Annotated in this window: 117 protein-coding genes, 1 pseudogene and 1 riboswitch (2 of these 119 only partly in view); of the genes and pseudogenes, 66 read left to right on the top strand and 52 right to left on the bottom strand. The window is 41.5% G+C overall.

Annotated features, from left to right (window positions below; genetic code table 11):
* The 3 genes in view from RBH88_RS10850 to RBH88_RS10840 are tightly spaced (at most 30 nt apart) and all read right to left on the bottom strand, a layout consistent with a single transcriptional unit that may run on beyond the window.
* On the bottom strand, positions 1-180 hold the start of the coding sequence (locus RBH88_RS10850) for a hypothetical protein (protein WP_213692038.1). Its footprint begins 696 nt before the window's first position; 180 of the gene's 876 nt are visible here — the first part of the coding sequence; the start codon lies at positions 178-180; its stop codon lies off the left edge, out of view.
* Positions 181-210: 30 nt separating this feature from the next.
* On the bottom strand, positions 211-981 hold the full coding sequence (locus tag RBH88_RS10845) for a polysaccharide deacetylase family protein (protein ID WP_307879639.1): 771 nt from the start codon (positions 979-981) through the stop codon (positions 211-213).
* Entirely contained in the window at positions 978-2,042 is a 1,065-nt protein-coding gene (locus tag RBH88_RS10840; protein WP_213692037.1) for a class I fructose-bisphosphate aldolase, read from the bottom strand. The genes RBH88_RS10845 and RBH88_RS10840 overlap by 4 nt, the downstream gene beginning before the upstream one ends.
* Positions 2,043-2,138: 96 nt before the next feature.
* Between RBH88_RS10840 and RBH88_RS10835 the strand changes: the two genes are divergently transcribed.
* The gene (locus RBH88_RS10835) at positions 2,139-3,011 is read left to right on the top strand and encodes an NAD(P)-dependent oxidoreductase (protein WP_213692036.1); all 873 of its coding nucleotides are present in this window, start codon (positions 2,139-2,141) and stop codon (positions 3,009-3,011) included.
* Between the two features lie 61 nt (positions 3,012-3,072).
* Here RBH88_RS10835 and RBH88_RS10830 read toward each other — a convergent pair whose 3' ends face one another.
* On the bottom strand, positions 3,073-3,504 hold the full coding sequence (locus RBH88_RS10830) for a thioesterase family protein (RefSeq protein ID WP_213692035.1): 432 nt from the start codon (positions 3,502-3,504) through the stop codon (positions 3,073-3,075).
* Positions 3,505-3,630: 126 nt separating this feature from the next.
* Between RBH88_RS10830 and RBH88_RS10825 the strand changes: the two genes are divergently transcribed.
* From RBH88_RS10825 to RBH88_RS10805, 5 genes are all read left to right on the top strand, one after another.
* The gene (locus tag RBH88_RS10825; RefSeq protein WP_213695352.1) at positions 3,631-4,059 is read left to right on the top strand and encodes an MOSC domain-containing protein; all 429 of its coding nucleotides are present in this window, start codon (positions 3,631-3,633) and stop codon (positions 4,057-4,059) included.
* 8 nt (positions 4,060-4,067) lie between these two features.
* Positions 4,068-6,527, top strand: a complete 2,460-nt coding sequence (locus RBH88_RS10820; protein ID WP_213695351.1) for a GGDEF and EAL domain-containing protein — start codon at positions 4,068-4,070, stop codon at positions 6,525-6,527.
* Between the two features lie 39 nt (positions 6,528-6,566).
* The gene (locus RBH88_RS10815; protein ID WP_213695350.1) at positions 6,567-7,343 is read left to right on the top strand and encodes an MBL fold metallo-hydrolase; all 777 of its coding nucleotides are present in this window, start codon (positions 6,567-6,569) and stop codon (positions 7,341-7,343) included.
* A 1-nt stretch (position 7,344) separates the two neighbouring features.
* Positions 7,345-8,190, top strand: coding sequence for a methyl-accepting chemotaxis protein (locus RBH88_RS10810; RefSeq protein WP_213695349.1), 846 nt, complete (start codon positions 7,345-7,347; stop codon positions 8,188-8,190).
* A 109-nt stretch (positions 8,191-8,299) separates the two neighbouring features.
* A complete protein-coding gene (locus RBH88_RS10805) occupies positions 8,300-9,370 on the top strand; it encodes an HD-GYP domain-containing protein (RefSeq protein ID WP_213692030.1) in 1,071 nt (356 codons plus the stop codon).
* Here RBH88_RS10805 and RBH88_RS10800 read toward each other — a convergent pair.
* The 5 genes from RBH88_RS10800 to RBH88_RS10780 form a co-directional block, all read right to left on the bottom strand.
* Positions 9,367-10,953, bottom strand: a complete 1,587-nt coding sequence (locus RBH88_RS10800) for a DEAD/DEAH box helicase (protein WP_213692029.1) — start codon at positions 10,951-10,953, stop codon at positions 9,367-9,369. The genes RBH88_RS10805 and RBH88_RS10800 overlap by 4 nt on opposite strands.
* A gap of 108 nt (positions 10,954-11,061) precedes the next feature.
* Positions 11,062-11,913, bottom strand: coding sequence for a proline/glycine betaine ABC transporter permease (locus tag RBH88_RS10795; RefSeq protein ID WP_213692045.1), 852 nt, complete (start codon positions 11,911-11,913; stop codon positions 11,062-11,064).
* Positions 11,894-12,817 carry a betaine/proline/choline family ABC transporter ATP-binding protein gene (locus RBH88_RS10790; RefSeq protein WP_213692028.1) on the bottom strand — a complete coding sequence of 308 codons (924 nt, stop codon included), beginning with the start codon at positions 12,815-12,817 and terminating at the stop codon, positions 11,894-11,896. Before RBH88_RS10790 ends, RBH88_RS10795 begins: the two co-directional genes overlap by 20 nt.
* The gene (locus RBH88_RS10785; RefSeq protein ID WP_213695347.1) at positions 12,817-13,836 is read right to left on the bottom strand and encodes an ABC transporter substrate-binding protein; all 1,020 of its coding nucleotides are present in this window, start codon (positions 13,834-13,836) and stop codon (positions 12,817-12,819) included. Before RBH88_RS10785 ends, RBH88_RS10790 begins: the two co-directional genes overlap by 1 nt.
* 100 nt (positions 13,837-13,936) lie before the next feature.
* The gene (locus tag RBH88_RS10780; RefSeq protein WP_307880086.1) at positions 13,937-14,233 is read right to left on the bottom strand and encodes a DUF6262 family protein; all 297 of its coding nucleotides are present in this window, start codon (positions 14,231-14,233) and stop codon (positions 13,937-13,939) included.
* A gap of 228 nt (positions 14,234-14,461) precedes the next feature.
* Here RBH88_RS10780 and RBH88_RS10775 point away from each other — a divergent pair, with 228 nt between their 5' ends.
* From RBH88_RS10775 to RBH88_RS10765, 3 genes are all read left to right on the top strand, one after another.
* Complete coding sequence (locus RBH88_RS10775) at positions 14,462-14,716, top strand: hypothetical protein (RefSeq protein WP_213692025.1); 255 nt, start codon at positions 14,462-14,464, stop codon at positions 14,714-14,716.
* 20 nt (positions 14,717-14,736) lie between these two features.
* Complete coding sequence (locus tag RBH88_RS10770) at positions 14,737-15,525, top strand: inositol monophosphatase family protein (protein WP_213692024.1); 789 nt, start codon at positions 14,737-14,739, stop codon at positions 15,523-15,525.
* A gap of 136 nt (positions 15,526-15,661) precedes the next feature.
* A complete protein-coding gene (locus RBH88_RS10765) occupies positions 15,662-17,275 on the top strand; it encodes a Na/Pi cotransporter family protein (protein ID WP_213692023.1) in 1,614 nt (537 codons plus the stop codon).
* Here RBH88_RS10765 and RBH88_RS10760 read toward each other — a convergent pair.
* Both RBH88_RS10760 and RBH88_RS10755 read right to left on the bottom strand, forming a co-directional pair.
* Positions 17,259-18,059: a TIGR03915 family putative DNA repair protein gene (locus RBH88_RS10760; RefSeq protein WP_213692022.1), complete on the bottom strand. Its 801-nt coding sequence runs from the start codon at positions 18,057-18,059 to the stop codon at positions 17,259-17,261. The two genes, RBH88_RS10765 and RBH88_RS10760, sit on opposite strands and share 17 nt — an antisense overlap.
* Positions 18,056-19,303, bottom strand: a complete 1,248-nt coding sequence (locus tag RBH88_RS10755) for a putative DNA modification/repair radical SAM protein (protein ID WP_213692021.1) — start codon at positions 19,301-19,303, stop codon at positions 18,056-18,058. Before RBH88_RS10755 ends, RBH88_RS10760 begins: the two co-directional genes overlap by 4 nt.
* Before the next feature lie 217 nt (positions 19,304-19,520).
* Between RBH88_RS10755 and bioB the strand changes: the two genes are divergently transcribed.
* A complete protein-coding gene (gene bioB, locus RBH88_RS10750) occupies positions 19,521-20,501 on the top strand; it encodes a biotin synthase BioB (protein WP_307879638.1) in 981 nt (326 codons plus the stop codon).
* On the opposite strand, the gene RBH88_RS10745 is transcribed toward bioB, so the two are convergent.
* From RBH88_RS10745 to RBH88_RS10720, 6 genes are all read right to left on the bottom strand, one after another.
* Positions 20,483-21,454 (bottom strand): biotin--[acetyl-CoA-carboxylase] ligase, encoded by a 972-nt coding sequence (locus RBH88_RS10745; RefSeq protein ID WP_307879637.1) that lies wholly within the window; start codon positions 21,452-21,454, stop codon positions 20,483-20,485. The two genes, bioB and RBH88_RS10745, sit on opposite strands and share 19 nt — an antisense overlap.
* 33 nt (positions 21,455-21,487) lie before the next feature.
* Positions 21,488-22,657, bottom strand: coding sequence for a cation:proton antiporter (locus RBH88_RS10740; RefSeq protein ID WP_213692018.1), 1,170 nt, complete (start codon positions 22,655-22,657; stop codon positions 21,488-21,490).
* A 50-nt stretch (positions 22,658-22,707) separates the two neighbouring features.
* A riboswitch (Fluoride riboswitch) is annotated at positions 22,708-22,774 on the bottom strand.
* 21 nt (positions 22,775-22,795) lie between these two features.
* The gene (locus RBH88_RS10735; RefSeq protein WP_307879636.1) at positions 22,796-23,554 is read right to left on the bottom strand and encodes a phosphate ABC transporter ATP-binding protein; all 759 of its coding nucleotides are present in this window, start codon (positions 23,552-23,554) and stop codon (positions 22,796-22,798) included.
* 2 nt (positions 23,555-23,556) lie between these two features.
* Entirely contained in the window at positions 23,557-24,399 is an 843-nt protein-coding gene (locus RBH88_RS10730; RefSeq protein ID WP_307879635.1) for a PstA family ABC transporter permease, read from the bottom strand.
* Positions 24,396-25,262, bottom strand: a complete 867-nt coding sequence (gene pstC / locus RBH88_RS10725; protein ID WP_213699448.1) for a phosphate ABC transporter permease subunit PstC — start codon at positions 25,260-25,262, stop codon at positions 24,396-24,398. The genes RBH88_RS10730 and pstC overlap by 4 nt, the downstream gene beginning before the upstream one ends.
* A gap of 90 nt (positions 25,263-25,352) precedes the next feature.
* Positions 25,353-26,234, bottom strand: a complete 882-nt coding sequence (locus RBH88_RS10720; protein ID WP_213692014.1) for a phosphate ABC transporter substrate-binding protein — start codon at positions 26,232-26,234, stop codon at positions 25,353-25,355.
* A gap of 142 nt (positions 26,235-26,376) precedes the next feature.
* Between RBH88_RS10720 and RBH88_RS10715 the strand changes: the two genes are divergently transcribed.
* On the top strand, positions 26,377-27,294 hold the full coding sequence (locus tag RBH88_RS10715; protein ID WP_213695341.1) for a ketopantoate reductase family protein: 918 nt from the start codon (positions 26,377-26,379) through the stop codon (positions 27,292-27,294).
* A 12-nt stretch (positions 27,295-27,306) separates the two neighbouring features.
* On the top strand, positions 27,307-28,332 hold the full coding sequence (locus RBH88_RS10710) for a molybdopterin-binding protein (RefSeq protein WP_307879634.1): 1,026 nt from the start codon (positions 27,307-27,309) through the stop codon (positions 28,330-28,332).
* Here the strand turns inward: RBH88_RS10710 and RBH88_RS10705 are convergent.
* The 5 genes from RBH88_RS10705 to RBH88_RS10685 all read right to left on the bottom strand — a co-directional run bounded on the left by RBH88_RS10705 (position 28,329) and on the right by RBH88_RS10685 (position 32,206).
* Complete coding sequence (locus tag RBH88_RS10705) at positions 28,329-29,000, bottom strand: amino acid ABC transporter permease (RefSeq protein ID WP_307879633.1); 672 nt, start codon at positions 28,998-29,000, stop codon at positions 28,329-28,331. The two genes, RBH88_RS10710 and RBH88_RS10705, sit on opposite strands and share 4 nt — an antisense overlap.
* The gene (locus tag RBH88_RS10700; protein ID WP_374047609.1) at positions 28,993-29,772 is read right to left on the bottom strand and encodes an amino acid ABC transporter ATP-binding protein; all 780 of its coding nucleotides are present in this window, start codon (positions 29,770-29,772) and stop codon (positions 28,993-28,995) included. Before RBH88_RS10700 ends, RBH88_RS10705 begins: the two co-directional genes overlap by 8 nt.
* Before the next feature lie 5 nt (positions 29,773-29,777).
* The gene (locus tag RBH88_RS10695; protein ID WP_213691478.1) at positions 29,778-30,449 is read right to left on the bottom strand and encodes an amino acid ABC transporter permease; all 672 of its coding nucleotides are present in this window, start codon (positions 30,447-30,449) and stop codon (positions 29,778-29,780) included.
* 97 nt (positions 30,450-30,546) lie between these two features.
* Positions 30,547-31,302 carry a transporter substrate-binding domain-containing protein gene (locus RBH88_RS10690; protein ID WP_213692210.1) on the bottom strand — a complete coding sequence of 252 codons (756 nt, stop codon included), beginning with the start codon at positions 31,300-31,302 and terminating at the stop codon, positions 30,547-30,549.
* Positions 31,303-31,483: 181 nt separating this feature from the next.
* The gene (locus RBH88_RS10685; RefSeq protein WP_213692209.1) at positions 31,484-32,206 is read right to left on the bottom strand and encodes a FadR/GntR family transcriptional regulator; all 723 of its coding nucleotides are present in this window, start codon (positions 32,204-32,206) and stop codon (positions 31,484-31,486) included.
* Positions 32,207-32,504: 298 nt separating this feature from the next.
* Between RBH88_RS10685 and RBH88_RS10680 the strand changes: the two genes are divergently transcribed.
* From RBH88_RS10680 to RBH88_RS10655, 6 genes are all read left to right on the top strand, one after another.
* Positions 32,505-33,050, top strand: coding sequence for a TRAP transporter small permease (locus tag RBH88_RS10680; RefSeq protein WP_213692208.1), 546 nt, complete (start codon positions 32,505-32,507; stop codon positions 33,048-33,050).
* A gap of 1 nt (position 33,051) precedes the next feature.
* Positions 33,052-34,356 (top strand): TRAP transporter large permease, encoded by a 1,305-nt coding sequence (locus RBH88_RS10675; RefSeq protein WP_307879631.1) that lies wholly within the window; start codon positions 33,052-33,054, stop codon positions 34,354-34,356.
* 19 nt (positions 34,357-34,375) lie between these two features.
* Positions 34,376-35,479 (top strand): NAD/NADP-dependent octopine/nopaline dehydrogenase family protein, encoded by a 1,104-nt coding sequence (locus RBH88_RS10670; protein WP_307879630.1) that lies wholly within the window; start codon positions 34,376-34,378, stop codon positions 35,477-35,479.
* 75 nt (positions 35,480-35,554) lie between these two features.
* Complete coding sequence (gene dctP / locus RBH88_RS10665) at positions 35,555-36,562, top strand: TRAP transporter substrate-binding protein DctP (RefSeq protein WP_307879629.1); 1,008 nt, start codon at positions 35,555-35,557, stop codon at positions 36,560-36,562.
* A 161-nt stretch (positions 36,563-36,723) separates the two neighbouring features.
* Positions 36,724-37,809: an NAD/NADP-dependent octopine/nopaline dehydrogenase family protein gene (locus tag RBH88_RS10660; RefSeq protein WP_213692206.1), complete on the top strand. Its 1,086-nt coding sequence runs from the start codon at positions 36,724-36,726 to the stop codon at positions 37,807-37,809.
* Between the two features lie 88 nt (positions 37,810-37,897).
* Positions 37,898-38,767 carry a DMT family transporter gene (locus RBH88_RS10655; RefSeq protein ID WP_307879628.1) on the top strand — a complete coding sequence of 290 codons (870 nt, stop codon included), beginning with the start codon at positions 37,898-37,900 and terminating at the stop codon, positions 38,765-38,767.
* Between the two features lie 47 nt (positions 38,768-38,814).
* Here RBH88_RS10655 and RBH88_RS10650 read toward each other — a convergent pair whose 3' ends face one another.
* A complete protein-coding gene (locus tag RBH88_RS10650; RefSeq protein ID WP_213692205.1) occupies positions 38,815-40,020 on the bottom strand; it encodes a M20 family metallopeptidase in 1,206 nt (401 codons plus the stop codon).
* Between the two features lie 4 nt (positions 40,021-40,024).
* The gene (locus RBH88_RS10645; protein WP_307879627.1) at positions 40,025-41,428 is read right to left on the bottom strand and encodes a YfcC family protein; all 1,404 of its coding nucleotides are present in this window, start codon (positions 41,426-41,428) and stop codon (positions 40,025-40,027) included.
* Positions 41,429-41,738: 310 nt separating this feature from the next.
* On the opposite strand from RBH88_RS10645, the pseudogene RBH88_RS10640 reads away from it, so the two are divergent.
* A pseudogene (locus RBH88_RS10640) lies at positions 41,739-42,305 on the top strand (peptide-methionine (S)-S-oxide reductase MsrA); the annotation flags it as partial.
* On the opposite strand, the gene RBH88_RS10635 reads toward RBH88_RS10640, so the two are convergent.
* Positions 42,302-42,715: a PaaI family thioesterase gene (locus RBH88_RS10635; RefSeq protein WP_307879626.1), complete on the bottom strand. Its 414-nt coding sequence runs from the start codon at positions 42,713-42,715 to the stop codon at positions 42,302-42,304. The pseudogene RBH88_RS10640 and the gene RBH88_RS10635 overlap by 4 nt on opposite strands.
* Positions 42,716-42,844: 129 nt before the next feature.
* On the opposite strand from RBH88_RS10635, the gene RBH88_RS10630 reads away from it, so the two are divergent.
* The 4 genes from RBH88_RS10630 (at position 42,845) to RBH88_RS10615 (ending at position 47,040) form a co-directional block, all read left to right on the top strand.
* Positions 42,845-43,960, top strand: coding sequence for a glycosyltransferase (locus tag RBH88_RS10630; protein WP_213692203.1), 1,116 nt, complete (start codon positions 42,845-42,847; stop codon positions 43,958-43,960).
* A gap of 123 nt (positions 43,961-44,083) precedes the next feature.
* A complete protein-coding gene (locus RBH88_RS10625) occupies positions 44,084-45,208 on the top strand; it encodes an iron ABC transporter substrate-binding protein (RefSeq protein ID WP_213699449.1) in 1,125 nt (374 codons plus the stop codon).
* Between the two features lie 9 nt (positions 45,209-45,217).
* Positions 45,218-46,288, top strand: a complete 1,071-nt coding sequence (locus tag RBH88_RS10620) for an iron ABC transporter permease (RefSeq protein ID WP_307879625.1) — start codon at positions 45,218-45,220, stop codon at positions 46,286-46,288.
* Positions 46,285-47,040, top strand: coding sequence for an ABC transporter ATP-binding protein (locus RBH88_RS10615; protein WP_307879624.1), 756 nt, complete (start codon positions 46,285-46,287; stop codon positions 47,038-47,040). The genes RBH88_RS10620 and RBH88_RS10615 overlap by 4 nt, the downstream gene beginning before the upstream one ends.
* Here the strand turns inward: RBH88_RS10615 and RBH88_RS10610 are convergent, their stop codons facing one another.
* Positions 47,041-47,658: an FmdE family protein gene (locus RBH88_RS10610; RefSeq protein WP_307879623.1), complete on the bottom strand. Its 618-nt coding sequence runs from the start codon at positions 47,656-47,658 to the stop codon at positions 47,041-47,043.
* A 183-nt stretch (positions 47,659-47,841) separates the two neighbouring features.
* On the opposite strand from RBH88_RS10610, the gene RBH88_RS10605 reads away from it, so the two are divergent.
* The 4 genes from RBH88_RS10605 to RBH88_RS10590 all read left to right on the top strand — a co-directional run bounded on the left by RBH88_RS10605 (position 47,842) and on the right by RBH88_RS10590 (position 51,313).
* Complete coding sequence (locus tag RBH88_RS10605) at positions 47,842-48,945, top strand: NCS2 family permease (protein ID WP_307879622.1); 1,104 nt, start codon at positions 47,842-47,844, stop codon at positions 48,943-48,945.
* 7 nt (positions 48,946-48,952) lie between these two features.
* Positions 48,953-49,495, top strand: coding sequence for a phosphoribosyltransferase family protein (locus RBH88_RS10600; protein WP_213692197.1), 543 nt, complete (start codon positions 48,953-48,955; stop codon positions 49,493-49,495).
* A 70-nt stretch (positions 49,496-49,565) separates the two neighbouring features.
* Positions 49,566-50,693, top strand: coding sequence for a VIT1/CCC1 transporter family protein (locus RBH88_RS10595; RefSeq protein ID WP_213692196.1), 1,128 nt, complete (start codon positions 49,566-49,568; stop codon positions 50,691-50,693).
* Between the two features lie 14 nt (positions 50,694-50,707).
* Positions 50,708-51,313, top strand: coding sequence for a hypothetical protein (locus RBH88_RS10590; RefSeq protein ID WP_213692195.1), 606 nt, complete (start codon positions 50,708-50,710; stop codon positions 51,311-51,313).
* 82 nt (positions 51,314-51,395) lie between these two features.
* Here RBH88_RS10590 and RBH88_RS10585 read toward each other — a convergent pair whose 3' ends face one another.
* The 10 genes from RBH88_RS10585 to RBH88_RS10540 all read right to left on the bottom strand — a co-directional run bounded on the left by RBH88_RS10585 (position 51,396) and on the right by RBH88_RS10540 (position 59,150).
* Positions 51,396-51,650, bottom strand: coding sequence for a (2Fe-2S)-binding protein (locus RBH88_RS10585; protein WP_307879621.1), 255 nt, complete (start codon positions 51,648-51,650; stop codon positions 51,396-51,398).
* A gap of 43 nt (positions 51,651-51,693) precedes the next feature.
* A complete protein-coding gene (locus tag RBH88_RS10580) occupies positions 51,694-53,829 on the bottom strand; it encodes a heavy metal translocating P-type ATPase (RefSeq protein WP_307879620.1) in 2,136 nt (711 codons plus the stop codon).
* Between the two features lie 67 nt (positions 53,830-53,896).
* Positions 53,897-55,060, bottom strand: a complete 1,164-nt coding sequence (locus RBH88_RS10575) for a permease (RefSeq protein WP_307879619.1) — start codon at positions 55,058-55,060, stop codon at positions 53,897-53,899.
* A gap of 86 nt (positions 55,061-55,146) precedes the next feature.
* A complete protein-coding gene (locus RBH88_RS10570) occupies positions 55,147-55,389 on the bottom strand; it encodes a thioredoxin family protein (RefSeq protein WP_213692192.1) in 243 nt (80 codons plus the stop codon).
* Positions 55,355-55,729 (bottom strand): metalloregulator ArsR/SmtB family transcription factor, encoded by a 375-nt coding sequence (locus RBH88_RS10565; protein WP_213692191.1) that lies wholly within the window; start codon positions 55,727-55,729, stop codon positions 55,355-55,357. Before RBH88_RS10565 ends, RBH88_RS10570 begins: the two co-directional genes overlap by 35 nt.
* A 57-nt stretch (positions 55,730-55,786) precedes the next feature.
* Complete coding sequence (locus tag RBH88_RS10560; protein ID WP_213692190.1) at positions 55,787-56,443, bottom strand: energy-coupling factor ABC transporter ATP-binding protein; 657 nt, start codon at positions 56,441-56,443, stop codon at positions 55,787-55,789.
* Positions 56,440-57,162, bottom strand: coding sequence for a cobalt ECF transporter T component CbiQ (gene cbiQ / locus RBH88_RS10555; RefSeq protein WP_307879618.1), 723 nt, complete (start codon positions 57,160-57,162; stop codon positions 56,440-56,442). The genes RBH88_RS10560 and cbiQ overlap by 4 nt, the downstream gene beginning before the upstream one ends.
* A complete protein-coding gene (locus RBH88_RS10550; protein WP_213692188.1) occupies positions 57,149-57,760 on the bottom strand; it encodes a carboxypeptidase-like regulatory domain-containing protein in 612 nt (203 codons plus the stop codon). Before RBH88_RS10550 ends, cbiQ begins: the two co-directional genes overlap by 14 nt.
* Positions 57,757-58,359, bottom strand: coding sequence for a cobalt transporter CbiM (gene cbiM / locus RBH88_RS10545; RefSeq protein WP_213692187.1), 603 nt, complete (start codon positions 58,357-58,359; stop codon positions 57,757-57,759). Before cbiM ends, RBH88_RS10550 begins: the two co-directional genes overlap by 4 nt.
* Complete coding sequence (locus tag RBH88_RS10540; protein WP_307879617.1) at positions 58,359-59,150, bottom strand: DUF4198 domain-containing protein; 792 nt, start codon at positions 59,148-59,150, stop codon at positions 58,359-58,361. The genes cbiM and RBH88_RS10540 overlap by 1 nt, the downstream gene beginning before the upstream one ends.
* A gap of 232 nt (positions 59,151-59,382) precedes the next feature.
* On the opposite strand from RBH88_RS10540, the gene RBH88_RS10535 reads away from it, so the two are divergent.
* Positions 59,383-60,261 carry a PhzF family phenazine biosynthesis protein gene (locus RBH88_RS10535; RefSeq protein WP_213692186.1) on the top strand — a complete coding sequence of 293 codons (879 nt, stop codon included), beginning with the start codon at positions 59,383-59,385 and terminating at the stop codon, positions 60,259-60,261.
* A gap of 55 nt (positions 60,262-60,316) precedes the next feature.
* On the opposite strand, the gene RBH88_RS10530 is transcribed toward RBH88_RS10535, so the two are convergent.
* Together RBH88_RS10530 and RBH88_RS10525 are read right to left on the bottom strand one after the other, a co-directional pair.
* Entirely contained in the window at positions 60,317-61,879 is a 1,563-nt protein-coding gene (locus RBH88_RS10530) for an ABC transporter substrate-binding protein/permease (protein ID WP_213701662.1), read from the bottom strand.
* On the bottom strand, positions 61,880-62,665 hold the full coding sequence (locus RBH88_RS10525; RefSeq protein ID WP_307879616.1) for an amino acid ABC transporter ATP-binding protein: 786 nt from the start codon (positions 62,663-62,665) through the stop codon (positions 61,880-61,882).
* Positions 62,666-62,868: 203 nt separating this feature from the next.
* Here RBH88_RS10525 and thrC point away from each other — a divergent pair, with 203 nt between their 5' ends.
* From thrC to RBH88_RS10505, 4 genes are all read left to right on the top strand, one after another.
* Positions 62,869-64,065, top strand: coding sequence for a threonine synthase (thrC, locus tag RBH88_RS10520; protein ID WP_213691677.1), 1,197 nt, complete (start codon positions 62,869-62,871; stop codon positions 64,063-64,065).
* Between the two features lie 13 nt (positions 64,066-64,078).
* Positions 64,079-65,206: a threonine synthase gene (locus tag RBH88_RS10515; RefSeq protein ID WP_213691678.1), complete on the top strand. Its 1,128-nt coding sequence runs from the start codon at positions 64,079-64,081 to the stop codon at positions 65,204-65,206.
* A 107-nt stretch (positions 65,207-65,313) separates the two neighbouring features.
* Complete coding sequence (locus tag RBH88_RS10510) at positions 65,314-66,504, top strand: PLP-dependent aminotransferase family protein (RefSeq protein WP_307879615.1); 1,191 nt, start codon at positions 65,314-65,316, stop codon at positions 66,502-66,504.
* Positions 66,505-66,563: 59 nt separating this feature from the next.
* On the top strand, positions 66,564-67,535 hold the full coding sequence (locus RBH88_RS10505; RefSeq protein ID WP_213691680.1) for a mechanosensitive ion channel family protein: 972 nt from the start codon (positions 66,564-66,566) through the stop codon (positions 67,533-67,535).
* Between the two features lie 44 nt (positions 67,536-67,579).
* Here RBH88_RS10505 and RBH88_RS10500 read toward each other — a convergent pair whose 3' ends face one another.
* Positions 67,580-68,929, bottom strand: a complete 1,350-nt coding sequence (locus RBH88_RS10500) for a 4Fe-4S binding protein (protein WP_213691681.1) — start codon at positions 68,927-68,929, stop codon at positions 67,580-67,582.
* 517 nt (positions 68,930-69,446) lie between these two features.
* Between RBH88_RS10500 and RBH88_RS10495 the strand changes: the two genes are divergently transcribed.
* The 17 genes from RBH88_RS10495 (at position 69,447) to RBH88_RS10415 (ending at position 84,343) form a co-directional block, all read left to right on the top strand.
* A complete protein-coding gene (locus tag RBH88_RS10495) occupies positions 69,447-70,016 on the top strand; it encodes a nucleoside deaminase (RefSeq protein WP_213691682.1) in 570 nt (189 codons plus the stop codon).
* A 13-nt stretch (positions 70,017-70,029) separates the two neighbouring features.
* Positions 70,030-70,716: an L-serine ammonia-lyase, iron-sulfur-dependent subunit beta gene (gene sdaAB, locus RBH88_RS10490; protein ID WP_213691683.1), complete on the top strand. Its 687-nt coding sequence runs from the start codon at positions 70,030-70,032 to the stop codon at positions 70,714-70,716.
* The gene (sdaAA, locus tag RBH88_RS10485; protein ID WP_213691684.1) at positions 70,713-71,582 is read left to right on the top strand and encodes an L-serine ammonia-lyase, iron-sulfur-dependent, subunit alpha; all 870 of its coding nucleotides are present in this window, start codon (positions 70,713-70,715) and stop codon (positions 71,580-71,582) included. Before sdaAB ends, sdaAA begins: the two co-directional genes overlap by 4 nt.
* A gap of 5 nt (positions 71,583-71,587) precedes the next feature.
* Positions 71,588-71,761 carry a hypothetical protein gene (locus RBH88_RS10480; protein ID WP_213695601.1) on the top strand — a complete coding sequence of 58 codons (174 nt, stop codon included), beginning with the start codon at positions 71,588-71,590 and terminating at the stop codon, positions 71,759-71,761.
* A 38-nt stretch (positions 71,762-71,799) separates the two neighbouring features.
* Positions 71,800-73,329, top strand: a complete 1,530-nt coding sequence (locus tag RBH88_RS10475) for a YbaK/EbsC family protein (RefSeq protein ID WP_213695602.1) — start codon at positions 71,800-71,802, stop codon at positions 73,327-73,329.
* A gap of 46 nt (positions 73,330-73,375) precedes the next feature.
* The gene (locus RBH88_RS10470) at positions 73,376-74,221 is read left to right on the top strand and encodes a peptidylprolyl isomerase (protein ID WP_213695603.1); all 846 of its coding nucleotides are present in this window, start codon (positions 73,376-73,378) and stop codon (positions 74,219-74,221) included.
* Between the two features lie 91 nt (positions 74,222-74,312).
* The gene (locus RBH88_RS10465; RefSeq protein ID WP_213691445.1) at positions 74,313-74,831 is read left to right on the top strand and encodes a DUF2179 domain-containing protein; all 519 of its coding nucleotides are present in this window, start codon (positions 74,313-74,315) and stop codon (positions 74,829-74,831) included.
* Between the two features lie 14 nt (positions 74,832-74,845).
* On the top strand, positions 74,846-75,127 hold the full coding sequence (locus RBH88_RS10460) for a YhdT family protein (RefSeq protein WP_213691444.1): 282 nt from the start codon (positions 74,846-74,848) through the stop codon (positions 75,125-75,127).
* Positions 75,124-76,599 (top strand): sodium/pantothenate symporter, encoded by a 1,476-nt coding sequence (gene panF, locus RBH88_RS10455; protein WP_213691443.1) that lies wholly within the window; start codon positions 75,124-75,126, stop codon positions 76,597-76,599. The genes RBH88_RS10460 and panF overlap by 4 nt, the downstream gene beginning before the upstream one ends.
* A 265-nt stretch (positions 76,600-76,864) precedes the next feature.
* Positions 76,865-77,644 (top strand): IclR family transcriptional regulator, encoded by a 780-nt coding sequence (locus RBH88_RS10450; RefSeq protein WP_213691442.1) that lies wholly within the window; start codon positions 76,865-76,867, stop codon positions 77,642-77,644.
* Positions 77,645-77,699: 55 nt separating this feature from the next.
* Positions 77,700-78,530: a 3-methyl-2-oxobutanoate hydroxymethyltransferase gene (gene panB, locus RBH88_RS10445; RefSeq protein ID WP_213691441.1), complete on the top strand. Its 831-nt coding sequence runs from the start codon at positions 77,700-77,702 to the stop codon at positions 78,528-78,530.
* A 16-nt stretch (positions 78,531-78,546) separates the two neighbouring features.
* Positions 78,547-79,473, top strand: coding sequence for a ketopantoate reductase family protein (locus RBH88_RS10440; RefSeq protein WP_213691440.1), 927 nt, complete (start codon positions 78,547-78,549; stop codon positions 79,471-79,473).
* 13 nt (positions 79,474-79,486) lie between these two features.
* On the top strand, positions 79,487-80,491 hold the full coding sequence (locus tag RBH88_RS10435; protein ID WP_213691439.1) for a TRAP transporter substrate-binding protein: 1,005 nt from the start codon (positions 79,487-79,489) through the stop codon (positions 80,489-80,491).
* Positions 80,492-80,577: 86 nt separating this feature from the next.
* On the top strand, positions 80,578-81,066 hold the full coding sequence (locus tag RBH88_RS10430; RefSeq protein ID WP_307879614.1) for a TRAP transporter small permease: 489 nt from the start codon (positions 80,578-80,580) through the stop codon (positions 81,064-81,066).
* Positions 81,063-82,343: a TRAP transporter large permease gene (locus tag RBH88_RS10425; protein ID WP_213691438.1), complete on the top strand. Its 1,281-nt coding sequence runs from the start codon at positions 81,063-81,065 to the stop codon at positions 82,341-82,343. Before RBH88_RS10430 ends, RBH88_RS10425 begins: the two co-directional genes overlap by 4 nt.
* Positions 82,344-82,657: 314 nt before the next feature.
* Positions 82,658-82,798 (top strand): hypothetical protein, encoded by a 141-nt coding sequence (locus RBH88_RS10420; protein ID WP_213691437.1) that lies wholly within the window; start codon positions 82,658-82,660, stop codon positions 82,796-82,798.
* Between the two features lie 162 nt (positions 82,799-82,960).
* Positions 82,961-84,343 carry an NAD(P)/FAD-dependent oxidoreductase gene (locus RBH88_RS10415; RefSeq protein WP_213691436.1) on the top strand — a complete coding sequence of 461 codons (1,383 nt, stop codon included), beginning with the start codon at positions 82,961-82,963 and terminating at the stop codon, positions 84,341-84,343.
* Positions 84,344-84,409: 66 nt separating this feature from the next.
* On the opposite strand, the gene RBH88_RS10410 is transcribed toward RBH88_RS10415, so the two are convergent.
* Positions 84,410-84,979, bottom strand: a complete 570-nt coding sequence (locus tag RBH88_RS10410; RefSeq protein ID WP_213691435.1) for a nitroreductase family protein — start codon at positions 84,977-84,979, stop codon at positions 84,410-84,412.
* A gap of 116 nt (positions 84,980-85,095) precedes the next feature.
* On the opposite strand from RBH88_RS10410, the gene RBH88_RS10405 reads away from it, so the two are divergent.
* Complete coding sequence (locus RBH88_RS10405; protein WP_213695605.1) at positions 85,096-86,112, top strand: dihydroorotate dehydrogenase-like protein; 1,017 nt, start codon at positions 85,096-85,098, stop codon at positions 86,110-86,112.
* 51 nt (positions 86,113-86,163) lie between these two features.
* On the opposite strand, the gene cysK is transcribed toward RBH88_RS10405, so the two are convergent.
* The 8 genes from cysK to RBH88_RS10365 all read right to left on the bottom strand — a co-directional run bounded on the left by cysK (position 86,164) and on the right by RBH88_RS10365 (position 94,551).
* Positions 86,164-87,090 carry a cysteine synthase A gene (gene cysK, locus RBH88_RS10400; protein ID WP_213701658.1) on the bottom strand — a complete coding sequence of 309 codons (927 nt, stop codon included), beginning with the start codon at positions 87,088-87,090 and terminating at the stop codon, positions 86,164-86,166.
* A 1-nt stretch (position 87,091) separates the two neighbouring features.
* Positions 87,092-87,766: a serine O-acetyltransferase gene (gene cysE / locus RBH88_RS10395; RefSeq protein WP_213691603.1), complete on the bottom strand. Its 675-nt coding sequence runs from the start codon at positions 87,764-87,766 to the stop codon at positions 87,092-87,094.
* 331 nt (positions 87,767-88,097) lie between these two features.
* Positions 88,098-89,231: an isocitrate/isopropylmalate dehydrogenase family protein gene (locus RBH88_RS10390; protein ID WP_213695374.1), complete on the bottom strand. Its 1,134-nt coding sequence runs from the start codon at positions 89,229-89,231 to the stop codon at positions 88,098-88,100.
* A gap of 1 nt (position 89,232) precedes the next feature.
* Positions 89,233-89,742: a 3-isopropylmalate dehydratase small subunit gene (locus tag RBH88_RS10385; protein ID WP_213691601.1), complete on the bottom strand. Its 510-nt coding sequence runs from the start codon at positions 89,740-89,742 to the stop codon at positions 89,233-89,235.
* A gap of 1 nt (position 89,743) precedes the next feature.
* Complete coding sequence (locus RBH88_RS10380) at positions 89,744-91,033, bottom strand: 3-isopropylmalate dehydratase large subunit (RefSeq protein ID WP_213691600.1); 1,290 nt, start codon at positions 91,031-91,033, stop codon at positions 89,744-89,746.
* A gap of 45 nt (positions 91,034-91,078) precedes the next feature.
* A complete protein-coding gene (locus RBH88_RS10375; RefSeq protein WP_307879613.1) occupies positions 91,079-92,248 on the bottom strand; it encodes a 2-isopropylmalate synthase in 1,170 nt (389 codons plus the stop codon).
* A gap of 310 nt (positions 92,249-92,558) precedes the next feature.
* Positions 92,559-93,752, bottom strand: coding sequence for a class I SAM-dependent rRNA methyltransferase (locus RBH88_RS10370; RefSeq protein ID WP_213691599.1), 1,194 nt, complete (start codon positions 93,750-93,752; stop codon positions 92,559-92,561).
* A gap of 73 nt (positions 93,753-93,825) precedes the next feature.
* Entirely contained in the window at positions 93,826-94,551 is a 726-nt protein-coding gene (locus tag RBH88_RS10365) for a transglycosylase SLT domain-containing protein (RefSeq protein ID WP_213695375.1), read from the bottom strand.
* Positions 94,552-94,921: 370 nt separating this feature from the next.
* Here RBH88_RS10365 and rsxC point away from each other — a divergent pair, with 370 nt between their 5' ends.
* From rsxC to RBH88_RS10335, 6 genes are read left to right on the top strand one after another with little or no spacing between them, the layout of a single operon-like run.
* Entirely contained in the window at positions 94,922-96,244 is a 1,323-nt protein-coding gene (gene rsxC / locus RBH88_RS10360) for an electron transport complex subunit RsxC (protein ID WP_213691597.1), read from the top strand.
* 8 nt (positions 96,245-96,252) lie between these two features.
* On the top strand, positions 96,253-97,188 hold the full coding sequence (locus RBH88_RS10355) for an RnfABCDGE type electron transport complex subunit D (protein ID WP_213691596.1): 936 nt from the start codon (positions 96,253-96,255) through the stop codon (positions 97,186-97,188).
* Positions 97,189-97,758: an RnfABCDGE type electron transport complex subunit G gene (locus tag RBH88_RS10350; RefSeq protein WP_213699719.1), complete on the top strand. Its 570-nt coding sequence runs from the start codon at positions 97,189-97,191 to the stop codon at positions 97,756-97,758. It begins immediately after the preceding gene.
* A gap of 5 nt (positions 97,759-97,763) precedes the next feature.
* Positions 97,764-98,390 carry an electron transport complex subunit RsxE gene (rsxE, locus tag RBH88_RS10345; RefSeq protein WP_374047588.1) on the top strand — a complete coding sequence of 209 codons (627 nt, stop codon included), beginning with the start codon at positions 97,764-97,766 and terminating at the stop codon, positions 98,388-98,390.
* A 24-nt stretch (positions 98,391-98,414) separates the two neighbouring features.
* On the top strand, positions 98,415-98,993 hold the full coding sequence (gene rsxA / locus RBH88_RS10340) for an electron transport complex subunit RsxA (protein ID WP_213691593.1): 579 nt from the start codon (positions 98,415-98,417) through the stop codon (positions 98,991-98,993).
* 12 nt (positions 98,994-99,005) lie between these two features.
* Positions 99,006-99,830: an RnfABCDGE type electron transport complex subunit B gene (locus RBH88_RS10335; RefSeq protein WP_213691592.1), complete on the top strand. Its 825-nt coding sequence runs from the start codon at positions 99,006-99,008 to the stop codon at positions 99,828-99,830.
* 37 nt (positions 99,831-99,867) lie between these two features.
* Here the strand turns inward: RBH88_RS10335 and RBH88_RS10330 are convergent, their stop codons facing one another.
* From RBH88_RS10330 to RBH88_RS10320, 3 genes are read right to left on the bottom strand one after another with little or no spacing between them, the layout of a single operon-like run.
* Positions 99,868-100,377: a Gx transporter family protein gene (locus RBH88_RS10330; RefSeq protein ID WP_213701655.1), complete on the bottom strand. Its 510-nt coding sequence runs from the start codon at positions 100,375-100,377 to the stop codon at positions 99,868-99,870.
* Between the two features lie 15 nt (positions 100,378-100,392).
* Positions 100,393-100,770, bottom strand: a complete 378-nt coding sequence (locus tag RBH88_RS10325) for a NusG domain II-containing protein (protein WP_213691590.1) — start codon at positions 100,768-100,770, stop codon at positions 100,393-100,395.
* Complete coding sequence (locus RBH88_RS10320) at positions 100,754-101,800, bottom strand: FAD:protein FMN transferase (RefSeq protein ID WP_307879612.1); 1,047 nt, start codon at positions 101,798-101,800, stop codon at positions 100,754-100,756. Before RBH88_RS10320 ends, RBH88_RS10325 begins: the two co-directional genes overlap by 17 nt.
* 361 nt (positions 101,801-102,161) lie before the next feature.
* Here RBH88_RS10320 and RBH88_RS10315 point away from each other — a divergent pair, with 361 nt between their 5' ends.
* On the top strand, positions 102,162-103,520 hold the full coding sequence (locus RBH88_RS10315; protein ID WP_213691588.1) for a sodium:alanine symporter family protein: 1,359 nt from the start codon (positions 102,162-102,164) through the stop codon (positions 103,518-103,520).
* Positions 103,521-103,590: 70 nt separating this feature from the next.
* Here RBH88_RS10315 and RBH88_RS10310 read toward each other — a convergent pair whose 3' ends face one another.
* Positions 103,591-106,419, bottom strand: coding sequence for a UPF0182 family protein (locus RBH88_RS10310; protein ID WP_213701654.1), 2,829 nt, complete (start codon positions 106,417-106,419; stop codon positions 103,591-103,593).
* A gap of 92 nt (positions 106,420-106,511) precedes the next feature.
* On the opposite strand from RBH88_RS10310, the gene tsaA reads away from it, so the two are divergent.
* The 9 genes from tsaA to RBH88_RS10265 form a co-directional block, all read left to right on the top strand.
* Complete coding sequence (gene tsaA / locus RBH88_RS10305; protein ID WP_213691586.1) at positions 106,512-107,006, top strand: tRNA (N6-threonylcarbamoyladenosine(37)-N6)-methyltransferase TrmO; 495 nt, start codon at positions 106,512-106,514, stop codon at positions 107,004-107,006.
* A 205-nt stretch (positions 107,007-107,211) separates the two neighbouring features.
* Positions 107,212-107,889: a transcriptional regulator gene (locus RBH88_RS10300; protein ID WP_213691585.1), complete on the top strand. Its 678-nt coding sequence runs from the start codon at positions 107,212-107,214 to the stop codon at positions 107,887-107,889.
* A 19-nt stretch (positions 107,890-107,908) separates the two neighbouring features.
* A complete protein-coding gene (locus tag RBH88_RS10295; RefSeq protein ID WP_213691584.1) occupies positions 107,909-108,292 on the top strand; it encodes a RidA family protein in 384 nt (127 codons plus the stop codon).
* Positions 108,293-108,353: 61 nt separating this feature from the next.
* Positions 108,354-109,307, top strand: coding sequence for a tripartite tricarboxylate transporter substrate binding protein (locus tag RBH88_RS10290; RefSeq protein WP_213691583.1), 954 nt, complete (start codon positions 108,354-108,356; stop codon positions 109,305-109,307).
* 80 nt (positions 109,308-109,387) lie between these two features.
* On the top strand, positions 109,388-109,831 hold the full coding sequence (locus tag RBH88_RS10285; RefSeq protein WP_213691582.1) for a tripartite tricarboxylate transporter TctB family protein: 444 nt from the start codon (positions 109,388-109,390) through the stop codon (positions 109,829-109,831).
* A gap of 34 nt (positions 109,832-109,865) precedes the next feature.
* Positions 109,866-111,368, top strand: coding sequence for a tripartite tricarboxylate transporter permease (locus RBH88_RS10280; protein WP_213691581.1), 1,503 nt, complete (start codon positions 109,866-109,868; stop codon positions 111,366-111,368).
* A 45-nt stretch (positions 111,369-111,413) separates the two neighbouring features.
* Positions 111,414-112,598, top strand: coding sequence for an NADP-dependent malic enzyme (locus RBH88_RS10275; protein ID WP_213695690.1), 1,185 nt, complete (start codon positions 111,414-111,416; stop codon positions 112,596-112,598).
* Between the two features lie 19 nt (positions 112,599-112,617).
* Positions 112,618-113,994: a class II fumarate hydratase gene (fumC, locus tag RBH88_RS10270; protein ID WP_213689873.1), complete on the top strand. Its 1,377-nt coding sequence runs from the start codon at positions 112,618-112,620 to the stop codon at positions 113,992-113,994.
* 12 nt (positions 113,995-114,006) lie between these two features.
* On the top strand, positions 114,007-115,343 hold the 5' portion of the coding sequence (locus tag RBH88_RS10265) for an MmgE/PrpD family protein (protein ID WP_213699776.1). It continues 13 nt past the right edge of the window; 1,337 of the gene's 1,350 nt are visible here — the first part of the coding sequence; its start codon is at positions 114,007-114,009; its stop codon lies off the right edge, out of view.

Raw genomic sequence — 115,343 nt, 5'->3', positions numbered from 1 at the left:
ATTGGTTTCGGCACGAACAAAACCGAGAAACATACCAAAAAGCCACCCTATGTAAAGACAGAAAAAAGGAGCAGCATAAATAGTCAGCCAAAGAGTTATGGCAGCAAAAAGGCCTGCTGCCATTTCAAGAGGAAGCAATATAAAAGAAACCCCCCCTAATAAAATAGCTGATCCTATCATTTTTCCCCTTCCTCTATAAGGATATGATCATTATTGCAACGGATATTCCTTTAAAGTGACAAAACGAAAACCGCGTTCTTGGAGTATGGGAATCACTTCAATCAGCCCTTCAGCTGTATCGCTTTCAGGATGGTTCATATGGCAGAGAATAATGTCTCCTGGTTTTGCTTTAAGAAGTTTTATAATAATAGCTTCTTTAGAGAGTGTTGCCCCTTCATCTCCTGCTATTGAATAGCCTACGGCGTTATATCCTAGCTTTTCTATAGTGGCAATGGCGATTTCATCATAATAATTTGTCCCAGATCTGAAGAAACGAGTTTTGCGATCTATGATCTCTTTTATAGTATCGGCTCCATCTTGAACCTCATTTATGACTTCCGATACATTTTTTGTTCCTGGAATACCATATGCTAAACGTCCAGATACAGAACATGGACGGTGATTCATTCCATGATTTTCTATCTCAAAGAGAGAACAAGAAGCTAACTCTTGAGCATGTTTTTTATTGGCATCAATCCAGCGTCCTGTAAGAAATAGTGTTGCAGGTATGTTATGTTTTTTAAGCCAGGTTATAAGCTTTTTATCAAAACCACTTCCTCGTTTCCCTCCGCAAGCATCGAGTGTCAGGGCCAAGACTGGTTCCCGAGTATTGAAGTGTGTCATGACGCCAGGAATATCTTCACCCCATAAGAGAGGAACTGTTTCTTGTGAAGACGAAGCAAAAGCCATTCCTCCCCATAGGAGTGCAGAGAATAGAAGGACCTTTACAAGAACGCTACAATATTTTTCTCTTTTGATCATGCTAAAGTAATCTCTTTTTCAAGATAGACATTTTGAACGTTTTGTATAATGTGAATGCCCTCCCTAAAAGGACGCTGGAAAGCTTTTCTTCCAAGAATAAGCCCCATGCCTCCTCCTCTTTTGTTGATGACTGCTGTTTTAACGGCTTCTTTCAGATCATTAGACCCGACTGATGCCCCACCGGAGCTAATCAGGCCTACTCGTCCCATATAACAATTAGCCACCTGATAGCGGAGTAAATCTATCGGATTATTAGGCACTAATTTATCGTATACTTCAGGAGAAGTTTTTCCAAAATGAAGATCACGAAAACCTCCATTGATACAGGGCAACTTTTGTTTCACGATATCTGCCTCTATAGTTGCGCCTAGATAATTAGCCTGCCCAGTGAGATCTGCTGCTAAATGATAGTCGTTTTCTTTTGTTTTAAAGGCTTTATTACGTAAATAACACCATAGAATAGTAGCCATCCCCATTTCATGCGCTATGTGAAAGGCCGTCGATACTTCTTGAATTTGTCGTCTTGATTCCGGACTTCCAAAATAGATTGTGGCACCTATGGCTACGGCTCCCATATCTTGGGCTTGTTTGACTGATGCGAAAAGAATTTGATCGTATGTATTAGGATATGATAAAAGTTCGTTGTGGTTGATTTTTAGAATAAAAGGAATACGGTGGGCATATTTCCTGGCTACGGAACCAAGAACTCCTAGGGTACTCACTACAGCGCTGCATTCAGCCTCCAATGCAAGCCTGACAATATGTTCGGGATCAAAGTATATTGGATTGAGGGCAAAGCTTGCACCAGCGGAATGTTCCACTCCCTGATCAACGGGAAGAATGGAGAGGTACCCGGTTCCTTTTAATCTTCCTGTGTCAAAGAGCGTTTGTAATGAACGTAACACAGGGATAGGACGATTCGTATTTGCGGCGAGATGATCGACAAAATCAGGGCTTGGCGGAGTAAGCATTTCAGTTGGAATTCCCCAGCACGTATAATTGAGAAGAGAGTCCGCGTCGGATCCAAGTATTTCTTTAATATCGTCTAGATACTTCGACATGGTAAATCCCTTCTTTCCTATTTGGTAAAGCTATTATACCAATCGTATCATACGTTATACTCGTATTGAAGAATTTTGAAAGGGGGAACTTGTTCAATGAAGAATATAGGTTTTATAGGTCTTGGAGTCATGGGAGGAAGTATGGCTCGGCATATACTTGAAGCAGGATACACCCTTCATGTTTACAACAGAACCAGCGAAAAAGCAAAATCATTGGTTGAGAAAGGGGCTATATGGGAAGAAAATGTTGCTTCCCTTGCAGAAAAGTGCGAATGTGTTATTACGATTGTAGGTTTTCCCAGAGATGTTGAAGAGGTGTATTTAGGAGCTAAGGGGCTTCTAGAAAATGCGAAAACAGGAACCTATCTTATAGATATGACAACTTCGAGTCCAGATTTAGCAGTGCGCATTCATGCGGCGGCTCAGAAAAAAGGCTTGAAAGCTTTAGATGCTCCCGTTTCAGGTGGAGATAGAGGTGCGAGAGAGGGAACGTTATCAATAATGGTTGGTGGAGAGTTAGAAGATTTTGAAGTTGTTCGTCCTCTTTTTGAGGTAATGGGTAAAAATATCGTCTATCAAGGGGCGGCAGGAAGTGGACAACATACAAAGATGGCGAACCAAATTGCTATTGCTTCAAATATGATTGGTGTTTGTGAAGCCGTATCTTATGCTATTAAAGCAGGTCTTGATCCAGATAAGGTTCTTGAAAGTATTGCTCAGGGAGCCGCTGGAAGTTGGTCACTTTCAAATCTTGCCCCTCGCATGATTGCCGGTGATTTCAATCCGGGATTTTATATTAAACATTTTATAAAAGACATGAGAATTGCCCTTGAATCGGCAGACAGATTAGGACTTGATACTCCCGGTCTTGAGATGTCTCTTTCAATGTATAAGAAACTGGCACATGAGGGGTATGAGGATGATGGAACGCAAGCTCTTTTCAGATTTTATAACGAGAAGAAAAAATAGAGAAAAGAGAGGGGTTTATTTATAAACAAGCCCCTCTCTTTTTATGCAAATAAAAAATGGACTAAAGCATTTCTCGTATTTTGTTAAGCTGTTCAGCCCTTTCTACTGCACGATCCATTAGGGCAACACGATTTACAACGACCCGTTCATGGTGGGCTATAAGGATTTGCCCAAGGGCATCGGAGGCTGTAATATCGAAAAAGAGGCGGTTCCCTTCTACTCTTTTAAGAATCGCTTTGAATTCTACTGTAACATTTAACATAGAGGTTGCTTCATGAACAACTTCAATGGATTTCCCAATAGTAATATATCCTTCCGGTAAAAGGTGATCTACTGCCTTTATGCAGGCACCGATTATAGCTTGAACACAGGCAGAAGTGGATAGAAGCTGGTTGAGGTGTATATTCATATTCCCTACGGTATCATCTATTTCAACTGTTTTTTTCACAGAGGCAAAAAGGCCCGGTGCAAGAATATCTTTAACTTCGAACATCATCAGCCCTCCTTTATAGTATTTTTATTTATTGTATCACTTCCTATATTTAACTTTGTTTCTTTATCTCATTTTTGCTTTAGTGTATTATGTTAAATTAGAAAAGAGTAAGGAGGGACATAAAAAATGGGAAAAGTTCTTGCCATATGTATAAGTAATCGGCGAAACGAAGCTAAACAAAGAGTGGAAAAAGCTCATTTTACTTTTGGTGGGATCGAAGGAGATTCTCACTTTAACATAAATGAAAGAGAAGTTAGTTTGCTTCGGCGTGAAGACGTAGAAAAAGCAGAGCAAGAAGCTCAATTCGCATTTCCGCCTGGCTCTCTTGCTGAAAATCTCCTGATAGAAGGATTACCCGAAGAGCTTCCTATTGGTTCGATTCTTAACGTAGGGGCGACAGCTAAACTTCAAGTTATTGAAAAAGGCAAAAAACCAGAAGAACCCCATTCGTATGATTATAAAGGATGGTGTCTATTGCCTATATGCGGCTATTTCCTCAAAGTTATTCAACAGGGGGATGTCTTCCCTGGAGATCCCGTTTCTATTTCAGCCTAGGTATCTAAATGAACACTCAGTGCATAGAATACGGCGAAATTAAAAATATTTTTAGTCAATTTTCAGGAATAGCCCTCATTCTTGATTCATCCGCAAGGTGGGTGTGGGGTAACGAATTTTTATGTCGGTTGTTCCACGTTACAAACGAAGAGTGCCAAGAACGTTCGCTTTTTGAGTTGACTAAAGTGTATGGTTTTTTATTTGAACAGCTTGATGGTTGGTATAGAAGAAATAATATCGCTTCTTTTGAAAAAGATAGAGAGATAGAGGATGTTTCTTTTTATATTCACGGTTCAAAGAGGTTGTATTTTGCCACTCATACCAAGTATTTTGAGGATAGCGTCAACAAGAGAAAATGTGTTTTGCTTGTCGGCATGGATATAACAAAAGACAAAGAACATAATGAAGAATTACTTCAGAAGGAGAATTCTCTTTCTCATGCTCAGGAATTAGTGCACTTAGGGTATTGGGAATGGATTCCTTCGTCCATGACATTAACCTGGAGCGACCATCTCTATCGTATTCTTGGGTATGAGCGTAAAGAAATTACACCTAGTTTTAGATCTTTTTATTCACGAATTCATGTAGAAGATCGTTTATACGTAGCCCATCTTCTTGATCACCTTCTTCGTGGCGGAGAAATCAGGGAAAACTCCGAAAACGAGGAATTCAAAATAGTGACGCCTGATGGAGAGCAAAAGATAATTGCTTCTAAAACGAAAGCTTTTTATGAAAATGGAGAGCTATCTCGTGTTATAGGTGTTTTGCTAGATATATCAGAAGAGAAGAAGCGGGAAAAAGACTTGCAGATTGCTTTGGCAGTAATGAAACATACTCTTGAGGGAATAGTGGTTACCGATGTTCATGCCACAATTAAATCGGTAAACCCCGCTTTCACGACAATTACTGGATACGAAGCTCATGAGGCTATAGGGAAAAATCCCAGGATTTTAAAATCTCAAAAACACCCTAGAGAATTTTATGTAAATTTTTGGAAGGAACTTATTGAAAAGGGCTATTGGGAAGGAGAAATTTGGAACCGTAGAAAAAGTGGAGAAGTTTACCCTGAATGGCTTTCTGTGGCAGCTGTATATGATGGGAATGGGAAAATATCAGAATATATTTCGGTCTTTAGCGATCTTTCTGAAATGAAAACTAAAGATGCTCAGATTCGTCTCAAATCTTTGTACGATCAGCTTACAGGATTACCTAACAAAATAATGTTTCTTGATAGATTGGATCGAGAGTTGAAAAATATTGAACAAAAAGGTTTTTTTGCGGGGGTTCTCTTTCTTGATATTAATCGCTTTAAAAATGTAAATGAAAGTTTGGGACATTTTTCGGGGGATCAGCTTTTACAGCAAGTTGCCCAACGTCTTCAAAAGACAGTGGGGGAATCTAATACTGTGGCCAGAATAGGCGGGGATGATTATTATATTTTAATTCATCAGGCGCAGCGAGTGGCTGATATAGCGCATATGGCGCGGGCGTTGCTTCATTGTTTCAAAGAGCCCTTTCATTTGGCAGAGCGACCAATATTTTTAACAGCTCGTATCGGAATTGCCATCGCTCCTGATGATGGCACTACTACAGAAGTCTTGTTACAAAAAGCAGATATTGCCCTTCATAAAGCCCGCGAAACGGGGTTAAATTCCTACGAATTTTTTAAAGAGGAACTTGGAGAGCGGGCCTCTTATCGTCTTTTGCTTGAAAATGATCTGAGAGAGAGTCTTTTGAATAAAAATTTTGTACTTTTTTATCAGCCACAGCTTCAACTTAAAACAGGTATGATCAATGGATTTGAATCTTTGGTACGTTGGCAGCATCCCCAAAAAGGCCTTATTATGCCTTCATATTTTATTCCTGTAGCAGAGGAAACAGGTTTGATATTGCCCCTTGGAGAGGAAATCCTTATGATGGCGTGCAGACATCAGCAGGAATGGAAGAAACAGGGAAATCCTCCCCTTGAAATAAGTGTGAATATCTCAACTCGGCAGCTTTTGCAGGAGAATTTTATTTCTGAGGTAAGGCGTATTCTTGAAGCCTACTCTATCAAACCTGGGGAAATAGGATTTGAAATTACTGAATCTGGTGTTATGCGAAATGTAGACGCTTCTTTAGATCTTTTACGAGAAATGAAGATTCTCGGATGCCGTATTTATATGGACGATTTTGGCACGGGATACTCTTCTCTTGCCTATTTAAGCCAATTTCCGATAGATGTCATTAAGGTCGATAAATCTTTTATCGATGGAATAGGAATAGATCGCCGAAAAGAAGTCCTCGTAAAAACAATGGTTAATATGGCTCATTCTCTGGGGCTGGGTACCATTGCGGAGGGTGTGGAAACACATGAACAGCTTGATTTTTTGAAAGATATCAATTGCGATGCTATTCAAGGATATGTTACTAGTAAGCCTCTTGAGGAAAAAGAGTTGGTATCCTTTATAATTAATAATACAATTTAACGTACCTTGATCACTATTATGAACGGAGGAGATGTCTCCATGGAGCATCGAAGTTCGATTTCTCTATATGAACATGACGATCATAGTTTTTACCTTCTAGCGTGGGAAGAGCAGGAAGAGGAAGGTGTTGTTCAGACAAATCAATATGTGATCGTTTCAGGAAAAGAGGTTCTTTTACTTGATCCAGGTGGAGCTCATGTCTTTCCTCGGGTATTGGCCAATGTTGCAGAGCTTTTTGATTTACACCGTATTCGCCACATTTTTTATTCCCATCAAGATCCTGATGTTTCTTCAGGAATTACTTTATGGCTCTCTATGACCGATCGAGCTCAGGTATATATTTCTTCTCTTTGGACTCGATTTTTGCCTCATTTTGGTATTTATGACCATAAAAGAATCACTGCGATTCCTGATCGAGGAGGGGCTCTCTCTTTTTCTAATGGAAAGACGATGAAACTCATCCCTTCACACTTTCTTCATTCTACGGGGGCTTTTTCCCTATACGATCCTATATCGAAGATTCTGTTTACTGGCGATATTGGTGCAGCTATATTCCCAAAGGGGAAAAGATATGCGATTGTCGAAAACTTTGAGGATCATCTGCAATATATGGAAGGGTTTCATAAGCGCTATATGGCTTCTAATGCTGTCTGCCGTCGCTGGGTAAAGCAATTGTCATCTTTAGATATTCAGGCTATTGCCCCTCAACATGGAGCAGTTATTCAAGGAGAAAACGTAAAAAAATTTTTCTCGTGGTTTGAAAATCTTCGATGTGGAACTGATCTCCTTGATACTGTTTATGGAGCTGGTGCTTAATATGGCCGATAAAAAGTACGAAGAAGTGATTCGTCGTTTGGGGTCGGCTTTTTTTGCTGATACCATGATGAATTCTTTCATGGCCCAACTTGATGATGTCTTGGTACGACGAGTGCAGCGGGTTGAGGGAGAAATACAGCAGACTGCTCAGGAATTTATGCGCTTAAGCCGCTCTCTGGAAATGGTTGTTCAGGATTTTGATCAGAAGAGCCAACAGACCAGTCAGAGTGTTGAAGAAATCAATTCAATGAATAAAAAGCTTATGGAAGATCTTGATCGTTCAGGAACGGATCTTGAGAGTATGAGCGATGATGTGCGGCATACTGTTCAGACGACCTATGGAACTCTTGAGTCTTTTCTCGAAGTAGAAAAAATGTCGAAAGAGATTCAGCGTATAGCAAAGCAAACCAATCTTTTGGCGTTAAATGCTTCAATAGAAGCAGCAAGGGCTGGTGAACATGGACGAGGTTTTGCCATAGTTGCTAAAAATGTTCAGGAGTTAGCAGCAGAAACCAAAGGAGCTTCTGAGAACATTACGACGAAGGTCAGCGAGATTTCGAGCTCTGTAAACGAAGCAATGGAGAGCGTTCAAAAAGTGGGAGACATGTTTCAGATGATTCGGAGCACTCTTGTCTCTTTTTCTGACTATCTGATAAAAAATAAAAACTTTATGGAACAAATTCATCAGACAATGAAAGATTCAGGACTTCAAATTAGCGAAAGTTCAGAAGAGATGGAACGTTCAATTGGAGTTATGGATGATGCTTCAAAAAAGTTTGAATCTATGACAGCTACTATTTCAGCTATTGTGACAGCCCAAAAGAATTTGAAAAATATTAAACTTTAATCTTGGATATAAGGGGGGACTTTTTCTGATACAGCAGATAGCTGTCTCAGAGCTTCATCATATATGGGGACATTTGGCGGAGGATATAATTGCCCCCGGTGGTCTTCTTTTGCTCCCAAAACATAGCGATATCAAAGTTGTTATGCAGAATTTTCCACGTTTACCTGATACGTTAATACAATGGGGCATTCGCTCAGTTCCTATTCAGAAGGAGATACATTTTTCAAAAGAAGATTTCCAGATGGCTCTTCAAGATTCTGATCTGAATCTCGTTGCTCTTGATAGACATTTGGCGAAAGTGACAATTCAACAGATTCAAGATGTATATGAACGCTTTCGTTCAGGTAGGGAGCCTAGTTCTGAGGAGTTATCATCTCTTATATCAAATAGTCGCTCTCTTGCCAAAACGCTGATGAGCACTCCGCAAGTTCTTCTTGTTATGGCCAGGGTAAGAAATTGGGATGAGTATACCTTTATTCATTCGTTGAACGTAGCTCTTCTTAGTGGGTTTATTACGTCTCGTCTCTTTCCAAATCAAATACAAGTGGTTGAAAGGCAAGTAATGGGGGGACTGCTACATGATGTGGGCAAGGCATGTATAAGTCTTGATATCCTTAACAAGCCTGGCCCTCTCACTCCGCGTGAATTCAGTATTATAAACAGACACCCAGAAGAAGGAGAAAGGTTGCTCCGAGAGTCTGGGGTCTCTGATAAACGTGTTCTTGCTATAGTACGCCATCATCATGAACGATGGAAAGGAAATGGTTACCCTGATAAGTTAAGAGGAGAACAGATTCCTTTTGAAGCCCGTATTGCGGCTGTTGCCGATGTTTTCGATGCTCTTACCACAAAGCGTATATATCGTGATTCTCTAGAAACTCGCCAGGCCCTCTCAATGATTATACAAAACGCTGATACTCATTTTGATAAAAAAATCGTTGGGGTCCTTCTATGCTCCCTAGGGCTTTATCCGCCTGGAACGATTGTCGAACTTTCAGATTACAGCATCGGAATTGTTATTGCCTCTGCAGGCCGAGATATATTGCGCCCTAAGCTCATGCTTCGAATCAATACTCATGGAGATGCTGTACGAGATCTTGTGATTGTAGATTTAGCATGTCAAAAAGATCTTTTTATACGTCGTTGCCTCAGCGATATTGGCAAATCCTTCTCTGCTTAGGCTTTTTTCGAAGATCCTTCTATTTCATTAATTTTTTCTTCAAAACCATAAATAGTTGGGTCTATGTCATCAACAGTTTGATTAAGAAAGCGCATCCCCCTAAAGAAATACCCATTTGGAAGGTGATTAGCATACCTTTTGATCTTGAGTAGAGCTTGAAGATAATTCCGCTCATAAGGGGCAACAAGTTGGGCTGCGAAAAGAGCTTCTGGCCGTTCTTCGGCAAAGAAAAGACGAGCCATTTCAAGATTTTCATCAGCACTCATCTCTTCATACCAAATATTGGCTAAAAGAATCCTAAACTGTTTTCTTTGATGAGGTTTTACCATACGGCGTAATGCTCTATCTATGCGCTTTAATCCTTGTCTCAGTTCGTTGCGTAAAATATAAGGATCAATCTCAGGTAAGGAAAAACGGCTTATATAATCGGCTTCGTCGTCAATATGAACTTCATGTCGTAACAAGGCTCCCCAAGCTGGCCGAAGAGATACAGAAGCTGCCTCTGGAGACATATGAAGCAAATTTTTAAATTCTTCCCCTGTGTTATATCCGCGATGTTCGCAGGGGGAATTCGCTAACCATGTAACATAGCCTGTATCGAAAAGGCCTTTTCTTCCGGCTCGTCCCGACATTTGGAGAAATTCATTTTTGCTTATGGGAGCGTTATCGTGAAATTGAACTAGTTGAGCAAAAATAGCTGTTTCAGCAGGTAGATTGACACCTAATGCCAGAGCGTTTGTTCCTACAACAACATCAAGAATGCGTTCACGAAAAGCTGATTCTACAAGTAGCTTTTCTTTAGGTAACATTCCTCCATGATAAATTCCTACGCCACACAGAAGGGGCATTTGAACTTTAGGAACGTCAAGAATAGTTGCTAATTCATAGAGACGACTTCGTTGTTCTTTGGGAAGGCGTCGCCTAGTTCTAGCAATGTTGTAGGCCAAATCCATAGTTCCACGTTGGGAGAAAACAAAAACGAGAGCATCATGAATAGAAAAGAGTTGAGCAGGTTTCTTAGGGGTAAAAACAAGCTCAGTTGCTCGCTCTTGACTTTCATACACAATAAAATTGCGCTCGGTAATTGATTCGAGGTAATGACCTATAACGTTTGGTTGGCTGAAGGTCGCAGACATAACAAGAATAGACGTTGTTGGTGCTGTTTCTCGAATGCCGTCAATATAGGTTCTGGCACGGTCCGGATCTTCAAAAATATAATGAAATTCATCAATAATAAGTTTTTGATCGGGATCTTTCGTATATTTCAACGTATAGATTTCTTGTGTGCAGCAAATAATCGGAGCTTCTTCATTTCGTTTGAAATCGCCAGTTTCTATTCCTACATCAAACCCCATGCGCCGAAGGTCCATATATCGTTCGTTACTTAAGGCTTTAATAGGAGCGGTAAATATAATACGCGAAGTATCTTTGGGCATTTGAATTTTTCCTTCTGTTGTTAAAAGTCCTGCCCAAAGATATGCAACAAGAGTTTTACCTGCCCCTGTCGGAGCAGAAAGAACAGCATTTTGCCCTTCTATTTTTGTATATGCTTTAAATTGCCAATCATAAAATATTTGTTCCATTCTTATCCTCGTTTTCAAAGGTACATAATTTTTACATGCTTATTATATAGGATAAGCCGTCCTCTTTTAGGAGAAGACGGCTTAAATATAGGTTTCTGAGCCATATATTTATCTTTTGATGGGGTCCCATTTTTTGGCGAAACCTTGTGTTATACGGTCAATGGTAATTGCCATAATAACGATAGAGATTCCGGCTTCAAAACCACGTCCCACATCAATACGGTTAATAGAAAGTAAAACTTCCTGTCCCAGTCCTCTGGCTCCGATCATAGATGCTACGACAACCATTGATAGAGCCATCATTGTTGTTTGGTTGACTCCTGCCATAATCGTAGGCATAGCTAAAGGAACTCGCACTTCTTTTAGCAATTGCCATTTTGTTGCTCCATATGCGATCGCTGCTTCTTGAGCCGGCTTAGGTACTTGCCGCAACCCAAGATTCGTTAAGCGTATAACAGGAGGAAGAGAGTAAATTAAGGTTGCAAGAACAGCTGGGACTTTCCCGAGACCGAAAAACATCATGGCCGGAATAAGATAGACAAAGCTTGGCATTGTCTGCATGGCGTCTAGAATTGGTCTCATAACGGGTTCCACTCCCTTGGTTTCTGCCATGAGGATACCAAGGGGAATGCCAATAAGTAAGGAAATAAACACTGCGGCAATGACAACGGCAAGTGTTCCTATTGCTAAATCCCAAAGGCCGAATATCCCTATGAACAATATGCTTATCGGCAATGTAATTGTCGTACTGAGACGCTGTGTTGCTTTCCATGCGAGGAGAGCAATTACAACTATATATATCCACCAGGGGATGATGTGCAAGAAATTCTCAATTCCTAAAAGTATAGTAAGAATTCCGCTGGAAATACTATCAAAAGTTGGGGCTAAGGCTTGAAGAAGCCAGTCTACGCCGTTATTAACATGACTTGCAACATGAAATTCAAACGTTTCTGGAAATATGATTCATCACTCCTTCATCAGGTATTTCATCAATGCTTTCATCATCAGATATAAAGGCTCCTTCATCAGCCATCTGTATTTGGCGCCGTTTATCCTGAACAAAACGGGCCACGTATTCATCTGCAGGATTTGCGAGAATTTGAGCAGGAGCTCCCATTTGTACGATAGATCCATTCTTCATTACAGCCATACGGTCTCCCATTCGCATTGCTTCATCAAGATCATGAGTTACAAAGAAAATAGTTTTCTTAAGCTCTTTTTGTAATCGAATTAATTCATCTTGCATTTCTCGGCGGATCAAAGGATCAAGACCACTGAAAGGCTCGTCCATAAGAAGGATAGGTGTATCCATAACAAGAGCCCTTGCGATACCGACACGCTGCCTCATCCCTCCGCTCAGCGAACCAGGATAGTAATTTTCCCATCCTTTAAGGCCGACGCGTTCAAGTGAAATTTTAGAACGCGCTCTTCGTTCTTTTTCCGGGATTCCCTGGAGCTTCAGTCCGAATTCTACATTGTTAATTACTGTTTTGTGAGGCAGAAGTCCGTAGTGCTGAAAGACCATGGCGATCTGTTTTCGTCTGAATTCCGTGAGGCCTTTTTGAGACAGAGAAGTGACTTCTTGTCCATTAACCCATATTTCGCCGGATGTCGGCTCTATGAGGCGAAGAATGCAACGAATAAGAGTAGATTTTCCACTTCCAGAAAGTCCCATAATAACGAAGACTTCTCCTTGCCTGGCTGTAAGAGAAACACCCCTTACAGCCACAACAGCATCATCAGATTCATCAAGTTCCGTAATAATATCTTCGTTCTCTACATCAATATCTATATCTGTTTTTGTATAGACCTTCCAAAGATCATGTATTTCTAAGATTTTCTTTTTTTTAGAGATGGAATTCACTATTTTATCGCCTCCTCTTGCAAAGCTTTTTCTACATTTGCTATAACGTTTTCGTCCTGTACCCAATTTTTCCAGTTATCACTGTAGGTTTTAAGGAACCAGATGGCTGCTTGGTGAGCATCAACGTTATGTGTTTTCATATAAGCGAGGGCTTTATTGTTTTGATCAAGAGTTGTTTCATAACGTTCTAAGAATTTTGTGATTTCGGGGTTTGCTTCAGCAAATTTTGTGTTTACCAGAACAAGTACTTCGACTGAGGGGCAAGCACAGCGATACGTTGTTCCCCATAAATCATTGCTGTATGGCGGTTCTTCAAGTTTTACCATATCGTACATGCCCATAATTGCTGTAGGTTCCCAATAATAGGCTAAAACTGGTTCTCCTCGCTCGTAAGCGGAAGCAATAGCTGCGGCTAGAGCAGTTTGAGAACCTGGATCAAAGGCGGTAAATTTTTCATCTAATCCGTAGGCTTTTACCTTCTCTGAATTGATGGAGTTTATATTCCAGCCGGCAGGGCCGTTATATAAGCGCCCTTTTGAAGGTTTTTCTGGATCTTTGAAGAGTTCCCAATATTTTGGGAGGTCAAAGACGCTTTTAAGGTCTGGAGCAAGTGGCTTTATGCCTTTTTCTTTATCTCCTTCAACAATGTAGCGAGGAACATACCAACCTTGGGGTGCGTCAGGGTAGTTTAGTCCCAGACTCTTTGCTTTTCCTTTTTCTTGAGCTTCTTGCCACCACTCAGGAAAATTGTCTGCCCAAAGTTCCATAGTAATGTCTGCATCCCCTCGTTCAATTCCCATAAGACCTGGAAGAGACTCAGCAAACATGTAGTCGACTTTCTTCTCATAACCGTAGGTTAAGATATAGCCAACAATTCGATTATGCACCTGCACACTGTCCCAACTGAAATCAATAAAAGTTACAGGGCGCGCCGCCTCTGCACCGATTGATCCCAAGAACATAACAGATACCATACAAACTGCAGCCACGATGGTTCTTTTCAAAAGATGAGTTTTCATTAAAACTCTAACCTCCTTCGTGGAATATAAAAATTAAACATCAGAAACATTTTCTGACAGTGGCGCCATGCACGTATTGATAGAAAGAATTGGGAGTTTATTAGGGCTCCCATTGACGAGAGAGTTCTTCTAGCTTTTGAACTCTTTCTTTGAGATGTCGTATTTCTTCCTGGAGTTCCGATAAGGACGTTGACGTGGCCCGAGATGCTTCTCGAGCAGCAGTGATTTCTTCCCTTACAATGGGATTTCGATAAAGGGTAGAACGGGCTATGCCCAATTTTTGCGAAACAGCCTTAAAATCAATATGTTGTTGCGATGTCTTTAATTCTTTAAGAGCTTCTTGCACTGCCTGTATAAGCTCTATTTTCTCTTTTTTTGTTGTTTGTTTATCTCCCAGCTTCTTTCACCTTCCTCCTTTTATTCTGTATTCTATGCGTCATTTTCGCTACAGAAGTAGCGGGGAAATAATAACACGTGATAAAACTGAGGTCAAGGTTTATTGATTGAATTGTGAAAAAGTAGTGCATTATTGAAACTTTTTTACCCCTTTCATTCCTAAGGGTTTCATTATATTATCGAGGTCGCCTTCAATTTTCAGAGAGGATCGGCACGAGGAGGAAAAATAATGAGATATTCATGGGAAATTATAGTTTCAACAGAATCTCCCAACGGAAAAAAATTGCTGGTCTATTCAATTGTGCCAAGTGAAGAGGAGAAAAAAAGAGCCATGAAACCTCACCTTTTTTGGCAAAAAATAGGGGATGATATAACGGAGATAGCGGTAGAATATAATTTGCCTTTTGAGATTGTTACTGAATTTTTAAAAAAAGCAGAAAAACATAGAAATAAGCATGTTTCTATTATTTTGACGGAAAAGTAACTTTAAAGGAGAAAATAGGAGTGGAAAATTCTACTGTAAAAATAATAACGTCTCTTTTATATGAAGCAGGAGAAATCATAACGAAAGAGAGAGACACTCATATTGCTTCTCGCCGCTCTCAGTCTGATTACACTACGTTTACAGATATGAAGGTTGAATCTTTTATCACAGAACAGCTAAGAAAATTTTTCCCTGGAAGTATGATTATTGCAGAGGAGTCTTCTTCGTCTCGAAGTTCCTTTCAATTGGAGAGAGAAGCTTTTGTTCTTGATCCTATTGACGGAACAGTAAATTTTTACCACGGGTATCCGGCTTTTGCCATTTCTCTTGCCTATATTGAAAATTACACAATCCAACAAGGGTATATTTATGACCCCATAAACGAAGAGTTTTTTTCTGCAGTAAAAGATAAGGGGGCTTATTTAAATGGGGATCCCATTTGCGTATCTCAAACTGGCTCTCTTTCAGAAAGTCTTATTGGCTTTGGTACTGCCTACGATAAAAAATTGGGCAAAGAAGAAATTTCCATTGTGACAAAAATTTACGAGAAGTGCCACGATGTACGGCGGCGAGGGGCTGCTTCCCTTGACATGGCTTATGTGGCTTGTGGACGTTTGGACGGCTATCTCGAAATGGATTTGAAACCGTGGGATTTTTATGCGGGACTTTTGCTTATGGAAGAAGCTGGCGGAAAAGCGTCTAATTGGAAAGGATTACCCATACAAGATCTCGATAACCAGCATATTCTTTGCACAAATAAATTGATACATACAGAATTGCAGAGTTTTATCAGCAGATTTTTAAAGTAGAAATTTTTTTGATTTGTAGCTTTTAGCAGAAAAAACTAGCATTCTTAGAGTAGAGTATGTTAGAGTTAGCGTGGATTTTTACTATACGTTCACTAAGCGATGTTTTTATAATTTTATTTTCGGAGGGATTTGTGCGGTGCCACTCTCAAATGCATTTCAGGTTTTAGGGGGCGTTGGTCTGTTCTTGTTTGGCATCAAGCTTATGAGCGATGCTTTGCAAGATCTGGCAGGAGACAGAATGCGCCAGTTAGTAGGTTCTCTCACGAGCACCCCTGTTCGTGGGGTTCTTATTGGGACATTGGTAACAGTTCTTATTCAAAGCAGTAGCGGAACAACCATAATGACTGTAAGCTTTGTACATGCGGGTCTCATGACCCTGAAGCAAGCTGTAGGCGTTATTATGGGAGCCAACATAGGAACGACGGTTATCGCTCAGATTATAGCGTTTAAGATTAAAAATTTCGCCCTTCCTGTTATCGGTATTGGAATGATTTTGGCTGTTTTTGGCAAATCCAGAAAGCAGAAGTACATAGGCAATGGTTTAGTTGGTTTTGGTCTTTTGTTCCTTGGCATGCAAACAATGGAAGGGGCAATGGATTTCTTGAGGGGGAGACAAGACCTTTTCATGATGTTTAGTCATAATCCTCTTCTTGGAGTTCTAGTCGGAACAATTGTAACTATGGTTGTTCAGGCAAGTTCCGCTACCATCGGCCTTACAATAGCCATGGCGAGCCAAGGTCTCTTATCATTAGACGCTGCTATTCCGATTCTTCTTGGCGATAATATAGGAACGACAATCACTGCAGTCATTGCTTCTTTGGGGTCAAACAGATCTGCGAAACAAGCGGCTGCCGCTCACGTAATGTTCAACCTTATAGGTGTTAGCGTTTTTATGATGGCCTTACCTCTTTTTAAAACAGTAGTTTCACTAACATCACCAGATATTGCAAGGCAATTAGCCAATGCTCATACTCTTTTTAATGTGACAAATACATGTTTGTTCCTTCCGTTTACTTCTCCTTTTGTAAAACTCATTCAAAAACTTGTTCCAGGGAAAAGCAGCGCGCTCAGTGTCGGTCCCCAGTTTCTCGATCCCAAACTTGTTTCAGCCTCCCCAGCAGCAGCAATAGACGCCATAAAAAAAGAAATTGCCCATATGGGAGCTATCGCGCTCTCAATGCTGCAGGATGTAAAAAGAGCTTTTATGAACGACGATCCCAAAATGATTGAGCAAGTGAATGAGTCTGAAAAAATATTGAATGAACTAACTCATGCCATAGCCAGATATTCCGCAGAAATATGGCAAGAAGGGCTGTCAAGCGAGCTATCAGTTGTCCTTTCTGCTTATGTAAATGGCATTAGTGACATAGAACGCGTGGGAGACCATTGTCAGAACTTGATAGAGCTCTATGATTACAAGAAGGAACATCGACTCGATTTCTCTCCTGTCGCTATGGCGGAATTCGAAGATATGTTCAATACCGTCTTTACTTCGGTGACATTGAGTTTGGAATCGGTTGCTGATGAAGATGTAAAGAAAGCTCACGAAGTTATTGATGTTTTAGAGGTCGAAGTGGACAGAAAGGAAAAAACCCTTCGAAAGAGCCATATTCGACGGCTAAACAGGGGGGAATGCAATCCTTCTGCAGGTGTTATCTTTATTGATATACTGAGCAATCTCGAACGAATAGGAGATCATGCTCACAATTTGTCTTTTATAGCGTTGGATATTGCTAAAACTCATCATTAGGTAGATTTTCTTGCCCGGGGACTTCTTGTGAAGTTTCCGGGATTTTTTCTTCCATTTCAGTCAGATATTTCCAATATTTCAATGGCATATTTCTTTTTTGAAGGCCACGATTAGTCCGCGAGGTAATAGTGACGCTATGGAAAAAGGTTTTCCATAGCTCTTGGTATGTTTGTTCGTCACTTGTATTTTGAGGAATGGATCGTGGTGAAAATTCAGTTTCATACCATTCCCTTTGGTCATATATGAGAGCTTTGCTTCGTTTTACATCATGAATAATCCAATTCTGGTGAGGGAAGCGCTTTTCGAAGTGCCCTCCAAGCAGGGGAAGGATATAGTGTTCTGGTTCTATCGTTGCGTAGTAAATACCGCCTACATCACGAAAGCGAAGAACCCCACAGAACATGTGGCGTTCACGTGAAACTTTTCGACGTGCGTCAAGTATATAAAGAACGCGTTCGTCAGAGAGAAGACCGTTAATGTTTTTCCTTTTTTGCCACGCAAGCTCTAGATAATTGAAGACGCTTAAATCGATATGGGAAAGGTGAGCATGAAGTGCGTAAAAAACGGTGATTAATGTCTCCCCGTTTGTGTGTTCTTCTAGAACGTGATAGACCGCTTGAGCAATTTTTGATCGTGTCTCAACTTCAACTCCTTCAAAAAGGTTTTTTTGTTGTCCCTCTTTTGACCGAGCAATAATATTTTGAGGTCTTTTTTGCCGTAATGCAGCTTCGAATATAAGGCAAAGCATGCCATTAAATGAGCCGTCATAAATATACGTTGTCATAGCTGAAATAAGAAAAGCTGCCTCTTCACAAAATCACTCTTTGACGGCGCTTCAAAGTGTGCGCGAAGGTGATTTTCATTCATAGAGCGATCTCCATGAAAGACACCATTACATGTAATGAAATATTGGGCTCTTTTCATAACGACACCAAATCGTGCGAGTAGGTCGAAGCGAATAATTCCATTTTTACGGGCTGTCATAATACGTTTAGCAGATATGACGCCAATACCAGGAATGCGGAGCAGCATCTCGTAGGAAGCTTTATTGATTTCTACAGGGAAAAAATGAAGATTTCTTAATGCCCAATCCGTTTTTGGATCAATATTCAGATTAAAGTGAGGTTGTTTTTCATCAAGCAGCTCTTCAGCTTTAAACTTATAAAATCTCAAAAGCCAATCGGCTTGATATATTCGATTTTCTCGAAGAAGTGGAGGGGAAGAAAGAGCTGGCAACAAAGGATTTGATGACACTGGAACATAGGCAGAGTAATAGACTCTTTTCAAGTTAAAGCGGGAGTACAAATTTTCTGAAAGACGAAGAATAGAAAGGTCGCTTTCAGGAGTTGCTCCTACAATCAATTGGGTACTTTGCCCTGCAGGGACAAAAAGAGGCTTCTTTTTTCCTCTCCATGTGGGTTTTTCTTCTAGGCTTTCCTCTATGCGTGATGAAAGGTAACTCATGGGTTTGAGAATGGCTTGTTTACTTTTTTGAGGAGCCAGAAGTTTTAAGCTTTTTTCTGATGGAAGCTCAATATTGACGCTCATACGATCGGCATATTGTCCTGCAATTTCAAGAAGTTGCGGATCAGCACCTGGAATAGCCTTAGTATGAATATAGCCTCCGAAGTTGTATTTTTTCCGTAGCAAAAGTAATGTTCGTATAAGACATTCCATTGTGTAGTTGGGAGATTTATAAACGCCAGAACTCAAAAAAAGGCCTTCAATATAGTTACGACGATAGAAATTGATGGTGAGTTCTGCAAGTTCTTCGGGCGTAAATGTTGCTCTGGGGCGATCGACACTCCGTCGGTTTACACAGTAGGCACAGTCGAAGATACAATCATTTGAGAAGAGAACTTTTAATAGAGAAACGCATCTCCCATCGGAAGTCCATGTATGACAGATACCGCCCAGGCTCGCGTTTCCAACACCTGTGGTATTTTTACGCCGGCTCCCGCTGGAAGAACACGACACGTCATATTTGGCTGCATCAGCAAGAATTGCAAGTTTTCCTTCCGTGTTCATATTTCTCCTCTTCCATTCTTTGAGGATACTGTTATTATGGTTTGGGGACGGCTGCAGCCCCGGGAATGCGATTTCGGGGGTATTCCCGGGGAGTCTCCTCTCCCAGACTCAATTATATCTTTTCTCTCTTATTAGCCCAATTAAAAATGAATTGACATAGGTAGATGAAGCCTTTATAGTTTTGTCAACTAATATTTTGTTAGGGGTTGACAGAACTATGAGTATTCTTCATGTGTATTTGGACAATATATATTCTGGAAAACCTATTCCTATAAAAGACCTTCTTTTATTATCCTCAAAGGAACCTCTTTCAGCTCTTCTTTCTGCAGCGGATCAAGTGACGAAAAATTGTTCACATTCAGATGTCGAGTTATGCTCTATTGTTAATGCTCGCTCAGGAAAATGCAGCGAAAATTGTGCATTTTGTGCCCAATCAGTTCATTGGAATACGTCTTGTAATGTTACACCTCTTATTAGCGAGGAAGAAGTCTTAAGAGCTGCTAAATATTATGAAAAGCTTGGTGTTTATCGTTTTTCACTTGTTACAAGTGGACGAGGTTTAAGCGATAGTGATCTTGAACATTTATGTCGTATATATCAGCGTTTGAGTAAAGAAACATCTCTCAAACTTTGTGGTTCCCATGGGCTTATTACGGAAAGGCAAGCAAAAAAGCTTGCCCAGGCTGGCCTTACACGATATCATTGCAATCTTGAAACGAGCCCCCGTTTTTTCCCTTCTATTTGTACAACCCATTCTATTGAAGATAAGTTGAAAAGCCTTTCTTTTGCCCGTTCTGCACATCTTGAACTTTGTTCTGGTGGCATTATTGGCTTAGGTGAAAGCTTGCGGGATAGGCTTGAAATGGCTTCTCTAGCTGCCGACATAGGAGTGAGCTCCTTTCCTTTAAATATTCTCTCTCCTATAGAAGGAACTCCCTTCGCAAAAAATCCATTGCTTAACCAAGACGAAATTTTGCTTACGGGAGCTCTTATTCGTTTTTTACTTCCTCAAGCTACAATCCGTTATGCAGGAGGGCGAAAGGCTCTTGGCACAAAAGTCTTCTTGGGATTGCGGGGAGGAATTAACGGCCTTTTGACTGGTGACTATTTAACAACAGCAGGAGAGTCAGTTGAAAGCGATATGAAAATGCTTCAAGACTCAGCGTTGAAAATCCGTTCTCACGATCTTAATATATGAACTTCTCCGGAAAGCAGAGCTTCCGTTGTTTCATCCTCGTGACGAATGATAAGGCGTCCCATATTGTCGATGTCGACAGCTTGGGCGGAACGTATTCCTTGTGATGTCTCATATGTAATGAATTGTCCCATGAGATTTGAAAGGTGGCGGCAAATAGAAAGATATTCTGGCTGGGATCCCCCTTTTAAAAAGTCGATATAAAGAGGCTCGAAGGCGTTCAGAACGGCAGCCATAAGCTCTTTTCTGTTGCAGTGTTTCCCCCCCAGTTCTATACGAACGGACGTTGCGACAGATGCGATTTCCTCAGGGAATGAGGGAGTATTTACATTGATCCCGATTCCTATAACAATATGGCTTATATGATCAAGTTCGCAACTCATCTCTGTGAGAATTCCACAGATTTTTTTCCCCCCAATAAGAACGTCGTTGGGCCACTTTATCTGAGGGGAAAGCCCAAGGCTTTCCAATGCTTTTGCTACTGCAGCAGCTCCAACCTGGGTAATTGATGCGGCAAAGGCTGGTGATACTTTAGGTCGAAGGACTAAAGACATTTGAATAGCCCACTCAGGAGAAGAGAACCAGGATCTTCCCGAACGGCCCCGTCCTTCGGTTTGGTGCTCAGCAACGATAACGGTTCCTTCTTTTATCCCTTCACGAGCCTGCTTTTTGGCTTCGATATTCGTTGAAGTGACTTCATCTAGATGAATAATAGGATGACCAATATTTTCTGTAGTTAGTAACGGTTCAACTTCATATTCGTTTAAGAGATCAGGAACATCAATAAGCCTATACCCCTTTCGGGCAGAAGAATCGATGGCGTAGCCTTCTTCACGAAGTTGATTGATATGTTTCCACACGGCAGTTCGACTTACACCAAGATATTCACAGAGGTCTTGTCCAGAAACATAGTTTCCCTGAGCTTGTTTTAAGAGAGTTAAAATGTGTTTTTTCAAAAGGATCGCTCCTTCAATTTTTAATTAGTTTTCTTATAAAAGCTTTTTAGCGGAGTATCGAATACCGATGGCCCCTAATGGAGCAGTAATAAGTATAGATAATACGGCTATAGCTAAGATAATATCTCCTGACTCAACCCCTAATGATAGCGGTATTGCTCCCATAGCTGCTTGTACAGTAGCCTTCGGGGAATAAGAAATTATGCAAAAGAGCCGTTCTTTCCAATTGAGATTTGTTCCCAAAAGAGAAAAAAGAACGCCGATACTCCTACCGATCAATCCAATTCCAATTATAACAATACCTACTCCTCCTGCTTTAAGCGCTAATGTTACGTCTACTTGGGCACCTACAAGGACGAAAAGCAAGATTTCGGCAAAAATCCATATTTTGTTAAGTTTTTGGGCTAAACGTTCTCCAACAGAAGGTATTTTCTCCGATATGATAAACCCCATAGTCATAACGCCAAGTAATGATGCAATTTCAATTTTGGTTTTAAATAGAAATTCAAGTTCGGAAATCAATACGGCAAGAGCTAAAATTAATAAGACTTTTTGGGTATCTCTCATCTGATATTTCTTAAAAATATGTACTACAACAAAACCTACAATACCTACCATGAAACCTAGTAATATGGAAATTGGAATACTCAATATTTTTATGCCAATATTTATGCTTGCTCCACTATATAAACCTAAAAAGACACTTAACATTGTGATAGCAAAAACATCGTCGATGGATGCTCCTGCAATAATGAGACTTGGAACTCTTTTTTCTGTCCCGATTTTACTTTTAATTAAATTAAGCATAGAAGGGACAACTACAGCAGGGGATACTGCTGCAAGAATAAAACCAAGTATGCCTCCTTGAATTAAAGAAAAATCTAATAGCTTTACTGAGATAAATGCTATGGTTGCTCCTTCTAGTAAACCAGGCAAACAACTCATCTTTAAGGCTGCGATCCCATTCTGCTTCAAGTCATCTCTATTTATTCCCAATCCTGCGCGCAACAAAATAATAATGAGGGCGATTCTTCTTAGATCTCCTGATACATTTAGAAGTTCAGGTTGAAGCCAATCTAAACCATATGGGCCTATAGCAATACCTAAAAGTAGGGTTCCCAATAAACCGGGCATTTTCAATGTTTCAAAAATTTTATTTGTTGGTAGAGCGAATAATAAAATAACAGCGAGACTAAAAGCCATGAGAAAACACTCCTTCATATAGAATACAAAAATGACTCCTACAAGCACTTACACTTGTAGGAGTCATCAGCTTTGTCGTTTATAGCATTTATGGTGAACTCCATCACCAATTCTTATAGGCGAGTATTATATAACACTTTAGCCGTAAATGCCAGAAATATACTCCGCTGTTCTACTATCGCGAGGATTTTCAAAAAGATCTTTTGTGGAACCTGCTTCTATAATTTCCCCATCAAGCATGAAAAGTGTTTGATGAGAAATACGACGTGCCTGAAAAAGATTATGGGTAACAATGATAATAGAATATTGTTGGCATAGAGTGCGAAGCATCATCTCTATATTTTGTGTGTTCTTAACGTCAAGGGAGGAACAGGGTTCGTCCAGAAGCAGTATTTCTGGCTCTACAGTGAGAGCTCGGGCGATACAGAGTCTTTGTTGCTGTCCTCCAGAAAGAAGAGTCGCGTTCATCGCCAGATTATCTTTGACCTCTTCGAAAAGCCCTACATCCTCAAGTTTATTACGAATTATGCTATCAAAGCTTTTCTTATTTTTTTTCGCGCCGTGTCCATGATAACGCAAAGGGTACGCCATATTGTCGTAAATAGAGAGAGGAAAGGGGGTAGGTGATTGAAAGACCATGCCGATACGACGACGTACTTCCTCAGGACTTAGCGTAAAAGTATCCTCCCCATCAAGATGAATCTGACCGCTCAGAGACACCCCTCGTTCGTCTTCTATGAGACGATTAAGGCTTTTGAGAAATGTGGATTTTCCACATCCGGAAGGGCCGATAATAGCTGTAATTTGATGCGGGTAGAAATTTGCGTCGATCTTTTTAAGAATTTTTTTATTATCGAATGCAACGGCAAGCTGACGAATTTCGAGAATAGGGAGCATTTTTACCTCTCCTTTCTGTACATTTTTATAACAAGGGGCACTATGTTGAGAACGAGTAAAAGAATAATAAGCACGAGAGCGGTTCCATATGCTTTGGAAATCGATACCCCCTGCCCTACAAGAATATAAAGATGGTTGGGCAAAGCCATTGCTGGAGAAAAAATAGAACGGGGGGATGGAGCGAAGAGAACTGCCCCAGTGAAGAGAATAGGAGCAGTTGCACCCATAGCAAAACTTCCTCCAAGAGCAATGGCACTGGCAATATTGCCAATGCACCCTGGAAGGATCAGGTGAAAAAGTGTCCACGTTTTTGTAATGCCCAAACTAATAGAGGCCTGCATAATATTCTTGGGGAACTCCAAAAGAGTTTTTTCGACGCGCACCTCAATAAATGGAAAGATCATGATTCCAAGAATAAGTCCTCCTGACAAGATCGATACGCCGAAATTAAGTGTAACGACGAAAAACGTATAACCAAATAGCCCCAGAATAATCGAAGGTATTCCAGCCATAGAGTGAATGAAAAAATGGCAAAGAGATACAATTCGTGTTGTTTTAGCGTAAAAGGCAAGAAAGATTGCTGTAGGAAGAGCCAGAAAGGAGGCGAATATGCAGGCAATCGTAGTAAACCAGAAACTCCCCACAATAGCGGGCCATATTCCTCCATCTATGCCTAAAGGAAAACCCTGTGGCATATTTGTAAGGAAAGAAAGGGAAAGTTCGCTTCCTCCCTGAATAAAAATATATCCAAAAATAACGCATAAAGACGCCATAACAAGAAAGACGCTTAAAAAAAGCCAGAGCCGAAGGGATAGGTGAGAAGTTTTGCCGTTATTATTTCTCATTTTATTCCCTCCTCAATACGCTTGCGGATAAAAAAGAAAAAAGAATTAAAGGCAAAGAGTACAAACATGAGAATAAATCCAGCTGCGAAAAGAGCCTGATAGTGTAAGCTACCAACGGCAGCGCCCCCCATTTCCAAAGCGATGAGAGCAGGTATAGTCTCAGCTTTTCGAAAAAGATGAGGAAATATTGGGCTGTTCCCAATCACCATCATTACAGCCATAGTTTCGCCCATGGCTCTAGAAAGGGATAAGATTAGTGCCGCTAGAATTGCCTTTTTTGCTGAAGGAATAACTAAATAACGTATCATATGCCATTTTGAGACACTTAGGGCTCGTGATGTTTGTTGATAATGATGAAGAACTTTGGTCATAGACTCACAGCACGTAGAGACGATATAAGGCAAGATCATGATGGCTAAAAGAATTGAACCGGTAAGTACGGATTCTCCAGAGGACCATGAAAAATGAGTCTCAAAAAACTTTACAATAATCATAAGGCCTACAAAACCATAGACAACAGATGGGATACCGGCCATGAGATCAATAAGAGGAAGAAGTATCCGTTGGATTTTTTGTGGGGCTAAAACCGATAGGAAAATAGCCATTCCGACACCGATAGGAAGAGCAATAAGTGCTGCAAGAAGAGAAACATAAACAGTGGCGCATATCATCGGTTGAAGGCCGAAAGCTGGTGGATCTGCAATAGGATTCCATCGTGACCCCGTTAAAAAATGAAGGAGTGACGTCTTCTGAAAAAATATAAAGCTTTCTTTTGCAATAAAAAGAAAGATAAAGAATAAAAAAGAAATAGCCAGCAATGTAATAGCCTTGCAAGTCCATACAAAAATTCGTTCTTTTTTCACGCTCTCAAAAGCCTCCTCGCATAGCTATGAGAAAAGGCCGGAGAGGATTCCCCCCGGCCTTGAGAAAACCTTAATGACCAAAGGCACATTTTACTTTGCAGGTACGAATCCCATCTGCTCCACAATTTTCATGCCTTCAGCAGAAAGTAGTTCATCAATAAAAGCCTTTTCTATAGGAGACATATTCCCTTTCTTGACGATAAGAAGTGGCCGTGAAACATAATATGTTCCATTAAGAATATTTTCAACGGTAGGTTCCACTCCATCAACTTTAAGAGGAATAATTTTCCCTTTGTTTACATTAACCATGCCAAAAGAAGCGTAACCGATGGCATTTTTGTTTTCCATGACTTTGGTAACGAGAGCTCCCATAGATGGAGATTGAATCGCATTGGGTGTTACATCTACTTTTCCCATAACACTTTTCTGGAAGACTTCGTGAGCTCCACCGCCAATATCTCGAATAACAACAACAATTTCTTCTTTAGGTAATGTCGGATCAAGATCGTTCCATGTTTTGTATTCGCCGCTAAAGATTTTAATCAATTCATCTTTAGTGAGGTTGGGCTTTATCTGACAGACCTTATTGTCAGGGTGAACCGAAATGGTCAGAGCGTCTGTCCCAATATGGAACTCGTGATAATCTCCGATTGCTTCTTTCTCTTCTGCTTTAACGGCACGAGCTGTCATACCAAAATTACTTGTTCCATCAAGAACGGCTTTTACCCCTTCTCCAGAACCGCCCCCGGAGACAAAAATTTCGATTTTGGCGTCGGGAAGAGATGCCTCAACTTTATTCCATGTACCATATTTTCCCATAAACTGCTGTGCCACTTGTGAAACAACTGGGGCAAGAGTAGATGACCCTTTAAAGAAAATCTGACCATCTGCGGCTACAGCGAGCTGGTTTCCCGCAATAATAAGACTCATAATCATGACAGAAGCGAATAAAAAACGAAAAATCTTATTCAATTATAATTCCCTCCTATAAATAGTATGCCTATAGTTTATGTTGGACTATTGTAATCTGTAAAGATAACTTTGTCTATGTGATCACAATAATGTCGAATATAATAGAATGAAAAAGGCAAATTAATGAAGGGAGTGTCTCTCTATGCGTATCTGTATTGCCGGACTAGGCGGAGTAGGAGGATATTTCGGAGGACGTCTTGCTGCTGCTTACTCAGCGTCATCGGAGCACGAGATTTGCTTTTTATGTCGGGGAGAGCATATGGAAAGTATTCAGAAAAAAGGGCTAAAAGTGACAACGCCTCATGAATCTTTTATCGCTCATCCTCACATTATTTCGGATTGCCCTCAAGAGATAGGTCTCGTGGATGTCATTTTTTTCGCTGTCAAAGGCTACGATTTGCCCTCTCTGGCAAAGAGTGTATATCCCTTGTGTCATGATAAAACACTTTTGATTCCACTTGGGAATGGTGTAGACAATGTAGATATTCTTCAGAAAGAAAAACTCACGGGCATTCCCTTTAATGGATGTGTCTACATTTCTGCATATATCGAATCCCCTGGTGTGATCAGGCAAGTTGGGGGCAGCTGCAAAATGGTAGTAGGCCCATTAGATAGAGACATTGAAAAGCATTTACCTTTTGAAAATATGATGAAAAACGCCGGCATTTTATTTGAATTGGTCAAAGACATAGATCGGGCAGTTTGGACAAAGTTTATTTTTATGAGTCCTATGGCGATTGTTACAACTCTTAAAGCAGAGAATTTTGGAACGGTGCTTTCTGCGAAGACAAGTCGTGACCTGGTTGTCGATCTTATGAAGGAAATATGTTATCTTGCAAAGAAAAGGAATGTTGCCCTTCCCGATGATGCAGTAGCCAAAGCTCTGGCTCAGGCAGAATCTTTTCCGCCTCATACACGTTCTTCCATGGAACTTGATGCTTCAAAAGGTCGCTCTACAGAATTGGAAACTTTTGTCGGAGCGGTAGTCCGTTTGGCGCAAGATGAAGGAATTTCCCTTCCTGTTTATGAGAGAGTATATGAGGAATTGCTGAAAATGTAGAGGAGGAACCCCATGAAGGTACATACAGTTCCTGTTTCTGAATCAGTTGGGCTTCATTTATCTCATGATGTAACGCAAGTGGATGTGGTAAATGGTTTTAAGGGGGCTCGTTTTTGTCGGGGACACCAGATAAGAAAAGAAGATGTTCCAATTCTTCGATCAATGGGGCGGGAGGAACTGGCAGTTCTCTTGCTTGAAGAAGGAGAGGTTCATGAAGATGATGCGTCTCTTCGCCTTGCAAGATGCCTACAAGGATCTGGACTGATGTTAGAGGGACCAAGTGAGGGAAAATGTTCTCTTTTTGCAACTCACAGAGGGTTGCTTTCCTTTGATGAAGAGGTTGTACATGCCATTAATGAAGATACCGATTGGGTTCTTGCTACATTACCGCCAAATATTTCTGTAGAAAAAGGCGAGCGTGTGGCTTCCTTCAGAATTGCTCCTCTTATTGTTAAGGAAGATCAGGTTGCTCGAGTAGAAAAACTAGCGACTCCTGTCTCTGTGTTACCCTTCAGACCATATTCTGTTGCCCTTGTAACTACAGGTAAAGAAATTGCTGAAGGTCTTGTGCAAGATGCTTTTGAACCTCAATTAAGGAAGAAAATTCAGTTTTATGGGGCTTCTTTTGCGGGGCACTCTGTAGTGGGAGATTCAAAAGATGAAATAACAAAAGCCGTGCGCAGCTTTTTAGCAGAAGAGACGTCTATTATTATTTGTACTGGCGGAATGAGTATTGATGTTGAAGATCGAACTCCAGAGGCAATTGTCAACATTGCCGATGATGTCATTTTCCGAGGAATACCCGTACTGCCAGGATCGAACCTAATGTTGGCCAGAACAAATGAATCATATATTATCGGTGCTCCGGCATGTGTTGTCGCTTGTCATCACACATCTTTAGACCTCATTCTTGATCGTCTGTTTGCGGGAGTTGTTCCTATTCAGAAAGAGATACGCCGTTGGGGCGTAGGAGGACTATGCCGAAGTTGCACAACATGTTTTTATCCAGTTTGCTCTTTTGCTTCAAGAATGCATTAACGATGCTGACTCCAGCCTGGTATATATAGCTTTTTTTCTAAAAGAGAGAGGAGCCAGCTTGCGAAAGAGACCATTATGAGATACATGATGCCAACAACGGTGAAGACAAGGGTATATCTAAATGATCTGGCAGCTACGATCTTTCCGGCGCCTGTAAGTTCAATGTAAGTAAGCATATAGGCTAACGAAGAGTATTTTATAAGGTAAATCATTTCATTTGAACAGCCTGGAATGGCGCGTCTAAGCGCTTGCGGCAAAATGATATTCCATATTGCCTGTCGACGAGTCATGCCTAGTGCCTGGGCCGCAATAAGTTGTCCGCCTTTAACAGATTGAATAGCTCCGCGGATATATTCGGAGTTATATGCTCCGTTGCAGAGGACAAAGCCCAAAACAGACGCAGCAAAAGGACTTAAAGCAATACCAAAGGATGGAAGGCCGAAATAGAGCATAAAAAGAAGTATTAAGAGGGGAGTTCCCTTAAAAAAAATAACGTAGAGCTTACAGAGAAATGATATAGGCTTATTGCCGTAAATACGTCCAAGAGCTACACATGTTCCTGTAACTAATCCAAAGGGGATTGAGGCGATTATAAGCTTTACGGTCATTACGAGCCCTTCTAGTAAGGCTGGCAACACATCCTGTTGAATAAAAAGCAGACTATTCATTGCTTTTCCCCAGCTCTCCATATAAATCCATCAATTTCCGTAAAAATTGACGAGTTCGTTCGTATTGAGGCGTATTAAGTAACGTTTCTGGCGATCCGCTTTCTAAGATTTTTCCTTCTTCCATAAACATAATTTCATTTGCTACGGAACAGGCAAAGCCCATTTCATGGGTAACAACGAGCATTGTCATGCCAGCTTTTGCAAGATCACGCATAACTTCAAGCACTTCGCCGATAAGTTCGGGGTCTAGCGCTGATGTTGGTTCGTCAAACAGCATAACGTCAGGATCCATAGCTAATGCCCTTGCTATAGAAACCCTCTGAGCTTGCCCACCAGAAAGCTGGGAGGGATAGTGGTCAGTAAAAGCAGCCATTCCGACACGCTCAAGTTCCTGCATAGCCTTTTCCCGTGCAGTTTTTTTATCCATTCCTTTGACCTTTATAAGGGCTATCTCTACATTACGAAGTGCTGTGAGATGGTCAAAAAGATAAAAGTTTTGGAAGACCATTCCCATTTTTTGGCGAAAAAGATTAATGTTCTTTTTTGAATGAGTGACTTCTTCCCCGTGGAGCCAGATTTGTCCAGAATCAGGAATCGTGAGCTGATTGATACAGCGTAGCAAAGTACTTTTACCAGTACCTGAAGGACCGATAAAAACCTTTGTTTCTCCTTTTTTGACAGAGAAAGAAATGCCTTTCAACACTTCTATTCCACCGTATGTTTTATGGATATTTTCTACACGTAAAATAACATTTTCTGTTTTATCACTCATCATGATTATTCTCCATTTCCATATCCGGGAATTCTTAATTTATTTTCTACAAAGTGAAGCAGCCGCATTCCGCCATAATTAAGAAGAATAAATATAATGGCACATGTTAAAAATATAGGCATGGGCTGATATGTTCGAGAGACAACAAGGTTTGCCCGTGTCAAAATTTCAAGAACGCCTATAGCGTATGTTACAGAAGAATCAGTCAGTAGAATGGGATATTCATTTGACCAACCAGGCAGGGCTAAGCGAATGGCCTGGGGCAAAATAATCCATGTAACAGCCTGTATTTTGCTCATCCCCAATGAACGGGCAGCTAACATTTGTCCCTCTCCGAGAGAGAGGATGCTTCCTCTGAATATCTGCGATTGATAAGCAGCACTTCGCAGTCCCAAAACAACGACAGCTGTAAAGAACGCGGAAGCGTCTATTCCGAGAGAGGGGAAAATGCCGAAGAAAAATAAGAAGAGAAGAACAAGATTAGGGAGACCGCGAAAAATCCATACATATCCCTTTACGATTCTCTGTAAAAAGAGAGAACCATAAACTTGGGCAACAGCTAAAGGAAGCCCCATGCAGAGTCCTAGAGCCAAGGCCAGGGCAACTATTCGTAACGTAACGAGAGTTCCTTGAAGCAAATAGGGTAAGGATTCAATGACTACGGTAATACTTTCCATTTTTAAAATTCTCCCTTATCTAAATCGTAACATAAAAAAGGGGAATGAAAGACATTCCCCTTTTAGCTCAAATAATGATGAACAGAGGTAAAGCGGATTAAAACATTTTATATTTTACTTTAAGCTCGTTCCATTTTGGGGAAGTCATCAACTTATCGAGTCCCTCATTGATGAGAGCCTGAAGATCTTTGTCTTCTTTTCGCATTGCAACAGCATATTCCTCTCCAGTGGAGATTGTTCCAATAACCTTGAGAGACTTACCTTCCACAGCCTTGGCAACGATAACATCATCCATCATAGCTGCGTCGATTCGACCATTTTCGAGATCTTTGGCTGCCAGAGGGAAATTGTCATAAAGTTTAAGGTTTTCTTTCGGAATAATTCCAGTCTTTACAAGGTTGTCTTCAAGCCACATGGCAGCAGTACAACCGCGCTGAGTACCAATGGTATGTTTGCCATCAAAAAGATTTCCCATGTGGATATCAGATTTATTTTGGACACAGACAGCCTGGTTGATAATCCAGTAAACTTTGCTGAATGTAACGACTTCTCTACGTTCGGGGGAGGCTGTCATGCCTGAATAAACCATATCAATTTTTTTTGCAAGAAGAGCAGGGATAATTCCATCCCACGCCATAGGTTGAACTTTTACTTCGAACCCCATCTCATTAGCGATCCACTCAATAGATTCCACATCAAAACCGGTAGGCTTACCGTCTTGTCCGACAAAAGAGTAGGGATAGTAATCCCCATCAATTCCCACAATATAGGTTTTTTTCTCAGCGGCAAGTAAGCCACTTGCACCTAAAACTATGAAGAGACAACATAAAAAAAGAGCACTTAACTTCTTCATCCTTATACCCCCTCAACGAAATAATTATTTTTCTCGATGATAATTCATCACGCTAAAGTGCCAGTCGAATAAAGATTATAGTGAAAGAATAAAAAGCTGTCAACCAAAGGCACAGACAAGATGGGTTGGGGGTATCAACAAAAATGAATTATAAAAAATGGCATGTATTGTGCATATTGAACTATTCTTTATCTTCTTCCTCTTCATTGCGTATTACGTTATATAAACCTTTAAGTAAGTGTTCACGCATGGCCTGACTTGCTTTTTGAGGTTCATGGTTTCGTATATATTCCACAATTTGCCTATGTTCTTCCATCATTCTATTCCAGTCTTCTTCTGTTATATCAAGATATTTATGCCGTTGCGTGTCTATTTCATTTCGAATAGATCGTAGTAACTTCAAAACAAGACTATTTCCACCTATTTCAGCAATAGCTTCATGGAAATCACTATGATACTTTAAGTGATCTAGATCTCTGGGGCGAACGTTTGTTCCCCCATCTGTACTTAAATCCATAATCGTATAAAGCTTTTGAATATCTTCATCGGTAGCATTTTCAGCAGCCCAATAGGCAGCTTGCACCTCAAGCAAAAGCCGAACTTGCATGAGCTCCTTCCATGAAGAATCATCAGAGATATAGTTCATGAGTTCGTTATTGCTTATCTTTCGCAATGCGTCTGGAGAAACAAATGTCCCTTGCCCAGGTTTTGACTCTACAATGCCAAAGATGGCTAAAGCTTTTGTTGCTTCCCTTATACTATTTCTTCCAACCTGAAACAGTTCTGCCAGTTCCATTTCGCTAGGAATTTTCTCCCCTGCCACCCATATGCCCTCTTTTATGGCCGCTACCATTTGTTTGAGGACCTCTTGGTAAAGAGTTGTTCTGCTTGCTGGTTTTATCACTGAAGTCACACCTCTCGAAGATGTATTGTCATAAATATATCATTAGGAAGTGAAAACTAAAACATAAAGATGTGAAAATATCAAGATATGAATATCCCATCTTCTAGATCAGAATAATCGTATTAAAATAACATAGGTATACATTATCCAAAGTTTGTGATATTGACACTTTTCAGAGCTGATACTATTATGTCAACTATTCCAATCATCCTACATTAGGATAACATGAAGATAGTACATTGTTATTTTCTGCACAAATAAATGGGGATATTTCTTAATAAATAAGGAGGGGGTAATTTTGTTAGGAAGCAATAACGGCTCAGGCTTACTCGGAAAATTAGAGTCAATTCAGCATCTCTTACTATTTATCTTGATGATGATTGTAACGGCTCTGGTTTTTGCGCAGGTACTTTTGCGATACGTTTTTAAGGCTCCTCTCATGGGAATAGAGGAAATACTTCTTTTCCCCACAGTCTGGCTCTATTTTATTGGCGCGATCAACGCTTCAAGTGAGAGAACACAGATTGTAGCTAGAGTTCTTGAAGTCTTTGTTAAAAAAGAAAAGACGATCTTCTTCATCAGAATGTTGGCATCAGTATTATCTTTTGTCATTATTTTGTGGCTCAACTATTGGGCATACGATTTCCTCAAATATTCTCTCAGAATGCAGAAGGTAAGCGCTACGTTGTATATCCCCCTGATCTATTCGGAAGCTGCTGTTTTCATTGGAATGATCGTCATGACGTTCTATACGGCTATCGAAATTTTCCATAACTTTAATATCTTTAAAAATGGCGGCGGCCAGGATCTTCTTGAAGCTGAAGTAGAGGGAGGAGAAATTTAACATGATGAGTGTAGCAATTGGAGCGCTGGTAGTTCTTGTCGTTTTATTGACATTAGGTGTCTCTCTTCCTTTCTGTTTTGGTGGAAGTCTTATGTACATGGCACTAATAGGCGGAGTGAATATGAAGGGCATGATGTTGTGGGGATTGGGGCAAATAACGAACCCGGTATTACTCTGTGTGCCTTTATTTATATTAGCAGGAACGCTTATGAGTGAGAGTGGAATAGCTAAATATCTGCTTGATTTTGTAAATGTCTTTGTCGGGAGAAAACGTGGTGGGCTTGGTGTTGTAGCTTCTGTGAGCTGTGCGATTATAGGTGCTATATCTGGAAGTGGATTTACCGGAGTTGCCGCAGTTGGCCCGATCCTTATTCCGAGAATGGAGCAGGAAGGATATCCTCGGGGATATGCTACAGCTCTCGTTACAAATTCATCCATTCTTGGTCTTCTTATCCCTCCAAGTGTTGTCATGATTGTGTATGGATGGGTTACAGAAACGTCTATTCTTGCTTGTTTCCTTGCTACGATAGGACCAGGCCTGCTCGTAACCTTTCTTTTCTCTTTTATCAATGTCATTTGGGCGAAAAAGTTTGACCTTAAAATTGAACCCAAACTTTCTACTCAGGAGAAACTTAAACAGATTAAAAGTCGCACGTGGATGGCTTTGCCAGCTCTCATGATGCCTTTCATTATATTGGGTGGAATTTATGGCGGAATAATGACTCCTACAGAAGCAGCTGGAGTTGCTGTTGTTTACTCTATCCCAGTAGGTTTTTTCATCTATAAAGGACTTAATAAAAATAATTTCTTCAAGATTGCGTGGAATTCTGCGACGGCCGTTGGTGCCATTATGATAATGATTTTCTTCTGCCTCATGTTGAGCCAGACCTTTGTCATGATGCGAGTTCCTCAGGCCCTTGTAGAACTTCTCTTTGGTGTTACACAGAACAAAGTTATTCTTCTCATACTCATAAATATTCTCCTTTTCTTTGTAGGAATGATCGTAAACGATATAACAGGGATTATTTTGGTTGCACCACTTCTTCTGCCTTTGGCACAGAGCATTGGGATCAACCCCATACAATTTGCTGCCATCATGGGAGTAAACCTTGCTATGGGTGGCGTTACCCCTCCTTATGCGAGCATCCTGTATTTGGGAATGAGAATAGGTAATGTTGAGTTCATGGATATTATAAAACCAGCGATGGTGTTGTTACTTTTAGGGTATGTTCCAGTCGTTTTCCTTACATCGTTTTGGCCTGATCTATCAATGTTTCTTCCTACGCTATTAGGATTCGTTCATTAGAATGGAGGCTAAAAATCAAATGCACAGATCAATCGCAGTTTTAGGAGCAGGTAACGGGGGGCAAACTTTAAGTGCTCACTTAGCTATGATGGGTAATAAAGTAAGTCTTTATGAGCATCCATCATTTGTTGACAAACTTATTCCCATTCAAAAAGCGGGAGGCATTCAATTAACAGGAGCTATTGAAGGTTTTGGAAAGTTGCGGTTAGCCTCTTCTGATATGGGCAAAGTTTTAGAGGGAGCTGAAATCGTATATATTGTTGTTCCTTCATTTGGCCAAATTCCAATTATGAAAGAAGTTCTTCCTTTTCTTGCAGATGGGATGAAAGTTGTTTTTATCCCTGGGAACTTTGGATCTCTTGAGGCTTTTAAGCTCTTAAAAGATGAAGGCGTCACTTCTGATGTAACCCTTGCGGAGACTGATACATTGCCATATGCCTGCAGGATGGTTGAGCCTGGAAAGGTTCAGGTTTGGGGGTTAAAAGAGGGGCTTTCTATTGCAGCTTTGCCTGGTAAAAAAACAGAAACTCTTGTGCAGGAGATACGTGATGTTTTCCCTATTCCTCTTTGGACAATGGAGAATGTACTTCCTATAGCTTTTTCAAATCTTAATATGATTGTTCATTGTGCAGCTGTTCTTCTCAATATAGGCAGGATTGAGTCGACTCAGGGAGATTTCAGATTTTATTGTGATGGCGTTACTCCCACTGTAGGCAAACTTCAAGAACTTATGGATTCGGAAAGAGTTGCCGTTGGTAAGGCTTATGGCATGAATCTTGAAAGAGCTACAGAATGGGTTAAAAAAACGTATCCTGTGCAGGGCAATTCCATGCATGAACTTCTTTCGAAAAACCCCATTTATGCGGGGCACGGAGCAGACGCTCCCAAACAGGTAAGGCATCGGTATATTACAGAAGATGTTCCAAATCTTTTGGTACCTGTTGTAAGTTTTGCACGTGCTGCAGGCGTTGAAACACCCATTATCGATAGTGTTATCACACTTCTTTCATCTTTAACAGATGAAGATTATTTAGAGATTGGTCGAAATTTCTCTTGCCTCGGATTACAAGGCTTGGGAGCTCAGGAAGTTTTGAATTTCGTGAATTGTGGGGAACGCAGGTAAGAATTTATGAAAGGGCCGTAACGTTTTCAAAAAATGAAAACGAGAGAGCAAAAAATTTGGAGGAGGCGATATGCAGTGAAGAAACTTGTAATGTCTTTGACCATTTTTGCAATGATTTTTGCAATGGCGACAGCAAGTGTTGCAGCGAACAAACCCAAGTATGTCTGGAAATTATCTCACGTACGTCCCCAGGGGACGGCTATTGATAATGACCTTCATTGGTTTGCTGATAAGGTTTTCGAAGATTCCAATGGGCGTATAAAAATTGAAATCTATCCGGCTAGCCAGCTTGGTGACTATACCGTTGTACACGAGCGCGTAGGAGTTGGCGCTATAGAGATGGCTTGTCAGCCACCTGGAGTAGCCGCAGACAAGAGAATTCAGATTCTTAATCTTCCCTACCTTGTAAAGAACTGGGAAGGCGCAAAGAAAAATTACGCAACAGGAAGTCCTCTTATGAATGTAGCTGCAGAGCTCTTTGCAAAACAGGATATTCAATATCTTGCTGCCTATCCGGTTTATTTTGGCGGTATAGCTTTAAAAGCAGATCCAGTTTCACCTGGTGATCCTAACGTTAAAAAGGGGATAAAAGTTCGTGTCCCGCCGTTGAAATCATTCCAGCTTCTTGCCAATGTTCAGGGGTATCAAGCTACTCCTATTCCTTTCTCTGAAGCTTTTACAGCTATTCAGACAGGCATTGTGGATGGTGTTATTGGTTCAGGTGCGGAAGGATACTATGCAAACTTTAGAGATGTTATTAAGTATTATTTGCCTATGAACACTCATTTTGAGCAATGGTACCTTTACATGAATATGGAGCTTTTCAGCAAGCTTAACGATGAGGATAAAAAGGTTGTTCGTGATGCTGCCGCTGAGTTTGAAGCAAAGAGAGCTATTCAGGCAGAAAAAGATCAGGCTGCTAACGAGAAAAAACTTGAAGATTATGGCATTAAGATTGTTCGTCCTACAGATGAGGAACTTTCTGTCATAGCTGAAAAAGTTCAGGCTGAAGCCTGGCCCGAAATAATGAAAGATCTTGGAGAAGAGTGGGCCCAGGAAGTAGTTGACTCGATAATACAGTAAGTTCTTGTGATATACGCAGTTACAGTAGGTCGGGCACAGATTCCTACTGTAACTGCGACAAGAATAAGGTAATGAAGCTTCTTCTTTTTTTGAAACTGATCAAATATAGGATGTTATGAAATTAGGATAATTTTTTAAATTCATTATAGGGGGAAATCCAAATGAAATTTACTATTCTTGGAAGTGGCAACGGCGCCAGAGCGTGGTGTGCTCAAATAGCAGCCAAAGGGTATCCTGTCGTCATGTGGGAACCCCTTGAAGCAACAGAAGACTATCTCAAATTGAGAGAAGAAAAAGAGATGTTCCTTGAAGGTGATATACAGGTAGGTGGCAAGTTGGCAGGAGTAACCATGGATATCAAAGAGGCTATGGATGGTGCCGATTATATCCTTGTTATTGTTCCATCTTTTGCCCATGAGCCTATTTTTAGAAAGATGATTCCTTATCTTGAAGATGGTCAGAATGTGATTGTTGTTCCTGGCAACTTTAGTGGTTTGCGTCTTAAAAAAATGATGAAAGAAGCTGGAGTCGAAAAGAAAATATCTATCTCAGAGACAGCTTCAATGCCATATGCCTGCAGAATTGATACATATAATACGGTCATGGTTTACAAAAAAAAGTTTCAAATGAAAATGGGAACTTCTCCTCAATCTATGAATGCCGAAATGCTTGATGTAATGAATGATGTATTCAAGGGATATGTAGAATATCTTCCGGCCCAAAACCTTCTTGAAATAGATTTTGATAACATAAACTATACACTTCACCCATTTCCAGTTCTTTTCAATTATGGGGAAATTGAAAAAAATGGTAAGACTTACAGACATTATATGGACGGAATAACCCCATCTATCTCTGAAAAAATGAAAGAGCTAGATGATGAACGAATGGCTATTGGTGCAAAGTTAGGTCTTAACTTACAAACGTGCCTTTCTCAGTTGAAGATGTATTACGGTCAAAATGATTCCCAATCTATTTACGAGTATGTAAATAGTGAAGATACACCTTATAGAGATTTGGTAGGCCAAAATGTAAAAGGAAGATATTTAACTGAAGATGTTCCTGGCGTCTTGGTTCCAATAAGCCTTTTTGCAAATAAAGCTGGAATGGAAACTCCTGTTTCAGATCTAGCTATCCGTATGACTTCTTTCCTTCATGGCACGGATTATATTGAAAAGGGAACGACTCCCGAATCCCTTGGAGTAGCAAATCTGTCAATTGATGAGATTATAAAGCTAATATCATAGCAATCTGAGAGGAACTCTTTTTATCAACATTTTCAATTGTTGATAAAAAGAGTTCCTTTTATTTTTTATAAGTAGAGGAGTTTTGTCTGTGAAGAAGCAGAATTTCTTGGCCTTTATTGCTTTAGCATTACCAATTCTCTTCTGGGGATCAGCCTTTCCTAGTATACGATATGCTCTTTCTGGATATACTCCCATGGAGATAGCAACATTACGCTTTATTATTGCCTCGCTGTTACTTGTTATTTACTCTAAGATAAAGAAATTCGGTCTTCCTGAAATACGAGACCTGCCGATGATTTTATTCTTTTCACTGACGGGTGTGGTGCTCTATCATCTTCCTCTCAATACAGGAGCAAAGACTGTTACTGCAGGGACAATAAGCCTATTAAATGCCACTGCACCTGTATTTACAGCCATTCTTTCTTTTTTTATTGTAAGGGAAAAGATGAGGGGAAAGGGTTGGGTAGGTATTTCCATCAGTTTTTTAGGAGCTGGAATTCTTGCTTTCAATATTGGGGGAGGTATTTCTTTCTCATTTGGTGCTCTCTGGATACTCTTTGCTGCTTTTTCAGAAAGCTTTTATTTCATATATCAGAAAAAACTTCTTTCCAAATACGGAGCCCTTCCTTTAACTACATATGTTATATGGTTTGGAGCATTGATGATGCTTCCGTTTAGTGGAAACTTGTTTGAGAGTGTTATTTCTGCTTCAATCTCTTCTTCATGTGCAGTTTTGTATTTAGGAATTTTCCCAACAGCTATTGCCTATGTATTATGGGCCTATGATTTATGCAAATTTCCTGTTTCCAGGGTTGCAAGCTTGCTTTATCTTTCGCCTGTCATAGCAATTTCCTTAGGATGGTTTTGGTTAGGAGAAAATCCTTCCGTTCTTTCTCTTGTTGGAGGAGCATTGGCTATTGGCGGGGTTGCTTGTGTTCAAAGAGCAAAATATGAATAGAGGAACGACGCTTTTAAATTGAATAAGGAGCTTCGTTCCTCTATTTTTTATAACTTTTTCGAACAGGAATTGAGATAATTGAATGCCAGAATGGCTTCAAAAGCAGATCCTGCGGAAAGAACATCTTCATCTACCATAAAACGAGGATGATGATGAGGGTACGTAAAGCCTTTTTCTTTATTCCCAATACCGAGAAAGAAAAACGCTCCCGGAACTTTGTCCAGATAGTAGCTAAAGTCCTCTCCCCCCATGGTAGGTTGAGTTTCCATCACATTCTTTTCTCCGAAAACCAGCGTAGCAGCCTTTACCCCAAAACGTGTCATCTCAGGATCGTTAACTGTTGGAGGCAGATTCCTCTCATATATGAATTCTGCTTTGCAGCGTAACGCGGCGCAACAATGTTCTGCTACTCGTTCAAGACTACCAGCCATGGCTTCTCTGACTTCAGGTTCGAAGGCTCGAGCTGTTCCTATAAGAGATACATAATCTGGAATGACATTAAAGGCATTCCCGGCTTTCATTTCTCCGACAGAAACAACGGCTGTTTTAAGAGGATCCAGTTCTCTGCTTACAAATGACTGGGCCATTGCGATAAAATGAGCAGCTGCAATCGTAGGGTCATTTGTTTGATGAGGAGAAGCCCCGTGTCCGCCTTTTCCTCGTATGGTTAGTTTCCAACGATCGGAACAGGCCATAATAGAACCTTCCTTCCATGCAAGAACGCCGCTGGGGGTAGGTTGCCATACATGTAAACCGAAAATTGCGTCTACTCCGTCTAAAGCATGTTCATCAATAACGGCTCGTGCTCCTTGAATGTAATCGGCCGATTCTTCTGAAGGCTGAAAGATGAGCTTTACTTTACCAGGAAGTTCTTCTCGAATTTCGGAAAGTAGCTGAGCAGCTCCTAAAAGGATAGCTATATGTGCATCATGACCGCAGGCATGCATAACGCCTTCGTTTTTTGAAGCGAAGGAGAGCCCTGTCTTTTCAGTTATAGGCAACGCGTCTATGTCAGCTCGCAGTGCAACACAGAGTCCGGAATGATCACTGTTAAGTTCAGCTACGACTCCGGTGGGTCTACCGGCAGTGCCAATGTGAATATGCTCATATCCCATAGACGTGAGTAAAGAAGCAATATACTTACTTGTCTCTTCCTCTTTGAAGGAAAGTTCAGGCCAGGCGTGAAGGTGACGACGCCATTCAATAATATTTTTTTCTATTTCCTTGGCCCGATATATCAATTTTTCTTTCATTTCTTTACGCTGGCCCCCAATTAATGAGAACAGCAATGGTCAAGAATATCCAGCTTGCCAACAAGATTTTGATAATGAGAGGGAAGCAGAATCGGAACCATCTATCAAAAGGAACCCGAGCTAATGCAAGCATAGCAAGGAGACCACCGACTGTTGGGAAGATAAGATTCATAATTCCATCTCCAACCTGGAAGGCCATAATAGCTGTCTGACGAGTCATACCAATGAGATCGCTGAGAGGAATCATAATAGGCATTGTCGCCATAGCCTGACCACTTCCAGAAGGAATGAAGAAGTTGATTACGCTATGAACAAGTGTCATGAGGATAGCTGAAAGAATTGTAGGAAGATGCTGTAATGGGGAAGCAAGTGCATTAACGATCGTGTCACTGACGTGTCCCATATCAAGAAGCACCTGAATTCCTCGCGCTACACCTATGACGAGCGCTCCTCCTGCTATATTCCCTGCTCCCTGAATCATCTTATTAATAATATCGCTAGGAGACATTTTTGCGAAAAGACCAGCTGCTATGGCAATCATTATAAAGATAGCTGACATTTCATTGATGTACCATTTCCATTTAAAAACGCCGTAGAGTATAATGCCAAGGCCGATAAGGAAGCTTGTAAGCACTAATTTATCCGACTTTTTCAAGTGATACTCTTCAATAGGATGAGTAAGTCGAAGGCCTTCAGTACTAATATCGGCGACAAGGCTTTGACTTGGATCGTCGAGAATACGAGCCATGTAGCGGCAAGTGTGATGAGCAGTAATAGCTACAGCTGTAAAACAGAAAAGAGATCGCAAACCGGCGCCAGAGAACATGGGAAGCTGGGCGATCATGTCTGATGTACCAATTGTATAAGGGTTGATTGGGGATGTAGCAAACCCCATGCCTATTCCAGCAACAGCCATACCAGCGCCGACCATCAAGTCACCGCCAAGAGCAATAGCTACGAAAACAGCGATAGGAACAAGAGCGATATTATTTTCAAAACCTACTGTTGCACCCAAAAAGCCGAAAATAAGAGTAACAATCCAGATAAGTTTCTTGTAGCTCTCTGCTCCAAGTTTTTTAACCGTAACACCAACACCGTTTTCAAGAGCGCCTGTAGATTCGAGAACATTGAAAAGGGCTCCTGATATAAAGGTAATAAAGATAATGCTCGATGAAGCGATCATCCCGAGGGGTATTGCTTTAAAAAGATCGAAGAAGCTGACTGGTGATTGAGCAATATAATGAAATGTTCCAGGAACAACGGCCATACGTCCGGCAATTTTAGTTCTTTCAAATTCACCGGCAGGCACAAGATATGTCATAATGCCAGCTAAAACAACGATAAAGAAGAGAAGGATGTAGGGATGAGGAATGCGTTCATACCATTTCTTTTTTGTCGATATCTCCACTTTGTTTACCACCTTTCATGAAAAAATTAAGTTTGAAAATGCCTGACCATAAACCTACAATTTGATGGCCCCTTTCTCTGCTACTTTTTGCAATTTTGTCATATTACACTTCTAAAGGAATAAATGCAATGCCAAAAATTAATAGTGTTGTGCTTGGCGCAGAGATTAACAAAATATAGTTTATTTAGTGTATTATAGTGAAAATAGGGATGGGGGGTAGGCCTAGGTAGCTATAAAGGAGGCCGATAAAATGGGAGTCTTGAATGTATTGGCTTGGGCTGTTTTTGCTTTAGGGTGATTTTGGGGGCCAGATGCCCAGTTTGGGATCCTTCCAGGTGTCGTAAGTACACGCGTGGGATATACCGGTGGAACGACATTGAATCCTACATATCACAATATTGGAGATCATACAGAAAGTATTCAGGTCGAGTATGATCCTGAACAAATTTCGTATGAACATTTGCTTGATGTGTTTTCCCAAGGACACGATCCCACACGCATGTTTTTTTCAAGACAATATATGTCTGCTATTTTTTATGCGAACGAGAAACAACAAAAGGCTGCCTTAGCTTGGAAAGAGAGAATAGAAAAAGAAACAGGACGATCTGTCAAAACGCAGATTCTTCCCTTACAAACTTTTTATTTAGCTGAAGCATATCATCAGAAATACTGGCTCAGGCTCAACCGAGAGCTTTTTCGTGAATATGAGCATCGTTATTCCTCTCTTGAGGAATTTCTTAAGTCAACCGCTGTCTCGAGAGTCAATGGCTACCTTGGTGGATATGGAACTATTGAAACATTTGATAAAGAGCTTTCCTCGTTAGAACTTTCAGAAGAGGGACAAAGACGATTAAGAAATATTGTGCTCAGTCGTTAGATTTTTAATATAAACAAGGCAGATGCTGTTGCCAATATCTTTTCATCGCAATCTTTGACCAGCGCAGATGTGCATATCTTTTTTCCTCGTGCTGTCTCTATTTTCCCTTGAAAAGTATAGGTCTCACCTACTTTCACTGGCATTTTATATCGTATTTCGAACGTGGCAGTCACCGCCCAGCTCCCAGTTTCTTTTTTTATAGCCCATGCCATAGAGTCATCGAAAATCGAGGCAATTATTCCACCATGCACAACCCCCTCATACCCGCAATGAGAAATATCGGGGGTAAAGGAAATAACGGTATTATGTCTTTCTTCATCCCAATAAATTTCAAGCATTAGCGAACGAGGGTTTGTGCCGCTTGTATCACAAACGAAACAACCGTGTGATCCTTCTAATTTTTCAAGCATATGTACTCAACTCCTCACTATTAAAACCAGTGTTTTTACAGAAAACACGTTGTAGAGAAACGATATAATAATACACAAAAGTTATTTTTATTCACTAAGAGGTTGTATTAAACAAGGAGGTTGAAAACTGTGAGACCGGTTCATCTGGTTTATGTATCGGCCGGCAGTGGACACAGAACGGCGGCTAGGGCTATTCAAGAAGAACTTGATAGTCGGAAGGTGCCAAATGTAGTTATGGATTTACTTGATTTTTCAAGTGATCTTTTTAAATGGTCATATAGCGATGTTTATGCTTTTGTGAGTGAACACGCCCATATCGCTTGTAAAGTCATGTATGAATTAACCGATCAGGATCGGGAAGAGAGTGCCGTTCTTCGGTTACTTGAGAAAATCAATATGGAAAACGTTAAGAAATTCATGCGTTATCTTACAGAAAATCAACCCGATGTTTGTGTGGGTACGCACTTTTTTCCTCTCACGGTACTTTCTTATATGAGAGAACAAGGTATGTATGATGGGAAAATTTATGGAGTGGTGACAGATTATGGCCTTCATAGAATGTGGGTGAATGAAGGTGTTGATACATATTTTGTCGGAGGAGATATTGTAAAAAAAGAGCTTATAGGGGCCGGAATTCCTGAAAATAAAATTATAATTTCCGGTATTCCCGTAATGAAGAAATACGCAGATTGCTTTAATACTTTTACTGGTAAAAAATTACCGCAAACGCCATTTTCCCTTCTGTTTGTTGCAAGCAGTGTGCCTAATTCTATCGTTTTGGATATTGTTGAAGGATTGATTGAAACGGGATTGCATCTTTCTCTTACCCTCGTTGCTGGTCGAAATGAAGATCTTATTGATCAGTTGAAACGCCGACAGATTCCAGAAAGGCTTCATTGCAAACTTCTTGGGTTTGTCAATAATCTGGATCATTATATGAAGGAAGCCGACCTTATGATTACTAAGCCGGGAGGTCTTACCGTGAGTGAAGCTTTTTGCGTCGGCGTTCCCATGCTCATGATTAATCCTATTCCGAAGCAGGAAATAAATAATGCCCGGTATATCGAATCGTGTGGAGCGGGAATTTGGGCGAGGTCAGCTGCTGATGTTGTGCATCATGTGAGGGAGTTACATACAGCTCATAATCGTCTTTTTGAGTTGCGCTGTGAGACACGGAAATTAGCCTCTCCTCAGGCTGCCAAGATGATTGCCGATACTGTTCTGCTTTCTTTGAATAACCATTAGCAGGTTGCATTGAAAAGGGGAAATAACACCCCAGAGATGATTTTGCTCTTTCACCCTATATGTGCTACGATTTACAAAGTTCGTGCTATCATTTAGCTTTTTTATGAAGAAGGGGTGTTATTTATGAAGTGGCGCAAGACGTTGTGTAGTATGCTTCTCTTTTGTATAGTAATTTTCCCTCTCCAAGGAATGGCTTCCGAAAAAAGTGACACATTGCAGATTATTACTGACGGAACCGGGCAGCAAATTGAGGTTCCGAGTTCAATTCAACATGTTGTCTGTTCTGGTTCTGGATGTCTCAGACTTCTTACATATTTGCAGGCGCAAGATCTCGTAGTTGCTGTGGAAGATAATGAAAAAAGAAAAGATTTCGGACCGCGCCCTTACGCTTTAGCTAATCCTCAATTTAGAGATATGCCTCTTATGGGAGAGTTTCGAGGTAATGCCCATCCCGAACTTATTCTTGGTTTAAGTCCCTTGCCTGAGGTAATCTTTAAAACCTATCCTGATGCTGGCATTCCGGCTCGGGTTTTACAAGAAAAGACGGGTATTCCCGTTGTTGGACTAAATTATGGTAATCTGGCACATTTGCGTGAAGACCTCTATGCTTCTTTACGTATTATGGGCAAAATTGTAGATCGTGCCGATCGGGCTGAAGCGATTATTGAATATTTTGAAAAGAGTATTGCTGACCTGGAGCAAAGAACACAAAATATTGCCGATTCCGAACGGAAAACATGTTATGTCGGTGGAGTTGCTTCTCGGGGTGCTCATGGATTTAGGTCGACAGAATTGGCCTATCCTCCTTTTATCTTTACCAAAGCACGCCATGTAGCTTCTCCAGATCACGGTGTTTCCAATAAAAATACTCACGCCGATATTGCGCGAGAAAAGCTTCTTGAATGGGACCCCGATATCATTTTCGTTGATCTCTCTACTCTGAACGGCGGTGAGCAGACAAATGCAGTGTGGGAATTAAAAAATGACCCCGTCTACAAAGAGCTTCGGGCTGTAAAGAGCGGAAATGTGTACGGCGTTCTTCCATATAATTGGTACACTCAAAATTTCGGTTCCATACTTGCTGATGCATATTTTGTAGGAAAGATTCTTTATCCTGACCATTTTGAAGATATTGATCCAGCACAAAAGGCTGATGAAATATATACATTTCTTGTAGGAAAAGGTGTTTTTGAAGAGATAAACGCTCTCTTTAGCCACATGGCATTCAAAAAAATTCCGTTAAAGTAGGGACAAATCGTGCATTTGGAAGAAGGAACACTTTCACCAGTCTATAAAGAATATCAGGTTAAAAAAAGGTTATGGCTTGGTATGGGGCTTGTCTTACTGGCGGTAACGGTGGTTATGTCAATTTCGTTAGGGGCCGTTCGTATTCCTCCGATGGATGTTCTTGCTACACTCACAGGAAGAGGAGAAATGAGCAAGTGGCGATTGATTATTTGGAACGTCCGTCTTCCACAGACATTAGCTGCTCTTGTTGCAGGTGCGGCCCTTTCTGTTGCTGGTGTCGTAATGCAATCTATTTTGCGAAATCCTTTGGGATCTCCCTTTACCTTAGGTATTTCAAATGCAGCGGCTTTTGGAGCAGCACTTTCTGTTATGGTTCTTGGGGCAGGGAAAATGCATAGTAGTCAAGCAGATGCTATTGCTATTTTTAGCCCCTTCGCTGCTACTGGAGCCGCTTTTTTATCGAGCTTGATAGCTACGGGAATTATTATTTTGCTTTCAAGAATGAGGGGAGCTTCACCTGAATCAATGGCTTTGACAGGAGTGGCCCTTGCCTCGCTTTTTACGGCAGCTACAATGTTATTGCAGTATTTTGCTGATGATGCCCAGCTGGCGGCTATGGTTTTTTGGACCTTTGGAGATGTGGCCAGGGCAGGATGGAAAGAACTCCGGATTATGAGCCTTTTTATCGGTATAGTGCTCATTTATTTCTTTATTCATCGATGGGATTACAACGCTATTGATGCAGGGGAAGAGGCCGCATTGGGGCTGGGAGTTCAGGTGCAGCGAATTCGTCTTATGGGAATGCTCTGTGCTTCCCTTGTCTCGGCCGTAATAGTTGCCTTCGTAGGTGTTATAGGTTTCGTCGGTCTCGTATGTCCACATATGGTTCGATTGATTATCGGTGATGACCATCGATTTCTTATTCCAGGAACTGCTATTTTCGGTGCCCTTCTTCTTTTGGGAGCTGATACGGCTGCAAGGCTTATTCTCGCTCCTCGTATCCTTCCTGTTTCTGTGCTGACGTCTTTCTTGGGAGCTCCTCTTTTTATCTGGCTTGTTCTGAGGAGGGGCCGTTCATGATTCTTTCGGTTGAGGATCTCCATTTTGCTTATGGGCAACATCTTATTTTAAAAGATATATCGTTGTCTGTAGGAAGACAGGAGATGGTAATGATCCTTGGACCTAACGGATCTGGAAAAACAACGCTTCTTCGTTGTTTAAATGGTATTAATCGACCTCAAAAAGGAACTATTCATTTAGAAAAGAAAGATATGCTTCATATGTCGGGACGAGACATTGCCAGGCGTATTGGATATGTTCCTCAAAGTTGCGAAAAAGTTCGTCTGACGGCTTTTGATGCTATTCTCCTTGGCCGTCGGCCGTACGTTGGGTGGCGTCTTGCAGAGAGTGACATCAAAAAGGTTGATGCAATTATTCACACTCTCGGTCTTGATGACCTCGCTCTTCGCTATCTTGATGAAATGAGCGGTGGAGAACTGCAAAAGGTAACGATTGCCAGGGCTTTGGTGCAAGAGCCCCAGATTTTATTGCTTGACGAGCCCATCAGCAGTCTTGATGTACGAAATCAGATTGAAATTATGGAAACCTTAAAGCATATAATTCAAGGACATGGTCTTTCGGCAGTGATGTCAATTCATGATCTTACAATGGCTTTGAGATATGGAGATCGCTTTATTTTTATGAAAAAGGGAGAAATTCGCTACGTTTTAGGTAAAAAAGAAATTTCTCCCTCTGTTATTGCCGATATTTACGATATTGACGTGGATATTGAATTTATTCATGGAACTCCAGTTATTATCCCTGCATGGTGATTATGGACGAGGTACGATTTTTTCGAAACAGGGAAGGCAGTAGCTATTTCCTTGAAAAAATCGTGCCTTTGTTTCCATAACGCTTTCTCCGCAAAGAGCACATGTAAGACTTCCTGTCATTGGAGCGTGAGCAGGAACAGGTTCTCGTACTTCTTTTATTTCGAAAAGTTCGTCGATGGGCATTGTCATGATCGCGTTACATCGTTCTTTTCTAAGTTCTTCAAAGTGAAGACGTTCTTCTTCTGTAATAGTGTTCATGTTGACTTTTTTTTGAAGTTCCCGATAGTCGGAGCTGCCTGTTCCCTTTCCGGAATCTTTTTTTAAAACGAGACGAATCGCTTTTCCATCTTTCCTTCTGTAAAAAGAAAAGGCCATCTTCCCATATGGTCGGACAATAAGGTTCCCTTTCCCCAGAGTACATCCCGTAAGGAATTGGACGGCGTCTATTCCGCACATATCAGTTTCACACAAAGCGACCATCTCTTCGTCAGAACTGTGCCCAATTTGAGAAAGGGCAATCTGGGCAGCTCGTATTCCGATAGCCAGACCAGGACACCAGTGTCCGTGAAAGGAGATAATCTGTTCAAGATTTTCGGATGTTATGGTCGGTAGAGTCATGCTTTGCCTCCTTTTTCGTGCTACTAATTTTTAAAATCATAACACTATTATATCTTAAACAATAAATAGGGGAAAAGCTGAATATTGCCTTTATACCTTTACAAAAAACACTTTTTGGGTAAAAATGTTTGCATTCGGGGTCCCCCGGAAGTTGAACTCTTATACAAGGAGAACGTGATCATTATGCTTACCAATATTCTTACAGCTCTAGCTGTTGTAGTAAACGGAATTCCTCAAGGATTACTCGCTTTAAGTTTTGGTTTTGCCGCTTTTCCTACGGCAATCGCTTTTATCATAGGTATTGCAGGTTCCCTTACATTTAATTCTGTCGCAACAATTTCCTTTCAGGCAGAGACGATTACCCTGGCTGGAACTATGGGACGTAACGTTAAAGAACGTTTAAGCCTCGTTTTCTGGGGTGCAGCCTTTCTTATAATTCCTTCAGTTCTGGGTTTGAATGAAGCCATTGTGCAATTTATTGGCCCCACCATCGTTTCATCTATGATGGCCGGTGTCGGCATTATGTTGGCCTATGTCGCTGTTGAACTTCTGAACTCTGAGCGTTGGTCCGGAACAGCGTCAATGATATCAGGCTTTGCCGTTTGGCTTATAACGAAAGACCTGGCCTGGACGATTATTATTTCAGTTCTTGTTTCCACAGCTATATATAACTATCTTCGAGTCAGCAAAAAAGTAGCCCTTGAAGAGGTAAAGGTCGACCTTTCACGTGAACGCTTCCATTTTGGAAATATCGAGTGGCAAATTTGGAAACACCCTCGAATCCTAGTTGGTGGACTTGCCCTTGCCTGTCTCAACATAGGAGCTAATATCAGTTTTGGAAAAATTACGGGCAATATTGCGGGAGTTAACACCAACATTGATGACCTTGCTATTTACTCCAGCTTGGCGGATATGGGCTCGTCTCTTTTTGGCGGTGGACCTGTAGAGGCTATTATTTCCGGAACGGCAACAGCCCCCAATCCCATTCTTGCCTCCGTTATTATGATGGCTCTTATGGCGTTGATTCTGCTTCTCAAACTTCTTCCTGTCATTGGACGATATGTGCACCGTTCTTCCATTGCCGGTTTCCTTTTTATTCTTGGAACTTTCGTTACTTTTGCAACAAATATCCAGGGAGCTATTGTTTCTGCACCTGAATTTGCTGGGCCTTTTGGCTTTGGCCCATGGGGTATGGTCATTGCAGCGACAACCCTTGTCTCTGCCCGTTGGAACCCCTTCTTCGGCTTGCTTGCAGGATTAGCGATCAAATTTTTCTTCGGAGTGTGATGATAAAGTGAAAGACATTTACGAATTACATCTTTCTGGCTTGACCAGAAATTTAAAAAAAGTACGTGTTGCAGATGATCTTGTTATTGCTTCTTTTGTTATGCTTGGCGATACTGAACTTATAGAACGAACAGCTGAAGACTTGTATCGAAAATTGCCGGAAGGCGTAGATTACCTTGTTTGTCCCGAGGCAAAGGGTATTCCTTTAACTCATGCTATAGCCAGACGTTTAGGTATAAATTATGTTATTGTCCGCAAGTCAGTTAAGGGATATATGGAGAATCCTGTTATTGAGAAAGTACAGTCTATAACCACTAGGGAACCACAGGTTATCGTTCTTGATGGACTTGATGCAGCGAAACTTGAAAATAAAAAAGTTTGCATTGTAGACGATGTTGTTTCTACTGGCGGATCATTAAAGGCACTTGAAAACCTTCTCTCTCATGTCAATTGCACAGTTGTGGCTAAGGTGGCTGTATTACTCGAAGAGGGTGGCTACGATGGGAAAGATGTAATTTATCTCGAAAAATTACCCGTTTTTAAAGAATAATCTTTTTCTCTTTTCTCTCCAGAATGTACAATGGAAGCGTCTTTTTATGTACTGGAAGGAGAGGAAAAAATTGACAGCATCAGATGATCTTAAACGATATAAACGAAATCTTTTAGAAGAACTAGAAGCAGCAGAACTTTACGATATAATGACTCTCCATGAAAAAAATGAGTCTTTAGCAGATATTTATAAACGCTTAGCAGAAACTGAACGGAGCCACGCTGCCAAATGGGTGAAAAAAATAGAAGAATCCGGCGGCGTGGTTCCCGTATTCAAAAAAGGATGGCGTTTACGCACATATACCTTTCTTTCTAAAGTATTGGGCACCTCTTTTATTCTTCCCTCTGTAGCAGCTATAGAAAGTAAAGCCGGTTCATCATATTCAGAGCAGAACGATCCACTTGCCCAATCCATGGCTGCTCAGGAGCGATCTCACTCTCGAATTTTCCGTGTTTTATCTAAAGAAGGTAAAGGTCTTGAAGGTGGGGCAGTAGCCCGCCTTGAAGGTCGCCACCCGGCAACAGGAGGCAATGCTCTGCGTGCTGCCGTACTTGGAGCGAATGATGGTCTCGTCTCTAATTTAAGCCTTGTTATGGGGGTTGCTGGTGCAGAAATGAGTGCTCATACTATTCTCATAACAGGTTTGGCAGGCCTTTTAGCAGGAGCTATTTCCATGGCTTTAGGTGAATGGCTCTCTGTTCAGAGTTCCAGAGAACTTTATGAGAATCAGATTGGTATTGAACAGGAAGAACTTGAAGAGAGTCCTGAAGAAGAAATGGAAGAGTTGGCTCTTATCTATCAGGCCAAAGGTATTGCTCCAGAAAAAGCCCGTCAAATGGCACATCATATGATTTCTGATCCTAATACAGCTCTCGACACTCTTGCTCGCGAAGAACTTGGTATAGATCCCGACGAACTTGGCGGTTCCGCATGGGAGGCAGCTTTAACATCCTTTTTCTTGTTTTCTATAGGGGCGATATTTCCCGTTTTTCCCTTCTTTTTTCTTGAAGGAACCGCTGCTATTATATTGAGCGCTCTATTAAGTACCATTGGCCTTTTCCTTATTGGTGCCGGTATTACTCTTGTTACAGGTAAGAGCCTTCTTTTCTCTGGATTGCGCCAGATTTTCTTTGGGCTTAGTGCTGCTGGCGTTACCTATGTTATAGGAAGGCTCATAGGAGTAAGTTTGGGAGGATAGAAGGGAGGAAGATCATGACTCGGCACATGAAAGATGTTTTATTGCGTGAACCTGGAAGTGATCGGAATGAAAGGGAAGAAAAGCCCCTTTCATGGGAAACGGGAATTCCCATGCTTTCCAATCCTTTTGTTCTTATAGAATTTATCATATTTGCCCTCTTTATTTGGATTGTAGTAACGGGAATAGGCGTTATTGCTATTTTTGGTTTGAGTGGCGTTTTTACCATTTATGCTTTATGGCTGGCTATTAAGGTTGGGGGATTTGCCGCTTTAATGTTTAGTGGTGTTTTTGTTCTCGTTTCTCTTTTATTTTTCAGCAATCGTTTCTATGGGCGCTTTTATCTCGACAGAGAGGGCGTTTTGTATGTAACTGTACGTGGACGTGCCGTTTCTCATGCCCCTCTTTTTGCCACTCGTCCATTTCCTGTTTCTGACCTGGATGTAACGAAAAGAGCCGAGAAAAGAGTATATTGGAATCGTGTTGACACAATAGAACCCTTTGAAAAGTGGCGTGTTATTGGCTTAAAGAAAAAAAATAAAACGGTTCTCCGTCTCTATTGTCCTGATAAAGAGATATATGATCGTGCTTTGACGCGATGTATTGAAGCCGTCAAAAAGTAAGAGGGAAACGATATTGTTCCCCTCTTACTTTAGTATGCGATTTTATCTTTGTTGTCTCCACGAGACATAATCGCTATTTTTTTCAACCACAGTTGCCACTTGAAAGTCGTTCAAAAACAGGTACATAGATACGCAGAAGTTCGTTAATATCACTTGAACAACATTTCCCAGAAGGATTCAATGTCTCGCATTGATTTCCAGTACAGGCTCCGGTTATATTCTGAATATCTTTCAAGGTTTTTGCTCCATCTGTTACGGCACGCAATATTTGTTGTTTATTGATATTTTTGCAGTAACAAACGACAGTATCACGAGGTGCTTTTTCCCAGTCCATCATCTGTCTCCTCTCCTCTATAAATTCAAAAATTTTCTTCTTTATCTCATCTCGTATTCGCCGAGGTGAAGTTCATTGTCCGCGTCGAATTCAACACAGCCAGAAGGGCAACTCCTACATCAGCAAATACGGCTTCCCACATCCCTGCTATGCCTGCTATTCCGAGGGCTATGAAAAATCCTTTCGTAGCAAGGGCAAGAACAATGTTTTGCCACACTATATGCCGAGTTCTCCGTGCGAGAAGAAGAGCGTCTGCCACTTTAGAAGGAGCATCGTCTAAAATGACCACGTCGGCTGTTTCTATGGCAGCTTCAGATCCCAACCCCCCCATGGCTATGCCGATGTCGGATGCTGCCAGCGCAGGAGCATCATTAAGGCCGTCTCCGACAAAGATTGTTGTATTTTTGATGGGCAACTCCGATTTCAACTTGTTGAGTTCAGTAACTTTGTCTTGAGGCAACAAGTTCGCTGCATAGGTGTCGACTCCTACTTTATTTGCCACCCATTTTGCTCCGCTTTCTGAATCGCCTGTTAACATAACGGTTTTTTCTACGCCAGCTTTTTTTAAAGCTTGTAATGTTTGATAAGCGTCAGAACGAATAACGTCTGAAACAACAATATAGCCGAGATAATGATTACCGCGAGTTACATGAACAATCGTTCCCTGCTCAGGTGTTGTAATGTTTTTGAAGCCCTCTTCATCAAGTAGCTTTGAATTTCCTACGTTTATAATTTCTCCTTCTATAACACCGTGTAACCCCTTGCCGGCAAATTCTTCAAGAGATTCTGGAGTGATAAGATTGTTTTCTTTAACAGCATCTGTTATAGAACGGGCTATAGGGTGATTTGATCCTTGCTCTAAAGATGCAGCAAGTGTAAGAAGTTCTTTTGCTTCAATGCCCTCTTGAGGAACAATTTGGGTTACGGAAAAAACTCCTTGTGTCAGGGTTCCCGTTTTATCGAAAGCAACGGTTTTTACCGAAGTAAGAGCATCGAGAACGTTACCGCCTTTGATAAGAATCCCCTGGCGTGACCCCGCTCCGATTCCTCCAAAATAACCGAGTGGAATACTGATTACCAGAGCGCAGGGACACGAAATAACGAGAAGTACAAGGGCTCTGTATAGCCAGCTTGCGAATGTGCCATTTCCTACGAGGGGTGGAATGATAGCAACAGCTGCGGCTCCTATAACAACCGCTGGTGTGTAATACTTCGCAAAGGTCGTAATAAAACGCTCTGTCGGAGACTTTCGGGCAACGGCAAATTCTACCATTTCGAGTATTTTAGCTATGGCTGTTTCCTCAAAGAGAGATGTAACTCGAATCGTAAGAACACCGCGTAAATTGATGCTTCCTCCATAGACGTTTTTGCCTGGTTCGGCTTGTATAGGAACAGGTTCTCCGGTAAGAGGCGATTGATCGATTTGAGAAAACCCCGATTCGATCATTCCATCAAGAGGTATCTTTTCTCCTGGCCTGACGATAATAAGATCGTCTATGCGGACATCTTCTGGTTTTAGCTCTATTTCCTCCCCATCTCTGAGGACTTGCGCGTGTTGAGGGCGGGCAGCCAGAAGAGACTTGATAGAACTTCTAGAACGAGAGGCAGAAATCTCTTGAAAGAGTTCTCCTGTTCTATAAAAAAGCATAACTGCTACAGCCTCTGGAAGTTCCCCAATAAGAATGGCAGCAATTGTGGCGATAGACATCAGGAAGAATTCGTCCATACCTTTTCGAGCTTTTAAATTTTTGAGAGTGTTCCAGAGTACTTCTTGGCCGCTCAGAAAATAGGCAAGGAGGAAAACGCCATATTCTCCTATAGCGTATGGCGTTGATGAAAGTTGTTTTCTGAAAATGAGACCAATGGCGAAAAGTAACGCTCCTGCAACTAAGCTTTTTCCTTCTTCTTGAAATCGCTCATAGAGAACTCTCCATGTTGAAGTTAAACTTTTTGTCTGAAGAAAAGGTTCTTCATCAAGAGATTCCACGGTGACTCCGGGTTCAATACGATTAACGATAGCTTTGACTTGGTCTTCGAGATTATTACTGGCAGTTTCAACTCTCAGTATTTTGGTATCAAAATCAAAGAGAGCACCTGTAACGCCAGGAATATTCGATATTTCAGCCTCGATAAGAGAAGCGCAGCCATGGCAGTTAAGTTCTTTAAGCTTGTAGTGTTGCATATATATTCACATCCTTTTCGCTTGCTCTCGAAGCCCTGCGCAAATGTATAAATGCTAAACAGAGCCGTTAAAAAAAGGTTCCGTAAATAATTCCTGCTAAAGTGGATAGAATAACGACAAGAGAGACATAGGCAATTGTTTTTTTAGTCCCCATGATGCTTCGAATAACTAACATATTAGGGAGAGAAAGAGCGGGTCCAGCTAAAAGAAGGGCTAAAGCGGGACCTTTCCCCATTCCTGCCCCCATAAGCCCCTGAAGAATAGGAACTTCAGTTAGTGTGGCAAAATACATGAAAGCTCCGGCGATTGAGGCAAAGAAGTTTGAGAAGATGGAATTCCCTCCGACGAGAGCTGCAACATATTGACTCGGAATAAGAGCTTCATGCCCCGGGCGTCCCAACAGGAAACCAGCGAGCAGCACTCCTGAGAAAAGTAGTGGTAAAACCTGAAGGCCATATCCCCATGTTGCGCCAAGCCATTCACTTTGTTCATCTCTGGAGAACCATTTCACGGTGGCCCAGATAGTGGAAAGCAGAGCGAGACCGGCTAAAACCCACTTTACGTTATATATTGCTGCCCACGTTCCAGATTCCAGTTTAGGAGCAGCCCAGTTGGCAAAGACAAGAAAAATAACCATACTGGCCATAGTCCATACAGTTTGCCACAGAGGTCGTGTTGGCTCTTCTATGGGTACGGATGCGAAACCTTCCTGACGTTTCTCTTCCTCTTTTCTAAAAATAAAAGCCATGGCGAGCCCTATAAGAATGCTGAAGACAATGGCTCCAATGGCACGTGCCAAACCCATTTCAAAACCGAGAACCCTTGCTGTCAGGATAATTGCCAAAACATTTATGGCTGGTCCTGAATAGAGGAAAGCTGAGGCAGGCCCAATTCCAGCTCCCCGAGCGTAGATTCCGGCGAAGAGCGGAAGAACAGTACATGAACAGACAGCAAGAATTGTTCCTGAAACGGCTGCAACAGAGTACGAAACAATCTTTTTTGCCTGACTGCCTAAATATTTCATGACAGATTGTTGACTGACAAAAACAGAAATAGCTCCGGCAATAAAAAAGGCCGGTACAAGACATAGTAGAACGTGTTCTCTGGCATACTCATGGAGCATGGCCAGAGCTTCTATCGCTGCTCCGTGAATGCGAGGGGCGTCTGCCGGTAGAAAATAAAATAACAAAAATGCTGAAACAATCCATAGAAATTTTTTTCGATCACTCATACTGTTTGCGTCCTTTCGTTAGTAAGTGGCGAATACTTCACATAAGCCTCTTAAATAAACCCCGATTGAAAAATCGGGGTAGTTTCTTACTTTATTTCGTTGCGGAGGAGGTCTTTTAGAGCATTTTCTGTTGGCACTCGACCTGCAAGAAGCACTTTCCCGTCTACTACGAGTCCCGGAGTACCAATGACCCCGAAAGACATAATATCCTTAATATCTGTTACCTTTTCAAGCTCATAATCAATGTTCAAATCATGTGCTGCTTTTTCAGTCATTTCCGCAAGTTTTTTACACTTAGGGCAGCCTGTTCCCAGTATCTGTATCTTCATTTTTTGTCTCCTTTCCCATCATGCACAAGCACGAAGCATAATGCTCTTTATGAATCGGATGTCCCTGAATAGTATGTTCAACACATTGCAACATAGAGAAGAGACAACGCATTTTCAAAGAGTAATAAATATGCAAACCCTCTTTACGGTCATCTATAATATCAAGATCCCGAAGAAGGGCGAGGTGCTTGCTGATGGTTGTTCTATCAAAGTGGAAAAGATCAGCGATTTCGCAGGCACACATTTCTTTCTTGGCTAGGGCTTCCACAATGGAAAGGCGTACGGGATGTCCTAACGCTTTAAAAATGGCGGCCTTTTCTTGTTGTAGCTTTGCATCCAAACCAATCCCTCCCTATGTGGCAATATTACCACATAGGGAGGGATATATGTCAATACCTTATTGTGAAAATGTGAGCGTTCCAGATGAGAGTTCGTATCCCTGGTGAGTTACATGTTCCAGAAAGGGGATGTCATGCGAGGCGATAATAAGAGCCATATCAAGCTGATTTAGAACATTTACGAGATTGTGCCAAGCATCTTCATCAAGACCACTTGAAGGTTCGTCAAGCAGCAATAGGTCTGGTTTCATTGCAAGAACGGCTGCTAAGGCTCCTAGTCTCTTTTGCCCCCCAGACAGGGCATATGGAGGCGTATGGGCAAGATTGGATATGTTAAGGGTTTCCAAAACATCTATAGCTTGTTTATGGGCCTCTTCTTTATTGATGCCTGCATTGAGAGGGCCAAAGAGCACGTCATCAAGCAGTGTTGGGCAAAAAAGCTGATCATCGGGATCTTGAAAAAGGAAGCCTATTCTCTGGCGTAAATACCGAAGATCCTTTGAAGTTTTAATCACGTTTCCCTTAAGAAGGATGTCTCCTCGCTGTGGGCGGAGCAATCCCATAATCAGAGAAAAGAGAGTGGTTTTCCCTGCTCCATTTTTTCCTCGAATATAGATTTTTTCTTTTTCAAATATTTCAAAAGAGAGATTTGTAAATAAAGGCAAACTTCTGGGATAGGCAAAAGCAATATTTTCTAAGCGCAATAGTGGCATCATACAATAAAACACCCCGCCAACAGAACATAGAGAGCTGCCATGCGAAGAGTATCAGGAGACGAAGGTATTACATGAGAGGGGAAAAACGGGAAAGATCCATTAAATCCACGTAATACCATAGCTTTAGAAACTCGCTCTGAACGAATGATACTTCGTATAAGCAACATGCCGACAAGGTTACCGTAAGCGCTGAATGTTGTAAAGGATAAAGAAGGATGGAATCCTCTTAATACCATGCTTTTATGAATTTTTTGTAGTTCTTCTGACAAAACGTGAGCATATCTATATGTGAAGTGAAGCAAAAGAATAAGCTTTTGGGGAACGTGAAGAAGGTGAAGTGCCTGTAGAAGGTCTGGCATGGATGTTGTCCGCAAAAGAGCTATAAATGCCAAGGTTGCTGCATGAGCTCTAATTGTAATAAGCAACGCAAGGTGGGTTCCACTTTCAGAAGAGAAAGGAAGCGTTAACCACATCATAAGAATAAAACCATTAAGAGCAAGAAGACGAGAACTAAGTACCTTGATGGGAATACGAGCAATAGCAACGAGCATAATAGCATAAACAAGCAAAAAGAGTTGTGCTGCAACAGATTGCAGAAAAGCGACACATAAAGCGAATATGAAGACAAGCACAACTTTAATCGAAGCAGGAATTCGATTTAAAAAGCCTTCAGGAATATCAATTTGATAGTTTAAAGAAGGAAAATTACTGTTGCCCATACTTTTTACGTCCTCCAACCCAGAGGGCTACTCCAACAAGACCTACAATATACCCTATCCCGCCAATAATTTCACTCAATTTAGGTTTTGAAATCTCCTTACGAAGCAAAAAAAGTTCGTTTCGAAGAGGGGCCATTTCTTTTTGAACGATTTCCTGCATAAGAGCAGAAATATTTTCTTCTGAGAGAGAGATTGTTGAATTTGAACTTTCTGTTGCATTTGAATTAGTTTCTTTTTCTGCTTTTTCTGTAGCTTTATCTGGTTCTGCTGTGTCTATGGTTACTACAGTTTGCCCCATATGCCCCATACCGCCATTTACTGAAACCAAGAGAGACTGTAGGTCTGTTATATCAATGGGGATAGAAAATTGGCCCTTTTCGTCAGTAGTTCCTTCGGCAATTAGATTATTTTCGGTGTCACTAACGTGTATTGCAGAATGACGAACCGGCGCTCCATCATTGAAATAGGCTTCCCCGACGAGAGTATTGTTTTCGATATAAGCAAAGACACTTAATTTATGAGCAGATGCTACACCAGCCCATATGAAAAGAATCATTGTTATACTCAAAAATTTAACAAGTAATGTTCTTATTTTCATTTTTTCCATTCCTCCAAAAGAGACGGCATAACACGAGAGATATATGTCATGATAAAAGCCCCGACAAGTGATTCTATTCCTATAACGGGAATATGGGCAAGAAGAATAAGTTTGGCAGTCATGAAAAAGGCTTCGCCACTTCCCGCAAGAGCAAGAGCGGTAAAGATGCCAGCACCAGCTACGCCAGTGGCGCCAGCTAAAGCTCCGGCAAGCCAGACAGGTTTCCCAAGACGTAGAAGGTACCGTCCTAATAGCCCTCCCAATATGCCAGATAAAGCCATAGTACATGTATTAACCCCAAGCACCACAAGACCCCCGAACTGGAAAAGAAGAGCCTGAAGAAAGAGGGCAACAAGATATGAGGGGAAAAGACCTAATCCTAGTAAAAGACCTCCGATGCCATTCAGAATTAAGTGAGCACTTGTTGGACCAATATTAACGTGTATGAGAGATGAAACGAACAAAGCAGCAGAGACGATTCCTGCACGAGGAATCGTCTCTATGTTTATTTTTTTTAAACCAACTGCAACACCTGCAGCAGCTCCTGAAGCTCCAATAAGAAGAACAGGAAGAGAAAGTACACCTTCTGCAATATGCATTAGTTTTTATTCACCGTCTTTACCCACAAAACTGCCCCTAATTCTATAGCGGCATCATTTTTGCCATCAGGGGTTTTCATCGTTTCAGGAGCATCTGTAAGAGCTGCAAAACCCCACCATCCTTCCCATGGCATTACGTACGTGAAAATACCTTGATCATCTGTGCGTACTACCTGGGTAATAAAAGGATCCGCAGGAGCTTTGACAGCATTTTCCCCATTATAAAACTCGACTTCTACATCTGCACCAGAAACAGGCTTTCCATCAACCACAACTTTTCCCTGAAAAACATTGCCAGCCCATAGGCCATAAGGGCGGGTGAGAGGAATAATTTCTGCACGAAGACCTACTGGTTCATCCCAACCTTCTTCCATTCCGAAAGCATTAACAACAGTTTTTGTGTAATGAATAATATATTTATCTTCTGCTGGTTCCCAGTACGGAGAAGGTTCTACGTAAAAGATATGGTCTCCTGGGCGTTTTATTGCATAAGAAGCTTTCCAGCTTTTTAAACCGTCTTTTGATGTTTCTTCAGTAAGAGTTTTCATAAGATCTGTCTTTTCTGAGCGAGCCATAACTCCAAATTGAACGGGCTTTTCCATATTCATAAGCTGTTGTTCAAATGGATGTGTAAAGAGGAGATTGAGCTCCACCTTTTTTTCTCCATCTTGCGATACGATATTTTGGCTAGGTAAAATAACTTGAAAATGAGCCCATAATGGAGAAGCGAAAATAAATAAAGAGCAAACCATAACAAGAGGAACAATAATTTGTTTTTTCCAGTTTCTCACTGCTAAAAACCCCCTCAAAAATTATCGTGTTACGAATTGTGTTTATAGTGTTACTCTTTGTGCTTAGTTTGTCAAGTTAAATAAAGGTATAATACATATATAAATAGCACTTTTTACTTCCTGACAATTTCCCAAGTGAGCTTGCTTCAAACCTACAATAATTTCCCGTGGCCCATAGATTTGCTTGTATAAGCATTTTTAGAGAAAAAACAAAATGAGGGGAGGGGAAATAATGAAAAAGCATGAGTTTTATATTGTAGATGTTTTTGCTGAAAAAAAGTATTCAGGGAATCAGCTTGCCGTTGTGCGTGACGCAAAAGATTTTTCCACAGAAGATATGCAGAGTATTACTCGAGAGATGAATTATTCAGAGACGACGTTTATTATGAACGATTCACCAGTTAATGGTGGATATGCTGTTCGTATCTTTACTCCGGGGGGAGAGGTGCCTTTTGCAGGGCACCCCACATTGGGAACGGCAGCTGTTATTGCTCGTGATATTGCACCGGGTAACCCCGATTCTATTGTTTTGAATCTCCAGGTTGGGCTTATTCCTGTAATGCGCGAGGATCAACTGTATATTATGAAACAGAATCAACCGGAGTTTGGTCCAGTTTACCCTGTTGAAGATTTGGCAAAAGTATTAGGTCTTAATGCGAAAGATTTTGATACGCAGACTCCTATTCAATGGGTATCTACAGGTTTGCCTACAGTAATTATTCCTATAAAACGTAGAGAAACTCTTCTTCGTATTCGTATAAATCGTGATGCATATGAAGATTTTATAGAGAGAGTGGGGAAAGTTGCTCTTTCTATCTATTGTAAACAACCTATTCATAGTCAAAATCATCTTCACGTTCGGGTTTTAACCTCTTGCTTTGGAGTGGAAGAAGATCCTGCAACTGGAAGTTCGGGGGGATGCCTAGCTGCCTATCTTGTTCGTCATAAAGTTTTAGGAACGCCTTCCATAGAAAATATACGTGTTGAACAGGGATACGCTATTAATAGACCTTCTCTTCTCTTCCTTTCAGCTAGAGATCATGATGGAGGAGTAGTTGATGTTCACGTTGGAGGAAGCGTTATTTTTGTTGCAAAGGGCGAATTAATATAAGATAGACACTTCAAAGGGGCTGCAAAAAAGCAGCCCCTTCTTTTTATCTTTTATTTTAGTAGCTTCCTGGTTTTTTCCCAACAAAGGAGTTGGAATTTTTCTGTGTTTTTCCACCCTTTACAGCAACAGCCATTTTCTTCTCTGTCCACCGGGCGAGCCGAACAAAGGGCAAGCCGAGTAAAAAGTATATAACAGCGACAATAATTCCCGTTCCGAAATAGTCATAATAAGTTGTAGCAAGCTGGCCGTAGGCTTTTGTGAGATCAACCATGGTAATAACCGAAACCAAGGAAGAATCTTTTAAAAGAGAAATAAAGTCGTTGGTTACTGGAGGCAGGGCAACCCTTACTGCCTGTGGTAAAACAACATGTTTTAATGCTTGCCAACGTGTCATCCCGAGGGCAAGTGCTCCTTCCATTTGTTGACGGGGAACAGAAAGTAACCCTGCCCGGTAGTTTTCAGCTTCATAGGCTGCATAGTTAAGACCAAGGCCGAGAACGCCTGCAACAAATGGACTTAACTTAATCCCAATATTAGGAAGTCCGTAGAAAATGAAAAAGAGCTGTATTAAAACAGGTGTTCCTCGAATGGCTTCTATATAGGCAATGGCAATACGAGAAAAGAACGTAGGGCCAAAAATCTTAGTCATGGCTAAGATCAGCCCAAGTAAAATAGCCAAAACCATAGCTGCAATAGAAACCTTAATAGTAACCAGCGCTGCTTTTCCTAGAATGGGGAGAAAACTCGTATATCTGTTTATACGCTTTTCCCATGTAATTTCCGGTTTTTGATGCTCTGCCCAGTAATTAAACATAGAGGCTTCAACATTTCGTGGCGAAAAATCTTGAAACATTTCAGCCATCATCGGACTCCAGAGATTCCAGCGGTCATAAATCTCTCTTAATTTTCCGCTATCTCGAAGGTAGACAATAGCTTCATTGATTTTAGAGAGTAGTTCCTTATCTTCTTTGCGAACGGCAATGCCGTAGTCCATGCGACCGACAGGAGATCCGACAAAGACAATCTCCGGATTAAAACCGGCATAGTATACGGCGATAGGATCGTCAAAAAGTGTGGCGTCCAATCGTCCGTTTTCGAGGTCATTAAAAGCATTGATCTCGTCTTCGTATGTTCGAATGTCTTGAATGCCAGCTTCAACGAGAGTGAAATAGGCATATGATTGTTTCAGTGTTCCTACAACTTTACCTTTGCAGTCTTCCAGAGTTTCTATGTTTTTTGTTCCCTTTCGAACAGCAAGCTGCAGGAACGTAGAGTAATACGGAATAGAAAAGTTTACGACTTCTTTATGTTCCGGTGTAATTTCAAGACCATCTATGGTTACATCATATAGATGCCTTTCTAGCCCGGGGATGAGATTATCCCAGCCGTTTTGAACAAATTCAGCTTTCATCCCCAGATAATCGGCAATGGCATCCATAATTTCTACTTCATATCCAATAAGGCGATCCATATTAAATGGATCGTAGAACATGTAAGGAACGCCGCCCTCAGTGTCTCCTCCCCAGCGTAATAAAGGCTTTTCAGAAGCCTTTAAAGGAGATGCCAATATCACAACTAAAAGAAAAAGAGAAAAGAAAACACGCGTAATATGCTTCATTTATGCTACATCCTCTGTAAGGTGTCGAAGAAAATCTTTCGTTCTTTTATTTTGAGGCGATTCGAATAAAATATCGCCATCAGCCAACTCGACAATCTCTCCACCATCCATAAAAACAATGTAATCAGAGGCATTTCGAGCGAAACGCATGTGATGAGTAACGATAATTTGAGTCATACCTTCAGCATCAAGATCTTTCATAACCTGAAGAACCTCTCCTACAAGTTCAGGATCAAGAGCTGATGTCGGTTCATCATATAGCATGACTTTGGGATTCATTGCAAGGGCACGGGCAATAGCTCCACGTTGTGTTTGCCCGCCAGATAAAGTGGCTGGATATTTGTGAATGTGTTCAGATAGACCTACTTTTTCAAGTAGTCTTAAGGCTGTTTCACGTGCTTCTTCTTCACTGGCTTTTTTGACAACCATAGGTGCCAGCATGACATTTTCAAGAACGGTTTTGTGAGGAAAAAGATTAAAACTTTGAAACACCATTCCCACTTCTTGTCTCATGAGATGGCATGCTTCTAGAAACTTCTTGTTCAGATTTTTTTCCTTACCTGTGCGGCTTACTGTAACGCCGGCTATGGTAATGGTTCCTGAGTCGATGTACTCGAGACAGTTGAGACACCGTAAGAACGTTGATTTTCCACATCCAGACGGTCCTATGATAGAGACCAGATCTCCCTCTTTAATATCTATGGAGATTCCATTTAAAACTTCTCCATCCTCAAAGCTCTTGCACAGATTTTCAACGTGAATCAAAGGTTCAGCCGCACGTGTCAACCTGTCTCAACCCCCTTACTATTTTTTTGTGTGATTTCACTCTCCCCGATTTGGTTTTGAGTCTTAGTATTTTGATTACAAGCAGGCATAGTATGACAGAAAAAATTGGAGATGCAAGATATAAAAAAGGAGGAAAAGAGAAAAATAAAGATTCTCATTACGTTATAATTTTTAAAAAGATATAAAGGAGGTTTATCGTCTCCATGTCTGAAAAAAAATTTATATGCACAGCTTGTGGAACATCTTTCCCCATTCGAAAAAATATTTCCAGATGCCCTAAGTGTCATGAACCTCTTGAAGTTGAAGAGTTTTTTTCAACAGAAATTTGTGCTGAAGAAACGTCGGATATTTTTAAGCGGTACAAGAATTTTTTCCCATTCAAATCTTGCAGTGATACTTTTTCTTTAGGAGAAGGAATGACACCTCTTCTTTCATCACCATCTTTATCCAAAAAATTAGGAGTGCATAACGTCTTTTTAAAGAACGAAACAGTTAACCCAACATGGTCTTTTAAAGACCGCGGAACTGCATCGGCACTAAGACATGCTGTGGAATTAGGATTCCATCGTATTGGAACAGTATCTACGGGAAATATGGCTGCCTCAGTAGCTGCATTTGGTGCAAGAGCGAATCTCGAAACAACCATTTTAGTGAAAGAAGATCTTCCTATTGAGAAACTCAACCCTATAGCTATATATAATGCACGAGTCGTTAAGGTTTATGGTGATTATAGCCTACTTTACGAAGAGAGCCTTCGCTTGGGAGAAAAATACGGCATTTATTTTATGAATTCAGATGTCCCTTTCAGAGTGGAAGGATCTAAAACTATAGCCTTTGAGATCTGTGAACAAACAAAATTTAATGTACCCGATGTGGTTATTGTCCCTACAAGCGCGGGAGGAAATATACGGGGTATCGAAAAGGGTTTTAGAGAATTTTACAAGTCAGGTCTTATTCCCCACATGCCTCTTATTGTTGCGGCGCAGGCGGAAGGATGCGCCCCTATTGTTGAAGCGTATAAAAAAAACGCTAACAGCATAGAGAGGTTTCCCAGTCCCCATACAATTGCCCACGCTATTGAAAATCCTTTTCCACCCAGTGGAAATCAGGTTTTGCGAGTTTTATCCAGACAAAAAGGTGTCGCTGTGGCAGTTCCTGAGAAGGAGATTCTTCAAGCCCAGCGGGAATTGGCTGGAACGGGACTCTTCGTACAGCCCGCTTCTGCTGTCTCTTTAGCGGCAATACCTATTTTGATAGAACGTGGAATTGTTACATCCAACCAACAGGTGGCTTGTATTTTGACGGGGAGTGGATTGAAATATACGGCTGCTTTTGAGGCTCATAAGCTTACATCTGAGGATGTAAACATAGATTCTTTGGAAGACTGTGTTCGCGTATAGGGAGTGATAGCATATGCTTCAATGTCAATGGTGCCAAAAACGTTATAGTGAGGAAGAAAAACCTTGGAAATGTTCATGTGGTGGGCCTCTCCTTTTAGAGGTGGATCAGACATCCTTCCCTTCTCCGGAACTTCTTGCTTCTCGTTCCCATTCTTTATGGCGTTATGAAGAGGCTCTTCCCCTCAATAAGAACACAAGCCCTGTTACTTTTGGAGAAGGGATGACTCCTCTTGTCCTTTCAGAGTGGGAGGGCTTTCCCATCTTTTTTAAGCTGGATTATGTTTGCCCTTCAGGCTCATATAAAGACAGGGGAATAGCCTATGAAATGACCAAACTTAAGGAGCTTGGCATATCTTCCATTATAGAAGACTCTTCAGGGAATGCTGGAGCGGCTATGGCAGCTTATGCGGCCAGGGCAGGTATTCACTGCCAGATTTTTGTCCCTGGCTATACGTCAGCAGGGAAGTGCGTACAAATCGAAAGTTATGGTGCAGAACTTGTTCGTGTTCCAGGAAGCCGAGAAGATACGACAAAGGCAGCAGAGCAGGCGGCAAATGATATCTATTATGCCAGCCATAATTGGAGCCCCTATTTTGTTCACGGAGTAAAAACGTATGCCTTTGAAGTGTGGGAACAACTTGGCTATGAGATTCCCGACAAGATTATTGTTCCGGCAGGGCAAGGGAGCTTGGTTATAGGGTGCTATCTGGCTTTTCAGCATCTTTATGAAGCGGGAAGAATTGAGAGGCTACCCCAGATTATTGCCGTTCAGGCAAAAAAATGTGCGCCTCTTTATGAAGCGTTTATTCAGGGTAAAAACGAGCCTGTCTCTATATATAAGGAAGAAACTATTGCTGAAGGCATAAGTTCGTCACAACCTGTTCGTGGCCGAGAAGTTCTTGATGCCATAAAAAAAACAGAGGGGATTATTATGGCTGTAGACGATAATGAAATAGAGAAAGCTTTTTATGCTTTGGCTCGTGCGGGTTTTTATGTAGAACCCACAAGTGCTGTTGTTGGGGCAGCTTTGTGGAGATTACAACAACAAGAAAAACTTTCACGGGGAGAAAAAACGGTGGCTTTCCTCTCCGGTTCTGGGCTAAAGGCCACAGATAAAATTCTTCATCTGAGAGAAGAATAAGAAGAAAAATTCAAAAATATATAGGAAATAGAAATTTCTATTTCCATTAAGCCCTCTTTCTTGGTATAATCCGCCCTAAAATTCTTAAACGACAGGAGGGCTCTACTATGAACAAATGTGTCTTTGCAGAGCGAATGAAAAATTTCCAGGCATCGGATATTGCTGCCATTCTTAAAGTGACGGCTGATCCTGAAATTATTTCTTTTGCTGGTGGCCTTCCGGCTCCTGAACTATTTCCGATAGAAGAGTTGAAAGAGGTTGTTGCCCAGGTTCTCGAGAAGGATGGAACAAAAGCCTTGCAGTACTCGACAACAGAAGGATACGCCCCTCTGCGGGAAAAGATTGCGAGCCGGATGAACCGGAAATATCAGACTCGTTTGGAGAGTGGCAATATTATGATTACCACCGGGTCACAACAATCTCTTGATCTTTTAGGTAAAATGCTTATTGATGATGGAGATGTTGTGTTGTGTGAGAGTCCCACATATCTCGGTGCTCTCAGTGCTTTTAACGGATATAATCCACGTTATGTCGAAGTCGAAACAGATGATTATGGCATGGTTCCTGAAGCCCTTGAAGAAGCTTTGACGAGAGAAAAAAGAGCGAAGGCAATCTATGTTATTCCTGATTTTCAGAATCCAACAGGCAAAACATGGACCGTTGAGGGAAGAAAGGCTTTCATGGATGTTATAAGCCGTTATGATATTGTTGTTATTGAAGATAACCCTTATGGAGAACTTCGATTCAAGGGAGAGGTCCCTCCATCTCTCAAGTCTTTTGATAAAGAGGGCAAAGTTGTTTTGCTTGGAACATTTTCAAAGATTTTTTGCCCCGGGATGAGAATTGCATGGCTTTGCGCTGATGGGGATATCTATGAAAAATTTGCGTATCTTAAACAGGCAGCAGATCTTCATTCCCCAACATTGAGCCAGTATGAAATTAACGCCTATATAGATATGTATGATCTTGATGCTCATGTAGCTCGTCTTATTGATGTGTATAAAAAACGATGTAACGTTATGATAGAAACAATGAAGGTGGAATTCCCTTCTTCCGTTTCATTTACAATTCCCGAAGGGGGACTTTTCACTTGGGCCATTTTGCCAGAGACGCTTAGTGCCAGAGATTTACTTATGACATGTCTCGAGAAAAAAGTTGCCTTTGTGCCAGGCGGTGCTTTCTTCCCTAACGGGGGACACGAAAATACGTTACGCCTGAATTATTCCAATATGCCACCCGAGAGAATTATACGAGGTATTCAACTTCTCGGAGAGGCGATAAAAGAACATCTTCGATAAATTTCAAAAGCCTGGTTCCTTATGGAGCTGGGCTTTTTTTATGGAAGGAGGATTTTGTAATGGATCGTTATGATCAAGATTCCGCAGAGTGGCGTGAAGATCTGATTCGATTCTTTCTTAAACCTTCTTTTTTCATGACGTTGATTCTTCTTGTTCTTGTTTTTTTCCCGATCGTTGGAGTAAATGTTCCCAAATCGTTGTTCCAATTTGTAATGAGCGCTTTCAGAATAGCTTTCGTTGCAACATGCGGCTGGTTTTTAATCCGTGGTGTTTATCTTTTGGAGAAAGTATTCACGAAGCATTTTAACCTTGATTCTTCTGATAATCTAAGAGCCCGTAAAATTCAGACGCAATTTCTTGTCTTTAAACGTCTCTTAATCATCCTTGTTTTTATTGTTGCTTTTTGTTTTGTCCTGATGGGTTTTGAAAACTTTAGACGAATTGGATCAGCTCTTCTTGCATCTGTTGGAATAGCAGGAGTGATTATCGGTTTAGCTGCCCAAAAAACGGTGGGAACTCTTTTTGCGGGAATACATCTTGCCATATCACAACCTATTCGCATGGATGACGTCTTAATTGTTGAGGGGGAATGGGGACGCGTTGAAGAAATTACATTTACATATGTTGTGCTTAAAATATGGGATTCGCGACGTCTTATTCTTCCCACAACGTATTTTCTCGAAAAGCCATTTCAGAATTGGACACGCACATCAGCCGATCTTCTTGCCTACGTGTATATCTATGCAGATTACACTTTAAGCATTGACCAGATGCGAAAAGTTTTAACTGACATTCTTGAACAGTCCGAATGGTGGGATCATCGTGTAAACGTTTTACAAGTTGTCGATTGCACAGAAAAGACAATGCAGCTTCGTGCACTGATGAGCGCTTCAAATTCTTCAGATGCGTGGGAGTTGCGATGTGAAGTTCGGGAGCAGCTTCTTGTGTGGATGCAAAACAATGTTCCGGAGGCATTGCCTCGCTTTAGAATAGAATCTTTTCTTGAAAAAGAAGAGGGAGCCGCTCTTTAAACAGAGAAGCTCCCTTGTATTTGTTCTCTATTGTTTATATATGCCTATTCCTGCAAAAGTTTTTTTACGGCTTCCCTAATAACACTTACCTCCATCTGATATTCGGCTGCTAATTCCTTGAGCGGTTTATCTGGGGAAGCATCAAGAGGCCAGCCTACTTCTTTTAAAATGCTTTCAGCTTCAAGATCATACATTTTTGCCACATCACCCAATGTCATAGATCCCTTTATTTCTTCTGGATTTAGGGGAGGAGCAGCTGACTCTACAGCAGGTTGTTTCATTTGTTTTTCGAAATATGCTTCAAGAGATGCACGAAGTTCTTCATCGTTCACTCCTTCAATGTTTTTCAATGAAACATCTCGGGGAATCTCTGCCGGGAGTTCCGCTATTTCTATGACCTTTTCTTCAGAGAGTTTTACTGTCTCTGCTACTTGTTTGAGTGTCATCCAGCCGTAGATACCTCCGGCGGGATTGATTTGTGCTTCAACTGTGGAGGGTGCGTATGTCATCCACATTCCAGAAATGCGGGCACCTCCATAAATAGCAAAAAATAGAAGTAATCCTGTTATTCCTATTGCGAAAGAGGAGAGCTTTTTCTTTCCGATTCCAAAATAGAGAGTCTGCTCTACAGGGCATTTGTCGGTACATTGTCCACACGAAATGCATTCTGCGCTCTTTTCAACGTCCTTAGATTCTGGATCAAGATTCACAGGACATGTCTTATGACACAAATGGCAATGAATACACGTAGAGTCGTTTCTTCGAACTTTGACGAAACTTAATTTTTGTCCGATAGCGAGAAGTGCTCCTAATGGACAAAGATAACGACACCAAAACCGTTCAATCCAGAAACTGGCAATAATAACTGTGCCAAAGAGAATGATAAATGCCCACGGTTTTTCTACCATTTCCCCCCAACCGGCACTTAAATGCATCCAGGCAACCCATGGATCGTAATCTCGCCAAGCAAGAGTACCAAGACGCCATGTAAAGAAGATAATAACGAAAAGAACAATATATTTTAAATACCGTGCAGGTTTATCGATAGAAGGAGGAAGTTCCCGTTGAGTAATACCCAGTTTTCTCGCACCTTTGGCAGAAAGTTCTCCTAACGTTCCCAAAGGACATATCCAACTACAAAAGATGCGACCTACGAGAATTGTTATGGCTACAATACCAATAAACAAAATAAGAGAGCTTGGTGCTAATCGTCGAAGCCACGTTCCTGTTTTTAAATAGGCGTAAAGGCCCTCTATGCCGCCAAAGGGACATAATGCATCAACTGGTGGCACGCCTTCTGGGCCGCCTCCAAGAAGTTGGTGTCGATATCCTACCCACGTAAGAAAGGCAAGAAAGCTTATCTGAACAATCAGACGGACCTTCTGAGATTTCATGGGCATTCCTCCTCTTTTAAACGATATTTTAATCGTATTATCTTCCAAAAGAGAATTTTTGACTATCGGTAAAAAGGCTTACTGTGGGGGGGTATAAAAGAAATAGTTATGGGGCGCAGGAACAAGCTATAACGAAGATACTACCCATAAATTCCAACGCCCAAAAGGGTTTGGTACTAGTTATTTGTTTCTTCGTCGTTCCGCTTTTTCTTGATGATTAGAACTGCTGCGATCATACCCACGCCAACAAGGAGCCACACTATAGTTAATGCGTTCATATAGTTCACCTCCACTATTCTTTTTGGGGTTGTTTTGTAAGAGAGCACTCCTGACACGCCTGTGTGGCGCAATCGACAAAAAACAAAATCTAAAGAATAAATAAATAATTCTTATCAATTTGAAAATAACACAAATAACTTCAAACTTCAAATATTAATTTCTTTAAATTTAATAAGACCTTTCTTTGCATCCAGGGATGAGAACTTCAGGATATAATGTTGCCAAAGGAGGGAGGATAATGGAAAAAGAAAAGATATTTTGGAGAATGCTCAATGTCATTGAAGATGATATTGTTCCTCAGACTCGTTTGGCAGTCAGCCATGGTCATAAAATTTTTGGTGCGGCCATTTTACTTCGCTCAGATCTTTCTCTCGTAGTAGCAGGAACAAACCACGAAGGATGGAATCCATTATGGCACGGTGAAGTCTACACAATAAAAAAATTTTTTGAACTTCCCTCTCATCCAGATCCTGAAGATTGTCTCTTTCTTTCCACTCACGAGCCATGTTCAATGTGCCTGTCTTCTATCGCCTGGTCTGGTTTCCCAGAAATATATTTTCTTTTCGAGTATGAAGAGACACGAGATGCCTTCCATATCCCTTATGATATTCAAATTCTTAATGAAGTTTTTAATTGTCCCCATCCCAGTCGAAGTAACAGCTTTTTTAAAAGTTTTGCCTTGAAAGAAATAGCATCAGCTATGGGTGAATCTGAGTTGGCAATGGCGAGACTTGAAAAATTAGATCGCATATATAAGGAATTGTCTGATATTTATCAGGCTGGGGAGAAAAAGATGGTTCTGAAATAAAGGAGGATGTTTTATGGCACTTACAGATATTATAGGCCCTGTAATGATAGGGCCTTCTTCGAGCCATACTGCAGGCGCGGCTCGTTTAAGCCGGTTGGCTTTGGCTTGCTGGGGAGACGATCCTTTAGAGAGTGTTGAAATTTTTTTAAGGGGCAGTTTTGCATACACAAGTTACGGTCATGGTACAGATAGGGCTCTTGTTGCGGGACTCCTCGACATGGCTCCTGATGATATTCGTTTGCGGGATGCTTTGTCTATTGCAAAAGAAAGAGGATTTAACTATCGTTTCGATACTGAAAATATAGATGGAGCCCATCCAAACTCAGCTCGATTTGTCTTTACAGGTAAAGACGGTCGAACTCTAGAGATTATAGGTGCGTCTATTGGAGGAGGGGCCGTAGAATTACAACAGATAGATGGCTTTCAGGTTAGTGTTTCTGGAGAGCTTCCCTCTCTCATAACGTTTCATCGTGATACTCAGGGGGTTGTAGCTGCTGTTACAAAACTTTTTGCCGATATGAAAATTAATATTGCAACATTAAGTCTCCATAGAAAATCAAAAGGTGGCAAAGCTTCTCTTGTTATCGAATTGGATTTACCGACATCTCCCGATGAGAGTGTCAGAGAAGCCGTAGAAAAGGCTCATCCATCAATGGAACGAGTCCTAGCTCTCTATAACCAGGGAGGTAACATAGAATGAGGTCTATTTCTGAACTTGTTGCCCAGAGCTTGAATCAAAAGAGCTCTTTTGTTGAAGTTGTTTTGTCGCAGGAGGAACAAGAGACAGGCCTTCCAGTCGATCGCATTCGTGAAAGGATGAAAAGCCGTCTTGTTGATATGGAAAAATCTGTTCACGATGCCCTTGAACATGAATGGAATGGCAAAATAGTTCGATCTGATCGAGGAAAATTAGCTTCGTATGCTCAGAAAGAAAAGAATCTTTCAGGCCAATATATATTGCGAGCGAGTGAGATTGCATTGGCGGTAGCAACATATAATGCAGCTATGGGGCGTATTGTTGCAGCTCCTACTGCCGGAAGCTGTGGTATTTTGCCAGGGCTTCTTTTTGCCCATAAAGATATCTTTGCCACGCAGGATAAGACACTTCTTGACGGATTGATTGTTGCCGGATCTATCGGGTCTGTTATAGCATCTAGAGCAACGTTGGCTGGAGCAGAAGGTGGATGTCAGGCTGAATGTGGAGCCGCAGCGGCTATGGGAGCTGCCGCTTTGGTTGCTATGCATGGAGGTATTTCTGAAGCTATAGAACAAAGCGTTGCTCTCACTTTTAAATCAGTGCTTGGACTTGTCTGCGATCCTGTGGGAGGCTTAGTAGAATCTCCATGTATTAAGAGAAATGGACTTCTTGTTTCGGTGGCGGCTCTTGCGGCAGATATGGCTCTAGCAGGGATAAAATCTATTATTCCTGCTGACGAAGTTATTGATGCCATGGCTCAGGTGGGACGTGCTCTGCCAGAATCTTTACGAGAGACTGCTCATGGCGGCTTAGCTATTACTCCTACTGCACGTCGTCTTGTGGCAGAAATCCTTCATGAAAGGTGGTAGCCCTTATGCAATTTTTTGCTACTACGCTTGCTCCTATAATTGTAATTTTATGTGGTGTAGCCCTGCTTTTTATCTCTTTTCGGCGATTTCGTATGGGGCAGACTGGCCGTGCTATGCTTGATATTGTTTGGGCGGTTGCTCTTTTCATATTGGCTTACAGTCAATATTTTATGGATTAAGTATTTAGATTACACAACATTTTTGGGAGGATATTTCAATGAAAATGACTTCTTTGCTTACGCCGACATTAAAAAAAGCACCAGCTGGTTGGCAAGATCCAGGTGTTATTCGTCTCATTAGAAGTGGGTATGCCCTGGATTTTCAAAATGAAGAGTGGAACTTGCTGCCTCTTGGCTCCATATTGCGAGAAAATGTTGCTTGGACCTTTCTGCATGCGTTAATGGAAGAAAATTTTCAACAACTTGACTCTCTCCTTTACAAGAAAGATGGCTTATATGCCCTTGCCCAACGTGCAGTACAAAGTTATCGAGATTTGCCTCTGAACTTTATGGAGCTTCGGCAAGGTTTGCTTCTTCTAGGAGGAATAGAGACTGCTTCTGGCAAAGAGGCGCAACAGGAGATAGTTCATACTATAGATAACATATTACAAAATTTAAATCTTCCAAGCATCGTTATGAGCGATGAAACGTTGGGTACTGACGGAAGTTACGTTGCTTTGAAGGCTTCAGATCAGTATATTGCAGTCGAAAATGGAGTTGCCTGCTCATCGTGTGGCTGGACGGGTACTGAAAATGCACGAATAGAACAAAGCAAACCTTATCGAACAGAGAAAGAGATGGTTCGGCAAGAAATTCATACCCCAAATGCAAGTTCTATAGAAGAACTATGCGAATTTTTGCATATTCCTGCTGAACAAACAGTAAAGACCATGTTTTATATGGCTGAAGTTGATGATGGCTGGAGACCTGTAGCAGTGCTTATTCGAGGAGATCTGCATATAAGTGAAGAAAAGCTGGCTCTCTTTTTAAAGGTCAAGAAGGTTCGAATAGCAGAAGAGAACGAACTCATGTCGGTAATGGGGCAGAAACCAGGTTATCTTGGCCCTGTAGGACTTCCTGAAAGAGTTTGTCTAGTCGCTGATATAAGTATAGAAGGATGTAGCGGTGTTGTTACGGGAGCTAATAAACCCAACTATCACCTCACAGGAGTTACGTGGGGAAGAGATTTTAAAACAAAGCATATTGGTGATGTTGCTCTTCTTCGTGAAGGAATGAATTGTCCACGTTGTGGGCTTGAGCTTCAACCTTTTTTATGGAACAAAGTAGCAGCAGTATGGAGCGAAAAGAGTGACATTGAGGGGATCCCTTACCAGGATCAACAGGGACAAACCGAGAAATGCACATTATGGAAAGGCTGGATCGATCTTAACAGTATCCTAACAGCTCTGGCACGAGAGAAAACATATCCCTTTGGTTTGGCGCCATTCGATGTAGATATTATTGTTCCGTCGGTGAAAGATGAAGTGGCAATGAACCTGGCTACCAATCTTTATCTGGAGATGGCACAAAATGGGATTGTTGTCCTTTTTGATGATAGGAATGAACGAGCGGGGGCAAAATTCGCTGATTTTGAACTTTTCGGAATTCCTGTCAAAGTCGTTGTAGGACGCAAAGCGGCAGAAGGAATAGTGGAAGTTCACTATGGTGAAGATGCAAAGGAAATGCAAGCTGAAGATGTAGTATGTTTTCTTTCGTCTTTGTTGAATGACGACGATGAGAGCCTGTGATACACTGGCAACGTTTCAGTGCATCGTATGGTTTGGAGGGATATGTATGAAAAAAAATATGAGAGTTTTATGTGTAATGGCTGTCATAGTGATGATGGCTTGGGGAAGCATGGCGGGAGCTCAAGAAGCGAAAAATGAAAAGAACAACGTATTGGCTCGGGTAGGCGATGTAGAGATAAAAGAACAGAATGTTGACGATATAATCAACTCTCTTGATCCTCAGCAGCGCATGTACTACGAGAATGAGCAAGGACGTAAGGCTATATTAGACGAGTTGATCAATCTCGAAGTTTTTGCTCGTTGGGCCAAGGATAATAACCTTGAAAAAGATCCTGTATTTATGGAGCGCCTTGAGAATATAAAAAGGGAGTTACTGCGTCAGACTGCCGTGGAGAAGATGCTGAGTAAAGCTGCCGTAACGGAAAAAGAAGCAAAAGATTATTACGCTGTGCATCTGACAGAATTTAATATCCCTGCACAGATGAGAGCAAGCCATATTTTAGTGGCAAGCGAAGAGGAAGCAAAAAAGATTCGAGAAGAGATAGAGACAAAGAAGCTTTCTTTTGAAGAGGCCGTTGAAAAGTATTCAACTTGCCCTTCAAAACAACAAAAGGGAGATTTAGGTTATTTCCAAGGTGATCAAGTTGTTCCTGAATTCAGTAAAGCTACAGAAGCCCTTAAAAAGGGCGAAATAAGTGCTCCTGTACAGAGCCAGTTTGGGTGGCACATTATCAGGCTTGAAGATAAAAAGCCTGCTTCGTTAAAGTCTTTTGAAGACGTGAAAGGTCAGATAGAGGCTAACATTCTTAAAGATAAACGTTCTAAAATATATCTTGAAGAAACAGAGCGTCTTCGCAAAGAATATAAGGTAGAAATTATAGAGAAAAAGTAATTTTTCTTACGAACGGAGTTTGGCAGACAGCATAAGGCGGACAGAGAGCTGTCCGCCTTCCCTTTACATAAAATTAGGAGAATGATGCGTCATGGATTTGCTCGGACTTGCACTTATCTTTAGCGCTCGTATTCTTGATGTCAGTCTTGGAACGGTGAGGATCCTTTTTCTTGTGAGAGGAAGACGGCGGCTTGCGGCAACAATCGGTTTTCTTGAAGTAATGATCTACATGTCTGTTCTCGGTTATATTCTTGGTGGAGGTGGCTCCCTGACCTTCCCTCAACTTATCGCCTACGCAGGAGGGTATGGAGCAGGTAACTTTATGGGCTCTCTTTTGGAAGAAAAATTACTTAATGCTTTCGTTACTCTTGAAATCATTTTAGAACGAAACCAAGAAACCCGATTAGTTATTGAGCAAATTCGCAAAGCCGGTTTCGGTGCAACTGTTCTCGTTGGACAAGGTCGCGCGGGACTTCGCTATGTTGTTAAAGTCATTTGTCATCGTTCTGATATTCCTCAGATTTCAGAAATTATAGGTGCAAAAGGTTTTGTGTGTATATCTGATCTCAAAGGGTGTTGGGGCGGCCATTTTAAAATGAAGGGAAAGTAAAGGAGGCAATAAGAGTGAAGAAAACAGGCCGGTACAATCAAGCGAATAAAGAAGCTCTTATTTCACTTGCTCTTTACGGTGTCTTTTTTGCTTGGTGGTATGGAACAGCCTACGGTTTAGGAAGTGGCGACCCGTCGTCGTATACGTATGTTTTTGGCATGCCATCATGGTTCTTTTATAGTTGCATTGTTGGATATATTGGAATTTCTTTTCTTGTTTGGGGAGTGGTTAGATTATTCTTTAAAGATATTTCGCTTGAAGAATCACCAGACAAGGAAGGTCGTGAAGAACTATGACGCAACGATTCTATATGATTTTACCTCTCGTCCTTTATCTTGCCGGTGTTATGGCTATAGCGCTCTGGAGTCGAAAGATAGGTAAAAAAACTCACGATACAAAAAGTTTTGTTGAAGAGTATTTTCTTGGAAGCCGCTCCATGGGCGGTTTTGTTTTAGCCATGGCGATTATAACTACCTATACCAGCGCTAGTAGCTTTGTAGGTGGCCCGGGGGTTGCCTATAAAATGGGATTGGGCTGGATTCTTCTCGCTATGATTCAGGTCCCTACTGCTTTTTTAACGTTAGGCGTTTTGGGGAAAAAATTTGCTATTATTGCTCGCCGCATTAATGCAGTAACAGTTACAGAGTTTTTAAGGGCACGATATCGCAACGATGCCGTTGTTATTCTTTCTTCGATTGCATTGCTTGTCTTTTTCATGGCTTCTATGCTCGCCCAGTTTATTGGGGGTGCGAGACTTTTTCAGAGCATTACAGGATATCCTTACCTTGTAGGTCTGATTATCTTTGGTGTGACGGTTATTATATATACGACAGTTGGTGGTTTTAGAGCTGTTGTCCTTACCGATACAATTCAGGGTTCTATGATGGTTGTTGCATCAATTGCCTTACTTTGGAGCGTTGTCCATGCAGGCGGAGGAATGACCTCAGTAATACAGAAACTTCATGAAATTGATCCTGCCCTGATAACTCCATTTGGGCCCAATAATTTTATATCAAAACCCTTTATTCTTTCCTTTTGGGTTCTCGTGGGATTTGCCATACTAGGGCTTCCGCAAACAACAGTAAAATGTATGGGATATAAAGATGCCCGATCAATGCACAATGCCATGATTGTTGGAACATTTATTGTAGGGTTTCTTATGCTCTGTATGCATATGGTGGGGGCGTTAGGACGAGCTGTCGTTCCTAATATCGAAGTGGGAGACCTTGCAGTTCCAACCTTAACGATCCATCTTCTTTCTCCTTTCTGGGCCGGAATATTTATAGCAGGACCACTTGCAGCTATTATGTCTACAGTGGACTCTATGCTTATTCTTGCATCGGCAGCCATTATTAAAGATCTCTATTTAAACTATATTTCTAAAGAACCTGAAAAAGTTAATCCAGCGGCAATAGGACGTATGAGCTTTGTTGTGACAGGTATATTGGGTGTGATGGTCTTTTTAGCAGCGCTTAGACCTCCTTCTTTATTGGTCTGGATAAACCTTTTTGCTTTTGGTGGTCTTGAAGCGGTTTTCCTTTGGCCAACGATTTTGGGCCTTTATTGGAAACGTGCAAATGCTACGGGTGCTATTTTATCTATTGTTGCAGGATGCGGGTCTTTCATCTATTTCACTATTACAAAAGTAAAATGGATGGGAGCTCATCAGATTGTTCCTACAATTGCTATAGGGCTTATAGCGTTTATTATTGGTGCTTATATAGGTAAAAAGCCAGACGACAAGACGATAGAACTCTTTTGGGGATAAAAGGTATCGGATATTTTTTCGAGAATAAACAAGGGGGTGTCCGCATCGTTGGACACCCCCTTGTTTGTTGTAATCTCGCATGTAACATAAAAAGTGAAAAATATAATTATTGGAACTACCAAAAATGTATTTCTTCTCTAGTTTGACATACAATTCTGCATGTTTATAATTAAGTTGCGTTTCCACAATGATGAATATTATTCCGTATTATGGAATCTTTCTGAGGTGGCTGTTTTCTCCCTTACAAAGAAGGAGGCAGATTATCGTGACAGGTTCCAAAAAAAGTTCCGGGTACGTGCAGTCTATAGAAAGAGCAATGTCGATTATTGAAATACTTGATGAACGTGGCGAGTTAGGTATTTCCGAAATGAGTAACTTGCTCAGTTTAGAACGGAGTACTGTTCATCGAATTGTTTCTACCCTCAAAGGCTTGGGGTACGTTAATCAAAACCAGGCGAATCATAAATATTCCAATAGCTTTAAACTTTTTGAAATCGGAAATAACGTGGTGAAATCTCTTGGTCTGAGAAAACAGGCAATGCCTTTTATGCGAGAGCTTTCAGAGAAAACGAACGAAGCGGTAAATCTAGCTGTCATGGATGGAAAATACGTAATTTATATCGATAAAATCGAAAGTCAATCAACAATAAAAGTAGACCTTTCTATAGGAAAACGAATGCCATCTTATTGTACTGGCCTTGGCAAGATCATGTTGGCTTATATGCCTGAGCATCAAGTTAGAGCCTTGCTTCAAGATGAACCATTTATACGTTTTACTGAAAATACCGTAACCAATTTTGATGAATTACTCGAGCACCTTGTGACTATACGCCAACAAGGATATTGCATCGATAACGAAGAGTACGTTGAAGGCCTTTTTTGTGTAGCAGCTCCAGTATGGGGTCATTCTGGGGAAGTGTTCGCGGCTCTGAGTGTTGCAGTGCCGAAATTCCTTTATGCAGATACAGAACGTCTTATTGCCATTCGGGATTTGGTTATAGATGTGGCCAAACGTTTTTCGACCACCCTTGGGTACAAATCCTGAATCGACAAAGAAAAAGTATAAAAACTTTATATATCTCTAGAGGGGGAATCTCGCAATGGCAAAGGTAACGATTCAAAAGCTCAAAGAAATGAAGCAAAAAGGCGAAAAAATATCGATGGTTACAGCGTATGATTATGCTCAGGCTGTTTTAGTTGAGAAGTCAGGTATCGAGATCATTCTTGTTGGTGATTCTCTTTCTATGACAATGCTTGGCAATGATGGGACAGTGCCTCTTACCACAGACGAAATGGTTGCTCACATCAAACCCGTTGTAAAGGGTGCTCCCACACCTATGATTGTTGGCGATATGGTTTTCGGCTCATATAACGAAAGCATTTCTCAAGCCATTCGCAGTGCAAATCGTCTCATGAAAGAAGGCGGTTGCGATGTGATCAAGCTTGAGGGCGGGCGCCCAGAAGTCGTTTCTGCCATTGTTGAAGCAGGAATTCCCGTTCAGGGACATATTGGCCTTACGCCTCAAACGGCGTCTATGCTCGGTGGCTTTAAGGTGCAGGGGAAAAGTTTGGAAGCAGCTCAGAAAATTGTTGACGAAGCAAAAGCCCTAGAAGATGCCGGAGCATTTTCCATCGTTGTAGAGTGTGTTCCTGAAGAATTAGGACGTGCAATTACAGAAGCTGTATCAATTCCCATTATTGGTATAGGAGCAGGACGTTATACAGACGGTCAGGTTTTGGTTTTCCACGATATGTTGGGGCTCTTCGATAAATTCCTTCCCAAGTTTGTTAAACAGTATGCTCAAATCGGAGACGAAATTGTAAAGGCTCTTGGTGAATACAAAGAAGAAGTCCGTTCAGGCTCTTTCCCGGAAGATAAACACACCTTTGGAGGTTTGAGCAGAGACGATTTGAAAGATCTGCGCAAGTAAGACCGAGGTGAAAAATATGAAAATAGCTGTTCTTGGCTCAGGAGCTATGGGATGCCTTTATGGCGGAATGCTTGCTGAAGCAGGCTTTAACGTAACGCTTATTGATGTTTGGAAAGATCATGTAGATGCCATTAATACCCACGGCCTCTTTATTGAGGGCATTGGAGGAGAGCGTACGATTCGTTCTATTCGAGCTGTTACGTCTCCTGAAGAGGCGGGGGAGTGCGACCTCCTTATTGTTTTTGTTAAGGCCACGCTTACATCTCAGGCGATGGAAAGTGCGAAAGGTATTATTGGGGCGCATACAAGCGTTTTAACCCTTCAAAACGGCCTTGGTAATGTAGAGAAAATAAGTGCTGTTGTTGGCGAAGAAAAAGTTATTGCAGGTGTAACAGGACATGGTTCCACATTGCTTGGACCAGGAAAAATACGCCATGCAGGTCAAGGAGACACAGTAATCGGAGAGCTCTCTGGTTTTATCGATGAGCGCCTTGAAAAGATAGGAGATTTACTCAAAAAGGGTGGTTTTAACGTTAAATTATCGCCCAATGTAATGGGACTCATTTGGGGCAAGTTGATTGTCAATATTGGCATTAATGCTTTAACAGCTGTTACAGGGTTAAAAAATGGTCGTTTAGTAGATTTTTCTGAAACAGACGAACTCCTTGCCTGTGCTGTACAAGAGGCAGTTGCTGTGGCAAATGCAAAGGGAATTACCCTTGAAATAGACGATCCAGTAGAACATACGAGAAAAGTTGCCAAACTTACCGCAGCAAATAGGTCTTCCATGCTTCAGGATGTTTCGAACAAACGTAAAACAGAAATTGGGGTTATAAATGGGGCCGTTGTTCAGGAAGGTAGACGTCTGGGAATCGCGACGCCTATTAATAAAGTTCTTTATAACCTTGTTTCAGTAAAAGAAAAAACTTATGAAGAAGTCTAAAGGGGGACATGTGATGAGAGGGACGAAAAAAAGCACCATAATTTTTGTAGGGCTTTTGTTTTGTGCTTTTATGCTGGGGACTGTAACACAACCTGCTTGGGCAGCTAAGTACTCCTTTAAGCTGGGGCACTCTGTGAGTGATCAGCATCCTTATAACCTTGGAGCTGTACGGTTTAAAGAGATTGTCGAGAAAGAAACAAATGGAGATGTAGAGGTCAATCTTTTCCCCAATAATCAGCTTGGGACAGGAGAGAGAGACCTTATTGAGGGGCTTCAGTTAGGAACTGTCGATTTGGTCGTCTCTTCAACAGGGCCTATGAGTGGATTCGAGAAAAAGTTTATGATTTTTGACTTCCCATTTCTCTTTAAAGACAAGGCTCAGGCTTATTCAACTCTCGATGGAGAAATCGGACAGTATATTATGGGCCTTCTCGAAAAACAAGGCATTAAAGGTTTAGCATGGTATGAAAACGGGTTCCGCCATCTGACAAATTCTAAGCATCCCGTAAATACTCCAGAAGAGGCCAAAGGACTCAAGCTCAGAACCATGGAAAATAAAGTACAGATGGCTATTTGGAGAGCCCTCGGAGCAGATCCTACGCCTATGGCATGGGGAGAAGTCTTTACTGCTCTCCAGCAGGGAACAGTTGATGGGCAGGAAAACCCAATTCCTATTATTTACACTCAAAAAATATACGAGGTTCAGAAATATGTTTCTCTTACCGGACATGTTTTTTCTCCCTCGATGTTGATAATGAGTAAGTTTAGATTTGATAAGCTTCCTAAAGAATATCAGGAAATTTTCATGAAAGCTGCTCAAGAATCGGCTCTTTATGAGCGCGAGCAGATTACGAGAATGGAAAATGAACAGGTAGAAAAACTGAAAGAACTTGGAATGGAAATAAATACACCAGATAAAGAAGCCTTCCGTAAGGCCACGAAATCCGTCTATGACGAATTCCGTGGGGAACTTGGCGAAGACGCAAAGCTTCTTGATCAGATTCTTGCAGGAAATTAGAGCCGTTCGTATGTCATAGGGAGAGGGAGAGCTTTTCCTTCTCCCTCCCTTTTTGTAGGTGTTCTTCGGCAGAAAGAAGGGGTAGTGTGATTCTTTTGAAAAAATTGCTTAACGGTTTAAACCGGATTGTAGAATATGCCGTCAGTCTTTTATTGATTGTTATGGTTGTTGTTGTTTTCTTACAAGTCATATTTCGCTTCGTTCTCCACTCTTCTCTGCCATGGTCAGAAGAACTTTCCAGATATATTCTTGTCTGGATTTCCTTTCTTGGGGCCAGTATTGGCGTTAAAAGGGGAGCACATATCGGTGTGGAAGTGGTTGTAAATATGTTGCCTCCAAAAATGAAAAAAGGTGTTGCTTTTCTGGCAACTCTCTGTGCGGCGGTATTTTTCGCACTCATGGTTATTTATGGACGTCGAATTCTTTTTATCGTTTCAGGACAGCGATCTCCGGCGATGGAAATATCCATGGGGATTCCTTATTCAGCCATTTTTGTAAGTGGTGTCCTCATGTTTATCTATTCCATCGAACAGGCCTTATCTATTGTTGTAGGAAGAAGGGATGAAGCCATATGACCACTGTTCTTTTTGCTAGTCTCATTTTGTTTTTTGTTATAAACGTGCCTATTGCTATAGCTATTGGTCTGGCTTCTGTTGCCGCTATTCTTTTTTCAGGGGCGATCCCTCCTATAGTAATAGTTCAAAAAATGTTTACGGCGGCAGATTCTTTTCCTCTCATGGCGGTGCCTTTTTTTATTCTCGCGGGCTCGTTAATGGAGTTTGGGGGTATTTCAAGACGTCTTGTTGAATTTGCCAACTCTATTGTGGGTCGTTTTTCTGGTGGATTAGCTTTTGTTGCCATTATAGCGAGTATGTTTTTTGGAGCGATCTCAGGAGCAGCGGTAGCTACAGTTGCTGCTATTGGAACTATTTTAATACCGGCAATGGTACGGCGGGGATACGACAAGCCTTTTGCTACAGCTGTTCAAGCAACTGCTGGTACTTTGGGCGTTATGATTCCACCAAGCATTCCTATGATAATTTACGGAGTTCTTACCGGAGTTTCTATAGGCGCTCTCTTTATGGGTGGCATTCTCCCTGGCATTCTTGTCGGTTGTTCTCTGATGTTTGTAGCCTGGCTAATATCCAGGAAAAAGGGGTATCATGGCGACGAAAAACCGACTTTAGGACGAATTTGGCAAACTTTTAAACAGGCAATTCTCGCCCTCATGATGCCTGTAATTATTCTGGGGGGAATCTATGGTGGTGTCTTTACCCCTACAGAAGCGGCAGTAGTGGCTGTCGTTTATGGCTTCATCGTCGGTTTTTTCATTTATAAGGAACTTCATCTTTCTCAACTGAAGAATATTCTTGTTACGACAGTTATGGGAACGTCGATGATCATGTTTATTATTGCCACTTCATCTGTTTTCAGCTGGATTCTTACTGCTGAACAAGTTCCTCAGGCCGTTGCAGAGGTTATTTTATCGATTTCAAAAAATCCTGTTGTTATCTTAACCCTCATTAACATCTTGCTCCTTTTCTTGGGAACGTTCATGGAAACAGTTGCGGCCATTATTATTTTGGTGCCTGTCTTATTGCCGGTCATTACTCAGATAGGTGTAGATCCTCTCCATTTTGGGATCGTATTAGTTGTAAACCTTGCAATAGGAATGGTTACTCCGCCATTGGGTGTATGCCTCTTCATTGGGTGCAGCATTGCCGATATCAAGCTTGAGGATATTACACGAGCAGTATGGCCATTTATTTTGATCATGGTTGTTGATGTTTTGCTTTTAACCTATCTTCCCTGGATCTCTACGGTTTTGCCAAAATTGACTGGATTGTATTAATATTTATGCCCAAAAAGGGTTGACAGGCGAAATAATCGACAATATAATGTGTGGAAATATTCAAATAATTTGGACACAGAAGGAGGGTTCGAAATGCAGCTAGTTAAAAGTATGTTTCTTCAGTCTCTAATTTCTCTACCTGTAGTCGTTATTATTAGCAGCGGATCCCCTCCTGGTGTGATCGGCATTTAATTGCCCTTACTCACAAACACCAGAGCCGGGATCCGCTTTAAGCGGTTTCCGGCTTTTTTTATGGTCAAGGTCTCTATCCCAAGGAGAATGCCGCCAATAAGAAAAGAAGGGGGGAGATGAGGGTGGTTAAAGCGAAGAAAAGGGGAAAAGTACAGAGAGAGAATGCTATTGCGTTTTATGAAGTCGTGGATTCTATAGAGATGTTCAATTCAGAGGGACTTATCGAAGTTCGATGGAGAGGTCCTTTTGAAGGCTATCGTTAGATCATTCGAATAAATAATCTCACCTGCATTATGACGGAAGAGCTCTTCATGGAGAAGGGCTCTTTTTTATGGTATCATCTCAAGGGTCACCTATTGATACCTACCCCTATACTTTCCATGTGGCCAACGAGTAAATTTTGATAGTGAAGGAGAGAAATAACGGTGAAATACGACGTTATTATAGTGGGATCTGGGCCTGCAGGCATCTTTGCGGCCATGGAGTTAGTGAAGAATGATAAGAAAGTTCTTATAGTTGACAAAGGAAAAGTTATAAAAGACAGAAAATGTCCTATTCTTGAGGGACTTTCCCCTGTATGTGTCAATTGCAACTCGTGTAATATCGTTTCTGGATGGGGTGGGGCCGGATCTGCCTCTGACGGAAAGCTCACGCTGACCACTGGCTTTGGCGGAAATCTCGAAGAGTGCATAGGCGAAGATGCGCTTGAGAATATGATTCGGTATGTTGATGATGCTTTTGTCAGTTTTGGCGCAGATAAGAATTATTACGAACCGACAGGGGATATTGTAAAAGATACGATTCAAAGAGCAGCAAGTCGCGGAATAAAAATCATACCGGCTAGAATTCGTCACATAGGAACAGATGCTTCTCGCATGGTGCTTAATAACATGTATGAGGAGTTAAAGGAAAAGTGTGACATTCTCATGAATACGGAAGTAATGGAAGTCAAAGTTCGAAACGGAGTTATTGAAGGCATCGCCTTGAAGGATGGGCGTGAAATCGAGGCAGATAATGTTATTTTAGCTCCAGGCCGTGAAGGAAGTTCATGGCTTGAAGGCATTGTAAATCAATACAACCTGCCCATCGCTTCCATGCCAGTAGATATTGGGGTGCGGGTAGAAATACCAGATAGTATTTGTCAGGATCTAACCAATCACTTTTATGAAATTAAATGTCTTTACAATACCCCGACTTTTGACGATCGTTGTCGTACCTTTTGTATGAACCCATCAGGCTTTGTTGTTCATGAATATAATAAGGCTCATGATCTCGTAACGGTAAATGGGCACAGTTTAAAGAATGTAAAGTCTAAAAATACGAATTTTGCTATTCTCGTAACAAAGAATTTTACGCAACCTTTTAATGATCCCATAGGCTACGCGACTCACATCGCCAAGTTGGCAAATATGTTGGCAGGCGGCGGAATTCTTGTTCAACGTTTGGGAGATCTTCGAGATGGACGTCGTTCAACAGAAGCTCGCATCATGAGGGGAATGGTAAAACCTACCGCCCAAGCTCAGCCCGGAGATTTGAGTCTTGTTTTACCCCATCGCTTTCTAACGGATATTGTAGAGTTTATAGAGGCTCTCAATATTATTATGCCGGGAATTAATATGAATGATACGCTTCTGTACGGAGTGGAAATCAAACTTTATTCTCTGCGTCTTGAATTGAAAGATACTCTTGAGACTCCTACAATTCAAAATCTCTATATGGCTGGAGACGGCGCAGGAGTCAGTCGAGGAATTATTCAGGCTGCTTCAAGTGGTGTTGTTGCTGCACGTTCAATTATTTTCAAGAAATAAAAATAAATCTCCCCGTTATCTTATGATGCGGGGAGATTCTTTATATTGTAATATTATGGTTACGCTTTAGCGTATGTACGTAATTGTATTTTCTTTACGACGTGGTGCTCCGTAGTGGCGGTCTGGATCTTTATATCCCATAGCGATACTATAAAAAGGTTCATATCCTTCTGGAACTCCGATCATTTTAAGCTCTTCTGGTGTAGCTGCGGCGAAGAAGAAACCAGAGAACCCAATCCAGCATGTTCCTACATTCAAAGATTCAGCTGCAAGAAGCATGTTCTCTATGGCTGCTGAGCAGTCTGCAATCGGTTTCAATAACGAATCTTCATTTTTTTTACCCGAAATGATAATAATAGTGGGAGCATTGTAATAGATATGAAATCCTTCCTTTTCTCCCATTCTACGAACCCAATCAACTGGCGATTTTTTCATAAGAGATACTGTTTTATCGCTGATCATATCGATTATTTCTTTCTTTTGAATAATTGTAAAATGCCATGGCTGATCGTTATGTCCGCTTGGAGCCCATATCCCAGCATCAAGTATTTGAGACAGTTCCTCATTACTTACTTGGGAAGGCAAGAAATGCCTGATACTTCGACGATTTTTTATTGTTTCGAGTACAAGGTTCATCTTCATCTCTCCTTTCATTGCTAGTAGGAATTTATATTATAGACTAAGAGTATTTCTCACTTGTGTATTAGGGTACAATGACAAATAAGTGCTCAAACGAGAAAGGGGGAAGTAACATGGCAATTGATCTCTCAACTGAGTATATGGGAGTGGAGTTAAAGAACCCGGTTATCGTAGGAGCCAGCGGCATTACATCGAACCTTGAAACTATTCGTAAAGCTGAAGAAGCAGGCGCGGGAGGCATAGTGATCAAATCGCTTTTTGAGGAGCAAATCGCTCTTGAATCTTTGGCTCTCGAACATGAATTAACTGACGATGACGAACGACACGCAGAGATGATTGCTCTTCATCCCGGAATAGCACATGCTGGTCCAGAAGAACATATTATGTGGGTAAATAAAATTATCAAAGATGCCCATGTCCCTGTTTTTGCGAGTTTGAACGCAGGAACGAAAAGTGTTTGGGTTGAATGGGCAGAGAAATTAAGCAAGACGGGAGTCCAGGGGCTGGAACTCAACCTTTACGCTATGCCTATAGATAAAAATATGAGTGGTTCACAGATCGAAAACGAGCAGCTAGCCACTGTTCAAGAAGTTTTGCGGGTGGTATCTATTCCTGTGTCTGTAAAATTAAGCCCTTTCTACACCAATCCGCTTCACTTTGTTTCAATGCTTGATCAGATGGGAACAAAGGGATATGTACTTTTCAATAATTTTATCAATCCAGATATAAATCCTGAAGAAGAAAAAGAAGAGAGAACTATTGTTATGAGTCATGAGAGAGACTCTCTTTTGCCACTTCGTTTCATCGCCCTTCTTTTTGGAACAGTCAATGGCAGCCTTTGCGCAAATAGGGGGATTTTTACAGGAGAAGATGTAGCTAAAATGCTACTTGCTGGTGCTGATTGTGTGCAGGTTGTCAGTGCTCTCTATAAGAACGGTATTGAATCAATACATACAATGGTCAATGATGTTGAACGCTGGATGGGGAAACATGGATATGGAGTTTTGGATGAGTGCAGGGGGGTATTAAGCAAGATGAGAGCGAAAGATCCATATTCATGGGAGCGGGCCCAGTACGTTGATATTTTAATGCGTAACGAGTCTCCATTTTTAGCTCGTCCAGATATTTAATAAGATAAAAAAGAAGGGGGAGCCTCTATTTTCAAGCTCTCCCTTTCATGCTTACGCTTTATATGCTTCAGTGCTAAGATACTTGTCACCCCGGTCACAGGCAATTGTAACGACTATATCGTCAGGACCGAATTTTTTCGCAGTCTGAATGGCAGCCCAGACGTTTGCTCCTGTAGAAATTCCGCAGAAAAGCCCAACATGATGAGCAAGCCAGCGAGTTGTTTCCAATGCTGCTTGGTCTTCTACTGTCGTTACGTGCGTTAGTATCTCTTTTTTGAGTGTTTTGGGAATAAATCCTGCCCCTATCCCCTGAATTTTATGTGCCCCGGCCTTTCCTCCGCTGAGAATAGGACTCCCTGAAGGTTCAACTCCGATAATTTGCAGTGCAGGGTAAACAGCTTTTAGTATCGTTCCTGTTCCGGTAATAGTTCCTCCCGAACCGATGCCGGCGACGAAGGCCGCAATCGACTTTCCCTTCATTTCCGAAAGAATCTCTGGTGCAGTCGTGACACTGTGAGCCCATGGATTCCCAGGATTACTGAATTGGTCGGGCATGTACGCTCCCGGAGTCTCAGTGAGAATGCGTTGGGCCAGGGCGATGGCACCTTTCATCCCTTCTGAAGCAGGAGAGAGATGAAGTTTTGCTCCATAGGCAGCCAAAACAGAACGACGTTCCTGTGACATGGATTCGGGCATTGTCAAAATAACTTTGAGGCCGAGGGCCTGGCCAAGCATGGCTAAGGCGATACCTGTGTTACCTGATGTGGGTTCGACAATAACCGTATTGTCATGAAGAAGTCCTCTCTCTTCTGCATAACGAAGCATTCCCCAGGCAGCTCTGTCTTTTACCGAGCCACCGATATTTGTACCTTCTAATTTTATAGCAATAGATGCAGCTTGAGGGTCAGGACGAAGGATAAAAAGAGGCGTATGTCCAATAAGTTGTCTCAAGGCAATTTGATCTGTTTTATAAATCATGTTAAGCAACCTCCTCATTTCTGTAATTTTTCAGTGCATCAAGTTCTTTTTCCAATCTGTTGATTCGATCAAGCAATATCTTTATTGAAAGAGGAGTATCATTACTATCCGTTTCTGTATGGCGAACCAATGGAGATGCCGGGATTCCAACTACAGTGGCACCTGCTTTCACATCTTTGACGACGACGGCCCCCGCACCTATTTTTGCTCCTTCTCCAACGGTGATATTACCTAAAAGGCAGGCTCTGGCTCCAATCATTACATTGTCTTCCACTGTTGGATGGCGTTTCCCCTGTTCTTTTCCTGTTCCGCCTAACGTTACGCCATGATAGAGTCTTACGTTATTTCCCACTTCAGCCGTTTCCCCAATGACAATCCCCATACCATGGTCAATAAAAAATCCTTTCCCTATTTTTGCTCCAGGATGAATTTCTATGCCTGTGAGCCATCGCATAATATGACTGAGCAGTCGTGGAAGAAATGGAATATGAAGGGTTGCATGTAGAAAATGGATGATTCTATGAACTACGATAGCATGAAGGCCAGGATAGCAAAAAATAACCTCAAGCCATCCTGAAACGCCCCCCTTAAATGCAGGGTCATTTCCTGGAACAGCTAAAACATCGGATTTGAGAGTCTCCCAGGCGTTTATTACATATGAAACAAATTTTCTCATTTTTTGATACCTCCGGTAAATAATCTGATTTAGAAAACAGGCATATGGACAATCAGATTCCATTGGCATCACTTCCTTTCTTAAAAAAAAGCGGGCTTGTCATATTTGACAAGCCCGCTGATCTCGATTTTCTATTCTTATTATTAGAGAGCGCTTTATTTTGGCTACAACGGGCTATATACCCACCGCAGCCTGATGTTTTACGCTACGGGGAGACAGTTAGTTTCTTCTCCCACAACAACAAAAATTAAAAGTAGCATTAAAAACCAATAGTATCGCTCCCTTCAGATAGCCTACTATACGAAAGCCTAGCGTATCTGTCAAGAAATTTTTAGTCGATTTGTTTACATATAGCTTCTATTACTGAAAAAGTTGTTCCATTCCCTCCAAATTCCATAGGGAGATTTCGCGAGTCTGCTTTTTCTAAGAAAGAGCAGACAGCTCTTTCAACAGAATGTGCAGCTTCTCTCTCTCCAAGATGTGCAAGCATAAGAGCACCAGAAAGAAGGGCCGCTATGGGGTTGGCTTTTCCCGTTCCGGCAATATCTGGGGCAGATCCATGAATAGGCTCGAACATGGAGAGGCTGTCTCCTATATCTGCACCTGCGGCTACGCCAAGGCCGCCTGACAACCCAGCCAGAAGGTCGCTGACTATATCTCCGAACATATTGGGAGCAACAATAACGTTAAAGGCAGAAGGGTTTCGAACAAGGTGATAACACATGGCGTCGACATTCATTATCGATACCTTCATATTGTGTATAGAAGCTTCATCTCTCGTCACTTCTTCCCAAAATCCGTACATTTGAGGAAGGGCATTTGATTTTGAAACAAGAGTTATGCTTGAGTCTCCTCTTCTTTCTGCTTCTTTGCACGCATAGGTTGTAACTCGACGAATGCCAGGTTCAGAGGCTATCCCCATCTGGAAAGCCCCTCGTGTTTTTGTATTGAAATTGCCCGAGATTTGACCTTTAAATGAGTAAAGATTTCGTTGCAATTCAAGTTTTTCTTTTATGTATCCTGTTTCTGTTATTCCTCCAATCCCGACATAAAAGTCTTCAGTATTTTCCCGAACGACTAAGGTGTTAAATTCTTTTCCTGCCTCTATTTGGATGGGAAGAGGAACTTTAGGATATCTTTTTGCCGGGCGAAGATTGACATATTGATCAAAATAGAAGCGAAGTGTAAGCAAAATACCCCGTTCGAGAATTCCCGGCTTTACCCGCGGGTCCCCCACAGCACCTAAGAAAAGAGCATCACATGAAGCCATTTCTTTCAATGCGGAATCCGGAAGTATCTCGTTGGTGCGAAGATAGTAATCAGCCCCAAAGGGATAGTCGATCCATTCAATGGCAAAATTCGATTTAGATGCTGCTGCTTCAAGAACTTTTGATGCTTCATAAATAACTTCAGGCCCTATTCCATCTCCAGGGATTCGCGCCAATGTATATTTTTTAGAGTTCATCTTATTCCCCCCTGACTGAAAGTTGTTTTTGTACATAAGGTATGAGACCACCTTGTTCTATAAGCTCTTGCAAAAATGGAGAAAAGGGAACAACAGAAAAGACCTTTCCCTGAGAAATATTTTCTATCGTTCCTTCTTCTGGTTTGATTATAAGTTCGTCACCGTTTTCGATAGCGGCAACAGCTTCCGGACATTCAAAAATGGGAAGCCCCACATTAATGGCATTTCTGAAAAATATTCGAGCGAAAGACGCAGTAATAACGCAACTACAACCAGCACCTTTTATTGCGAGTGGAGCATGCTCACGAGACGAGCCGCATCCAAAGTTTTCACCTGCCACAATAATGTCTCCACTTGCTACCTTTTTAGAAAATTCGGCATCGATATCTTCCATACAATGGGATCCGAGTTCTGTTTCATTACTTGAAGTGAGATATCGGGCCGGAATGATGACGTCGGTATCAATATTATCTGAAAATGTCCAGGCTTTTCCCTGAAGATTTTGTGCCATACTATTTCCCCTCCAGTGTTGTGAAAAATTCATGAGACGCTACGTTTCTCGGATCTGTAAGTTTTCCCGTAATGGCACTTGCAGCAGCCACTAACGGACTGGCCAGTATAAGCTCACTTTGGGAATGCCCCATTCGACCTACAAAGTTTCGATTGCTTGTAGAAACGCACCGTTCTCCCGCTGCCAGAATTCCCATATGGCCCCCAAGGCATGGTCCGCATGTAGGCGTACAGACAACGGCTCCCGCATTGGCGAAAATTTGAATGTATCCCTTTTCAAGAGCGCGATTATAAACTTCATATGATGCGGGGATGACAATGCATCGAAGATTCTCTGCTACCTTTTTCCCCTTCATGAGAAGAGCTGCCATCTCTATATCTCTGAACCTCCCATTTGTGCAAGATCCAATGAAAACCTGATGAATATCGAGAGGATGGCACGATGAAACCGAGGTTACATTATCAGGAGAGTGGGGAAGGGCAACGACTGGCTCCATGTGAGTTACATCAATAGTTTCTCTGCGAGTATAGGCGGCGTTTATATCGGGATATATGGGAATAAAGGTTCGCTTGGCCCGTTTCGAGGCGTATTCAAGTGTCATTTCATCAGGAACAAAGATGCCGACCTTTGCTCCTGCCTCAACAGCCATATTTGAGATGGTGAAACGATCGTCCATGGGAAGATTTTCAACGGCTTCCCCTCCGAATTCAAGTGCCATGTAACGGGCTCCCTGAACGCCTATTTGGCCTAAGAGAGAGAGAATCATATCTTTCCCGGTGATCCAGCCCGGTCTTTCCCCTACAAAGTCAACTCTTAATGTCTGAGGAACTTTCAACCATGTTTCGCCCAACGCCCATACGGCTGCAAGATCCGAACTTCCCATTCCGGTTGAAAGGGCTCCCAAAGCTCCACCGGTGCACGTATGACTATCCGCGCCAGTTACAATATCTCCAGGGAGAATATATCCTTGTTCAGGAAGAAATGCGTGTTCTATTCCTACTCGTCCTACTTCCCAGTAGAGCATATTCTGTGATTTTGCAAATTCTTTTCCCCTTTTGGTCTGTTCTGCTGATGCAATGTCGCGATTTGGTGTAAAGTGATCGGGTAACACGGCACATCTTTGAGGATCAAAGACGTGCCGTGCTCCCATTTTGCGAAAAGAGTTTACGGCAGGAGGCGTAGTAATATCATTAGCAAAAGCAAAGTCTACGCGAACCTTGCAGATCTCTCCTTCCCTGGCGGATTCCTTACTATGTGCTGCGATAATAGAGCTAACCAACGTTCTTGCCATAGAGACACACTCCTTTAATTTTTGGGGTAACCAGATATGAAGCGTCTACTGGGCCCTTGCCAAAAGATTGCTCGTAATCATTGCCTCCAGATCGTCTGACGTTACAATTTCTTTACGATCGCAGAGTTCTTTGAAAAGGGTCATTGTTTCGGTAAGGCGGTCTTCTGAAATAGAGAAACCCAGCTCTTCTATTTGTTTTCTGAAAGCATGCTTCCCAGAGTGTTTCCCCAAAACAAGTCGGCTTCCAGGGGCTCCTACATCCTCGGGGTTCATAATTTCATAGGTGGCTTTATTACAAAGAACGCCATGTTGATGAATTCCCGCTTCATGGGCAAAGGCGTTAGCGCCTACAATGGCTTTATTGGGAGGAACCGCAAACCCCGTCATTCGAGAGACAAGTGAACTCAACGTATAAAGACAAGTCGTATCGAGATTTGTTTCGTATTGAAAGCAGTCTTTTCTCGTTTTGAGGGCCATAACAACTTCTTCAAGAGACGTATTGCCAGCTCGTTCTCCAATACCGTTTATTGTGCATTCAACCTGTCTGGCACCGGCACGTATAGCTGAGAGAGAATTTGCTACTGCCAATCCAAGATCGTTGTGACAATGAACAGACCACGTTACATTGTTTAGCCCTGATGCCTTGATAACAGTTTTAATGAACCCTGCAAATTCATGGGGTACAGCGTATCCTACTGTATCTGGAATGTTTAAAGTGGTTGCTCCGCACCGAGCAGCGGTACGAAAGACTTCAGCTAAGAAGGATGGATCTGAACGACTTGCATCTTCTGCAGAAAATTCGACACTCTCCACGAGACTTCTTGCAAAGGTTACTCCTTTTTCTACTTCAGCAAGTACCTCCTGGGGAGTCATTTTGAGCTTGTACTCCATATGAATAGGACTTGTTGCAATAAACGTGTGAATCATCGGATGGGCTGCGCTTTTTAAAGCTTCATAAGCGGTACCGATATCGTGACGTTTTGTTCTGGCAAGGCCAGCTATCGTTGTTCCGGAAACGTTATCAGCGATACGTTTTACAGCTTCAAAATCTCCGTGAGAGGCTGCAGGAAATCCAGCTTCAATAATATCAACCTTCATTTTTGCAAGTTGAGTTGCTATCTGAAGTTTTTCTTCTTTATTGAGATTGATTCCAGCTGCCTGTTCTCCATCTCTGAGAGTAGTGTCGAAAATGCGAATCGTTTCATTGGTGTCCATTGTTCTCTCTCCCTTCTTTTTTCTGTAGAAGTAAAAAAGCATAAAAAAAAGCCGGGACCCCTTTTTCAGAGGTCCCGGCCTGAGTTTGCCAGAAAACAGCTACAAGGCTGCTGGCGTTCCAGACAGGAACCAGCAACCGAGGAGGAGGAGAGACAAAGAAGAAATGGCAGTTAAGTTATTCATGTAACCTATTTTCACGGTAAAGTCTCCTCCTTTTTTAATTTCGTTCAAAATAAGAATGGGGTTATTTTATGAATAACTACCCCGTCTTGTCAATATACGAATTCAGAATTTCCAAATTCTTTCGAGTTTATTTACTTGTCTTTTGTATAAGAAGCCCCTTGAGATAGTTAGTTTCGGGAATTTCAAGAGCGATAGGATGATCTTCAGGTTGATGCCCTTCACGAACAATCCGAAAAGTACTTTTAGTGTCAAAAGCGGCATCACTAAGCACATCTATAAGCATTTGCCGACTAAAAGCATGACTACAGCAAAGATACAAAAGAATTCCTTCAGAACGGAGAAGCCGATAGGCCCGAAGGGCTAACTCTTTATAGCCTCGTCTGGCAGATTCTATCTGTGCTTTCCCTGGAGAAAAGGGCGGCGGATCCATAATAATTATGTCAAACGTCTTTTTTTCCGCTTCCAGCGCTCGCAGTTCATCGAAAGCGTTTCCATGATGGAAATGAACGTTTTCAGAAGAAAGTCCGTTTAAAGAGATATTTTCTTCGTAAACAGATAAAGCTTCTTGCGATTGCTCAATAGCTGTTATGGAGCGGGCTCCCCAGTGGAGAGCGTGTAGCCCAAAGTGCCCCTGAAAGGAAAAGCAATCAAGAACATCAGCACGAGGGCAAACTTCTTTAAAAAGGTTAGGCAGGTTTCGAACATCAAGATATATTCCTGTCTTTTGGCCAGCAAGGGGGTAGACGCGTTCTTGCATTTCATAAAAAGGAATATCAACGCTATCCCCTTCAGGTAAAGTTCCCCATAGAAGCCGATTTTCGCGTGGAATACCTTCTTGTTCCAGATAACGAACATCATTGCGAAGCACAATAGCGTTAAGGGGAAGAAGTTCAAGAAGCGTGCCGATGATCATCTCTCGATTTCTATACCATCCTGCAGATAGAAGTTGCATGCAGGCTACCGAACCGTATATATCTATAATTAAGCCCGGTAAACCATCAGATTCACTGTGAACAAGACGGAAAGCACTAGCTTGAGGAAGCCAGCGTTTTCTAGATGCGAGACTCGTGACCAAGCGTTCTCGAAGCAATGCGTGAAGTTCTGGTTTCTCTGTGTCAAAAGAAAGAACGCGAATACAAAGTGCTCCAGCCCCCCAGAACCCCCATCCTTCAATTTTCCCGCGGTTATTATAAAGAGAAATAAAATCGCCAGGTTCGGCTTGTGGAAAAGTTGCAAGATGACCTTTAAAAATCCATGGGTGCCTTTTGTGCAGACGGTCAAGGCCTTTGCGATTAAGAATAGCGCCTTTAATTTTACTCATACATATTCACCAACTTAAGCGGGGGTATCAGATGATAACCCCCGCTAAATCTTTACGTTTTTTACATTTTAAATTATAGACGATTTCCTGGGCGATACCGTTGAAGTTTCGATAAATTTCTAGAAACTCTTGCCCAATAAACAGAAGACGGGCCGCCATAATAACGTCCCAAAGCTTTTTCTGGTGATCCATAGGCTCTCAGATATCTTGAAATCAAAAGACAGCCAGCAGCGATCCCCTTTTCAGGCGTGTAGAGTTCCTCTTCACTGCGAATGCCATTGGCCCGCAATAAATTCTCATGAACTCTCCATGTGACTTGCATAACACCAGCAGCACCGTGGGAACTTCGCGCGTTGGGATTGAAATGACTTTCCGTATTTGCTACCGCTACTACAAGATCAAGAGGAGCTCCATATTTGATGGAATACCTCAAAAAGGCAGCGGCTTGTCGTGCTGCAATATCTCTCGAAATGGCCGGATTTTGTTTCTGAATGAAACGGGTAAGCATGCTCATTGTTTCTACAGAATCCTGAATGGTTTCTGAAAGGGTAAAAAGTGGATTTGTATACGTTAATGTAACATCTGAAAAACGATTCGTTACAAAACGACCTATCTGGTAAAACGAAGCGACAGCAGGCTCTGAACTCCAATCGTGAAGTTGAATTTTCTGAGACTGTATCGTTCCTCTCCTGTTTCGTGGAGAGGCATGAATATAGCGACTTCCTGCAGTAAAGGCTAATAGCCCGGCCATGGAGAGTAGTAAAACAGTGAGGATACTACGTCGAATACCTTTCCTCATACTGTTTCCCTCCTTTCAAAGTGCAGAAAAAATTAAAAGCCTTTCACAGACTAGCTATGAAAGGCAATAAGAAATTATATCGATAGGGAAGAGATGTGCAACTTTTGTAGCGCTTTATTAAGAAAAGAAAATAGATTATCGTAAAAATAAAGAGTTTTGTTTTGGGAGAATACTAAAATTAGTCTGAAAAAAACGGTCAAATGGTGTAAAATATATAGAGAAAAAAAGAACAAAGTCTAGAGGGGAAAACCAGACTTTAAAGAAAAAAAGTACAAATTATAAAAGTATAACGTATGTAGTATAATTTATACACTTTGTGCGAGCACGTAGCATTTTGCAGATGAAAGGGTATTAGGAGGCAGTACTTACAATGAAGCTTTTAACATTTAGAGGTGGGGTCCATCCTCCCGATAACAAACATTGGACATCGGATCAACCGGTAGAAATAGTATTACCAAAGGGAGACCTTGTCTACCCTATGGGGCAACATATAGGAGCTCCGTGTGTTCCTGCTGTGAAAAAAGGAGACAGAGTTCTCGTTGGGCAAAAAATAGGAGAGCCGCAGGGGCCCGTATCAGCAGCTATTTACGCCAGTGTTTCTGGAACTGTTAAAAACGTAACGGCTATGCCTACTCCTTCTGGAATTGATATGCTCTCAGTTATTGTTGAGAATGACGGTCTTTACGAAGAGATAGAGCCGTTGAACTGTCGGTCTTTTGAGAATTTAACGGCTTCGGAGTTGCGAGATATCATACGTGATGCTGGTATTGTCGGTATGGGAGGCGCTTGTTTCCCTGCCTGTATTAAGCTTACACCGCCTGCCGAATGTGTTATTGATCATGTTATTGTGAATGCAGCCGAGTGTGAACCATATCTCACTTCTGACTATCGTCTTATGCTTGAGGAAGCAGAGGCTATTGCAGAGGGAGCCAAGATCTTACTTCAGATTTTCCCGAAAGCTCATCTTCATATAGCAATAGAAGATAACAAACCACTGGCTATAGAGAAGATGAAAAAGGCTGTTCAGGGCATAGAAAATGTAACGGTGAATGTTCTGAAGACCAAATATCCCCAAGGTGGAGAGAAACAGCTCATATTTGCGGTTACAGGGCGAGAAGTTCCCTCTGGGAAACTTCCTGCTGATGCGGGGTGTGTGGTCAGCAATGCGTACACTGTCTACGAGATCCGTAATGCCGTTGTAACAGGGAGAACCTCTCTTTCTCGAATCGTAACGGTTTCAGGAGATGCAGTTGCTACACCTAAAAATATGAAAGTACGTTTAGGAACATCTTTCCGTGAACTTATAGAGGCTGCAGGTGGTTTTGTAACTCCGCCCGTTAAGGTCTTAGCCGGTGGCCCTATGATGGGCATGTCGGTAAATAGCCTTGATGTTCCAGTTATTAAGGGTACGTCTGGCATTATTGCTCTCTCTGATAAAGCTGTTCATCTGTATGATGAATATCCATGTATTCGTTGTGGACGATGTGTAGAAGCTTGTCCCATGGGGCTTCTTCCCTTTAAACTCAATGCTCTCTCTCTCAAGAATGATTACATGGGATTTAAGGAAAATGGCGGAATGAACTGTATAGAGTGTGGATCATGCTCTTTTATGTGCCCCTCTAAGAGGCATTTGGTGCAATCGTGCCGAGAGGCGAAACGATCCGTCATCGCAGCGATGAAGAGAAAGGGGTAACGTAAAGGATGTCTGAAAAGAAATTGATTGTATCATCATCTCCCCATCTCCGCTCGCACACAACTGTACAGACAGTTATGGGAGATGTGCTTATCGCTCTTGTGCCTGCTATGATAGCGGCCTTTTATTTTTTTGGTCTTCAGGCGGTAATGGTTGTTGCTGTATGCGTTCTTTCTTGTGTTCTTTCTGAGGCTCTTTGCCAAAAAGCTATGAACCGTACGTCGACGATAAAAGATCTTAGTGCAGTTGTTACCGGCTTGCTTTTAGCTTTTAACCTTCCTCCTACAGTGCCCCTTTGGCTTGCGGCTGTTGGGGGAGTCTTTGCCATAATAGTGGTGAAGCAGTTTTTTGGAGGAATTGGACAGAATATAGTGAACCCAGCTCTTGCTGCTCGGGCTGTTCTTTTGGCGTCATGGCCAGTTTCTATGACAACGTGGACCATTGATGGGGTTTCTACGGCTACGCCTCTTGCTCTTCTAAAAGAGGGGACGCTGTCATCTCTTCCCTCTTTGACCGATGTTTTTATCGGCCATGTTGGAGGATGCATAGGGGAAACATCGGCTTTGGCCCTGCTTTTGGGAGGCGCCTATCTTCTCTTCAGAAAGGTAATAAGCTGGCATATTCCCGTAGTCTATATTGCTACTGTATTTGTTCTTACAGCCATTTTGGGACGCGATGGTTTTATGTCTGCAAATCCATTGTACGAAATTTTTCTTGGCGGACTTATGTTGGGTGCCTTTTTTATGGCTACCGATTATACGACGTCACCTATGACTAAACAGGGACAAGTCATCTTTGCTTTAGGGTGTGGGGTTTTAACAACATTGATACGTTTATATGGAGGGTACGCGGAAGGCGTATCGTACTCCATTCTTATTATGAATCTTTTTGTTCCGCTTATTGATAGAGTAACAGTTCCGCGGATTTTCGGAGAGGTGAGATAGGTGAAGAAAATTTACAAGCTTGGAGCCACTCTCTTTCTCATAACGGCGGTAGCGGGACTTCTTCTTGGCTGGGTTCATGCTGTTACCGAGGAACCTATTGCCCGTCTTCTTGAAAAAGAGAAGATTGAAGCTATGAAAGCAACTCTTCCTGTAGCGCAGGAATTTAAATTGTTGAATGCGGATCTTACTTCCAGCGGCATTATTCGCGAAGTTAACGAAGGATATAACAATGGAAACATTGTTGGATACAATATCAAAGTTGCCCCTAAAGGATATGGCGGAGTTATTGAAATGATGGTGGGTATCTCAATAGATGGAACGTTACGGGGTATTCAGATTCTTTCTCATAGCGAAACTCCGGGTTTGGGTGCAGAAGCGGGGAAACCTGCCTTTTCAAATCAGTTTTCCGATCGCCATGTTGATGCTCTCTCTGTTGTAAAGGGAGAGACTTCAAATGAAAATGAAATACAGGCAATGACTGGTGCCACTATTACATCCAGGGCCGTAACAGATGGAGTCAATCAGGCCTTGCGCTTTTTCCACTCCAGTCTGAAAGGAGAAGGAGCATAGTGGGTATGATCATAGAGAGACTCAAAAATGGAATTATAAAAAACAACCCTACTTTTGTGCAAGTTATTGGTATGTGCCCTACTCTTGCCGTAACGACAAGTGCTGAAAACGGTCTGGGCATGGGGCTCGCTGCCACAGTAGTTCTGATGGGGTCGAATGTTGTTATTTCAGCATTGAAGCGACTTATTCCCGATGAAATCAGAATACCGGCGTTCATCATTATCATCGCCACTTTTGTGACTTTAATTCAATTTTTTATGCAGGCCTTTCTTCCTGCCCTCAACAAGGCGTTGGGAATATTTATTCCTTTGATCGTCGTTAATTGCATTATATTGGGTCGTGCAGAGGCCTATGCTTCTAAAAACAGCGTTCTACCTTCTCTTTTCGATGCAATTGGTATGGGCTTGGGTTTTACCCTTGCGTTGGTAGTTTTGGGGTCTATTAGAGAGCTCTTGGGTACAGGAACTGTTTTTGGCATGTCTCTTCTTCCTGCAACCTATAATCCAGCCCTCATCATGATATTGGCTCCTGGCGGCTTTTTGACTCTCGGTATGCTTATGGCTCTTATTAATTTCATTAACATGAAAAGAAAGAAAGAAAACGAGAGAATAAGCCGTTATGCCGATGCATAAAGTGTTTTAAAAAGGAGACTTGTGATGAGCTTTTTTGCCATATTTATTGATGCTCTTTTAGTGCATAATATCGTTCTCTCAAGGTTTTTGGGTATCTGTCCTTTCCTTGGAGTTTCGAGCAAAGTCGGCACAGCTGTAGGAATGGGACTTGCCGTAGTCTTTGTTATATTTCTTTCTTCTATTATGACATGGCTGGTATATAACTTGGTGCTTGTTCCACTTGACATAACATATCTTTCTACACTGGCCTTTATTTTGGTTATTGCAGCTTTAGTTCAGTTCGTAGAGATGGTGGTTCGAAAGAAGTGGGAATCTCTCTATTGGGCCCTTGGTATTTACCTTCCTCTCATTACGACAAACTGTGCTGTTTTAGGTGTTGCCGTTATCAATATGAATGAAAATTACACCCTGCTTCAGGCGATAGTTCACTCTCTTGGCGCTTCTTTGGGCTTTTTGCTTGCTATCGTTCTTATGGCGGGATTGCGAGAAAGGCTTCAGGAGAATACAAATATGCCAAAAGCGCTGCAGGGATTGCCCATCAGTCTTATTACAGCAGCCTTAATGTCGATAGCGTTTTTAGGCTTTAGTGGATTGATTTCGTAGGAGGGAATGGAAATGGTTGAATCACTTGTCTATCCTGCGTTAAGCCTCGGTGGTTTAGGTTTGTTCTTCGGCTTGCTTTTGGGGTTTGCAGCTAAAAAATTTGCCGTGAAAATTGACCCGCGAGTAGCGAAGATTCGAGAGGCTCTGCCAGGGGCTAACTGTGGTGGTTGCGGTTACGCCGGATGTGACGCATATGCATCAGCCGTTGTTTCCGGAGAAGCGAGTCCTGCAAAGTGTACTGCTGGAGGGGCTGAAGTTGCTCAGAAAATAGCTGCTATTCTTGGTGTTGAAGTAGGGCATTTTGTACGGAAGGTTGCCTTTGTAAAGTGTGCAGGATCTAAGGAAAAGGCGAAAGAAATCTCTCTTTACGAAGGAGTATTGGATTGTAGAAAAGCAACAATTGTTCCCGGTGGAGGAACAAAGGCGTGTAAGAATGGTTGTTTAGGTTTTGGAAGTTGTGTTGCTGCTTGTGCTTTTGATGCCATATACATGGAAAATGGAGTCGCTAAAGTCGATGAAAGACTTTGCACAGGATGTGGCGCGTGCGCATCGGTTTGTCCCAGAAATGTCATTACTTTGATTCCGGCTACCCAGGACATTCGCGTTATGTGTAATTCGACACAGAAAGGTGTTGGCGTTAAAAACGTCTGCGAGGCAGGGTGTATCGGTTGTGGACTTTGTGCCAAGATGTGCCCTTCTCAGGCCATTACAATGAAAGACAATTTGCCAGTAATAAATCCGGATCTATGCACAGGATGTCAGGTTTGTGCCATGAAGTGCCCGGTAGGAGCAATTAGTGTTCCTGTTAATGAGAAAGCGAAACAGATGGCAGGCTAAGCATTTTATCTATATAAAAAAATAAATCCCGGGGGTGTTAAAAAATTCCCGGGATTTTTTTTATTCGGTTTGTAAGGAGCAAAGCAATAAATCCCGTGCAGTAACCCGTAATTGTTCCTGAAACAAGAAGAACGGGCAAGTAAAGAAGAATATGCACATTTTGAATAATAAACATTATGACAATAATTTGCCCGATGTTATGGGTAACAGCACCTGCAATGCTGATATATGGTAATGTAAGAGATTCTCTAAAATGACGATCTAGCTCAATCATGAGCAAGCAACTCAGAAGACCTCCAGTAAAGCTACAAAGAAAAGAGATGGCATTCCCGCTGAAAAAGGCTCCCAACCCTATGCGGAGCAGCGTAACCATTAATGCTTCTTTCCATCCATACAGCTGCAAGGCAATAAGAGTAATTATATTGGCAAGCCCCAGCTTGACTCCCGGAAAAATCATGGGAATCTGTGCCTCTGCAACATGAATGGAAAGAGCGAGGCCAACAAGAAGCCCTATAACAATCATGGTTTTTAATTTCGCTTTTTGCATAAAAACCTCCTCGATTTATTGAGACACTGCATCAGGCCCATTGCTTTGGCCTGTTATAGTGATGCTTAATTTAAAAGGCAAGCAGACCGCTGTCTCCCCAGGTGTCGATATCCATCCCGTTTTGACACATTGTTGATGAGGGCAGTTGGCTTCCTTAAATCGAATCTTTCCGGGCTCGATTTGTATAACGCTTCGTTGCGTTCCGTTTTCGACATCCCATTCTTCTGAAGAAGCGTTCTTAAGATCTATTTCGCGAAGAATATGCCCGTTACGCTCTATAACAGCATGTACATCCCTTTTCTCCATGTGGTTTTTATAGAGTAGGGACCCTAGAAAACTTAGAATTGTAAGAAGAAAGACAGTTCCTAAGATAATTTTATTGCCCTTTTTCATAAGTAAAATCCTTATTCGTAAGTGTAAAAATTTTCTCTATGCCAGGTGTCCCGTATACTTTTTTCTCTTTGGTCACAATAATGGCTTCAATGTCTTCAAAAGATTGAACTAACTTCAAACCCTTTTCCCTGCCTAATACAAAGAGGGCAGTAGAGAGAGCATCTCCATCTATAGATTTTTTAGAAATAACTGTAACGCTAAGCAAATCTGTTTCTGCCGGGTACCCCTTTCGCGGATCGAAAATGTGGTGATATCGCTTCCCATCCTTTTCAAAAAAACGCTCGTAATTTCCAGATGTTACCACTGAGAGGTCAGAAACATGTAAAATTCCCAAATATGATCCCCGAGGTTCCAAAGGATTTTGTACCCCTACATTCCATAGAGAACCATCAGGTTTTCTTCCCAAAACAAAAATATTTCCTCCTAAATCGATCAAAGCGCTTTTTATGCCTTCTTTTTTAAGAATAGCAACAACCTCGTCTGCTGCATACCCCTTGGCGATTCCTCCTAAATCAAGGTGTTGCCCGGAACGTGGAAGACGAATGCTCATATTTTTTTTATCTAGCTGAACCTCTTTATAGTTTATAAGGGAAACAGCGTGAGCAATCTCCTCTTCTGAAGGAAGACGCTCTTCCGGCGTTCCAATACCCCAAAGATCAACTAACCCACCAATAGTTGGATCGAAGGTGCCAGAACTTCTATAAGCATAATCAATGGCCTTTTCGACAACATAGAACGTATCTTCGTGAACAGATATAAATGGTGAGTCAGAGGAGATATTAACATTATAAATATCTGAATTAGTGTCGTGTGTCGACATATGACCTTCAATATCGTGAATGCGTGACAAGCTCTTTTCGAGAGCTTGATTTGCTTCTTTTCCCCATATTTGAAAGTGAAGAATGGTACCTAGAGCGTAGCTTGTTTGTTCTAAAGAACGTGGAGTATTGGCTGACCTCGTAAAAAAGATGGCAAGTAAAAACATTATGCCAAGAGTGATTGTCCAAAAAACTTTTTTCAAAATCTGCACCTCTATTGTCTCTGATTTCTTGTGCTCTTTATTGTACGTGGATCAGAAGAATATGGCTACCACATAACAAAAAACTTCTAAAAGCCCCTCTATCACCTTCCTAGCAAAACATAACTTTTTAAAATAAATGTTATCTCTTTCGAAAAATAATTAATTAAAAGGCATTATAGAGCTTACTTTTAGTAATTATTTATATTATAAATAGTAATCATACTGATTTATATATAATTGTATGTAAATAAACATATTTTTATATTTAAACTTTTCCCTTTCTCGTTGACTTTGTTATTGTGATAGCATACACTAAGTCTAGAAAAGGTTTACATTCTTTATACAATATACGCATAGGGAGGTAGTTGCCGTGGAAGTAATTGATGTTGTAAGAGGTATCAATAATATTCTGTGGAGTTACGTTCTTATTTTCCTTCTTTGCGGAACTGGTATTTATTTTACTTTTCGCCTTAATTTTGTTCAGATACGCAAATTTGGAGCTGTTTGCAGAAATGCTTTTGGTGGTTTAACTCTTTTCGGAGAAAGAGCTGGAAAAGAGGGAATGTCCTCTTTTCAATCTTTGGCGACAGCTATTGCTGCACAAGTTGGAACGGGAAATCTTGCTGGAGCTGCCACAGCCATTGCTTCTGGAGGACCAGGGGCTATATTCTGGATGTGGATTAGTGCCTTCTTTGGCATGAGCACTATCTTCTCAGAGGCTGTTCTTGCTCAAACATATAAAGAGAAAGATGTTGACGGTCAGATTGTTGGAGGTCCTGCCTATTACATTAGCCGAGGTTTTGGAAGTAAGGGATTAGCTGTTTTCTTCGCTATTGCAATTATTATTGCTCTTGGTTTTATCGGAAATATGGTTCAGTCAAACTCTATAAGCGATGCTTTCCAGACGGCTTTTAACCTTCCTGCTCTCTATGTAGGGATTGCAATTGCAATTTTAGCGGGACTCATATTTTTTGGCGGAATCAGCCGTATTGCTTCTTTTACAGAGAAGGCTGTTCCTATTATGGCTCTTATGTATCTTATTGGCGGTGTTATTGTTCTTGTAATGAATGCCGATGCTATCCTTCCAGCCATAAAGATGATTTTTTATGGAGCTTTTAACCCGAAAGCTGCAACAGGGGGCATTATTGGTGTCGGTGTAAAAGAGGCAGTTCGTTACGGTGTTGCGCGTGGGCTCTTCTCCAATGAAGCTGGTATGGGATCTACGCCTCATGCTCACGCTGTTGCTAAGGTAAATCACCCTGCACAACAGGGATTAGTTGCCATTATGGGCGTGTTTATCGATACATTTATCGTTCTTAACATTACTGCTTTTGTCATTCTTACTACAGGTGTTCTTGACGGGAAGACGACAGGTATAGCTTTAACTCAGGCTGGTTTTACTCAAGCCTTCGGAGGATTTGGAAATGCTTTTGTAGCTATTTGCTTACTTTTCTTTGCCTTCTCAACTATCATCGGTTGGTACTTCTTCGGAGAAGCGAATATCCGTTACTTGTTTGGAATCAAGGGATTAACTCCTTACCGAATTCTCGTCATGATTTTCATTGTTATCGGATCAACTATGAAAGTAGATCTTGTCTGGGAGCTTGCTGATACCTTTAACGGCTTAATGGTTATCCCCAACCTTATTGCTGTTCTTGGTCTGGCTAAAGTCGTATCGAAAGCTCTCGATGACTATGATAACGACGGAATGCTGAAGAGTAGTAAGTAGGGCCAATCAGTTCCCCTTTCCCACAAAAAACGGGGCGGTTTTTAAACCGCCCCGTTCCTCATTAATTGCGTTATTGAGTTACATTTCCTAAATGCTGAAGTATTGATTCTACGCGTTGCATCATCTCTCCGTACTGGTTCCAATTCCCTTCACGAAGAGCTTCTTGTGCTTTGCTCCACGCGTCTTGTGCTTGTTGTACCAATTCTTTTATGTTCCCATCATAAGATGGAATAACGCTTTTTTCTTCTTTTTCCCCTTCAGGCGTTGTTGGTACTCGCAGCGAAGGCAGTGTTGTTGGTTTCCCCAGCAGCTTTTCCAGAGCATTGTCGAGTCGTTCATCCCAAACAACCCGACCTCCTGTGGATACGATAACTCTCTTTAACTCTGGAAGATCACTATTTTCAGCCTTTAAGTAAAGAGGCTGCACGTATAAAACAGCATCTTCTATGGGGATAACCATAATATTACCTTTGATTACGTCAGAACCCCTTTGACTCCAGAGTGAAAGCTGCGCGGAAATTTCAGGATGCTGGTTTGTCAGAGCTTCCACCTGAGCTGGACCGTAGATTAACTTTTGTTTGGGGAAGGTGTAGACAAGAACTTCTCCATAAGAATCGCCATCACACCGTCCTGCCATCCAGGCGATCATATTATCTCGTCCAATAGGCATAAAGGGCGTAATGAGTGCAAATTCTGCAGGATGAGTATCCTCAAGTTTCATTATCATGTAGTGGGCAGCTAATTGCTCTGTGCCTTCGCTTCCCCTATAGGTTTGCCATACGTCTTCCTTATTGTAGAAAGTATTAGGATCAAGCATATGGTAGGTTTTAAGAATCTCGCTTTGTACTGAAAAAATATCCTTCGGATAGCGGATATGCTCTCTTAAATTCGGAGACATTTCTTCCATAGGCTTGAAAAGAGACGGAAATATCTTATCCCATGTCTGAATAAGCGGATCTGCTTTATCTGCAATGAAGAACTGCACAGTTCCATCATAGGCATCTACCGTTGCTTTTACGCTGTTTCTAATGTAATTAATTCTGAAGTATCCCTTTCTGCTACCGGCAGAGACTGAAATAGGCTCGGAATAAGGATACCGATCAGAAATTGTATAGGCATCTTGAATCCACACAAGGCGTCCATTATGAATAACGAGATATGGATCTGAATCGTAGAGTAAGAACGGAGCGAGCCTGTGTAATCGTTGCTGAACATTTCGGTACAGAAGAATGCGACTTTCAGGGGTGAAAAATGTTGTAAATAAAATTTTCGAGTCGCCGTACTTCATTGCAAAAAGCATTCTTCTGAAGAAAGAACCGATTGAAACACCACCAGTTCCTTCATATGTTGTTCGTGCGTTGGAATTACCCATGGGATAATCGAATTCCTTCTCCGTTGTGTTAACGAAAACGTAGGAATCTGGTTTTTCTCCATAGTAAATTTGCGGTCTCTCAAGTTCTACAGGAATATGAATTCGAGGAGGAAGGTTCTCAATCCACAGAATAGGAAGTCCGCTGGAGCTTACTTCATTAACGGGATTCATAACGAGCCCGTATCCATGAGTAAATTCTACGTGTTGGTTGACCCACGTTGGATTTTGTAGCCGTTTGAGGTCGAGTTCACGAGCAGCTATCATTACTTGGCGATACTGCCCATTAAAGCGATAGCGGTCTATGTCTACGTCGATGAAATCGTAGTATGAGCGGATTTCTTGCAACTGCTTAAAACTTCTGAGAAGGGGTCTGGAATCCCATAAACGAACATTCTGCATCGTTCCCTTGTTCATTTCTAACTTTTCCCACGTAACCTCAGATTCCGGAAGCATAGAGACAGTCTTAACTTTCTTCAAATCATAGGCTTGCAAGGTAGCTTCAATGTTATGTTCGATATACGGACGCTCTTTATCGAATTCATTGGGCTCTACAACATATTTTTGAATAATCCCGGGGTAAATTCCTCGTAAGATAACTGAAGCTAAAACTAAAAAACCAAGGGTTATAGCTGAAAATTTCCATGTGCTTTTATATATTCCCACAATAAGAAGCACAGAGACGAGAAGAGTGAGTCCCGTCATTAAATTAAGAGCAAGCAAATCGGCATGAATATCAGTGTAACTGGCTCCAAATGCAACTCCCCGGGGAGAGTAAAGAAGGTTAAAACGGTCGAGCCAAAATCCAACAGCCCATAGAAGCGCAATGGCTGCTACAAGCAAAGAGAGATGTTTAAAGACAGCCTTTGGAACAGCTCCGCGATGTTCGGCCACTAGAGGTGCAATGACAAAAGCATAGAGCGCTGCTGAACCTATGAGACTTAAAATAAGAATCCCCAATCCCCACTCTTGTGCAAAAGACCAGAAGGGCAAACGATATATATAAAAAGAGATATCTTTGCCGAAGATAGGGTCGATGTTTCCAAAGGGGGCGCTATTGAGAAATCGTAAAATCATATCCCAATGTTTTTGTGTTGACGCGCCATTTATCAGAGCAAAAGCTCCGGCGCCAATTAAGACAGCCGTTGAAGTCAGTTTTTGTGGAATATTTCCAAATGGTGAATCTGGTGGAAGAAGTTTCAGCGTATTATGCCGGGCGATGCGGAAGTTGAAGAAAAGCAACACGAAAGATAAAAGCGTTGCAACTCCAAATAAAATCCACTTTGGAATGAGCATAGTCCAAAAAACAGCTGTTTGGTTTTGGGCATCAAACCAAAGGTAATCAATATAAAAGTTAGCAAGAGAAGGAAACGCCAAAAAAACGAGAACAACACACGCTACAAGTATCCAGAGGAATTTCTTTCCTTTGGGAAAGACTGGAAATTTTATCTCGCGGCGAGATGTTGGTTCTTCATTTTCTCCATTGTTACCAAACCATTTTTCTTCTGGAAATTTATAGAATTTAGTCATGAATCTATTTTAACGGACTTTTTCACGCCGTCAAAAAAGTTTTTATGTAAAGAGTACGTTATAATATATTAAAAAGGTACTGGAGGGAGCGCATGATGGTGGGGGAGTTGAAACTCCAGAGTATCGGTACTATCCGGTCGCCATTTCGAGAAAGAAAGGGAATGCCCATTCAGCCTGTAGGGGCGAGGGGCATTCGTGGCACTGTCGAAGTCTTGCCTGAATTTGAAAAAGGTCTTCAAGATCTTGAAGGTTTCTCCCATATCTATCTTTTATATTGGTTTCATCTTTCAGAAGGTTTCGATTTAACCGTAAAGCCTTTTATGGATTCGGAATATCATGGCGTTTTTGCAACCCGCGCGCCGCGAAGGCCTAACCAAATTGGCCTGTCAGTTGTTCGGTTAGTGGCAATAAAAGGGAATAAGTTGACTGTTGAAGACATTGATATCCTTGATGGAACGCCTCTTTTAGATATTAAACCCTTTGTGCCTGAGTTTGATATTTTCGGCCGGCAATTCCGTGCTGGTTGGCTAGAAAAACAGGCAGTAAGTCCAGAAAATGTGAAGGCGGACGAACGTTTTAGCGGATAGAATAATGTAGTTTTTTATAAAAAAGAGTTACTAAAAGCAAGGGGGGTAGCGTTCAACGCTACCCCCCTTGCTTTTTACATACTAACTATATATCAAAAAGTTTAATTAACATCAAAATATTGACGAATTGAAAAAACATCCATATACTTATAAACATCCAGGAAGAAAAAAGCTATTGAAAATATTGCGGAAGGAATGAAATCTTATGCCTGAAGAAAAAGATATTCATCCAATCCTTCGTTCTTATATCCCTTTAGTAAAGGCTCTTGCAGAAACGCTAGGTCCTGATTATGAGGTAGTGTTGCAAAGTACTAAAGATCCAGAAAACTCGGTTGTAGCTATCGAGAATGGATATGTAACTGGACGAAAAGAGGGTGCTCCCTTAACGGATTTTGCTCTATATATTTTAAAAAAAGCCATTTCAAGAGATTTCAACTACGTTGCGAATTATTTAACGAAAACACAAAGTGGTGAAAAACTCCGCTCAACAACAATTTTTATCCGAGATGAAAATCAAGACATTATTGGATTCCTTTGTTTAAATTTTAATATGTCAAAAGCTTTAATTATGAATGATATAATTGCTCCCCTTCTCAAGGTCCACGAGTTACGTGGTGCTTTCGAATCAAAATCAGAAATATTCCCAAGTCATATAGAAGAACTAATTGAAGAAAGTTTGCAGAGAGTCCGGCAAAGGTTTTCTAAACCTTGCTATTTAATGAGTCGCACAGAAAAAGTTGAGGTCATTAAATATCTTGACGATGAAGGTTTTTTCTTACTCAAAGGTTCAATAGAAACTTTGGCGGAAGAAATGGGTAACACTAAATACACGATTTATTCGTATCTACGAGATGTAAGACAAACTGAAGAATCTAAATCATAAGGAAGGAAGATGTAGAAGAATGAAGAAAGTAATAGCATCATCAGCTGCTCCTAAGGCGGTAGGACCATATTCGCAAGCTATTCAAGCAGGAGATTATCTTTTTGCTTCAGGGCAACTTCCAGTTGACCCTGCAGTGGGGAAAATCATCGAAGGAGATATTCAAGCTCAATTCCATCAGATTATGAAAAATTTGAACGCTGTGCTTCAGGAAGCGGGCCTCTCTTTCAATGATGTAGTTAAAACTACTGTTTTCGTAACCGATATGGCTGATTTCGCTGCTATAAATGCGGTGTACGCAGAGTATTTCCCGAACGATAAGCCAGCACGATCTTGTGTTCAGGTTGCCGCGTTGCCTTTGGGCGGTCAAGTAGAAATGGAGCTCATTGCTTTTTGCGGGAAATAAGATTTTTCAGTTTTGTTGATAATGTAAAAAAATAAATAGGGAAATTAGGGGAGGACGTACAATGAAAAAGTTTATGTCATGTTTAGCTTTAGTTGCACTTGTGACTCTTTGTTTTGGTTCCTTTGCTTTTGCCGCAGAAACATTTCCACAGAAAAACATTAAAATTATTGTTCCTTTTGCTCCAGGCGGCGGAGTAGATGTTACATGCCGTTTAATGGCTGAAGTTGCTCCCAAATATATGAATGGGAAAAAAATTGTTGTCGAAAATATGCCAGGTGGCGGTGCTGTTATCGGCCAGACTTTTGTATCAAAGGCTAAAGCTGATGGATACACAATTTTGGCTTATACATCCTCTGTTGTTACCAATCCAATGACTAAAAAAACTACATATACACATAAGTCATTTAAACCAATAGCAATGTATTGTTTTGACCCTGAAATTGTCATGGTTCCAGAAAATTCTCCGTATAAGACTTTAAAAGAATTTATCGGAGCTGCTAAAACAAAAGAAATTAGCCTTGCTACTCCCGGCTACTCTACCTCTCACCATATTGCTTGCCTTATTCTCGAAAATCGTTTGGGCGTTAAATTTGGATATGTACATAATGAAAGCGCAGCTATGCAAGTACAGCAGCTTTTGGGCGGTCACGTAGAAGCGGGAATGATGGCTCTTGGAGAAGCATCCGGCTTCATTAAAGATGGAACAATGCGTGCCCTCGGTGTTATGACAAACGAGAGACCAAAAGATTTTTCTTTTATTCCTACCTTCAAAGAGGAAGGAACTGACCTTGTATGGGGTGCTTTTAGAGGATTAGCTGTTCCAGAAGGAACTTCAGATGAAACCGTCAAAGCACTTGATGAACTCTTCGGAAAAATAATAAACGATGAGGATTTTGCAGCTCGTATGGCTAAAGCTGGTTACCCACTGGTTTATAGAAATGCACCTGATTTCGGATCTTATGTAGAGGAAGTTGCAACTGAGCTCGAAAAAATAGTTCCAACTTTGAATCAATAGTAATTTTATTTTAACGATTAAAATTCGGGGGCATCGTCTGGCAAACGAAATTTTGCCCCCGAATCATATGAGGTGGGCCCATGAAAAATTGGAAAAAAGATTTCTTATTGGCAATAGTTCTCTTGGTTATAAGCGTATTTGTATTTATCGAAGCTGGAAATTTTCCTGATATTGCTGCACATTTTCCCAAGCGCGTTGCTGTTGTCATTTTTCTATTAGCAGCACCTTTGCTTGGACGTAGCCTTAATGAACGCAAGAAAGAAGTAGAATCCGAGAGCGAAAAAAAACGGTATAAGAGCGTTTATTCCGTTATTATCTCCATTGCTGTATATATTCTTATTCTTCCTAAAGCAGGTTACCTTGTTTCTTCATTAGCTTTAATGCTCTTTATAATGTGCAACCTTGGTTATGCCAATAAAAAGAGAGCCCTTATAACGGCTATTTTATCAGTATTTGTGATTTTTGCCGTGTTTAGGTTCCTTTTAGGGGTTCCCTTACCTCTTGGCGTTTTTGTAGAAGGATAAATAAACCAGAGGTTAAGGAGGTCTATCGATATAAATGGAACATATTTTGTCTGCATTTGTTGAAATTTTTACGCCAGGCGTATTTCTTTTCCTTTTCATTGGTGTTTGTATAGGTCTTGTCGTTGGCTCTTTGCCAGGCCTGAATGACACTATTACGTTAGCAGTACTTGTTCCTGTTACGTTCTCTATGGATCCAAGTTACGCGTTTATGCTTCTTGTCGGTGTTTATACGTCGGCTTGCTATGGTGGCTCTATTCCGGCGATCCTTTTAAAAATTCCAGGAACAGCTTCTTCTGTGGTGACGTCTCTTGACGGATATCAGATGACTTTAAAGGGAAAGGCTGGCCAAGCTCTTGGTATTTCAACAACAAGTTCAGTTTTTGGCGGATTAGTCAGTTCCCTTGTTCTTATGTTTTTAGCGCCGGTTCTTGCAAAATATGCCTTGCGTTTTGGCCCTCCTGAATACTTTGCTCTTGCAATTTTAGGCTTAAGTACAGTTGCAGGTATGTCAGGAAAGAATGTTCTTAAAAGCCTTATCGTGTGTGCAATAGGACTGCTTATCGCTACTATTGGCATGAGCCCACAAACAGGTTTTCCCCGTTTTGACTTCGGAAACCCATATTTACTAGAGGGGATTCCATTTGTCCCAATGTTGATCGGTCTTTTTGGAGTAACGTCAGTATTGGAAGTAGCTGAAGAAATTGGACAAAGGAGCAAGGGGAATGTCTCTTTGGATATTCCTAAAATTGGAAAAGTATTGCCTGATAAGAAGATGGTAAAGCGCCTTTTACCTACATGGCTTACCTCTTCCGCTATTGGAAACGTAATTGGAGTTATTCCAGGAGCAGGAATGTTAATGGCCATTTATTTAGCATACGACCAAGCTATTCGAAGTAATAAAGATAAAGAGTTTGGAACTGGTGTTCCTGAAGGAGTAGCTGCGCCAGAAGCAGCCAACAACGCTGTAGTTGCAAGTTCAATGGTTCCTTTGATGGCTCTCGGAGTTCCTGGAAATTCCACATCAGCTCTTTTCTTAGGCGCATTGATGATACAAGGACTTCGACCTGGTCCTTCTCTATTCCAAGATTTCCCAGAAGTGGCTTACCTTATCATTGTTGGTTTCTTTGTAGCAAATATCCTTATGGGGCCACTGGGAATTATGCTGGGGAAATTTTTATCAGGAGTTATTTTCAAAATTCCTAAAGAAGTTCTCGCGAGTGTTATTGCGATGTTATGCATTACCGGTGCTTTTGCTGTGGGAAATAGCGTCTTTAATATTTGGGTAATGCTTTTCTTCGGAATTTTAGGATTTGTTTTTAACAAACTTAAGTTGCCACATTCACCGTTAATTTTAGCCGTGATTTTAGGCGCCATGATGGAAAGAGGGCTCTATCAGAGTCTCGTTCTTTCAAAAGGGTCATACATGATCTTTTTACAGCGGCCTATCAGTCTTGTCATGTTGATTGTTGCAACGCTTTTTGCTATTGCTCCTATTCTTAAAAAGATTAAACAGATGAAGAGTGCTTCAATAAATTAATGAAATTTTAAGAAAATATTTATAAGGAAAGAGGTTTCTTAAATTATGCGCAAAGAGGAAATTTACGCTAAAGCACTATCTGCCCATCAGGAATCCAAAGGGAAAGTTGCCATTACGAGCAAGCTTCCCGTAGAGAGCATGGCCGATCTGGCTATTGCCTATACTCCAGGAGTTGCCGAACCTTGCCGTGAAATAGAAAGGAATCCTGAAGCCGTCTATGACGTTACGTCAAAAGGGAATATGGTTGCCGTCGTTACCGATGGTTCTGCCGTTCTCGGACTCGGCGATATAGGACCTGAAGCAGCATTGCCCGTTATGGAGGGGAAAGCTGTTCTTTTCAAACGTTTTGCCGGAGTCGATGCCTTTCCTATCTGCATCAAATCACAGGACCCTGACGAAATTGTTCGGACTACAGCTCTTATTACACCAGCATTCGGTGGCATCAACCTTGAAGATATCTCTGCTCCTCGGTGTTTCGAGATTGAGCGACGCTTAAAAGAGATTTGCGATATCCCTGTTTTTCACGATGATCAGCATGGAACAGCCGTTATCGTTCTCGCCGGTCTCCTCAATGCCTTCAGATTGGTGAAGAAAAAGATAGAAGATGTGAAAATTGTTATGAGTGGTGCCGGAGCGGCGGGAATGGCTATTTGTCGTTTCCTTCTTTCTGCCGGGGCTGTGAATGTTATTTTGTGTGACCGTAGCGGCGCCATTTATGATGGCCGTCCGGAGCATATGAACTGGGCCAAGGAAGAGATCGCCAAAGAGACCAACCCCAACAAAGAGAAAGGTTCTCTTGCAGATGTTTTGAAAGGAGCCGACGTATTTCTCGGCATATCCGCGCCTGGAGTTCTCACCACTGACATGGTAAAGACAATGGGCAAAGATGCCATTATCTTTGCTATGGCCAATCCTACGCCTGAAATTTATCCTGATGAAGCTCAGGCTGGCGGTGCTGCTGTTATTGCTACAGGGAGAAGCGATTTCCCGAACCAGATCAACAACTGTCTTGGTTTCCCTGGCATTTTCAGAGGCGCTCTTGATGTTCGCGCAAGCACAATCAACGAAGAGATGAAACTTGCTGCCAGTAAGGCTATCGCTGAGCTTATTTCTGAGGATGAACTCACAGCTGAAAGAATTATTCCCGAAGCTCTCGATCCTCGCGTTGCTCCGGCTGTTGCCAAAGCTGTCGCAGAGGCAGCCAGAAAAACAGGTGTAGCTCGAGTATAAAACTCTTAGGAGGCTGACCATGGATTTTAGAATAGAAAAAGATTCTTTGGGAGAGGTGCGTGTCCCCAGCGATAAGTTGTGGGGTGCCCAAACTCAAAGAAGCTTCCAGAATTTCGAAATTGGAACGGAAAAGATGCCTGCAGAAGTACTTCATGCCTTTTTTATTTTGAAGAAGGCCGCAGCTCTTGCTAACGTTAAACTTAATAAATTGAATAAAGATAAGGCCGAAGCGATTATACAGGCCGCTGATGAAGCTCTAGATAATAAACTTTCAGAAAATTTCCCGCTTGTTGTTTGGCAAACGGGAAGTGGCACCCAATCAAATATGAACGTGAATGAAGTGCTTGCGCATAGAGCTAATCAAATAAACGAAAAAGCTTCTGTTCATCCCAACGACCATGTCAATATGTCGCAAAGTTCCAATGATACTTTCCCGACAGCTATGCATATAGCGGCAGTTCTTGCTTTGGAAGAAAGTGTTTTGCCTGCGTTAAAAACATTGCGGGCCTCTCTTCAAAAGAAGTCTGAAGCTTTTATGGATATAGTAAAAATTGGCCGGACTCACCTGCAAGACGCAACGCCACTTACCCTTGGACAGGAATTTAGTGGCTGGGTGAACATGCTTGATCGCTGTGAAATGATGATTAAGCAAGGAAGTGACAGTCTCAAAGAACTTGCGTTAGGGGGAACGGCTGTCGGTACGGGGTTAAATGCACATCCCGATTTTGCTCGCCTTGTGGCTGAGGAAATAGCGACTTTGACAGGTTTTCCTTTTAAAACCGCACCGAATAAATTCCATTCTTTAACGAGTAAAGATGAATTAGTGTACGCACATGGTGCTCTCAAAGCCTTGGCTGCTGATCTTATGAAGATAGCTAACGATGTTCGTTGGCTCGCATCAGGTCCTCGTTGTGGCTTAGGTGAACTTATCATCCCTGCCAATGAGCCGGGAAGTTCTATTATGCCAGGTAAAGTTAATCCTACGCAGTGTGAAGCTGTAACTATGGTTGCCGTTCAGGTTATGGGGAATGACACTGCTGTTGGTATTGCTGCAAGTCAGGGCAACTTTGAGCTTAATGTGTATATGCCGGTGCTTATCTATAACTTCTTGCAATCTTGCCGTTTATTGGCTGATGTAATGATTTCTTTCGAGAAGAATTGCGTTGCTGGAATTACTCCTAATAACGAAAAAATTGAGCATAATCTCAATAATTCTCTCATGCTTGTTACAGCTTTGTCTCCTCACATTGGTTATGACAAAGCAGCTGAAATAGCTAAAACAGCTCATAAAAACGGAACATCATTGAAAGAAGCGGCTCTTGCTCTTCAGTACGTTACAGAGGAAGAGTTTTCTATGTGGGTGCAGCCTAAAAACATGGTAGGACCCCACGCATAAGGAGGAAAAACATTGAGTTATTCCAGAGAATTAGCTTCTTTTATTCATGGCGTTGCCTATGAAAAACTTCCAGAAGAAGTTGTAGCTAAAACAAAAGATTGTGTTTTGGATTGGTTAGGGGCGGTGCTGAACGCCTATGAGCATCCTAACATAACTCAAAAATATATAAACTTCGCTCTTGAAATGGGTGGGGTTGGAAATCTTTCTATATTAGGAAGCGATCAGAAAACGAATCCTCTATGGGCTGCTTTTGCCAATGGAGCGTTGGGGCATATTTCTGAAGTGGATGATGGGCACCGTGAATCGATTATGCATATCGGAACAGTTGTCTTTCCGGTAATTTGGGCTCTCGGGGCAGAAAAAGGCATAACTGGTCACAAGGCTATTGAAGCAGCTGTTGCTGGATACGATTTGGCTATCCGTGTAGGAGAGTGTCTTGGGCAAGATCACTACACTATTTGGCACACGACTGCAACAGCAGGAACTTTCGGTGCTACGGCTGCGGCGGCGAAAATTTTAGATCTATCTGAAGAACAAATTGTTTGGGCACTTGCTCATGCTGGGGCTCAGGCATCCGGATTATGGCAATTCCTTCTTGATGGACAGGTAGAAGCAAAACCATTCCATCCAGGGAAAGCTGTTCTTTCAGGAATTATCGCTGCTCGTCTTGCTCAACAGAATATTCCTGGTCCTGAGCATATTTTCGAAGGGGAAAAAGGCTTTTGTAAAGCGGTTTCCCCATCGAGTAATTATGCAAAATTAAACGATAGATTAGGAACTCTATATAAAGTGAGTGAGGTTAACTTTAAGGGGTATCCCACTTGTGGACAGACCCACTCCATGATCGACGCAACTCAAAAAATTTTAAAGAAAACTCCACTTGACCCAGAGAAAATCAAGCGGATTGAAGCTCGAGTTTATCAAAAAGCCATCGATGTTGCTGGCATTCTTAATCCACGGACATTGGAAGAAGCAAAATTTAGCATACCGTTCTGTTTGGCCTTCTTGATAACGAAAAAAGAGATTACTTTTGTCAATATGACCGAAGAGACCTTAAAAGATTCAACTATCCAGAACGTAATGAAGAAAGTTGAACTAGTTTTTGATGAAGATGTAAATAAGAAATTTCCTAAATGTCGTCCATGTAAAGTTTCTATAGAGCTCGTTGATGGAACAATTCTTACGGAAGAGAACTTATACCGACGTGGGGATCCAGAAACACCAATGAGTCGTGAAGAAATGATTGATAAGTTTAACCAACTGACATCGTATCGATTTTCAGAGCAAAAACGAGAAAGTATTGTTCGTTGGACATATGACATGGATAAAATTAATGCATTTGATTTTGA

The organism is Aminobacterium sp. MB27-C1, from assembly GCF_030908405.1.
Taxonomy (GTDB): domain Bacteria; phylum Synergistota; class Synergistia; order Synergistales; family Aminobacteriaceae; genus Aminobacterium.
This window is presented reverse-complemented; position numbering and strand designations above follow the sequence as displayed.

Coding starts and splice junctions, on each gene's coding strand:
- RBH88_RS10845 (WP_307879639.1), bottom strand. CDS start 981: ATGATCAAAAGAGAAAAATATTGTAGCGTTCTTGTAAAGGTCCTTCTA.
- RBH88_RS10840 (WP_213692037.1), bottom strand. CDS start 2,042: ATGTCGAAGTATCTAGACGATATTAAAGAAATACTTGGATCCGACGCG.
- RBH88_RS10835 (WP_213692036.1), top strand. CDS start 2,139: ATGAAGAATATAGGTTTTATAGGTCTTGGAGTCATGGGAGGAAGTATG.
- RBH88_RS10830 (WP_213692035.1), bottom strand. CDS start 3,504: ATGTTCGAAGTTAAAGATATTCTTGCACCGGGCCTTTTTGCCTCTGTG.
- RBH88_RS10825 (WP_213695352.1), top strand. CDS start 3,631: ATGGGAAAAGTTCTTGCCATATGTATAAGTAATCGGCGAAACGAAGCT.
- RBH88_RS10820 (WP_213695351.1), top strand. CDS start 4,068: ATGAACACTCAGTGCATAGAATACGGCGAAATTAAAAATATTTTTAGT.
- RBH88_RS10815 (WP_213695350.1), top strand. CDS start 6,567: ATGGAGCATCGAAGTTCGATTTCTCTATATGAACATGACGATCATAGT.
- RBH88_RS10810 (WP_213695349.1), top strand. CDS start 7,345: ATGGCCGATAAAAAGTACGAAGAAGTGATTCGTCGTTTGGGGTCGGCT.
- RBH88_RS10800 (WP_213692029.1), bottom strand. CDS start 10,953: ATGGAACAAATATTTTATGATTGGCAATTTAAAGCATATACAAAAATA.
- RBH88_RS10785 (WP_213695347.1), bottom strand. CDS start 13,836: ATGAAAACTCATCTTTTGAAAAGAACCATCGTGGCTGCAGTTTGTATG.
- RBH88_RS10775 (WP_213692025.1), top strand. CDS start 14,462: ATGAGATATTCATGGGAAATTATAGTTTCAACAGAATCTCCCAACGGA.
- RBH88_RS10760 (WP_213692022.1), bottom strand. CDS start 18,059: ATGACAACGTATATTTATGACGGCTCATTTAATGGCATGCTTTGCCTT.
- RBH88_RS10755 (WP_213692021.1), bottom strand. CDS start 19,303: ATGAACACGGAAGGAAAACTTGCAATTCTTGCTGATGCAGCCAAATAT.
- bioB (WP_307879638.1), top strand. CDS start 19,521: ATGAGTATTCTTCATGTGTATTTGGACAATATATATTCTGGAAAACCT.
- RBH88_RS10740 (WP_213692018.1), bottom strand. CDS start 22,657: ATGGCTTTTAGTCTCGCTGTTATTTTATTATTCGCTCTACCAACAAAT.
- RBH88_RS10735 (WP_307879636.1), bottom strand. CDS start 23,554: ATGCTCCCTATTCTCGAAATTCGTCAGCTTGCCGTTGCATTCGATAAT.
- RBH88_RS10730 (WP_307879635.1), bottom strand. CDS start 24,399: ATGAGAAATAATAACGGCAAAACTTCTCACCTATCCCTTCGGCTCTGG.
- RBH88_RS10715 (WP_213695341.1), top strand. CDS start 26,377: ATGCGTATCTGTATTGCCGGACTAGGCGGAGTAGGAGGATATTTCGGA.
- RBH88_RS10710 (WP_307879634.1), top strand. CDS start 27,307: ATGAAGGTACATACAGTTCCTGTTTCTGAATCAGTTGGGCTTCATTTA.
- RBH88_RS10705 (WP_307879633.1), bottom strand. CDS start 29,000: ATGAATAGTCTGCTTTTTATTCAACAGGATGTGTTGCCAGCCTTACTA.
- RBH88_RS10700 (WP_374047609.1), bottom strand. CDS start 29,772: ATGAGTGATAAAACAGAAAATGTTATTTTACGTGTAGAAAATATCCAT.
- RBH88_RS10695 (WP_213691478.1), bottom strand. CDS start 30,449: ATGGAAAGTATTACCGTAGTCATTGAATCCTTACCCTATTTGCTTCAA.
- RBH88_RS10690 (WP_213692210.1), bottom strand. CDS start 31,302: ATGAAGAAGTTAAGTGCTCTTTTTTTATGTTGTCTCTTCATAGTTTTA.
- RBH88_RS10675 (WP_307879631.1), top strand. CDS start 33,052: ATGATGAGTGTAGCAATTGGAGCGCTGGTAGTTCTTGTCGTTTTATTG.
- RBH88_RS10670 (WP_307879630.1), top strand. CDS start 34,376: ATGCACAGATCAATCGCAGTTTTAGGAGCAGGTAACGGGGGGCAAACT.
- RBH88_RS10660 (WP_213692206.1), top strand. CDS start 36,724: ATGAAATTTACTATTCTTGGAAGTGGCAACGGCGCCAGAGCGTGGTGT.
- RBH88_RS10650 (WP_213692205.1), bottom strand. CDS start 40,020: ATGAAAGAAAAATTGATATATCGGGCCAAGGAAATAGAAAAAAATATT.
- RBH88_RS10635 (WP_307879626.1), bottom strand. CDS start 42,715: ATGCTTGAAAAATTAGAAGGATCACACGGTTGTTTCGTTTGTGATACA.
- RBH88_RS10625 (WP_213699449.1), top strand. CDS start 44,084: ATGAAGTGGCGCAAGACGTTGTGTAGTATGCTTCTCTTTTGTATAGTA.
- RBH88_RS10615 (WP_307879624.1), top strand. CDS start 46,285: ATGATTCTTTCGGTTGAGGATCTCCATTTTGCTTATGGGCAACATCTT.
- RBH88_RS10610 (WP_307879623.1), bottom strand. CDS start 47,658: ATGACTCTACCGACCATAACATCCGAAAATCTTGAACAGATTATCTCC.
- RBH88_RS10605 (WP_307879622.1), top strand. CDS start 47,842: ATGCTTACCAATATTCTTACAGCTCTAGCTGTTGTAGTAAACGGAATT.
- RBH88_RS10590 (WP_213692195.1), top strand. CDS start 50,708: ATGACTCGGCACATGAAAGATGTTTTATTGCGTGAACCTGGAAGTGAT.
- RBH88_RS10585 (WP_307879621.1), bottom strand. CDS start 51,650: ATGATGGACTGGGAAAAAGCACCTCGTGATACTGTCGTTTGTTACTGC.
- RBH88_RS10580 (WP_307879620.1), bottom strand. CDS start 53,829: ATGCAACACTACAAGCTTAAAGAACTTAACTGCCATGGCTGCGCTTCT.
- RBH88_RS10575 (WP_307879619.1), bottom strand. CDS start 55,060: ATGAGTGATCGAAAAAAATTTCTATGGATTGTTTCAGCATTTTTGTTA.
- RBH88_RS10570 (WP_213692192.1), bottom strand. CDS start 55,389: ATGAAGATACAGATACTGGGAACAGGCTGCCCTAAGTGTAAAAAACTT.
- RBH88_RS10560 (WP_213692190.1), bottom strand. CDS start 56,443: ATGATGCCACTATTGCGCTTAGAAAATATTGCTTTTGCCTATCCCAGA.
- cbiQ (WP_307879618.1), bottom strand. CDS start 57,162: ATGGGCAACAGTAATTTTCCTTCTTTAAACTATCAAATTGATATTCCT.
- RBH88_RS10550 (WP_213692188.1), bottom strand. CDS start 57,760: ATGAAAATAAGAACATTACTTGTTAAATTTTTGAGTATAACAATGATT.
- cbiM (WP_213692187.1), bottom strand. CDS start 58,359: ATGCATATTGCAGAAGGTGTACTTTCTCTTCCTGTTCTTCTTATTGGA.
- RBH88_RS10535 (WP_213692186.1), top strand. CDS start 59,383: ATGAAAAAGCATGAGTTTTATATTGTAGATGTTTTTGCTGAAAAAAAG.
- RBH88_RS10530 (WP_213701662.1), bottom strand. CDS start 61,879: ATGAAGCATATTACGCGTGTTTTCTTTTCTCTTTTTCTTTTAGTTGTG.
- thrC (WP_213691677.1), top strand. CDS start 62,869: ATGTCTGAAAAAAAATTTATATGCACAGCTTGTGGAACATCTTTCCCC.
- RBH88_RS10515 (WP_213691678.1), top strand. CDS start 64,079: ATGCTTCAATGTCAATGGTGCCAAAAACGTTATAGTGAGGAAGAAAAA.
- RBH88_RS10510 (WP_307879615.1), top strand. CDS start 65,314: ATGAACAAATGTGTCTTTGCAGAGCGAATGAAAAATTTCCAGGCATCG.
- RBH88_RS10505 (WP_213691680.1), top strand. CDS start 66,564: ATGGATCGTTATGATCAAGATTCCGCAGAGTGGCGTGAAGATCTGATT.
- RBH88_RS10500 (WP_213691681.1), bottom strand. CDS start 68,929: ATGAAATCTCAGAAGGTCCGTCTGATTGTTCAGATAAGCTTTCTTGCC.
- RBH88_RS10495 (WP_213691682.1), top strand. CDS start 69,447: ATGGAAAAAGAAAAGATATTTTGGAGAATGCTCAATGTCATTGAAGAT.
- sdaAB (WP_213691683.1), top strand. CDS start 70,030: ATGGCACTTACAGATATTATAGGCCCTGTAATGATAGGGCCTTCTTCG.
- sdaAA (WP_213691684.1), top strand. CDS start 70,713: ATGAGGTCTATTTCTGAACTTGTTGCCCAGAGCTTGAATCAAAAGAGC.
- RBH88_RS10480 (WP_213695601.1), top strand. CDS start 71,588: ATGCAATTTTTTGCTACTACGCTTGCTCCTATAATTGTAATTTTATGT.
- RBH88_RS10475 (WP_213695602.1), top strand. CDS start 71,800: ATGAAAATGACTTCTTTGCTTACGCCGACATTAAAAAAAGCACCAGCT.
- RBH88_RS10470 (WP_213695603.1), top strand. CDS start 73,376: ATGAAAAAAAATATGAGAGTTTTATGTGTAATGGCTGTCATAGTGATG.
- RBH88_RS10465 (WP_213691445.1), top strand. CDS start 74,313: ATGGATTTGCTCGGACTTGCACTTATCTTTAGCGCTCGTATTCTTGAT.
- panF (WP_213691443.1), top strand. CDS start 75,124: ATGACGCAACGATTCTATATGATTTTACCTCTCGTCCTTTATCTTGCC.
- panB (WP_213691441.1), top strand. CDS start 77,700: ATGGCAAAGGTAACGATTCAAAAGCTCAAAGAAATGAAGCAAAAAGGC.
- RBH88_RS10440 (WP_213691440.1), top strand. CDS start 78,547: ATGAAAATAGCTGTTCTTGGCTCAGGAGCTATGGGATGCCTTTATGGC.
- RBH88_RS10435 (WP_213691439.1), top strand. CDS start 79,487: ATGAGAGGGACGAAAAAAAGCACCATAATTTTTGTAGGGCTTTTGTTT.
- RBH88_RS10425 (WP_213691438.1), top strand. CDS start 81,063: ATGACCACTGTTCTTTTTGCTAGTCTCATTTTGTTTTTTGTTATAAAC.
- RBH88_RS10410 (WP_213691435.1), bottom strand. CDS start 84,979: ATGAACCTTGTACTCGAAACAATAAAAAATCGTCGAAGTATCAGGCAT.
- RBH88_RS10405 (WP_213695605.1), top strand. CDS start 85,096: ATGGCAATTGATCTCTCAACTGAGTATATGGGAGTGGAGTTAAAGAAC.
- cysK (WP_213701658.1), bottom strand. CDS start 87,090: ATGATTTATAAAACAGATCAAATTGCCTTGAGACAACTTATTGGACAT.
- cysE (WP_213691603.1), bottom strand. CDS start 87,766: ATGAGAAAATTTGTTTCATATGTAATAAACGCCTGGGAGACTCTCAAA.
- RBH88_RS10390 (WP_213695374.1), bottom strand. CDS start 89,231: ATGAACTCTAAAAAATATACATTGGCGCGAATCCCTGGAGATGGAATA.
- RBH88_RS10385 (WP_213691601.1), bottom strand. CDS start 89,742: ATGGCACAAAATCTTCAGGGAAAAGCCTGGACATTTTCAGATAATATT.
- RBH88_RS10380 (WP_213691600.1), bottom strand. CDS start 91,033: ATGGCAAGAACGTTGGTTAGCTCTATTATCGCAGCACATAGTAAGGAA.
- RBH88_RS10375 (WP_307879613.1), bottom strand. CDS start 92,248: ATGGACACCAATGAAACGATTCGCATTTTCGACACTACTCTCAGAGAT.
- RBH88_RS10370 (WP_213691599.1), bottom strand. CDS start 93,752: ATGAGTAAAATTAAAGGCGCTATTCTTAATCGCAAAGGCCTTGACCGT.
- RBH88_RS10365 (WP_213695375.1), bottom strand. CDS start 94,551: ATGAGGAAAGGTATTCGACGTAGTATCCTCACTGTTTTACTACTCTCC.
- rsxC (WP_213691597.1), top strand. CDS start 94,922: ATGAAGCTTTTAACATTTAGAGGTGGGGTCCATCCTCCCGATAACAAA.
- RBH88_RS10355 (WP_213691596.1), top strand. CDS start 96,253: ATGTCTGAAAAGAAATTGATTGTATCATCATCTCCCCATCTCCGCTCG.
- rsxE (WP_374047588.1), top strand. CDS start 97,764: ATGATCATAGAGAGACTCAAAAATGGAATTATAAAAAACAACCCTACT.
- rsxA (WP_213691593.1), top strand. CDS start 98,415: ATGAGCTTTTTTGCCATATTTATTGATGCTCTTTTAGTGCATAATATC.
- RBH88_RS10335 (WP_213691592.1), top strand. CDS start 99,006: ATGGTTGAATCACTTGTCTATCCTGCGTTAAGCCTCGGTGGTTTAGGT.
- RBH88_RS10330 (WP_213701655.1), bottom strand. CDS start 100,377: ATGCAAAAAGCGAAATTAAAAACCATGATTGTTATAGGGCTTCTTGTT.
- RBH88_RS10325 (WP_213691590.1), bottom strand. CDS start 100,770: ATGAAAAAGGGCAATAAAATTATCTTAGGAACTGTCTTTCTTCTTACA.
- RBH88_RS10310 (WP_213701654.1), bottom strand. CDS start 106,419: ATGACTAAATTCTATAAATTTCCAGAAGAAAAATGGTTTGGTAACAAT.
- tsaA (WP_213691586.1), top strand. CDS start 106,512: ATGATGGTGGGGGAGTTGAAACTCCAGAGTATCGGTACTATCCGGTCG.
- RBH88_RS10300 (WP_213691585.1), top strand. CDS start 107,212: ATGCCTGAAGAAAAAGATATTCATCCAATCCTTCGTTCTTATATCCCT.
- RBH88_RS10295 (WP_213691584.1), top strand. CDS start 107,909: ATGAAGAAAGTAATAGCATCATCAGCTGCTCCTAAGGCGGTAGGACCA.
- RBH88_RS10290 (WP_213691583.1), top strand. CDS start 108,354: ATGAAAAAGTTTATGTCATGTTTAGCTTTAGTTGCACTTGTGACTCTT.
- RBH88_RS10285 (WP_213691582.1), top strand. CDS start 109,388: ATGAAAAATTGGAAAAAAGATTTCTTATTGGCAATAGTTCTCTTGGTT.
- RBH88_RS10280 (WP_213691581.1), top strand. CDS start 109,866: ATGGAACATATTTTGTCTGCATTTGTTGAAATTTTTACGCCAGGCGTA.
- RBH88_RS10275 (WP_213695690.1), top strand. CDS start 111,414: ATGCGCAAAGAGGAAATTTACGCTAAAGCACTATCTGCCCATCAGGAA.
- fumC (WP_213689873.1), top strand. CDS start 112,618: ATGGATTTTAGAATAGAAAAAGATTCTTTGGGAGAGGTGCGTGTCCCC.